Source organism: Peribacillus sp. NPDC055009, assembly GCF_053608705.1.
On the sequence record NZ_JBSGVZ010000013.1, the window covers coordinates 1 to 115343 of the forward strand.

General features: G+C 39.0%; 106 protein-coding genes, 8 pseudogenes and 1 riboswitch (1 of these 115 running past the window's edge). Of the genes and pseudogenes, 31 read left to right on the plus strand and 83 right to left on the minus strand.

The features are described from left to right. Positions 1–60: 60 nt before the first annotated feature. A complete protein-coding gene (locus ACWF5P_RS18270; RefSeq protein ID WP_434167064.1) occupies positions 61–975 on the plus strand; it encodes an EamA family transporter in 915 nt (304 codons plus the stop codon). 136 nt (positions 976–1111) lie between these two features. Here the strand turns inward: ACWF5P_RS18270 and ACWF5P_RS18275 are convergent. The 12 genes and pseudogenes from ACWF5P_RS18275 to ACWF5P_RS18330 all read right to left on the minus strand — a co-directional run. Continuing rightward, positions 1112–1389 (minus strand): annotated as a pseudogene (locus ACWF5P_RS18275) (DNA alkylation repair protein); the annotation flags it as partial. Between the two features lie 230 nt (positions 1390–1619). Beyond that, positions 1620–3182: an L-serine ammonia-lyase, iron-sulfur-dependent, subunit alpha gene (sdaAA, locus tag ACWF5P_RS18280; protein WP_434167065.1), complete on the minus strand. Its 1563-nt coding sequence runs from the start codon at positions 3180–3182 to the stop codon at positions 1620–1622. Positions 3183–3251: 69 nt separating this feature from the next. Next, complete coding sequence (locus tag ACWF5P_RS18285; protein WP_434169677.1) at positions 3252–4433, minus strand: amidohydrolase; 1182 nt, start codon at positions 4431–4433, stop codon at positions 3252–3254. A 14-nt stretch (positions 4434–4447) separates the two neighbouring features. Next, the gene (locus ACWF5P_RS18290; protein WP_101225065.1) at positions 4448–5683 is read right to left on the minus strand and encodes an MFS transporter; all 1236 of its coding nucleotides are present in this window, start codon (positions 5681–5683) and stop codon (positions 4448–4450) included. Between the two features lie 162 nt (positions 5684–5845). Then, a complete protein-coding gene (locus ACWF5P_RS18295; RefSeq protein WP_434167066.1) occupies positions 5846–8164 on the minus strand; it encodes a helix-turn-helix domain-containing protein in 2319 nt (772 codons plus the stop codon). Positions 8165–8386: 222 nt separating this feature from the next. Further along, entirely contained in the window at positions 8387–8947 is a 561-nt protein-coding gene (locus tag ACWF5P_RS18300; RefSeq protein ID WP_260357799.1) for an HPP family protein, read from the minus strand. 193 nt (positions 8948–9140) lie between these two features. After that, a complete protein-coding gene (locus ACWF5P_RS18305) occupies positions 9141–9674 on the minus strand; it encodes a GNAT family N-acetyltransferase (protein ID WP_434167067.1) in 534 nt (177 codons plus the stop codon). A gap of 183 nt (positions 9675–9857) precedes the next feature. Continuing rightward, positions 9858–10181: pseudogene (locus ACWF5P_RS18310) on the minus strand (zinc-binding dehydrogenase); the annotation flags it as partial. A 2-nt stretch (positions 10182–10183) separates the two neighbouring features. Continuing rightward, on the minus strand, positions 10184–11362 hold the full coding sequence (gene sat, locus ACWF5P_RS18315) for a sulfate adenylyltransferase (protein ID WP_434167068.1): 1179 nt from the start codon (positions 11360–11362) through the stop codon (positions 10184–10186). A gap of 68 nt (positions 11363–11430) precedes the next feature. Beyond that, the gene (cysC, locus tag ACWF5P_RS18320; RefSeq protein WP_101225071.1) at positions 11431–12027 is read right to left on the minus strand and encodes an adenylyl-sulfate kinase; all 597 of its coding nucleotides are present in this window, start codon (positions 12025–12027) and stop codon (positions 11431–11433) included. A 12-nt stretch (positions 12028–12039) separates the two neighbouring features. Next, on the minus strand, positions 12040–12912 hold the full coding sequence (locus ACWF5P_RS18325; protein ID WP_434167069.1) for a TSUP family transporter: 873 nt from the start codon (positions 12910–12912) through the stop codon (positions 12040–12042). Between the two features lie 323 nt (positions 12913–13235). Next, on the minus strand, positions 13236–13955 hold the full coding sequence (locus tag ACWF5P_RS18330) for a glycosyltransferase (RefSeq protein ID WP_434167070.1): 720 nt from the start codon (positions 13953–13955) through the stop codon (positions 13236–13238). Positions 13956–14255: 300 nt separating this feature from the next. On the opposite strand from ACWF5P_RS18330, the gene ACWF5P_RS18335 reads away from it, so the two are divergent. Then, positions 14256–15335 (plus strand): glycosyltransferase, encoded by a 1080-nt coding sequence (locus tag ACWF5P_RS18335; RefSeq protein ID WP_434167071.1) that lies wholly within the window; start codon positions 14256–14258, stop codon positions 15333–15335. Positions 15336–15395: 60 nt separating this feature from the next. Here ACWF5P_RS18335 and ACWF5P_RS18340 read toward each other — a convergent pair whose 3' ends face one another. The 3 genes from ACWF5P_RS18340 to ACWF5P_RS18350 are packed head-to-tail and all read right to left on the minus strand — an operon-like array spanning position 15396 to position 17833. After that, the gene (locus tag ACWF5P_RS18340; RefSeq protein WP_434167072.1) at positions 15396–16121 is read right to left on the minus strand and encodes a sulfotransferase family 2 domain-containing protein; all 726 of its coding nucleotides are present in this window, start codon (positions 16119–16121) and stop codon (positions 15396–15398) included. A 35-nt stretch (positions 16122–16156) separates the two neighbouring features. Then, positions 16157–16870 carry a glycosyltransferase family 2 protein gene (locus ACWF5P_RS18345; RefSeq protein ID WP_230175837.1) on the minus strand — a complete coding sequence of 238 codons (714 nt, stop codon included), beginning with the start codon at positions 16868–16870 and terminating at the stop codon, positions 16157–16159. A 57-nt stretch (positions 16871–16927) separates the two neighbouring features. Beyond that, complete coding sequence (locus tag ACWF5P_RS18350) at positions 16928–17833, minus strand: NAD-dependent epimerase/dehydratase family protein (RefSeq protein WP_434167073.1); 906 nt, start codon at positions 17831–17833, stop codon at positions 16928–16930. Between the two features lie 539 nt (positions 17834–18372). Between ACWF5P_RS18350 and ACWF5P_RS18355 the strand changes: the two genes are divergently transcribed. The 3 genes from ACWF5P_RS18355 (at position 18373) to ACWF5P_RS18365 (ending at position 21326) form a co-directional block, all read left to right on the plus strand. Next, on the plus strand, positions 18373–18813 hold the full coding sequence (locus tag ACWF5P_RS18355) for a hypothetical protein (protein WP_101225078.1): 441 nt from the start codon (positions 18373–18375) through the stop codon (positions 18811–18813). A 233-nt stretch (positions 18814–19046) separates the two neighbouring features. Further along, complete coding sequence (locus ACWF5P_RS18360) at positions 19047–20267, plus strand: glycosyltransferase (RefSeq protein WP_434167074.1); 1221 nt, start codon at positions 19047–19049, stop codon at positions 20265–20267. A 144-nt stretch (positions 20268–20411) separates the two neighbouring features. Beyond that, positions 20412–21326 carry an NAD-dependent epimerase/dehydratase family protein gene (locus ACWF5P_RS18365; RefSeq protein WP_101225080.1) on the plus strand — a complete coding sequence of 305 codons (915 nt, stop codon included), beginning with the start codon at positions 20412–20414 and terminating at the stop codon, positions 21324–21326. 534 nt (positions 21327–21860) lie between these two features. Here ACWF5P_RS18365 and ACWF5P_RS18370 read toward each other — a convergent pair. From ACWF5P_RS18370 to ACWF5P_RS18385, 4 genes are all read right to left on the minus strand, one after another. Continuing rightward, entirely contained in the window at positions 21861–22709 is an 849-nt protein-coding gene (locus ACWF5P_RS18370) for a dTDP-4-dehydrorhamnose reductase family protein (RefSeq protein WP_434167075.1), read from the minus strand. Between the two features lies 1 nt (position 22710). After that, positions 22711–23697 (minus strand): polysaccharide biosynthesis protein, encoded by a 987-nt coding sequence (locus tag ACWF5P_RS18375; protein ID WP_434167076.1) that lies wholly within the window; start codon positions 23695–23697, stop codon positions 22711–22713. Continuing rightward, positions 23690–24781, minus strand: coding sequence for a non-hydrolyzing UDP-N-acetylglucosamine 2-epimerase (gene wecB, locus ACWF5P_RS18380; RefSeq protein ID WP_434167077.1), 1092 nt, complete (start codon positions 24779–24781; stop codon positions 23690–23692). The genes ACWF5P_RS18375 and wecB overlap by 8 nt, the downstream gene beginning before the upstream one ends. Before the next feature lie 387 nt (positions 24782–25168). Then, entirely contained in the window at positions 25169–26884 is a 1716-nt protein-coding gene (locus tag ACWF5P_RS18385) for an ABC transporter ATP-binding protein (RefSeq protein ID WP_101225321.1), read from the minus strand. Between the two features lie 220 nt (positions 26885–27104). On the opposite strand from ACWF5P_RS18385, the gene ACWF5P_RS18390 reads away from it, so the two are divergent. Further along, positions 27105–28331 (plus strand): MFS transporter, encoded by a 1227-nt coding sequence (locus tag ACWF5P_RS18390; RefSeq protein ID WP_434167078.1) that lies wholly within the window; start codon positions 27105–27107, stop codon positions 28329–28331. Between the two features lie 207 nt (positions 28332–28538). On the opposite strand, the gene ACWF5P_RS18395 is transcribed toward ACWF5P_RS18390, so the two are convergent. The 8 genes from ACWF5P_RS18395 to ACWF5P_RS18430 form a co-directional block, all read right to left on the minus strand. Next, entirely contained in the window at positions 28539–29801 is a 1263-nt protein-coding gene (locus ACWF5P_RS18395; protein WP_434167079.1) for a LysM peptidoglycan-binding domain-containing protein, read from the minus strand. 176 nt (positions 29802–29977) lie between these two features. Then, positions 29978–30727, minus strand: a complete 750-nt coding sequence (locus ACWF5P_RS18400; RefSeq protein ID WP_434167080.1) for a (S)-benzoin forming benzil reductase — start codon at positions 30725–30727, stop codon at positions 29978–29980. Positions 30728–31066: 339 nt separating this feature from the next. Then, positions 31067–32524 carry a cardiolipin synthase gene (gene cls / locus ACWF5P_RS18405; RefSeq protein ID WP_101225088.1) on the minus strand — a complete coding sequence of 486 codons (1458 nt, stop codon included), beginning with the start codon at positions 32522–32524 and terminating at the stop codon, positions 31067–31069. Between the two features lie 207 nt (positions 32525–32731). Then, on the minus strand, positions 32732–32995 hold the full coding sequence (locus tag ACWF5P_RS18410; protein ID WP_054395644.1) for a metal-sensitive transcriptional regulator: 264 nt from the start codon (positions 32993–32995) through the stop codon (positions 32732–32734). A gap of 171 nt (positions 32996–33166) precedes the next feature. Then, positions 33167–33610 (minus strand): SRPBCC domain-containing protein, encoded by a 444-nt coding sequence (locus ACWF5P_RS18415; protein WP_434167082.1) that lies wholly within the window; start codon positions 33608–33610, stop codon positions 33167–33169. A gap of 154 nt (positions 33611–33764) precedes the next feature. Next, complete coding sequence (locus ACWF5P_RS18420; protein ID WP_434169678.1) at positions 33765–34292, minus strand: DUF4309 domain-containing protein; 528 nt, start codon at positions 34290–34292, stop codon at positions 33765–33767. Between the two features lie 467 nt (positions 34293–34759). Beyond that, positions 34760–36190 (minus strand): aspartate ammonia-lyase, encoded by a 1431-nt coding sequence (gene aspA, locus ACWF5P_RS18425; RefSeq protein WP_101225091.1) that lies wholly within the window; start codon positions 36188–36190, stop codon positions 34760–34762. 23 nt (positions 36191–36213) lie between these two features. Further along, the gene (locus ACWF5P_RS18430) at positions 36214–37203 is read right to left on the minus strand and encodes an asparaginase (protein WP_402940056.1); all 990 of its coding nucleotides are present in this window, start codon (positions 37201–37203) and stop codon (positions 36214–36216) included. A gap of 229 nt (positions 37204–37432) precedes the next feature. Here ACWF5P_RS18430 and ACWF5P_RS18435 point away from each other — a divergent pair, with 229 nt between their 5' ends. Next, a complete protein-coding gene (locus ACWF5P_RS18435) occupies positions 37433–37807 on the plus strand; it encodes a helix-turn-helix domain-containing protein (protein WP_230175820.1) in 375 nt (124 codons plus the stop codon). 431 nt (positions 37808–38238) lie between these two features. Here ACWF5P_RS18435 and ACWF5P_RS18440 read toward each other — a convergent pair whose 3' ends face one another. From ACWF5P_RS18440 to ACWF5P_RS18470, 7 genes are all read right to left on the minus strand, one after another. Next, positions 38239–38406, minus strand: coding sequence for a hypothetical protein (locus tag ACWF5P_RS18440; protein WP_162878727.1), 168 nt, complete (start codon positions 38404–38406; stop codon positions 38239–38241). Between the two features lie 227 nt (positions 38407–38633). Next, positions 38634–39596, minus strand: a complete 963-nt coding sequence (gene mmuM, locus ACWF5P_RS18445; RefSeq protein WP_434167083.1) for a homocysteine S-methyltransferase — start codon at positions 39594–39596, stop codon at positions 38634–38636. After that, entirely contained in the window at positions 39593–40981 is a 1389-nt protein-coding gene (gene mmuP, locus ACWF5P_RS18450; RefSeq protein WP_434167084.1) for an S-methylmethionine permease, read from the minus strand. The genes mmuM and mmuP overlap by 4 nt, the downstream gene beginning before the upstream one ends. 83 nt (positions 40982–41064) lie before the next feature. Further along, positions 41065–41167, minus strand: a riboswitch (SAM riboswitch). A gap of 224 nt (positions 41168–41391) precedes the next feature. Continuing rightward, on the minus strand, positions 41392–42000 hold the full coding sequence (locus tag ACWF5P_RS18455; RefSeq protein WP_434167085.1) for a flavin reductase: 609 nt from the start codon (positions 41998–42000) through the stop codon (positions 41392–41394). A gap of 17 nt (positions 42001–42017) precedes the next feature. Continuing rightward, positions 42018–42626, minus strand: coding sequence for an alpha/beta hydrolase (locus tag ACWF5P_RS18460; RefSeq protein ID WP_230176001.1), 609 nt, complete (start codon positions 42624–42626; stop codon positions 42018–42020). After that, positions 42626–43573 (minus strand): ring-cleaving dioxygenase, encoded by a 948-nt coding sequence (locus tag ACWF5P_RS18465; RefSeq protein WP_452445140.1) that lies wholly within the window; start codon positions 43571–43573, stop codon positions 42626–42628. Before ACWF5P_RS18465 ends, ACWF5P_RS18460 begins: the two co-directional genes overlap by 1 nt. Positions 43574–43597: 24 nt before the next feature. Further along, positions 43598–44575 (minus strand): ring-cleaving dioxygenase, encoded by a 978-nt coding sequence (locus ACWF5P_RS18470; protein WP_230175817.1) that lies wholly within the window; start codon positions 44573–44575, stop codon positions 43598–43600. A gap of 250 nt (positions 44576–44825) precedes the next feature. Between ACWF5P_RS18470 and ACWF5P_RS18475 the strand changes: the two genes are divergently transcribed. Beyond that, positions 44826–45425 carry a nitroreductase family protein gene (locus ACWF5P_RS18475; protein ID WP_452445141.1) on the plus strand — a complete coding sequence of 200 codons (600 nt, stop codon included), beginning with the start codon at positions 44826–44828 and terminating at the stop codon, positions 45423–45425. Positions 45426–45607: 182 nt separating this feature from the next. Here ACWF5P_RS18475 and ACWF5P_RS18480 read toward each other — a convergent pair whose 3' ends face one another. The 3 genes from ACWF5P_RS18480 to ACWF5P_RS18490 are packed head-to-tail and all read right to left on the minus strand — an operon-like array spanning position 45608 to position 47945. Next, positions 45608–46660, minus strand: a complete 1053-nt coding sequence (locus tag ACWF5P_RS18480) for an alpha/beta fold hydrolase (RefSeq protein WP_452445142.1) — start codon at positions 46658–46660, stop codon at positions 45608–45610. Further along, positions 46653–47156, minus strand: coding sequence for a hypothetical protein (locus ACWF5P_RS18485; protein WP_452445143.1), 504 nt, complete (start codon positions 47154–47156; stop codon positions 46653–46655). The genes ACWF5P_RS18480 and ACWF5P_RS18485 overlap by 8 nt, the downstream gene beginning before the upstream one ends. Before the next feature lie 27 nt (positions 47157–47183). Continuing rightward, positions 47184–47945, minus strand: a complete 762-nt coding sequence (locus tag ACWF5P_RS18490) for an SDR family oxidoreductase (RefSeq protein WP_106027420.1) — start codon at positions 47943–47945, stop codon at positions 47184–47186. 313 nt (positions 47946–48258) lie between these two features. Between ACWF5P_RS18490 and ACWF5P_RS18495 the strand changes: the two genes are divergently transcribed. Beyond that, on the plus strand, positions 48259–48708 hold the full coding sequence (locus ACWF5P_RS18495; protein ID WP_452445144.1) for an OsmC family protein: 450 nt from the start codon (positions 48259–48261) through the stop codon (positions 48706–48708). Positions 48709–48759: 51 nt separating this feature from the next. Here the strand turns inward: ACWF5P_RS18495 and ACWF5P_RS18500 are convergent, their stop codons facing one another. Further along, positions 48760–49011 carry a YkuS family protein gene (locus ACWF5P_RS18500; protein ID WP_434167089.1) on the minus strand — a complete coding sequence of 84 codons (252 nt, stop codon included), beginning with the start codon at positions 49009–49011 and terminating at the stop codon, positions 48760–48762. 98 nt (positions 49012–49109) lie between these two features. Here ACWF5P_RS18500 and ACWF5P_RS18505 point away from each other — a divergent pair, with 98 nt between their 5' ends. Next, positions 49110–49244 carry a YuzL family protein gene (locus ACWF5P_RS18505; RefSeq protein WP_101225105.1) on the plus strand — a complete coding sequence of 45 codons (135 nt, stop codon included), beginning with the start codon at positions 49110–49112 and terminating at the stop codon, positions 49242–49244. An 89-nt stretch (positions 49245–49333) separates the two neighbouring features. Here ACWF5P_RS18505 and ACWF5P_RS18510 read toward each other — a convergent pair whose 3' ends face one another. After that, on the minus strand, positions 49334–49495 hold the full coding sequence (locus ACWF5P_RS18510; protein WP_452445145.1) for a hypothetical protein: 162 nt from the start codon (positions 49493–49495) through the stop codon (positions 49334–49336). 97 nt (positions 49496–49592) lie between these two features. On the opposite strand from ACWF5P_RS18510, the gene ACWF5P_RS18515 reads away from it, so the two are divergent. Continuing rightward, the gene (locus tag ACWF5P_RS18515) at positions 49593–49784 is read left to right on the plus strand and encodes a hypothetical protein (protein WP_101225106.1); all 192 of its coding nucleotides are present in this window, start codon (positions 49593–49595) and stop codon (positions 49782–49784) included. 248 nt (positions 49785–50032) lie between these two features. Here ACWF5P_RS18515 and ACWF5P_RS18520 read toward each other — a convergent pair whose 3' ends face one another. The 3 genes from ACWF5P_RS18520 to ACWF5P_RS18530 all read right to left on the minus strand — a co-directional run bounded on the left by ACWF5P_RS18520 (position 50033) and on the right by ACWF5P_RS18530 (position 52708). Further along, on the minus strand, positions 50033–50971 hold the full coding sequence (locus ACWF5P_RS18520) for a magnesium transporter CorA family protein (protein WP_101225107.1): 939 nt from the start codon (positions 50969–50971) through the stop codon (positions 50033–50035). 323 nt (positions 50972–51294) lie between these two features. Next, positions 51295–51567 (minus strand): hypothetical protein, encoded by a 273-nt coding sequence (locus ACWF5P_RS18525; protein ID WP_434167091.1) that lies wholly within the window; start codon positions 51565–51567, stop codon positions 51295–51297. A 61-nt stretch (positions 51568–51628) separates the two neighbouring features. After that, positions 51629–52708: a nitric oxide synthase oxygenase gene (locus ACWF5P_RS18530; RefSeq protein WP_434167092.1), complete on the minus strand. Its 1080-nt coding sequence runs from the start codon at positions 52706–52708 to the stop codon at positions 51629–51631. A 262-nt stretch (positions 52709–52970) separates the two neighbouring features. Between ACWF5P_RS18530 and ACWF5P_RS18535 the strand changes: the two genes are divergently transcribed. Both ACWF5P_RS18535 and ACWF5P_RS18540 read left to right on the plus strand, forming a co-directional pair. Continuing rightward, positions 52971–53294 (plus strand): winged helix-turn-helix transcriptional regulator, encoded by a 324-nt coding sequence (locus ACWF5P_RS18535; RefSeq protein WP_101225109.1) that lies wholly within the window; start codon positions 52971–52973, stop codon positions 53292–53294. A gap of 140 nt (positions 53295–53434) precedes the next feature. Continuing rightward, entirely contained in the window at positions 53435–54352 is a 918-nt protein-coding gene (locus ACWF5P_RS18540; RefSeq protein WP_434167093.1) for an FAD-dependent oxidoreductase, read from the plus strand. A 91-nt stretch (positions 54353–54443) separates the two neighbouring features. Here the strand turns inward: ACWF5P_RS18540 and ACWF5P_RS18545 are convergent, their stop codons facing one another. Next, on the minus strand, positions 54444–54590 hold the full coding sequence (locus tag ACWF5P_RS18545; RefSeq protein ID WP_157831131.1) for a lmo0937 family membrane protein: 147 nt from the start codon (positions 54588–54590) through the stop codon (positions 54444–54446). Positions 54591–54828: 238 nt separating this feature from the next. On the opposite strand from ACWF5P_RS18545, the gene ACWF5P_RS18550 reads away from it, so the two are divergent. Both ACWF5P_RS18550 and ACWF5P_RS18555 read left to right on the plus strand, forming a co-directional pair. Beyond that, positions 54829–55149, plus strand: coding sequence for a YckD family protein (locus ACWF5P_RS18550; RefSeq protein WP_434167094.1), 321 nt, complete (start codon positions 54829–54831; stop codon positions 55147–55149). Positions 55150–55319: 170 nt separating this feature from the next. Next, positions 55320–57293, plus strand: a complete 1974-nt coding sequence (locus ACWF5P_RS18555; protein WP_434167095.1) for a prolyl oligopeptidase family serine peptidase — start codon at positions 55320–55322, stop codon at positions 57291–57293. A 42-nt stretch (positions 57294–57335) separates the two neighbouring features. Here the strand turns inward: ACWF5P_RS18555 and ACWF5P_RS18560 are convergent, their stop codons facing one another. The 7 genes from ACWF5P_RS18560 to ACWF5P_RS18590 form a co-directional block, all read right to left on the minus strand. Continuing rightward, complete coding sequence (locus ACWF5P_RS18560) at positions 57336–57767, minus strand: CBS domain-containing protein (protein WP_101225112.1); 432 nt, start codon at positions 57765–57767, stop codon at positions 57336–57338. 80 nt (positions 57768–57847) lie between these two features. Then, entirely contained in the window at positions 57848–58684 is an 837-nt protein-coding gene (locus ACWF5P_RS18565; protein WP_434167096.1) for an MBL fold metallo-hydrolase, read from the minus strand. Between the two features lie 578 nt (positions 58685–59262). Further along, positions 59263–60243, minus strand: a complete 981-nt coding sequence (locus ACWF5P_RS18570; RefSeq protein WP_402937343.1) for an ABC transporter permease — start codon at positions 60241–60243, stop codon at positions 59263–59265. Further along, positions 60236–61150, minus strand: coding sequence for an ABC transporter ATP-binding protein (locus ACWF5P_RS18575; RefSeq protein ID WP_230175807.1), 915 nt, complete (start codon positions 61148–61150; stop codon positions 60236–60238). The genes ACWF5P_RS18570 and ACWF5P_RS18575 overlap by 8 nt, the downstream gene beginning before the upstream one ends. Further along, positions 61147–61938, minus strand: a complete 792-nt coding sequence (locus ACWF5P_RS18580) for an SGNH/GDSL hydrolase family protein (RefSeq protein ID WP_434167097.1) — start codon at positions 61936–61938, stop codon at positions 61147–61149. Before ACWF5P_RS18580 ends, ACWF5P_RS18575 begins: the two co-directional genes overlap by 4 nt. Positions 61939–62329: 391 nt before the next feature. Continuing rightward, on the minus strand, positions 62330–63526 hold the full coding sequence (locus ACWF5P_RS18585) for an MFS transporter (protein WP_434167098.1): 1197 nt from the start codon (positions 63524–63526) through the stop codon (positions 62330–62332). Between the two features lie 68 nt (positions 63527–63594). Continuing rightward, entirely contained in the window at positions 63595–65727 is a 2133-nt protein-coding gene (locus ACWF5P_RS18590) for a PAS domain S-box protein (RefSeq protein ID WP_434167099.1), read from the minus strand. A 416-nt stretch (positions 65728–66143) separates the two neighbouring features. Between ACWF5P_RS18590 and ACWF5P_RS18595 the strand changes: the two genes are divergently transcribed. Next, positions 66144–67016 carry a YitT family protein gene (locus ACWF5P_RS18595; protein ID WP_397315077.1) on the plus strand — a complete coding sequence of 291 codons (873 nt, stop codon included), beginning with the start codon at positions 66144–66146 and terminating at the stop codon, positions 67014–67016. An 85-nt stretch (positions 67017–67101) separates the two neighbouring features. On the opposite strand, the gene ACWF5P_RS18600 is transcribed toward ACWF5P_RS18595, so the two are convergent. The 4 genes from ACWF5P_RS18600 to ACWF5P_RS18615 all read right to left on the minus strand — a co-directional run bounded on the left by ACWF5P_RS18600 (position 67102) and on the right by ACWF5P_RS18615 (position 71588). Then, positions 67102–67296 carry a cold-shock protein gene (locus ACWF5P_RS18600; protein WP_034307294.1) on the minus strand — a complete coding sequence of 65 codons (195 nt, stop codon included), beginning with the start codon at positions 67294–67296 and terminating at the stop codon, positions 67102–67104. Between the two features lie 842 nt (positions 67297–68138). Further along, a complete protein-coding gene (locus ACWF5P_RS18605; protein ID WP_061463486.1) occupies positions 68139–68345 on the minus strand; it encodes a cold-inducible protein YdjO-related protein in 207 nt (68 codons plus the stop codon). Positions 68346–68471: 126 nt separating this feature from the next. Beyond that, positions 68472–70598 (minus strand): DNA helicase RecQ, encoded by a 2127-nt coding sequence (recQ, locus tag ACWF5P_RS18610; protein ID WP_452445169.1) that lies wholly within the window; start codon positions 70596–70598, stop codon positions 68472–68474. Positions 70599–70754: 156 nt separating this feature from the next. Beyond that, positions 70755–71588, minus strand: a complete 834-nt coding sequence (locus ACWF5P_RS18615; RefSeq protein WP_434167100.1) for a LysM peptidoglycan-binding domain-containing protein — start codon at positions 71586–71588, stop codon at positions 70755–70757. Between the two features lie 257 nt (positions 71589–71845). Between ACWF5P_RS18615 and ACWF5P_RS18620 the strand changes: the two genes are divergently transcribed. From ACWF5P_RS18620 to cotJC, 3 genes are read left to right on the plus strand one after another with little or no spacing between them, the layout of a single operon-like run. Beyond that, a complete protein-coding gene (locus tag ACWF5P_RS18620; protein WP_063234475.1) occupies positions 71846–72079 on the plus strand; it encodes a spore coat associated protein CotJA in 234 nt (77 codons plus the stop codon). Then, entirely contained in the window at positions 72080–72346 is a 267-nt protein-coding gene (locus ACWF5P_RS18625) for a spore coat protein CotJB (protein ID WP_063234474.1), read from the plus strand. A gap of 12 nt (positions 72347–72358) precedes the next feature. Further along, positions 72359–72928, plus strand: a complete 570-nt coding sequence (cotJC, locus tag ACWF5P_RS18630) for a spore coat protein CotJC (protein WP_101225121.1) — start codon at positions 72359–72361, stop codon at positions 72926–72928. A gap of 45 nt (positions 72929–72973) precedes the next feature. On the opposite strand, the gene ACWF5P_RS18635 is transcribed toward cotJC, so the two are convergent. The 4 genes from ACWF5P_RS18635 to ACWF5P_RS18650 form a co-directional block, all read right to left on the minus strand. After that, a complete protein-coding gene (locus ACWF5P_RS18635; RefSeq protein WP_452445147.1) occupies positions 72974–73846 on the minus strand; it encodes a CvfB family protein in 873 nt (290 codons plus the stop codon). Between the two features lie 121 nt (positions 73847–73967). Beyond that, the gene (locus ACWF5P_RS18640) at positions 73968–74243 is read right to left on the minus strand and encodes a hypothetical protein (RefSeq protein WP_452445170.1); all 276 of its coding nucleotides are present in this window, start codon (positions 74241–74243) and stop codon (positions 73968–73970) included. 20 nt (positions 74244–74263) lie between these two features. Next, positions 74264–74623, minus strand: a complete 360-nt coding sequence (locus tag ACWF5P_RS18645; protein ID WP_452445148.1) for a diguanylate cyclase — start codon at positions 74621–74623, stop codon at positions 74264–74266. Continuing rightward, on the minus strand, positions 74620–74823 hold the full coding sequence (locus ACWF5P_RS18650) for a response regulator (protein ID WP_452445149.1): 204 nt from the start codon (positions 74821–74823) through the stop codon (positions 74620–74622). Before ACWF5P_RS18650 ends, ACWF5P_RS18645 begins: the two co-directional genes overlap by 4 nt. Before the next feature lie 146 nt (positions 74824–74969). Between ACWF5P_RS18650 and ACWF5P_RS18655 the strand changes: the two genes are divergently transcribed. Next, positions 74970–76160: an alanyl-tRNA editing protein gene (locus ACWF5P_RS18655; protein WP_452445150.1), complete on the plus strand. Its 1191-nt coding sequence runs from the start codon at positions 74970–74972 to the stop codon at positions 76158–76160. 358 nt (positions 76161–76518) lie between these two features. Here ACWF5P_RS18655 and ACWF5P_RS18660 read toward each other — a convergent pair whose 3' ends face one another. Further along, positions 76519–76935: a hypothetical protein gene (locus ACWF5P_RS18660; protein WP_452445152.1), complete on the minus strand. Its 417-nt coding sequence runs from the start codon at positions 76933–76935 to the stop codon at positions 76519–76521. A 77-nt stretch (positions 76936–77012) separates the two neighbouring features. Next, positions 77013–77204 carry a hypothetical protein gene (locus ACWF5P_RS18665; RefSeq protein ID WP_034307314.1) on the minus strand — a complete coding sequence of 64 codons (192 nt, stop codon included), beginning with the start codon at positions 77202–77204 and terminating at the stop codon, positions 77013–77015. A gap of 141 nt (positions 77205–77345) precedes the next feature. Between ACWF5P_RS18665 and ACWF5P_RS18670 the strand changes: the two genes are divergently transcribed. Next, positions 77346–77867 (plus strand): N-acetyltransferase family protein, encoded by a 522-nt coding sequence (locus tag ACWF5P_RS18670; protein ID WP_452445153.1) that lies wholly within the window; start codon positions 77346–77348, stop codon positions 77865–77867. A gap of 40 nt (positions 77868–77907) precedes the next feature. Here the strand turns inward: ACWF5P_RS18670 and ACWF5P_RS18675 are convergent, their stop codons facing one another. Beyond that, positions 77908–80166 carry a HelD family protein gene (locus ACWF5P_RS18675; protein ID WP_452445154.1) on the minus strand — a complete coding sequence of 753 codons (2259 nt, stop codon included), beginning with the start codon at positions 80164–80166 and terminating at the stop codon, positions 77908–77910. Positions 80167–80487: 321 nt separating this feature from the next. Here ACWF5P_RS18675 and ACWF5P_RS18680 point away from each other — a divergent pair, with 321 nt between their 5' ends. Further along, the gene (locus ACWF5P_RS18680) at positions 80488–80727 is read left to right on the plus strand and encodes a hypothetical protein (RefSeq protein ID WP_101225129.1); all 240 of its coding nucleotides are present in this window, start codon (positions 80488–80490) and stop codon (positions 80725–80727) included. 183 nt (positions 80728–80910) lie between these two features. Here ACWF5P_RS18680 and ACWF5P_RS18685 read toward each other — a convergent pair whose 3' ends face one another. Next, the gene (locus ACWF5P_RS18685; protein WP_101225130.1) at positions 80911–81312 is read right to left on the minus strand and encodes an RDD family protein; all 402 of its coding nucleotides are present in this window, start codon (positions 81310–81312) and stop codon (positions 80911–80913) included. 343 nt (positions 81313–81655) lie between these two features. Between ACWF5P_RS18685 and ACWF5P_RS18690 the strand changes: the two genes are divergently transcribed. Continuing rightward, entirely contained in the window at positions 81656–83275 is a 1620-nt protein-coding gene (locus tag ACWF5P_RS18690) for an ABC-F family ATP-binding cassette domain-containing protein (RefSeq protein WP_095394509.1), read from the plus strand. A gap of 198 nt (positions 83276–83473) precedes the next feature. Further along, positions 83474–83746, plus strand: a complete 273-nt coding sequence (locus ACWF5P_RS18695) for a hypothetical protein (protein WP_034307327.1) — start codon at positions 83474–83476, stop codon at positions 83744–83746. Positions 83747–84333: 587 nt separating this feature from the next. Here ACWF5P_RS18695 and ACWF5P_RS18700 read toward each other — a convergent pair. Next, positions 84334–84972, minus strand: coding sequence for a LysE family translocator (locus ACWF5P_RS18700; protein WP_452445155.1), 639 nt, complete (start codon positions 84970–84972; stop codon positions 84334–84336). Positions 84973–85238: 266 nt separating this feature from the next. After that, positions 85239–85871: an FMN-binding negative transcriptional regulator gene (locus tag ACWF5P_RS18705; protein ID WP_232783009.1), complete on the minus strand. Its 633-nt coding sequence runs from the start codon at positions 85869–85871 to the stop codon at positions 85239–85241. A 118-nt stretch (positions 85872–85989) separates the two neighbouring features. Here ACWF5P_RS18705 and pdxR point away from each other — a divergent pair, with 118 nt between their 5' ends. Both pdxR and ACWF5P_RS18715 read left to right on the plus strand, forming a co-directional pair. Beyond that, positions 85990–87375, plus strand: a complete 1386-nt coding sequence (gene pdxR, locus ACWF5P_RS18710; RefSeq protein WP_452445156.1) for a MocR-like pyridoxine biosynthesis transcription factor PdxR — start codon at positions 85990–85992, stop codon at positions 87373–87375. 44 nt (positions 87376–87419) lie between these two features. Continuing rightward, the gene (locus ACWF5P_RS18715) at positions 87420–87590 is read left to right on the plus strand and encodes an SMR family transporter (RefSeq protein WP_452445157.1); all 171 of its coding nucleotides are present in this window, start codon (positions 87420–87422) and stop codon (positions 87588–87590) included. 193 nt (positions 87591–87783) lie between these two features. On the opposite strand, the pseudogene ACWF5P_RS18720 reads toward ACWF5P_RS18715, so the two are convergent. The 6 genes and pseudogenes from ACWF5P_RS18720 to ACWF5P_RS18745 all read right to left on the minus strand — a co-directional run. Further along, a pseudogene (locus tag ACWF5P_RS18720) lies at positions 87784–88191 on the minus strand (FMN-binding negative transcriptional regulator); the annotation flags it as partial. 530 nt (positions 88192–88721) lie between these two features. Continuing rightward, positions 88722–89765 (minus strand): aldose epimerase family protein, encoded by a 1044-nt coding sequence (locus ACWF5P_RS18725; protein ID WP_427574434.1) that lies wholly within the window; start codon positions 89763–89765, stop codon positions 88722–88724. A gap of 285 nt (positions 89766–90050) precedes the next feature. Further along, positions 90051–91445 carry a sugar porter family MFS transporter gene (locus tag ACWF5P_RS18730; RefSeq protein ID WP_260357833.1) on the minus strand — a complete coding sequence of 465 codons (1395 nt, stop codon included), beginning with the start codon at positions 91443–91445 and terminating at the stop codon, positions 90051–90053. A gap of 316 nt (positions 91446–91761) precedes the next feature. Next, positions 91762–93186 (minus strand): L-arabinose isomerase, encoded by a 1425-nt coding sequence (gene araA / locus ACWF5P_RS18735; protein ID WP_434167109.1) that lies wholly within the window; start codon positions 93184–93186, stop codon positions 91762–91764. Positions 93187–93238: 52 nt separating this feature from the next. After that, positions 93239–93934, minus strand: coding sequence for an L-ribulose-5-phosphate 4-epimerase (locus ACWF5P_RS18740; RefSeq protein ID WP_101225142.1), 696 nt, complete (start codon positions 93932–93934; stop codon positions 93239–93241). A gap of 22 nt (positions 93935–93956) precedes the next feature. Continuing rightward, positions 93957–95567, minus strand: coding sequence for a xylulokinase (locus ACWF5P_RS18745; protein WP_452445158.1), 1611 nt, complete (start codon positions 95565–95567; stop codon positions 93957–93959). Positions 95568–95906: 339 nt separating this feature from the next. Here ACWF5P_RS18745 and ACWF5P_RS18750 point away from each other — a divergent pair, with 339 nt between their 5' ends. Next, positions 95907–96995, plus strand: coding sequence for a GntR family transcriptional regulator (locus tag ACWF5P_RS18750; protein ID WP_434167112.1), 1089 nt, complete (start codon positions 95907–95909; stop codon positions 96993–96995). A gap of 14 nt (positions 96996–97009) precedes the next feature. Here ACWF5P_RS18750 and ACWF5P_RS18755 read toward each other — a convergent pair. Next, positions 97010–97207, minus strand: a pseudogene (locus tag ACWF5P_RS18755) (IS110 family transposase); the annotation flags it as partial. A 327-nt stretch (positions 97208–97534) separates the two neighbouring features. On the opposite strand from ACWF5P_RS18755, the pseudogene ACWF5P_RS18760 reads away from it, so the two are divergent. Then, a pseudogene (locus ACWF5P_RS18760) lies at positions 97535–97673 on the plus strand (H-type small acid-soluble spore protein). 388 nt (positions 97674–98061) lie between these two features. Here the strand turns inward: ACWF5P_RS18760 and ACWF5P_RS18765 are convergent. Next, positions 98062–98505, minus strand: coding sequence for an Lrp/AsnC family transcriptional regulator (locus tag ACWF5P_RS18765; protein ID WP_101225146.1), 444 nt, complete (start codon positions 98503–98505; stop codon positions 98062–98064). A 119-nt stretch (positions 98506–98624) separates the two neighbouring features. On the opposite strand from ACWF5P_RS18765, the gene ACWF5P_RS18770 reads away from it, so the two are divergent. Beyond that, positions 98625–99176 (plus strand): cysteine hydrolase family protein, encoded by a 552-nt coding sequence (locus tag ACWF5P_RS18770; RefSeq protein WP_452445159.1) that lies wholly within the window; start codon positions 98625–98627, stop codon positions 99174–99176. A gap of 237 nt (positions 99177–99413) precedes the next feature. Here ACWF5P_RS18770 and ACWF5P_RS18775 read toward each other — a convergent pair. The 10 genes and pseudogenes from ACWF5P_RS18775 to ACWF5P_RS18820 all read right to left on the minus strand — a co-directional run. After that, positions 99414–99683, minus strand: a pseudogene (locus ACWF5P_RS18775) (flotillin family protein); the annotation flags it as partial. Positions 99684–100021: 338 nt separating this feature from the next. After that, on the minus strand, positions 100022–101560 hold the full coding sequence (locus tag ACWF5P_RS18780) for a GH32 C-terminal domain-containing protein (RefSeq protein WP_434169681.1): 1539 nt from the start codon (positions 101558–101560) through the stop codon (positions 100022–100024). A 105-nt stretch (positions 101561–101665) separates the two neighbouring features. Beyond that, positions 101666–103129: a glycoside hydrolase family 68 protein gene (locus tag ACWF5P_RS18785; RefSeq protein WP_434167115.1), complete on the minus strand. Its 1464-nt coding sequence runs from the start codon at positions 103127–103129 to the stop codon at positions 101666–101668. A 145-nt stretch (positions 103130–103274) separates the two neighbouring features. Next, positions 103275–104549: an ABC transporter substrate-binding protein gene (locus ACWF5P_RS18790; RefSeq protein ID WP_452445160.1), complete on the minus strand. Its 1275-nt coding sequence runs from the start codon at positions 104547–104549 to the stop codon at positions 103275–103277. After that, positions 104549–105715: a response regulator transcription factor gene (locus ACWF5P_RS18795; protein ID WP_452445161.1), complete on the minus strand. Its 1167-nt coding sequence runs from the start codon at positions 105713–105715 to the stop codon at positions 104549–104551. The genes ACWF5P_RS18790 and ACWF5P_RS18795 overlap by 1 nt, the downstream gene beginning before the upstream one ends. A 5-nt stretch (positions 105716–105720) precedes the next feature. Beyond that, on the minus strand, positions 105721–107523 hold the full coding sequence (locus tag ACWF5P_RS18800; RefSeq protein ID WP_452445162.1) for a cache domain-containing sensor histidine kinase: 1803 nt from the start codon (positions 107521–107523) through the stop codon (positions 105721–105723). Between the two features lie 259 nt (positions 107524–107782). After that, positions 107783–108355: pseudogene (locus ACWF5P_RS18805) on the minus strand (FecCD family ABC transporter permease); the annotation flags it as partial. A gap of 511 nt (positions 108356–108866) precedes the next feature. Next, positions 108867–109589 (minus strand): flotillin domain-containing protein, encoded by a 723-nt coding sequence (locus tag ACWF5P_RS18810; RefSeq protein WP_452445171.1) that lies wholly within the window; start codon positions 109587–109589, stop codon positions 108867–108869. Positions 109590–110543: 954 nt separating this feature from the next. After that, complete coding sequence (locus ACWF5P_RS18815) at positions 110544–111932, minus strand: M28 family peptidase (protein ID WP_452445163.1); 1389 nt, start codon at positions 111930–111932, stop codon at positions 110544–110546. Between the two features lie 306 nt (positions 111933–112238). Further along, positions 112239–112370: pseudogene (locus ACWF5P_RS18820) on the minus strand (SPFH domain-containing protein); the annotation flags it as partial. Positions 112371–113445: 1075 nt separating this feature from the next. On the opposite strand from ACWF5P_RS18820, the gene ACWF5P_RS18825 reads away from it, so the two are divergent. Continuing rightward, positions 113446–114060, plus strand: a complete 615-nt coding sequence (locus tag ACWF5P_RS18825; RefSeq protein ID WP_144553837.1) for a DUF3267 domain-containing protein — start codon at positions 113446–113448, stop codon at positions 114058–114060. 151 nt (positions 114061–114211) lie between these two features. Here the strand turns inward: ACWF5P_RS18825 and ACWF5P_RS18830 are convergent, their stop codons facing one another. Continuing rightward, complete coding sequence (locus tag ACWF5P_RS18830) at positions 114212–115060, minus strand: pyridoxamine kinase (protein WP_452445164.1); 849 nt, start codon at positions 115058–115060, stop codon at positions 114212–114214. 208 nt (positions 115061–115268) lie between these two features. Here ACWF5P_RS18830 and ACWF5P_RS18835 point away from each other — a divergent pair, with 208 nt between their 5' ends. Further along, a protein-coding gene (locus tag ACWF5P_RS18835) for an ECF transporter S component (RefSeq protein WP_096340597.1) crosses the window boundary here: on the plus strand, positions 115269–115343 show its 5' portion. 465 nt of this gene lie beyond the right edge of the window; the window shows 75 of its 540 coding nt (coding positions 1–75); its start codon is at positions 115269–115271; its stop codon lies beyond the right edge, outside the window.

The window sequence follows — 115343 nt, forward strand, 5'->3', positions numbered from 1 at the left end:
GTGCACAATGGCTTCGATCCTTTTACTTAAACAGTGAAAGATGTAAAGGAGCAAAATGAAATGCAATATTATTATTTTTCGTTATTACTTTTAACAAGTTTGTTATGGGGTGGAAACTTTGTCGTTGGAAAGTCGCTTGTCGAACATGCTTCTCCGATGACATTGACGAGTTTAAGGTGGATCATTGCTGTTAGTTGTCTTTTGCCAATTGTATGGTGGAAAGAAAAAAAGATATTTCCTCCTCGAAGTGCAATCCTTCCTTTATTTTTGATGGGAATTACGGGTGTGGTTCTATTTAACCTATTGCAATTTGTAGCATTAGAGAAAACATCCGCGACTAATGTTGGATTAATATCAACATTAAACATGATTTCAATTGCTATTTTTTCATTTTTCTTTTTAAAAGAAAGAATTAATATTCTACAAATGTTTTCTATGTTTTTTTCGCTTATTGGCGTAATACTTGTACTTTCAAAAGGAAATATTGATCTTTTCCTTTCATTACGATTTAATACAGGTGATTTATATATGATGGCTGCTGTATGCGTTTGGGGAATATATTCCGTCTGTAGCAAATGGGCAATGGTAACGACAACACCCATGATGTCTACATTATATTCTGGTATATTTGGAATTATAGTTCTTCTACCGTTTAATTTTTCCAATTTTACAGTGTCTAATATAAATACTTCCTTCATACAATCTATTTTATATACAGGCGTTATCTCAACTGTAGCATGTATGGTACTTTGGAATATTGGTGTACAAAAATTAGGTACAACAACATCAGGTATTTTCTTGAATTTTAATCCTATTTTTACTGCAATTTTAGCTTTTTTATTATTAGGTGAAAAAATGACGTGGATACAAGGAATTGGTAGTGGTATTGTGATTATAGGCTGTTATTTGTTCTCACATTTTAAAGCGAAGGTGATTTTCAAAAAGAATTCTAGACAATCGCAGATTCAAGCATGATATTTTTTCAAAGTCTAAAAACATAATATCTCTCGTGATTACTTTTCAATATATACAAGAAAGCCTGATCCAAGGTGGATACAGGCTCATTTGTTCAAAAACTTTACGGATAAGGAATAATAAAAAAGTGCTAATTTTAACATCTTACATACTTGCGTTTAAAACCAATCCTTCCTGTTTCGACTTCTTTTTGAATACTTTCGTAAGCTTTTAGAAAGCTGCTTTTTTTCTTGTCAGCCTTTGCGGTCTCGACTGCCTTTTCATGGAGCGGCAAATATGCAATCCCCACAGTGTATAGAAAATTATTCATAGCTGATTTCGTTCTGGCGAATCGTGAATTGTATTTTTCACAAGGTCAAGCATATTGGAAATCTTGCTTTCTGAAAATTCAACGTCTAGTTGATTCCCTGAAAGCACCGTCTAGCTGAAGAGCTTTATTGCACGAGGACTTACGATGCTATGTCCTATGCAGGCATTGGAATTTCCCCTATTAAATTTTGCCCTTAAGATTGGCATCACAATATAGACAAAAGGCATTCGGAACGAATTCATTCCAAATGCCTTTTATGAATTTCATCCGCATATCATGCTTTCTTGCATCAGCAAAATACATTTACGAGCTTAATTGATGAATTTATAGGTAACTACTTAGTTTGAACCAATACAATTTCGTCAATAGTCGGAATCTCTCTTTTTAATAAAGATAAGAGAGTGTCTTCGATTGTATTGTCGATTTCACAAATTGTTATTGCATCACCATTGATTTTGGAACGTTCATTGGCCATACGGGCTATATTGAACCCTTTTTGATATAGAATTTCCGATAATTCAGCAATAACCCCTTTTTGGTCAGAATGACGAATAACAAGTGTTGGCCTTTCACCTGAAAATTTAAATGGATACTCATCGAATTCCTGAACCTCCACTTTACCACCGCCTAAAGAGCTGGCCAAAACCTTTACAGTACGTGTGAACCCTGTCAATTCTACGAGAACCGTATTTGGATGGTAGCTTCCAAGCACCCGTTTCGTGAATTCATATTGTAAGCCATTTTCCTCAGCAATTTCCTTTGAATTTGGAATGCCGTCATCCATGGTAGATAACCCGAGCACACCGGCTAAAAGAGCTAGGTCTGTTCCATGGCCTTGATAGGTTTCTGCGAAAGAGCCCATCAGCGAGAACTTTGCATATACTGGATTTTCATTTAGTAGCTGGCGGGCAATATTCCCGATCCGGACAGCCCCTGCTGTATGGGAACTCGAAGGGCCAACCATTACGGGACCGATGATTTCATACGCACTTTGGTATTTTGCCGGCCCACAGCCACTAGTTTTTTCATTTAAAATCTGCTTCTTTAATTTTTGCCCGGTCGGAGTTCCGGCAAGACCGCCTATCCCGGTTTCTCTCAACGATTCGGGCATTTGCTGTCCGACTTCATGCATCACATGGATCACTTCATCCGGCGGGATGACCGAGGCTATCCCGGCTAAAGCCATATCCGCAGCAGCTTGGGCGGTAAGTGCATGTAAACCGTTGCGGATGATGCACGGGATTTCCACCAGCCCAGCAACCGGGTCACAAACCAAACCCAGTGAATTTTTTAAAGCAATTCCGACGGCATTTCCAACCTGCATTGGTGTTCCACCGGCAAGCTCTACCAGGGTGCCGGCTGCCATTGCGGTTGCTGATCCTATTTCAGCTTGGCACCCGCCGGCTGCCCCTGATATCGAAGCTTTATTGGCAACAACTAAGCCGAGAGCAGAGGCAGTGAATATTGTCTGTACAAGCTGCTCTCGGGTAAATTTCCCGCTGTCAAGTGCGTGAACAAGGACAGCTGGCAAGATTCCCGCTGAACCAGCTGTTGGCGTTGCCACAATCCGCCCCATTGCAGCATTTACTTCTGATACCGCGAACGCATTTGCTGCAGCATTCAATGTTTTAGGATTGACAAATGAATTACCGTTTTGGGCATACTGATAAAGACGGTTTCCATCCCCACCAGTCAAACCAGTACGCGACATGACTGGACTCATTGTACCTCTGCGGACAGCCTCCTCCATTACAGTAAATTGTTCTGACATTTTTTCGATAATCGTTTCCCTCGAACAGCCTTTCTGTTGTACCTCTGTTTTGATCATCAATTCCGAAATAGTTGAGTTTTCCTGCTCTGCTTGTTCAATTAACTCTTTTAAATTAGTAAAAGACATGTGATCACTCCTATAAAGAAGAAGGTTCCCACGCCGCAGGCATAAGAACCGTCCCCTTTTTCCCTTTTTTTACTTCTGTCCAAAATATTCCGCAACCACTGCTGCCATTGCTTTTGCCGCGATGATAAGGCTGTCCTCATTAATGACAAATTTAGGATGATGGTGAGGATAAGCTGGTCCATTCTCCGGCTTTGCTCCAACATAAAACATACTGCCAGGAATTCTTTGCAAATAGTAAGCAAAATCCTCTGAACCGGACATTGGCGGTGTTTCCATTAATGCTTTGATTTCAGGAATTCCAGCCTTTTTAATCCCATTTACAACCAGTTCAGTCATGGCATTATCATTCACCAAAACAGGGTAATCATGCGAATATATTAAGTCATAGGTAATGTCAAATTCTTGAGCAAGCCCCGCTAGGATTCGCTTGAATTCCGTTTCCACTTTAGCACGAACTTCACTGGACATGGTTCTAACGTCTCCTTCAAGTTCCACGCTGTCCTTTATGACATTAAATGATCCCTTTCCATCAAACGAGCCAATCGTTACCGTCGCCATATCAAAAGGATTGATTCGGCGACTGACAATCGTCTGGGCTGCTACAACAAAATGGCTTGCTGCGACAATACTGTCATTGCTTGTATGCGGCATCGAACCATGTCCGCCTTTTCCTTGGATTTTCACTTTGAAATATGAGCGTCCGGCCTGCATTTCTCCAGAACGATAGTAGACTTCCCCGGTCACCGACGGGGACATTAGGTGAATACCGAAAATACTATCCACACCTTCCAAACATCCATCTTCAATCATGGCAATCGCTCCACCAGGAGGCGTTTCTTCCGCAGGCTGATGCAAGATAACGACGTTTCCTCTTAATTGGTCTTTCATTTCGATTAATGCTTCGGCTAATATCATTAAATAGGCAGTGTGTCCATCATGACCACATGCATGCATAACACCTGGATTAACCGATTTAAAAGGTACATCTGCCTCTTCCATAATGGGCAGTCCATCAAAATCAGCACGCAGGGCAACCGTTTTACCTGCCAGTCCGCCTTCGATTTTAACTACCACTCCATATCCGCCAACATTTGTCCGTATTATTACATTTTTATCTTTATAAAAATCAGCAATATATTGGGCCGTTTTTTCTTCTTTAAAAGATAATTCAGGATGTTGATGGAGATATCTGCGTATTTCAATCATTCTTTCTTTTTTCTCTTCAAGTTTTTGCATTAATTGATCTAGCATCATTTTCCCTCCTATTATTTTTCTGTTTTAACGGTAAGTAAAACTAGACCGCATATTACTACGGCTATTGCCAAGGTGATAAAAACGATAGAGAACGATCCACCAGCCATGGAAATTAAAGCACCGAATGCCATTGGTGCAATAAAGCCCCCAAGCGTTCCACCCGTATTGACGATCCCAATAGATGACCCAATTACTTTCTCAGGCAAAATTTTGTGCGGCCAAGAGAAAATTCCCACAAAAATCGTGGTTAGTAAAAATGTGAGCACATATAAGAAAGCAATGGAAAGGGCCAAGGAATTTGAGAATACTAAACCAAGAAACAACAAGGATGAAAGGACTGAACATACCATTAACAGTAACTTTTCCTTGCCAGCGAAATATTTTGTCAACAATACACCTGCAAATATGGAGGCTAATGTTCCACCAATAGCGTTCACTGCCAGAATTATCCCTACCGTACTAATGGATAGTGAAAATTTTGTCTTTAGGAAAGTTGGCAGCCATGACATATTTCCGTAAAAAGCCACATTCGCCAGCAGCATGGCAACGAATAAAATAATTACATTTCTATTAGAAATCACTGACTTAAAACTAACTTGTTTCTTTTCAATCTTCGTTTTGGCAGTTGGTTGGCTATTAGGTACCAATAAAGCAACCATAAGTAACGCAATGGCAAAAAATGTCCCCAGTGCATAGTAGGCATAGTGCCAATTTAAGTCAATCAGCCGTGCCCCGATTACAAACGCAAAAATTCCGCCAATTCCACTCGTTGACAAAATGAGCGATTGAATAAAAGTTCGTCTTGTTTTCGGGAAATTTTCGGCGATTCCTTTTGAACAGCTTGGAGGATAGCCTGCATGGCCAATACCAGCCAAGAAACGAATCAAAATAAACATCAATAAGCTTCCAGCAAGACCAAATGCAAATGAAAATATCGTAATGAGCGAAAGCGAAAGCATCAGTACCTTTTTATATCCAATCCTATCTGCGAGCCAGCCCCCAGGTATCTGCATTAACGAATAACCCAAGAAAAATAAACTCATTATCAAACCGGTTTGACTTGTTGTTAGATGGAATTGTTCAGCAATTGGGATAATTGCAGTCGAAATCATGTTTTTGTCCATGTAAATCATGGAATAACCAGCCATTAAAGCTGTAGTCAACAAAACTCCACCGGTATTCTTTTCCTTTGATACCGAAAGTTTTGCATCGCTTTGCTTCTTAATCGTTCCTTGAGAAACAGACATAAAAGGCTACCTCCGAATTAATATTTATGTAATCGCTTTCTTGTCTTCATTATAAATTTTTTAACTATTGAAAACATTCCAATCATTGTCGAAAACACACTCCATCATTTGCCCTTTTTCATTACTTGGCTTATTCAAACAACAAAAAAAGACCATTAAGTTTTAACCTAATGGCCTAATTTCAAAGAGATGAATGGCATTTAACGTCAAAGTGGATTGTAATAAGAGCTCCGAGGCAATGTTTTCCTCATAGATTTGCAAATCTGGATAGGCTCGCTGCTTGAGATACGTAATGATCTCTTGATCATAGATATACTGCTGATTGAGATTGAGCCAATTAAAGTAAAATGCACCATTATTTCTATCGAGAATGTATTTGCGAATTTGATAAGTGCCAGAAGGCAGCCCTGAAATCATGATTTTCTTTTCCTTTGTTAAGGAGCTCAAAAAGAAGCTTTCGACAGAATAAGTGGGATTAACATAGGAATTGTTATATATAGCTAATTGGTACCCTTGTTTCCCCTTCGTCAGTATAAAGTCCTCACCTTCGGCTAAAATTTCTTGCCCAATTTTTGCGACTAATTGCATGTTAAAAAACGCCGGACGTTTTATTTGATAATAATAAAGGAGGGCAATTCCATTCATTGCAATATTATCATTATTCATATTACTATTTTCTAATGAATGGGTATCAATCCAAAATCCCAAACCGGAAATCTCTTTTATAACATCAAGCATGTCTTTAAAAATGAGTGCTGATCGAAAAAAAGTTCCACTTAAATTTACTGTATTACCGTAAAGTGTATTCCAGTTTGTCAAGTAAATTGGTGTGCCAGCCAAGCCAGCTGAAGAAAGGTTTGCTTTTAATTCAATACACGACTTTTTTATATAATCTTTTACTCCCTTGAAGGAACTGTTATCCATATCGGTAAAGTCCACTTGTTCATTTGGATTGCAGCTGAAGCACACCAGGTCAATTTGATTCATTTGCTTTAAAAATTCAGTAACAGGGACTGATAATCCTTTTTCTAAGGAAAATGGTACATGAATTCCAACTTTTGCGGTGGAAGCCCTCTTTTTAACAGTTTGAAGGTATTCTTGATAAAAAGTCCGGGCTTTTTGATCCCACTTGGAGAACACCAATTCAAATTGCCACTTCCCGACAAAGTCATCTCCAAAATAACTGACGGCGTGCTGTAAAAAATCATCTAACATCCTTATATAATCGGGGCTGCTTACGACTTCCTTTTCAATCTCAACGCTAATGAATGGAATTAAACCCAGCCTTTGAAATTCGTTAAATAACGCATCAATCTTATAATAAGGCCCTCCTATTTGCAAAAACGGGTCCATTGTCGTAAAAGCGGGAGATAATAGGTTCGTGAAATAGGCATATTCAAAATGAAGCTGCTCCTGAACAAGCTTTAATTCTGCTTGGACTTCTTCATTTAATGCATATTCCAGCTGTCCAATCACCAGTAATCGCTGGGCTTTATCCCGGACAAGAATAGGCTCTTGCGGAAGATTAATATGTACCGCAGAAACCCCCGATTCTTTCACCGTAACTTTTTGGTCCTTTTGCGAAATATACTTGCTCAATTCAATTAAAAAGTGCGGCGAATTCACCAGAGTATATTGTTCGCTTATATTATTTACTTCCTGGAAAGGTTCTTTTTTATGAAGACCACGATATTCTGCAGGTGTTTGATTGTACATTTCCTTAAAAGCCTTGTTAAAAGCTTTCACATTTGGAAAACCATTATTTAACGAGACTTTCATAATGGTATGATCGGTATATAACAGCTCATGAACAGCTGATTTCAAACGGATTTGTTTTACATATTGTGAAAAGCTGACACCAACAGCCTGCTTGAAATAACGGGACAAATAGTATAGGGATAAATATTGCCGTTTGGCAATCTCTTCTAAAGACACTTGTTTACGATAATTTTTTTCAATAAAAGTAAGGATTTCCCTAATTCTTTCATCCTTCATTTCGATAAATCGATTCTGCCCGAGATGTGTGGTTTTGAAATTTCGGATAAGGAGTGTAACTAACTTGTAAATCAGGCTGTTGATTTCAAGTTCACTTCCATCCTGCTCTTGGTAATGTGCGATCAAAATTTCAGCCAAGAGTTGACGGAACTGATCAAACAGAAGATATAACCCATTATCCTCTTTTGATGAATGGCAGTCGAAATAACACACATGAATATCCTGATAAAGCTGCTCGATGGAATTTAGGGGAATTTGCAGCAATAATACTACATTATCTTCGTGCCCCTTAACGGTATGAACATCATTAGCATTAATTAGCAGGAGATCATTTTCCGCCAAATGCCAGGAATCTTGATTGACGATAACTTCAACTTCTCCCCGAATTACGAAAAGAATTTCTATTCCTAAATGGATATGCTGTGAGTGATGGCGAATATTTTGCAAACTGATTTGATAAGAATCTCCTAATGTTGGTTCAGACATGAACATTCACCTTTTTTAATGGGATTTTACCACTCCCCATCAAGCTTTAGCAAATCATTATCATACGTTATTTTATGTAATGTGATGGTAAGTAAGGTTTTTAATTCTATTAGTAAGAAAAAACGCAGCTCCCCGCTTATTGAAGTAAAGCAGTTATCAAATAAGTGAGGAGCTATAATACAGTCACAAATGAAGCTCCCGTTTGGTTAATATATTAATTTTTCAAAACCAGTGCTTTGGATATTGTCTTGTTTGAAATAAGTTATTATAGATCATCGATATAAAAACTAATAATAAGGTACCTATTACAATTGAAATCAGGAATCCCCAACCAGCTTGAGAATTAATAGAAACAAGGGCACTTGCCGCTGCGGGGGGATGAACAGTCTTTGTGCAAGTCATTATAATCAATACAATAGCCAATGTTAGACCGATAATGAGCAGGCTTTTACCAAAGAAGCTCCAAATGATAAGAGCTGATGTAGTAGAGATAATATGTCCTCCAATAACATTACGTGGTTGAGACAAGAGACTTTTATGCGCACCAAAAACAATAACACAGCTCGCCCCAAGAGGAGCTAATGCCATAGGGTATCCTAAATGGAAAGCTATAAAACTAATAATGATAATAGCAATGAGTCCACCTATAGCTGAAACAAAGGAATCCATATAATCTATTCTGTCTTTTTCCCTAGCTTCGCCCTTCATTTTCTTTAAGTATGCTGTTAAACCTATGTTTTGTTGATTGCTCCAACTTTTTTCAAGACTTTTTTCTAATTCCATAATTTATGTTTTCCTCGCGTTTTCTAAGTAAGTCGACAAGTCGACAGGGTTTTTTATATTGTTATCTTACAGGAAAACAATGAATTTTAAAATATATATCTTAATTTTCATTTTTTGTTTTCCATAAAACAGTTAACAACTTCCCTTATATCTGTAAGCATTGCGCGAGTGTTCCTAGTACTTTGTTAATTCATTAAGGCTTTACCGATAATAAAGAGTATAGATTAGTATCAAAAGAAACATCATTTTGGTACATATAATCTCTCAATATCCCTTCTTTTTTGAAGCCTAAATTTGTCAGCAACTTATTGGATGCTTTATTTTCAATAAAAACAATTGCTCCAATACGCGTTAAGTCAAGCTCTATAAAACCATAGGAAATCACTTTACTGACAGCTTCTGTTGCATAACCTTTGCCCCAATAATTTGGGAAAAGTGCATAGCTCAGTTCTGCTCTCTTATGTTCATGGAACCATTCTTGAAATCCAATCGTTCCAATAATGCCATCCGTTCCTTTCAATTCAATTCCCCATTTAATACCACGTTTTTCAACAAAATTCTTTGAAAAATTCGTAATGATTTGCTTCACCTGATCTATATTTGTTAATGGAGGTTGCCCATAATATCGTAATACATCTGGATTGGAAAAACATTTTAATAAATCCAGTGCATCCCCTTCAGCCAATTCTCTCAAGACCAATCGTTTTGTCTCTAATATTGGAAACATTTTTCCACTCCCTTTGCTAAAACTAGATCTATATCGTTCCAGAGGCACACCTCGTTAACACCGTACGTACTACCCTGACATATATCAGACTTCCATTTTTAAAAAAGGTCAGTCAGGTATACACCGGCTAACCTTATGATTAACGCATCCCTTAGCTATATAAAAACTTACCTGTTTCATTTATTAGGATTTGCCACTATGCTCCAGTTTCATGGCGATATTTCCCTTCTTGTGTCCTTCCTCTACATATTTATGGGCTTGAACTATTTCTTCAAACTCATAATATCTGTCAATGCCCACTACTAACTTCCCCGCTTCAACAAGTTTTTTGAGGAAGTTTAGAGCTTCGGGAGTTTCAGGTGAATTTTGACTCAATATCAGCTTCTTGCCTGTTGTCAATTTAGTCCATAGCATTCGTACACCGGGTAACGGCTTGGCAACATTTAGATAAGTTCCGTCCTTCTTCAGCGATTTTATACAAGCGTAGGTCTCACCGCGTTTACAATAGCTTACTCGCCTTCATTTATCTTCATGCCTCTAATAAGAACTTCAGCCACTTCAGGACGTGTAAACTCAAGTGGCGGGACAAGGCCGTTCCGGAGCATTTCCCTGACTTTGGTCCCACTTAATATAAACCTATCTTCATCTTTGTGGGGACATGTTTTCAGGGAAGCCATATTCAAACATTTTTTGCAGTAAAAGCTATGTTCATAGAATAGAGGTTTAATGCCAATTTTCAGCGGATCAAACTGGCTAAAAATTTCCTGGGCATCATATGTCCCATAATAGTTGCCTACACCCGCATGATCTCGGCCGACAATGAAATGCGTGCACCCATAATTCTTTCGGACAATTGCATGAAATACTGCTTCCCTGGGCCCAGCATAGCGCATTGCTGCTGGGTATATGGCAAGTAAAACCCTATCCATTGGATAGTAGCCTTTTAGTAAGGCTTGATAGCTTTCCATCCGAACATCCGCAGGTATATCATCTTTTTTCGTTTCACCGACAAGAGGATGCAATAATAGTCCATCAACGGTTTCCAATGCAGTTTTTTGCAAGTATTCATGTGCACGGTGTACTGGGTTTCTCGTTTGAAAACCGACAACAGTATTCCAACCTAAATCCGTGAACATCTTTCTCGTTTCGGAAGGGCTCATATGAAATTCCCCGAATGGCTCATGCGATGACCTATTTATTAAATAAATTGGTCCCGCAACATAGATATCCCCTTGTCCAAACAGCTTTTTAACCCCAGGGTGATTGGGATCGTCTGTTTTGTATACGAGTTTTGCTTCCTCCAGTTTATCGTATTCAAACGTTTCTTCCACCTGTATGATACCAGCAAGTTCTCCGTCATCACTGTATAAAGCGACCTCATCGCCGATGTTCAGCCGGTTTGCCTCTTCCTTCGTGACAGGAAGAGTGATCGGTATCGTCCATGGCAAGCCATTTGCCAGATGCATATCTTTAATGACACTTCGGTAATCTTCTTTTCCCATGAATCCTATAAGCGGGCTGAACGCTCCGTTTGAAATCATTTCCAGATCGGAAACATTCCATTTCGAGATGGTCAGGGACGATAAGGATTTACACTTTTCCAAGTATTCCACACGGTCATTTCTTGATATTTCACGTTGAATCAGTTTCCCGCCATGTGGATCGATACTGGTTCTTTGAACCTTCATTTATAACCCCTCAATCATTTGATTTGGTTTGTTTCATATTCTTTTATTCTAATTCGGCCAAGTCGATGTTAAAGACCATTGTCCTTTAAATAATTCATGACCTGCTGCACACATTCTTCAATGGTGTATTGACTGGTTTCAATTAGTACCTCCGGATTTTCCGGTTCTTCATATGGAGCCGAAACGCCTGTGAATGAGGTGATTTCCCCACTTCTAGCTTTCTTGTACAATCCTTTGGGATCCCGTTTTTCGCAGGCTTCGATGGGACACTTTACATAAATCTCAATAAACTCATCCTGTTGTACTTTTTTTCTTACTTCCTCCCTGTCACTCGCATAAGGCGAAATGAAAGTGGCCAACACCACTATTCCGCTATCCACAAATAGTTTGGAGACTTCTCCGATTCGCCTTATATTCTCTTTACGGTCACCAGAGCTGAAACCAAGGTCTTCATTTAATCCATTCCGTAGATTGTCTCCATCTAAAATATATGTCGAAATTCCCATCGCATGCAGTCTTCCCTCGACCATGTTGGCAATGGTGGACTTACCTGACCCTGATAAACCAGTAAACCAAAGAATATAGCTTTTATGTCCGTGCTGAGCTTGCCTTAGCTCTTTCGTAATGGAAAAAGAATGTTGATGGATATTCTCTTGTTTACTCACACTATCTCCCCTTTAATTTTTATGGAGCCCCTTTTTGTTGTTCCGGATGACAAATACCAAAGAACCTGCCCATCCGATCAATATCAGCATATATATAACGGGGACCCAATGATCCTGAAGAGACCATGTGCCAAGCAGCGTTCGAGCATTCGTCAAAATGATAAAACCCCCGACAAGGACTCCCAATAAATAAGATGGCAATTTCGTAACGATCCATGCAGCAATCGGAGCAGCAATAATCCCCCCTACCATCAGGGAGGTTACCCAAAACCAGTTCACTTCCTGCCAACCTAATGCAATGAGAAACCCCAAGGTTGCGGAAACAGCAATTGCAAACTCACTAGTGTCAACTGTACCGACCACTTTTCTGGCAGGAACACCGTCTTGGGATAATAGGACTGGAGTTGTGATAGGACCCCAACCGCCCCCACCCGTTGCATCTGCGAAGCCCGCTATCAATCCCAAGGTGATTGATTTTTTTCTTGAAAGATCAATTGATTTCTTTTCACTTTTTGTCTTAGACGTTTTTAAAAAGCGGAAAAGGACATACACACCAAGAATCAGCAGAAATATCGAAATGTATGGCTTTATCAGATCACCAGGTAAGTTACTTAAAAAGCACGCTCCTGCAAATGCCCCGATAGATCCAGGTATGATTAATTTGTAAAGTGCCTGGCGGTCGACATTCCCGAACTTCATATGTGAAATGCCTGATGCGGCGGTCGTCACGACTTCTGATAGATGAACGGATGCAGAGGCCACTGCCGGTGCGATTCCGAATGTCAGCAACATCGATGTGGATGTAACCCCATATGCCATGCCTAATGAACCATCGATCAGCTGAGCCAGAAATCCGATAAACGCAAATATAATGAGTTTTCTCATTTTCTCCTCCTACAAAGCATTCCTTTTTTATATCGTACCTGTTGTACTGTATCAACCAATGCACTTACGCTCGTCCACTGTCGATTAACGCAATGAAGCCCTTCCTGACAAAAGCTTTAATTCGTGACAGTCCCCTATTATTAAGGAAAATGAATGATTTCTATAAGATATGCAATGAGCTTTATGTATGTTATAGACTCATATAAAAATTAGGAAATTTCATTTGGCCACCCTCGAGGACCGGTGATGAAAGTCAAGCCCTTTCAACAACTAAAGGAGGTCCCTGTTTATAAAAACAGGGACCTCCTTTACATCTTGCTCACCTATTGTTGTTTCCTAAGTTCATTTACCAATAATTTTTTCATTTTGGCATGATGTCGATTAACCACCAGCCTATTTTCCCTTTTGATGCAGCCTTCATGCTTTTTAGAGCCCATTTCTGTATGAATCCTATATAGTAATAGCGGTTGAGGCACAAAGAGAAACTTGAAATTTTGCAAGATCCGCAACCATAAATCATAATCGTGTGTATATAGAAGCGACTCATCAAATATTCCGATGAGCTCAAATACCTTCCTGTGAATCATGACCGAGCAGCCATTAATAATATTTCCTCTGATCATTGCTTTAATAAGTTCAAGCTGATTAGGTGGGTATATCCCTATAATCGGAGTAATGATTTCGCCATTATCATCAATGCAGTAATAACTAGTATAACTGAATCGTGCATCTTCCCTTACCATTGCTTCCAACTGGATCTCTGTCTTCTCAGGGTAAAAGATATCATCTGAACTAAGCCAGCATACATAATCGCCTGTTGCATTTTTGATGCCGGTATTCAATGCACTGGCCGTTCCCCCATTTTCCTTTTTGATATATGTTATTTTATCTAGAAACGGATCGATTCTTTCTGAATATAATGTAGAGCCATCATTGACTACGATAATCTCAATATTTTTGTAGGTTTGGTTGAACAAGCTCTCCAAAGCTTTATCGATATATGGACAATTATAGAATGGAACAACAATCGATACTTTAGACATTTATGAACCGCCTTTCAATTGATTACCATGTATTTCGTGAGCATCAGGGCTATCCGTTTTATAAAAAAAACCATTTTTCATATTAATATTTATTTCACACTAATTAAGATATGAACCATTCCCAATCGAGTCATCCCAAATTAAAACGGCTATAAATCCAATTTGTGAATCATACGTATATTACATAGCTCTTTGTCACATCCGTTCAAAATGGATGATTTGTGCTAACTTTTGTTTTGAAAGGTAAAGTCCAACCTAAATATGAGATCTGTTGCTCCATTATTTTTAAGGAGGGGAATAATGAATATATTGTTTGTTTTTTATGTTCCAAGTGGTGGAGTGGAAACATTAAATCGGCAACGATTTGCCGCACTAAAAGAATACGGTATCGATGCTCATTATCTATATTATGATAACAGAAGGAATTTCTTGAATGACCACAGTGCCCCAACTTTTATTACGAACGATGATGCTGAAATTCAAAAAATATTGGAAAAGGGAGATTATTCCGCTATCGTGGTCGTTTCAGATTTCAAAACTTTACCGAGATTCAGGTCCATGGGGTATAAAGGAAAAATGATTATCGAAATCCAGGGTTACGGTCCAAAACATGTGGCAAGATCGGCTCTTTCAAATGCAATCCCAGATGTCAATGCCCATGCAGATGGATTCCTTAACCCAAAGACTCCTCATATCATGCAATTATTAGATGAACTTTACCCAACGTTCCCAAAGTTCAGTTTTAATAATTGCTTTGATACAAGTCAATTCTGCTACAAACCAACACCTTTAGATGGCTATAGAAAAGTGGCTTGGATAGGAAGGATCGAAGATAATAAAAATTGGAGTGAATTCCTGAAGATCGGTTATCAACTAATTAACAATCATAATCCGAAAATACAATTACTTATGTTCGAAGATCCCACCTTAAGTGACCCTAACGAAAGAGATAAATTCAATAAATTAATAAAACGGTTAAATTTAAGCTCAAAGCTTACTTTGCATTCAAATGTCCCAAATTCCCAAATGGCTGATTTTTTCTCTGAAATTGGGGATTCCGGAGGCTTTTTATGCTCCACTTCAAAAGTTGAAGGTGCCCCTTACGCACTCCTTGAAGCGATGAGTTGCAGATGCCCTGTGCTGACGACGGATTCAGATGGGGTCAGGAGCTCAATCATTCATAATCGAACGGGAAAGTTTTACTCTTTAGGAAATATCGATAATGCAGTCAGAGAGGCAAAGGAATTAATGAATAACCAGACACTAAGGGAAAGCATCCGGTCAAATGCCCTTGAGCACGTCAAAACTCATTTTAGTCCTGATTTGTATGCACAAAACTTCATCAATATGCTGGAGTCATTAGGAATAGATTCCAAGTGAAAAGAAACCGCCGGAATTTTTTCATTCCGGCGGTTTCTTAATTGACTATCATATTAGGAACTAGTTTGAGGCGCTTTGTTCCATTTTGAAATTTTCCAATTGCTTTTGCTCGTCTACTGTAAGTGATTGAAGTTTTTCGTAAAGAAGTTTTTTGGCAAAATCATATAATTCCAAATCCAATGCGTTATATTTTCTAATCAAGTTTATTAAGTCCGATGGCACTTCTTTTTTGGCCAAGCGATTTTTAGTAATATTTTTTCTTGTATAATGGATATCCCCCCAGGCATATTCCTTTTTCAGGCAAAAAAGTGTTTCATTGAACAACTCAGTGACTCCCACCACAGAAAATGACTTTAGGTTTTCCTTGGCTTTTTCAATGTCAGGGATCTCCTGGCTGCCGCATACCATCAATGTTTGTAAATTGGGTGCTTCAGGCCCTTTGACTACAAACTCCTCTAAGGTCATGTCTTTAACCATTTCATAGCCAGGATAATCCTTCAAAAAATAATAGGAAGAAATGACACGGTCTACCGGGTCACGTAACATCGTAAAATAATTGAATGGCCGTGAAAACTCCTGATGTATCCCATAGAAATAATGACCTGTAATCGCTTTGATATTCCTCTTTTCCGCTTCCGTTAATTCATCCATTTTCATCATCTTCATTTCAAAAGAGTCATGATCAAATATTTCGTTAAGCTTGTATTGTTTTTTAAATATTTCATTTAAAGTCGTTCCACCAGTTTTGGGGATATGCATAAATATATCGAGAAGACCTTCAGACATAATGATTCCTCCATTCTAGTTATAAAAATCGTGCACTATAAGTTCTTTAAATTTTTTTTGAGAATGGGCCGGTAATGGGTTTCAATCGTAAGAATATCTTTTAACATCTCAGGTTGGAATCTGCTTGTACCCGATTCTTCATGTATTCTGAACTTCGTTAAGACTTCATCCAAATAATACATTTTATAACCATTTACCAATAAACGAAGCCACATTTCATAATCATGGGTATAACGATGATATGGATTGAAGTAACCAACCGCCTCGAATACATCTTTCTTCAAAACGACAGTACAGCCATTCACGGCATTACGAAGTAAAAAAGCATGGTACACTCCGTTTTCAATATCTGAAAAGCGTTCGCCAGTCCAAGATAGAATGACTTCATCATTTTTGTTTATACTATCAAAATTCGTAAAACTCACCTTTGCATTATGTTCGAGCATAAACGAAATTTGCAGTGACACCTTTTCAGGAAGAAAATAATCATCCGAGCTTAACCATGCGATATATTCTCCCGTAGCAGCATGTATCCCATGATTCAATGCAGTAGCAGTTCCCCCGTTCTCTTTTCTTAAATAACGGATTTGTTCCAAGAACGGCTCGATTTTTTCAGTATAAATTGTCGATCCGTCGTCGACGACAATGACCTCTACATTCTTATATGTTTGATCAAGCGCACTTTGAATGGCGTGATCTATATAGGGACAATTATAAAATGGAATAATGATTGATACTTTCGGCTCCATTGCCTACCCTCCTGAAGAATTTATAGCGTATTTTTCCGACTGCCTACAATTGATTTATCACTTTTCCTTTAATTCACGATGAAAGGCAAGGATGTCCATTAAAGATGATTCAAGTGGGATATTAGGCTTCCATCCTAAATTCACTAGCTTAATAGGATCGATTGCCGCTTTATTTTCGATTAAATCATTTCGTTTTGAATTGACCTTGATATCACCTGTCGTTACCGACCTATAGCCTTCTATGATTTCTTCTAAAGAACGATTATTACCTGAAGCAACATCATACGTTTCTCCAGACTGCCCCTTTCTCAAAAGAAAATCATATGCTCTCACTGCATCTCTTACATCCAGAAAATCACGTTGGTCATTCGGATTATCGACTTCAAGGACCATTTCCATTCCCTTCCTTTCCATATCTGCAATTTTTTTCGCAAATATGGAACATACCCCATTTGAAAATCCAGGTCCAATTAGATTGGCTGGTTTTGCAATGATGATGTCCATGTCATATAAAACCGCCCATGATTGTGCTATAAGTACTTGAAGTGTTTTACTTAAACTATAAGGATGTGGAATGGAAGAGATCGAACCAGGATCAATTTGAAGAGCTGAGCCAACTATCACCATTTTACAGGTTGGACTTTCTTTGCGAATTGCATCAATTAAATATGCAGTGGACATGGTATTTGCCTCCAGAGTCGATACAGGTTCCGACCATGACTCCCCAACGTGGTTTTGTCCGGCTAAATGAAGAAGGTACTGAGGTTTGGTCCTTTTGATGAGGTTCTTTACATCGGTTTCATTTGTCAGGTCACAGCATTCTGCATGTATCCTACCTTCGAAATTCATCTTTTTTCTTGAAACCGCCGTAATATCAAATCCTGATTTCAGGAAGTGTGCGCATGCATGCCTGCCTGTAAACCCACTAGCCCCTGTGATCATTAATTTTCCTTGTTGATTCATTGATTTCTCATCCAATCATTATTGATGTTAATAACCGCTTTAATCGACTCAAGGTTATCCAAATATTCATTGATAAAAGGATTCCGGATTTACTGGTATTTTCCTGACACACTGGGTCAGCATGAACAATCGCTCGTAACACATCAAAACGTTATTGTTCTATAAATCACCATTAGCAGCTATTTACAAATCCATAGTAATCATAAACACAGTCTCTTATTACACTATGTTTAAACCCCTCTATTGCTATGGGCTGTTCTCACATCTACCGTCAAAAGGGCTTTCACTTAAGGATGAACAATATCTTAAATGCTGAACTTTTTTTGAGCTGAAAATTGTGGGAATATTCGTTTCCATATATAAGGATATTTTGGAAGTGGATTTTTCAGGAGGGTTGTACATAATGGGTCAATATGCTGCGACAGGAAAATGCCAAACATATTTTTAGATGAAAATATTCATATTATGAATAACTTGTCTATACAAAAACCTTCTCAAATTAATATGTTAGAGTATTCCAATAAAAGAGGTGTTATAATTTGGGAAAATTTTTAGATGCACAAACTTCACAGAATGCCAGTTATCGTGACTCCATCTCGATACCGGTCACCACTACACCTGCACTCTTCGGCTCATTGGGCCTAAACACTACTGGTGCAGGACCGAATATCAGGGTCGAATTCACTTTCACCGCAACTCTTAGCTCTCTAGCTGCCATATTAACTCCCGTCAACATTGAAATTTATAGAGGGACAGGCGTAGGACGCGTACTGGTTTATTCAGCACAACTAACATTACCCGTTGCAGGTTTAGGTGTTGCCTCCGAAACGATCATCACCCTAGCAGGAGCGGACTTCAATCCACCATCCCCTAATAACTTTTTAGTATATCAATCGTTCATAAGTATACCTGGCGGAATTGTCATCGCACCGACTCGTACTGGCCCAGAAAGCTTTTTCGCAGCTGCATTTTCCAACTAAATACTTCTAAGGGCAATGAAGAATATTAGATTTACCTTGTTTATAATGGTGGCGAGTGCTTCTTGATTGGACAAGTACTCGTTTTTTCATGAAATGAAATTCAAAAATATGGGAATCCCTTAAATAAGCTACATAAACCCATGTGATTCGTCTATAGCATCATTTTTTCCCCGAATAGTTATAAAGAGATAACTTAAAATGGCGTATCAAAAGCATGATAAGGGGAGATTACCGTGAAAATATTACTTGCCACTTTTTGGGTAACACCACATGTTGGCGGTGTATGGAACTATATGCAGCAATTAAAGGAAAAGCTTGAAACTCTTGGTCATGAGGTCGATTTCCTAAGCTATGGTGAAAACCATGAATATGTTCATATCATTAACGAAAATCGTAGAATAGATATGGATTCACTGCCTCAAGAAGTATTAATGGAACAACAAGATTCATCCCTCCATAGTGATCCAGTGATTGCTTATTATGCCTCAAAGTGTGATTTTTTTCAGTTTGCCGCTAATAATTTAGGATTGGAAAAATATGATGTCATTCATACACAAGATATATTTTCGACCGTCTGCATTAACCGGATACGAACCGAAAAAACTGCTCTGGTCGCTACCCTTCATGGTTGTGTCGCTCACGAGCTAAGGAGCGCGTACTACAGCTCCAATACGCAAAAGAAAAGCTATGCAAAACAAGGTTGTGATTATTTTAACCGACTCGAATATGAAGGTGCGACCTCGGCTGACTATACGATCGTAGCCAATGAATGGATGAGAAATATTTTAACGGATGAATTTCAAGTGCCGAAAGAGCAACTTAGCGTTTTTCACTATGGATATGATATCGAATCCTTCTTGAAGCGAATGAACGAAAAAACCGAGATCCAACGCCCAAATGATAAGAAAGTGATTATCTATACTGGTCGCCTGAATGAGTTTAAAGGAGTACATCATTTGATAAGCGCACTCAAGGAATTAAAAAAGACTAGAAGTGATTGGGTTTGCTGGATTGTTGGGGATGGTCCCAAAGAATTGGAGTTGAAAAACAAAAGCAAAGCGGAGGGATTGGAAAGTGATGTGATTTTTATGGGAAGGCGGGATGATGTTCCTTTTTTGTTATCTCTTTCGGATATCTTCGTTCTTCCAACATTGATGGAAAATCAGCCGTTGTCTGTAATTGAAGCACAAATCACCGGAAAAGCTGTCATTGCCAGTGATGTAGGAGGAGTACCAGAAATCATCGAACATGGAATTACAGGTGTATTATCACCTGCGGGGGATGAACAGATGTTAACCATGCATATCAATTATTTATTGGAGAATGAGTCCTATATGAAAACCCTTGGTTTAAATGCCCAAAAATGGGGGCTGGAACATTGGTCACCCGATAAAGCCGTCCAAAAGGTGCTAGGTGTATATGAAAACGCACTTTGCAAAAAGAGAAATAAATGATGTCTACAAGAAAGGTGCTAACCACTTATTGCGTCAGCACTTTTTTTCATTTTCCTTTCTTTTTTGGCAATGCTAGGTACCTGTTTAAGACATTTTTGAACGTATTACATACAATACTAAAAACATATAAGAGGAGTATGATGCATGAAGGCTATCGTGACAGGAGGGGCTGGGTTCATCGGTTCCCATCTCGTTGAAGAACTTATCTTAAATGGTGCCGAGGTACATGTATTGGATAACATGATATCCGGACACAAAGAATATGTACATCCAAATGCCATCATCCATACTGAAGATATATGCAGTGAGGCAGCTGTCCAAATCATCGCGAGGGAAAAGCCGGATGTCGTTTTCCATTTGGCAGCACAAGCTGATGTGAGCCGTTCCATACTTGAACCCCAATATGATGCTGATGTGAACATTAATGGAACAATTAATATTCTTCGGGCTTGTCATGAATCTTCTGTAAGTAAACTGATCTTTTCCTCCACCTCAGGAGTTTATGGCAATTTACAGAAAGAACTGATTTCCGAAGACGACCCGACAGGCCCCATTTCTTATTATGGATTATCAAAACTGACTGCCGAATCATATATCCGCCTGTTTCATCAGTTATATGGGCTCCCCTATACGATTCTTCGTTATGGAAACGTTTATGGGCCGAGACAAACAGCAAAAGGCGAAGGCGGAGTCGTCGCAGTCTTTTTGGAAAAACTCAAAAAAGGGATGCCTTTAAGCATTCACGGTGATGGTGAACAAACTCGTGATTTTATATATGTGAAAGATATAGTGCATGCTAACATCGCTTCGGTGAATCGTGGTAATCAAGAAACGATCCAGGTCAGCACTGCACAGAAAACATCAGTAAATCAACTATTGGAAATGCTAGCACAAATTCATGGTTCAAAAGTGAGTACACTCCATTCAGCCGCAAGAACAGGAGATATCAAACACAGCTGCCTCGATAACAGGAAAGCACGGCAATCGCTGAATTGGTATCCAAAGACTGATATTTTCAAAGGGTTATCCGAAACCTATTCCTTCTCGAGTAAGAAGTAGTTAAAATGATATCCCCCATGCTCCCCTTTAAGACCACTACCACATCTTGTATGGATCTCTACCTTTACACCTCATACCGCTGCTACATTCAAAATTAAAGACGCACTAAAAAGGGTTACGTTTTCAATCTATCATTTCTCCCGAAAACCCAAATTTTCGGGAGAATATCAGTGGTCATTTTTAGGATCGTTTATAAAAAGGGTGCCATCGAAAACGATGTTTTTTTAAAATCCTTCGTATAGTATTCATAAGTTGAACAATTTCTAAAGCATTACTCTATTTATCAACTAAAATGGTAGCGCTTTCATAAAAATTTCACCTTTACACTCAAAAACTCAACGACTTTCGCCACTTATATTCCCCTCGGGTTTATATAATATCAACTTTACATTTTTGTTTTAAAGAAAAAGACCCCTCGGATAGTTAACTTTTTCATCAAAGCGATGCGAAGTTTCCTACACGAAGAGATCTTTACATAACATGACCATTTTCAGCCTGAAATCTAGTTTTTTGGTCACGAATGGATTAAACCATTCAACCAATCGACTTGTTTTCTTCATTTTTCCTCATCCAATCTCTTAATTCCACCAGCATTTCTTCGTAAGTAGGCAGTTTGTATTGAAAATCATTTCTTGTATTTTTAATGGTTCGATCTAAATTAATAAATGAATCAGGAATGATTTCCACATCGGTTTTCTTGAAGATTTGCTGTATCAATGTCAATAAGGCCGCTTTTGAGATCTTTTCATCTGAGCCAAGATGATATAACCCAGTAATGTTCTTTTGGATCATCGTGTCCAGTGCCTTAGCCAGCTCGAGAGTCGTTACACCATTCCATAGCACTTTTTCGTATCCTTTTATTTCTCCCTTTTGCTTCATGAACCAAAGAAATAAACCAATTCCATTTTCTTTTAGCTCCGGGCCGATTATGGAGGTTCGTATAGTCAAATGTTTTTCACTAATGATTTCACCCAAATGTTTTGATTGGCCATAAATTGTGGAGCTGTCGGGTACATCATTCTCAGTATAATCACCTTTTGACCCTGAAAATACACAATCTGTACTGATATGAATCAATTTTCCATTATTGCGTTCAGTCAATTTAACAAGCTGATGGGGAAAAACACTATTAACCTGAAAAGCGAGTTTCGTATTATCACTAGCATGCTCATTTAAAATGCCGATACAATTAATCGTAATGTCAGGTTTAACTTTATCCATGATTTCCTCTAGACTCGTTACATCGGTTACATCCAGATATAGTCCCTTATTATCATTCGGATCCCTTGACGTATAGGTCACCTGATACTTCGGGTCCTGTGTGAAATACTCCTTTATTACATGGCCTGCCATCCCTTGTCCACCAAGGACTAATACCTTCATGTTAAATAAAGCCCCCGTTCTTTAACATTTCCTCGATCTGGGCTTTATCCATAAGTCCTGTGCCAGAGTTATAGTCTTCTAAACTAACCGGCTGGTATTTAGAATAATGTTCTTTTATCCCATCTATGTGAATGGCCGGCAATATGACATAATACTCATCGTCATAGGCAATCGCTGTTGTGCTTTCATATTCTGAAAGCAGGATCTCATGGAGTTTTTCACCAGGACGGATGCCCAGGACATCTACACCTACATTTGTTTTCCCGGATGTTTCTATCAACACTTCAGCTAAGTCAATAATTTTACAGGAAGGCATTTTCATCACGAATATTTCTCCGCCGACACTTTCAAAAGTAGCCTTGAATACCAATTTTATCGCTTCTTGAATGGTTAGAAAGAACCTTGTCATATTCAAGTCCGTTATCCCGATTTTCCCCTTTTCCTTGATTTGCTTTTTGAATACATGAATGACGCTTCCATTCGTACCCATGACATTTCCTCCGCGGATACATACGAATCTAGTTTTCGTGTTTAATGTATTAGCGTGTATGATCAGTCTTTCCGCCATTGCTTTTGATAGACCATAAAAATTGGATGGATTCGAAGCCTTGTCGGTAGATATATTCACAACAGAATGCACATTACAGCTTATAGCTGCCTCTATTACATTCTGTGTTCCGATTACATTCGTCTTTAATGCTTCAATGGGCTGATCTTCACAAACAGGAACATGCTTTAATGCAGCCAAGTGGAAAATATAATCAACACCTTGGCAAGCTTCCAATAAAGCTTCCTTCTCTTTTATGTCTCCGATAATAAAATGCAATTTCGGATTATTATCAAACTCTTGTTTCATTGTGAATTGATTGGATTCATTTCTTGAGAAAATTCGTATTTCACGCGGTTCAAAATCCAGTAGTTGCCTTACCAATTCATATCCCCATGAGCCTGTACCGCCCGTTACCAAAATTGTTCGATTCTTAATCAATTTCATGGCCTCCCAGTATTATTTTAAGCACTTTATCTGAAACGTTTTTATGGTCGTAGCCTTCTGGAAAGGTCCAGTCTTTTTGCTGGTTAACCATAATCTTCACACAATTGACGATTTGTTCAGCATTAATTCCCGATAACATATTGCTGCCTGACTCAATTGTTTCAGGCCTTTCCGTAGTTTTTCGTATCGTAACCGCAGGAACATGGAACAAGCAACATTCCTCTTGGACGGTTCCGCTATCGGTCAGCACACAAAAAGCGCTTTTTTCAAGCTTAACGAAGTCGAAGAAACCAAATGGCTCATGGAATTCAATTAGTGGATGTACATCTAAATTGGGACTGAGTTCAATGCGAGATTTTGTCCGGGGATGTAAGCTGCATATGATTCTTTTTTGATAGGTTTCGGCAACCAAATTAATGCCTTTCATAATTTCCGTCAAACGGTCTTCATAATCAACATTTTCGGCTCGATGGGCAGTTACGAGGAAATAATCCTCCTTTTTCAAATTCATTTTGTCCAAAATTCCACTTTGCTCGATCTCATTGTTGTAATGATTCAAAACTTCGTAAATAGGGTTTCCCGATAAATATATCCTTTTGCTGGGGATACCTTCTTTCAGAAGATTCTCTTTACTTTGAGGAGTGTAAGGTAAATTCAAGCTTGATACAGCATCAATGATCTTTCGATTTTTCTCCTCAGGCACTTCCAGGTCAAAGCAACGGTTTCCTGCTTCCATATGAATGACGGGTATTCCCAGTCTTTCTGCTAAGATGGAGCTGAGCCCGGAGTTCGTATCCCCCAACACTAATACTTTGTCTGGCTTTTCTTTTAATAGGATTGTCTCTAAATTCTTAAAGATCGCCGATAACTGTTCGCCGAGTGTTTTCTGTTGATTCAGCAAGACGTAATCGGGTTTCCTTACCTGTAACTGTTGGAAGAATATTTCGCTTAAGGATGTAGTGAAATTTTGTCCGGTGTGTACTAGAATATGTGAATCGGCATACTGATCCAATTTCTTTATAATGAGACTTAATCTGATGATTTCAGGTCGAGTCCCTAAGATGGTCATTACTTTCACGATTTGCACTCCTTACTCTTTTCTGGTATATGGCCTCTCCTTCTACCCTTTATTGTATGCACTGCCAATCCTATTGTTATAGGCTAACCTATTAGATTTCGGTCTATTTAAAACATATAACCGCGTTTATAGACAGCACTTCCAACTCGGGCCAAGACCCGTTTATAGACTTTTAAAAAAAAGACATGGAATGACTCCAAGTCTTTTTTGGTAGAACATCTGCCTTAGTACACTGAAGCATTATCATCCTTATTAGGTAAATGTTTCATCCATTTTTCAAAACCTTGTTTGTTACCCTATGGAATTATGGGAAATCATTCTGAATTGAATTCCACTCCAATCTATTAAAAATGCTATATGTCCTTATGGGGACATATAGCATTTTTATCATTTTTGGAATTGTAATTGATGCAGATTGGCAAAAATGCCCCCCTGCTCAAGTAAGTCATCGTGACCGCCCTCTTCAGCAATTCCTTCTTCCGTAACAACCACGATCTTGTCAGCATTTCGAATGGTTGCCAATCGGTGTGCGATAATTAACGTAGTTCTGTTTTCAGCTAGTTCTGTAAGAGCCTGCTGAATTATTCTTTCCGTCTCAGTATCGAGTGCAGAGGTTGCCTCATCGAGAATTAATATTGGCGGATTCTTCAAAAACATCCTCGCTATTGCAATTCGTTGTTTTTGTCCTCCAGATAATTTCAAGCCACGTTCACCTATTTGAGTTTCATAGCCTTCTGGAAGTCCTTCAATGAAAGTCTCCAAATGGGCTTTCCTTGCAGCATCTTGAATTTGTTCATCCGATGCTCCAAGCATTCCGTACGCAATGTTCTCTTTTACTGTTCCTGTGAAAAGAAACACGTCTTGCTGGACTATGCCAATTTGTGAGCGCAATGATTTTTTCGTCATCTCACGAATATCAATTCCATCAATGGATATTGAACCGGCCTTAACATCATAAAATCTTGGGATCAATGAACATATGGTCGTTTTCCCAGCTCCCGAAGGCCCGACAAAAGCAATGGTCTCACCAGCCTTAATTGTAAGATCAATACCTTTTAAAACTGGCTTTTTGTCTTCATAGTTAAAAGAAACGTCTTTAAAGGAAATATCGCCTAAAAGGGTGGTTACCTCTATTGCATCCTTTTTATCGACGACATCTGGCGCTACATCCAGAAGTTCCGTAAAACGCTTAAAGCCGGCCATCCCTTTTGGATAGAGTTCCATCAACGCACTGATTTTGTCGATCGGCTTAAACAATACGTTAACATATAAGACGAATGCAACCAGTTCACCATAAGAGAGCTGCCCATGAAATGTTAGCCAAGCACCAAGCACCAACACGGCAAGGGTCATAAACCTCGTCATCATGTATATGCCCGATAAGCTAAAGGACATAACCTTATATCCAAGAAGTTTCGCTTTACGGAATCGGCGATTATTAGTAGCAAATCTTTTCATTTCATATGTTTCATTAGTAAAGGATTGTACAACCCTCACTCCTGAGACGCTATCTTCCACACGGGCATTTACATCCGCAACTTCTGTATACATTTTCTTCCAGGCTTTATTCATCTTTAAATTACTTATGACAATTAATAAAACGAGGAACGGTAAAATACAAACCGATACGAGTGCCAGTTTCACATTGATTGTCAACATAATCCAAAATGCGCCTATAAAAGTCATGAAGGCAATGAATAAATCTTCGGGACCATGGTGAGCAAGTTCCCCAATATCGAAAAGGTCATTGGTTATGCGGCTCATGATATGGCCGGTTTTCGTGTTATCAAAAAAACGAAAAGATTGTTTCTGCACATGCTCAAATAATTCTTCACGCATATCAGTCTCGATATTGATACCCAATTTGTGCCCCCAATACCCTACGATGAACTGTAAGAAGGTACTAATGATATAAAGGAGGAACAAACCGGCACTTACCGAAACAATTGCAGACCAGTCGTCGCCAGGCAGCAGTGTATCTATGAACCACTGAACAGCTAGCGGAAATGCAAGTTCTAGTACAGCAACGACCACTGCACTGAAGAAGTCAATAATGAATAACCGCTTATGCGGCAGGTAATATGAAGCAAAACGTCGAATCATCAAATTTTTCTCCTTTTTTACATATATTAAGGAGTATAATTCCATATTCAATATTCAGCAAGCATTTGAGAACCCCCTTGTTCATATTATGGTAAAATCATCTATATAAAACAGGCCAACCCGGCTCATGCAATCTAGTAAATTAAGGAGTGAATCCAGTGTAAAAATTATAACCATTCTAAATATCCATGAACTTTATTTTCGCAAAAGGATGGTATATATGAAAAACTCATCTTTTCGATACCTTTGGATCGGTCAGTCGTTTGCAAATCTAGGTGATATATTTTATGTAGTCGGGTTGATTTCATTATTATATACTTTGACGGGATCTGCTTTTTATTTGAGCTTGCTTCCGTTCACTACAACGATTTTTCGGTTTATCAGCAGTTTACTCTCCCCCCTTATTATCGACAGGTTTCCTTTAAAAAGAATCCTTGTACAATCTCAATGGTGGAAGTTCATCTTACTCGTTGGCCTAGGAATCTATATAACAAATTTCAATCATGGTTTTGCTGTTGTCGTCATTTGCTTCATTGCCTCCATTTCATTATTGGATGGAGTCGCTGCCCCGGTCAGCGCAGCTTTGGTTCCTCAATTAGTTCCGAAAGAAGAACGGATGAAAGCAAATGGTTTCTTGAATATGATCACCCAGACCATCTTTGTAGCAGGATGGCCACTAGGTTCCGTCTTATTGATAAGTACCAACAGCAGTTTCATCATTTGGCTTACGGTCATGCTTTTTGCCGTTTCAACGATCTATACAATGAAAATAGAAGTCTCAGAACGAACGACCGACTCTGTTGTTCCGTCAAACTGGGGTTCGATTAAATCCGGATGGGTTTCGATTCGACAAATCCCAACTATCCGTACACTCATTTCCATTGATTTTATAACTACTTTGGCTTCAAGCGTGTGGATGGCTGCCGTTATATATGTATATGTTGAACAGAACCTGGAACTAGGTGAGGAGTGGTGGGGATATATTAACACAAGCTACTTTGTCGGCATGATATTCAGTGGATTGATCGTCATCCGTTTTGCCAAGTTACTAGAAAAATATATAGGGTTCTTCATCACTTTCGGGATATTTCTCAGTTCAATGCTAACCCTGCTTTTTGGAACTACCAGTATTCCTGCTTTGGCTTTACTGCTGGCATGCCTGTACGGTATCCCGGAACAAATCCGGGAAGTGATCTACACCAAGCTATTCCAAGACCATGCTTCGGAAAAGACTCTTGCAAAAATTCATGCAGTTTGGGGAGCAGTCATCAATCTTACATTTGCCGGCTCTGTCTTACTATTAGGCTATATAACGGAAACATACAGTGTAAAAACAACGTTCCAATTTTCTTCCACCCTGATATTCCTTGCCTTTCTTTATGCAATTTTTAAAAAGAAAGACTTACAGGGAAAAAAACATGAGCATTCGATACCAAATCAGTCATAATATTCCTGGATGATGCATTCCATTCGGTTAACCGTTAAAGTAAAGGAGCCTTGGTTTTCCCTGGCTCCTTTTTATTGGTTCATAGCCATTCGAACGATATTGGCTCCCTTTAATTCTTCTAGATGTGATTGGCTTGCCCTGATAAAAGTTGCACAACCAAACAAGGGAAAAATATAACACTTCTATTCACCGCCTGCACCCATTCATCTATTTAATAATCAAAATATTCTTTTCTATAAACGCCCAATTCTGAGGGAATTCCAAACCAATCTGCCAATAAGTTGCACCTATCAGTTCATAGGCATCAATCATTTCATATTTCGCGCTTATCGATCGAATATCTTCAAACCAAACCACATGATTCGAATTTTCTCTTTGATAAGCATAGTTAGGTGATGCCGCAGACGTGTCAAAAGTTATTTCAGCGCCAGTTGCAATAGCAAGATTTTGGGCATTTTGAGCTGATAAGGCTTTCGTCTCGTGGCTTGGTACTACCCAATCGTATCCATACATAGGAAATGCCGACTGCAATTTATATTCAGGAATATTCGTCAAAGCATAACGAAGAACCTCGCCCATCCACCAAAGTGGGGAAATTGGTTCAGGCGGGCCAGTAGGATACCCATAGTCAATGGTCATTACGGCAACAAGATCGGCTACCTCTCCGATCCCCCGATAATCATGGCCGCCTACAATTCGATTATCAGGATTATCCGCTGTTTTTGCGTGTACGTTCACATGAAGGATCAGTTCGTTCAATCCCTCCTTTAATTCTTTTAAAAAAAGCACATAATCGGAACGCCGAGCAGGTGGTATGAATTCGATGTCCATACTGACACCCCCATACCCTTTCTCCCTAACGAATTTCAGCATACTATTGATTAAATTCGCTCTGTATACTGTATTAGCAAGGACATCACCCGCCAAATCAGCATCAAAATCACCATCTTGAAAGTTCCGGATCATCAATAGGGGTGTCACCCCGGTTTGCTCGCATTTCGCGATAAGCGGGAGATCATCACCATCAACGTATGCATTTCCTTCCCTTGTAAACGAATAAGCTACAATGGCTAAATAGGATAATTTATCACCATTCTCCTCAAGTGTTTCAAATACTATTCCACCTGAAGTCGGAAAGGCAAAACCCAGTGTAATCAATTGATTTTTGTAAGGGGACGGAATCAAAATTACCGTGCCGACTTTAAGCGAGTTTGCAGCGATTCCTGGATTGGCTTCCATGATTGCCGCTGCACTCGTTCCAAAACGACTGCCGATTCTAGTAAGGGTATCCTGACTTTTAATTAGATACCTTCGACCCACCGCTTTTTCCTCAGGTATATACAATGCCAGGCCAGGAACCAAAGCTGTTGATTCCAAACCGTTGACTTCAATTATCCTCGATGGTTCAATTTTATTTTTTCTGGCAATTTCCCAAAGGCTGTCACCTTTTTTCACAATAATGATCGTCATTCATAACCCTCCAAACTCCCTCCAAAAAAGTTTATGTTATTCAGGTAATTGGATAGAACGAATTATCATATTTCCTTGAAGATATCCTGCTTTTTTATATAATAAAGGATCACTTAAAAAAGAGGCTGTCCAAACGGACAACCCCACGCTATTTTCGTTTCACACGCTTCCATTCATTAAAGAAAATTCTTAATATCGTAGAACTTCCCATTCTCCAAATCTTCCGATTCAAGAAGCTGCAAAAGTTTATCTGCCACAAATTCGGGGCTTCTTAACATGCCCTTCTCTTTATATTCATGAAATTTGTCTCGATCGGAAAAGTCCCGTTCGTCTGCTGACCGGATTGTCCCTTGCATCGCCGTATCCATTACTCCAGGTGAAAAAGATATGAGGGACGTAGGGAAAGACGCTTTATCCTGCTCCACCCCTGCAACCCGTGTAAACATTTCTAGCCCCGCCTTAGTACTGCAATAGGCTGCCCAGCCATGATAAGGATTTTTTGCTGCACCTGATGATATGTTCACCATTACCTTCTTTCTGTTCCAGTCCTTTGTCTGTTTAATGAATTCATCAGCCAATACGATGGGTGCCATGAAATTCACCCGCATGCTTGTTTCCAAATTTACCATACCAAGCTCTCCTACCGTCTTTATCGGTTCAATAATGCCTGCATTATTAATGAAGTAAATGTCACTTGTATCATCGATAGCAGCAAGAATCTCATTGACTAAGGAAGGTAACTTTTCAGTTTCATTCAAGTCCATCGAAATAAATGTAAGTTTCTTCCCTGATAGGTCAGCCAGCCGCTGCATTTCAGGATTGGCTGTACGGGAAACTAAAATGCAATGATCACTCGTCTGCAAACATCCTTTGGCGATGGCAGCACCTAAACCTTTTGAAGCTCCTGTGATTATAAACGTTTTCATGACTTTTCCCCCTTTTATGGATATAAACTATTGTACCAAAATAGAGTTCGGAAGGGGCTTATCCCGAACCATGACATTAAGGCAAGACTTGTGATTCTTAATGTTTTTTCTGGTTTTATGAATGGATTGAAGAAATTACATTCCTCCTAAACAATGGCTAGCCGAGACGCCACAGGCCCTTGCTTTGATGATGCATAGCTGACAGTCGGCTGAAAGGGAGCGGATTTCTGAACAACTGGAACATTTCATAAAAAAAAAAACTGCAGGCAAACTCGCTTTTCTTCGAATTTGTCTACAGTCTGAGCAGACCATGTAGTAATGGTCCGTTTAGTTTAAAAATTATAATATCGGTGATACTAGCCTTGCAATGGACTCTTTAAAACGAATCCACTTGGAACGCTTTTCAAACTCTTCAATTGTAAGCTGCCTGCAAACTTCGACATCCTTATAAAAAATCCTTGTCAGTGTTTCTGCCATTCCTTCATCATAAATGAAGGCATTGACTTCAAAGTTCAATTTAAAACTACGGACATCAATGTTAGCTGTCCCCACCGAGGAGACCTCTTCGTCCACCACGATCATCTTCGCATGAATAAAGCCGTTATCATAGATGTATATCTTAGCTCCCGCTCTTAATAACTGCCCTGCATTGAAAGTTGTTGCCCAATAAACGAAAAGGTGATCAGGTTTATTCGGAATCATGATTTTCACATCTAATCCTGATAAGCTGGCAATCCTGAGTGCATCCAATAAACTTGCATCCGGTATGAAGTAGGGTGTTTGAATGAGAATCGATTTTTTTGCTGAAGAAATTAATTTAATATAGCCATTTTTAATTTGTTCCCATTCAGAATCCGGCCCACTTGTCACTATTTGCAAATCTATATTTCCTTGAGGCTTTACAATAGGGAAATAATGAGGTTGATACGTTATATCATGGTGCTTTGATGCCTGATTCCAATCCAAGATGAAACGGGTTTGAATGGCTTTGACAGCCGACCCCTTTATTCGAAGGTGTGTATCACGCCAAAAACCAAATTTCGGATTAAGCCCTAAATACTCATCTCCAACATTAAAGCCTCCAACATACCCAATTTTCCCATCTATGATGACGAGCTTTCGATGGTTACGGAAATTCAGGCGTAAATTTATAAATTTTAATTTGGATGGAAAGAATGCCTCCACTCGTCCTCCAGCCTGCCTAAATTCCTTGAAGAAACGTTTAGTCATCCCTCTGGAACCCAGCTCGTCATAAAGCAGCCGAACTTTGACGCCTTCATTCGCTTTTTTAGTCAATGCTTCAATGAATCGTTTACCCAAGCCGTCCCTTTGAATGATGTAATATTGTATATGTATATGGTTTTCGGCCGCTTCAATATCTTTAAAAAGCTGGTCAAACTTATTTTTCCCTTCCGTAAAAATATCGACTTGATTATCTTCAGTAAGCACGGCATCATTATTCCGGAGATGCATATAAATCAAATCACGATAATTACTTGAAGAAGCATTTCGAAATGGGAAATGATCCGTTGAAAGCTCTTCCATCTGTTTATCAAGGATCTCTTCAATCCCGATCTTCTTCTTGTCCTCCCATTGGAATAAGTGGGCGTGCCTTAAACTTGTTCCAAAAAGGAGATATAAAATAAAACCGACTACAGGCAGAAAATATAACACCAATAACCAAGCCCAGGTCGTGCTCGCTTCTCTTCTTTCAAAAAATATGACAATCGTGGCAAATAAAATATTTAGAATGATGACGAGGCCGAGCAAAACCGATGTAACATGCGTAAATTCCATAGCATACCCTCACTCAATTTTTATCCCTTTAAGGATACCATGCAAATTCTTTATATCAAAGGATTTGCTTATCAGAAATGAAAACAGAGAATTCACAAAAATGGACCTCTTCTTGTAGAGGCCCATTTTAAAAAATACATCCACCCCGGACACTTAAATTTCTCAGATTGGTCAGGTTGTCTTATCATCATCGTCCTAAAAATTACACTACCGGCTTTTCACTAATAAATTCACTGCTTCTTTAACTAGCTCTTCGGGATTCTTTTCTCCGGATTCATTAGCCTCCCGGACGCATTCTACAAGATTGGAACTTACTATTACCCCAATTGTCCTATCGATTGCCGATCTAGTGGCAGATAACTGCGTTACTACATCTCTGCAATCTTTGTTTTCCTCCATCATCTTCAATATCCCACGAAGCTGTCCTTCAATTCGCTTCACTCTATTTTTAACCTGCTTATCATACTCCATGTGATGCCTCCTGCCCCGCCTATTACTTATGAATCGTATCCAGATATCCATTATAAAAACCATTCAATTGATCAAAGGCTTTATAAAGAATATTACAATTTATAATACATACCACTAAGGTATAATTGTCAAGTGCCAATATCCAAAAATGACAGCTGCAATATGTAATTTCTATTTTTGTACAAGGAGACTTTGTGCAACTGCCTCAGAAAACTCGATCGTCATTTGGGGAACGTAGGTTTTTAACAAAGCATTGACGATGGGGGCTTTGGCCCCTTTTGCCGTAATCGCAAGGCAGCCTGTCATTTTAGTCTGTCCAATTTCGCACTGTTCCGCTAAAAAATAACCGTGTCCCTCAAATTTTTCATTTAATCCCTTAAGATTAAATGTTACCTTGTCAGGTTCAATCCATTCCAATATATTCACTTCAAGTTTAATTTTCTTCTTCATTAATCCCAAATCGCTTTTAAACTCCCAAATAAGTGTCTCCTCACTTATCATCTCATGATTGATATATCCTGGGACAAGAGGTGCCCAACGGTCTATGCTACTTACAAATCCCCATACTGTTTTTATTGAAACAGGTAAAATGATACTATGCACACCTTCTGACAAAGCAAATCCCCCTTAATCATTCTACTTACATCTTTTTAATGTATGGCTGAACAATATTGAATAGAACGGTAAGTTTAGATTCTTAAACAAAATTCTCCCGGTGGTAGCAAAGAATCGCCCCTCTGCAATAAAGGGACGATCCTTTTTTTACTTATTAATCTGACGCAAATTCAACCGTATACATATTCAAGCTTGGATCTGGGTTAATCCAGGCGCTTTCAAACACGAAGACCACTTTATAATTTGCGAAATCGGTATAAGTAACATAGTACATCCCTTCTTGCTCCACTTCACTTACAGGTTCACCAATCAATTCCTTCAGCATGGATAAATGGATGGTTTGCAATTTCGGATCAAAGTCATCAATGGCTGTAATCGTCTTTCTACCTGTTGAACCGTCATAGAGGAATCGAACATTACGGCTCCAATAATTGGCTGCAACGGTACTTAAATCTTCCGGTGCCCCCCAGGCTTTTTCCACTTTCTTCAACGAATCACCTACAGAAAATGGTCCACTGCTAATGGATTGTTGGGATTCGTAGGCTAAACCCATGATCTGCCTAATCAAAAGGTCTGGCGTGGATTGCGATGAAATTGAATCTGATGAAGCAAATGCAGCCTGCCCACTAAACATGAGAAATGCGAGCATTAGAAATGTAACGCTTCGGATAAAACGATTCACTTGTTTCAAAGTTACCCTCCTTTTTCACCTGGAAATGACTGATTACATTATATACGTATGTCATTTCATTTGGTTTTACATTTACGATTAATATTCAACGGAACTTTGGACACATACCCTTCGTTCAAAAAAAGTCTTTAAATGAAATATTAAAACCGATTAAGCCATTTCAAGTGAGCCACATTTTTTAAAATAAATTCTCCTGATTTAAAACTTCCCCATCCCCCATAGGTATTCTAAGGGAGATGGTTTTTTTATGAATAGTTAAACACCTAAAAGATTTAGATAGACGATCAAAAAAATAACCGAATATTCAGTTTTCAATACTCGCAAGCAGAGTTGACAAACTGATTAGGTAACATTTCATATGTATGTAATAAATGACTATGCCTTAAAACCAACGGTCCTAAAGGCATAGTCATTACATCAAAAATAAGATAGATTAATGCATTCTACTAATATACTGGTTATTGCCGATCAAAAAGAGAAGCTCCCGCTATGCCGGGCTTTGTCATCTCATAAGGATTTAGAATCAGATCCAATTCTTCCTCTGTCAGTACATCATATTGTAAACAAAGTTCGCGAACTGATTTGCCTTTTAATATCGCTTCCCGCGCAATACGTGAAACCACTTCGTATCCAAGGTGCGGATTGACTGCTGTAATCACTCCAACACTTTGTTCGACATAATCTTTTAAATGTTGCTCATTTGCTTCGATGCCTTCTAAACAATAATCTGTAAAGACATTGAAAGCATTGTTCATAATGCTGATTGACTGCAATAAGTTGAATACAAGCACTGGCTCCATTACATTCAACTCGAGTTGTCCTGCTTCTGATGCTAAGCAAATCGTATTATCGTTCCCGATCACTTGGAAAGCGACTTGGTTAATCAATTCTGGCATTACTGGATTTACTTTTCCTGGCATGATGGATGAACCTGGTTGACGAGCTGGAAGTGTGATTTCCCCTAATCCCGCTCTTGGTCCTGAAGCCATCAAACGTAAATCATTAGCAATTTTAGACATATTCATCATACATACTTTCAATGAAGCTGACACTTCAGTATAAGCATCCGTATTTTGAGTTGCATCTACTAAATGTTCTGCTCCTACAAGCGGCAAGTTACTGATCTCAGCTAAATATGTAACAACATTTTCAATGTAACGCGGATCTGCGTTCAATCCCGTTCCCACTGCTGTTGCTCCCATATTCACTTCATATAAATGTTGACGTGATTGACTGATTCGTTTTATATCGCGATCCAACACACGACTGTAAGCCTCAAATTCTTGACCAAGGCGAATTGGCACTGCGTCCTGAAGATGTGTGCGTCCCATTTTGATAACATGATCAAATTGTTTTGCTTTATTCTTTAAGACCGTACTCATCTTGGTCATTGTTTGCAACAATTGCTCTAAAAGTCGTAGTGTTGATAAATGAATGGCAGTAGGGAATACGTCATTGGTTGATTGCGACATGTTAACATGGCTATTTGGACTAACATGTGCATAATCACCTTTATTGTGTCCCATAAGTTCTAACGCACGGTTGGCAACGATTTCATTAATGTTCATATTCATCGATGTCCCTGCGCCGCCTTGAATTGGGTCAACGATGAAATATTCATGCCACTTTCCATCAATCACTTCTTCAGAAGCTTTGACGATAGCGCTTCCAATACCATCATATAACCTTTTGGTATCCATATTTGCTAAAGCGGCTGCTTTTTTAATCATCGCTAGTGCACGAATCATTTCTTCATTGACTTTGTAACCGGTAATCGGAAAATTCTCTACAGCGCGTAGAGTTTGTATTCCATAATAAACATCTGCCGGAATTTCCTTTTCCCCAAGAAAGTCTTTCTCGATTCGGTATGTTCTCTCTTCTATCAACATTTCCTCTTGCCCCTTTGTTTGTTCTAGAATGTGATGTCCTCTGCAATCGGTGTTTCCATCATTTCCTTCACTTTTTTAGGATCCCGTGTCTTGGCTAAAATCCACATCAACTTCGGAATGATGGCTTCTGTATTCATATTTCTGGAACGAATGATGACATTCTTGTTCACTTTTCGTCCAACTTCGTAAATATCCATATCTTCCCCTTCTTCTAAACATTGGGTAGTAATGACTACGGATATTCCGCATTGTACTAACTCATTCAATTTTTCTAAAATATTTCTTCCTTGAAAGGGAATACCACCGCTTCCATAACTTTCAATTACGATTCCCCGACATTGATTTTTCAGGAAATCAAAGAATTCAGGCTTAATACCGGGATGCAGCTTAACCAAAGCAACATCAGTACATAGGGAAGCATCTAACTTAGCTTCCTTATTCTTTGGTGAATGAACTGGCTTTAGATACTCAATTTTATCTTTGAATATGGTAGCAATATAAGGATAGTTAATACTTTCAAATGAATCATAGCTTTTCGTTCTCAATTTAATGGCTCTCGTGCCCTGGATGACTCTACCATCAAAAACAACATATACTCCTCCAATATCTTCACAAGCAAACCGAATTGCATCAGAGATATTTCTTTTGGCATCTGTCTTTTTAAAGGCAATTGGGATCTGAGAACCTGTAATGACGATTGGTTTCCCTAAATCTTGTAACATATATGAGAGCGCAGCTGAAGTGTAAGCCATTGTATCTGTTCCATGGGTAATCACAAAGCCATCGTAATCATGGTAGTGCTCATGGATGGATTGTGCCATTTCTGTCCAATCTTCCGGCTGCATATTTGTACTATCAATATTCATCAAAGGCTTACTATCAATCTTGCATAGTAAATCCAATCCCGGTAGGTGACCTAAAATGTCGTCAGCTTTCATCTCTGGAACAAGTCCATTTTTTCCTTCTAACGATGCAATTGTACCACCTGTAGTAATCAACATCAACTTCTTGATTTTTGACTTCAACTTCTCCAATATACTACCCCCTATATAGCCTCCCTGTTTCACAATCATTCTTATCATTTCAGAAAAGGATGTTTCGCTGCAAATGTACATGTTACGCGTACACCACATGTTATTATAGTCATGTTTCATAGTGAAATCAAGCTAAAATTATTCATTACGCGTACACTTATTTCAATTTGATGTTATAATGGATTTATATAAAAGGAGAGTAATAAGAATGATTTTAAATAGATTGACATCATTAAGGAAGGTCAAAAGATGGTCTTTACAATATACCGCTGACAGACTTGGAATCGCCAAGAGTACCTATGCAGGTTATGAATCGGGCCACCGCCGCCCTTCATTAGAAACGATTAATTTATTGGCAGGCCTATATGATACATCCACTGATTACATTCTAGGTCGGGTAGATCATCCAGCTAAAGATATTACCACAGAGTCACCTCAAGTCATGGAATTAACGGATTTACCAAATATGGAGCTAGCCGTTGATGGAATCTCTCTTTCTGAAGAGGAGACGATTCAATTTATCGCTTTTATTAGAGCAAAACGAGAAGTGGAAATAAATCGCGATAAACAAAATGAAACATAGCAGAAATTGGGCTTAAGACTTGTATATGGGGAACGAACCGTACTTCATCAGGTACTTATAATATTCACGATGTACCTGGCATGATTTATATCTAAAACTGTAAAAAATTCCAGGGTTTTAACCAGTTAGGGTAGCCGGTTCCGATTAATTAAGTTCGCCCTTTTTAGACGTTACCCTTAATTATTTCTGGATGACAATGCAGGTTATACTTCCTTCTTAGTGACTTAAGACTAATACTAATGATGCGTGATGCGCCAAGCTGAGAAATTTAAGTTTTATTATTTATATAGAAGAAAGTCGGCTTATTATTTAGCTTACTTCCTTTTCCAACAAGGTATGATAGATATCTGTTCCCCTCCTGATTTATTAGTAATGAAAGAAAAAACCATAGCAAAAGCTCATGGTTTTCCCCCCGTATATACATGAAATATTTAAGGCATCTCGTCTTCTTTTTCCCGATTTTTAAAAGCTTCATGTGTGACAATATCCTCGATTTGTTCATACTGCCGGCTGTGTTCCTTCTCTTCGCTAATTCTATTATTAGGTAAATTTCCCGGATGGCCTTTTTCTTTGTGATTAAAATTTTTACCACGGCTCATACTCATTTCTCTCCTTTCTATTCATTGTTTGTTTAGTTTTCCCAAGCACACAAATATTATGATTTAATTTCTCCTATTCCTGTTTTTGAAGCGGTTTCTTTTTCAGCCTAAGAGATATGATAACTCGAAAATAATGAATTCAAAAAGAACAGGAACCGCCCGATTATGACGCTTCCTGTTCCTTTAGTTAGGGTCTATATCATACATACTTTAAAACAGTACAAGGGCTAGGAGGATACCACCACGGAAGGTCGCCACTTTCTTGAAATGTCTTCAATATGATGTGGTGCCGTTCTGCAGCATCCTCCAATTAAACGCGCCCCTGCATGTTGCCATTCTTCAGATTTCAGGTCGAGCCTGTTACATGATTCTTGCCCATGCCATGTTTTAGTTTCCGGATTATATGTTTCACCTGAATTCGGATAAACAATGATTGGTTTATCCGTGTTTGCACGCAGCACCTGGATGGCTTCCGTGATACTTGAAACTGGCGCACAGTTGATGCCAATTGCTGCAATTTGCTCACTGTCCCCAAACAATCTTGTACACTCCTCGAGTGAAGTACCATCACTTATCGCTTTTTCATTTTTCAATGAAAAGGATAGCCAAGCATACACTTCTGGATAATCCTTCAATAATGAATATAATACTTTTGCTTCTTGCAGGGAAGGAATCGTTTCAAATGCTAAAAGGTCAGCTCCAGCTTCAATCAACGCTGATATTCGTGAGCTATGGAATGCAATTAAAGTTTCATCCGAAACACCATAGTTTCCTACATACTCTGAACCATCTGCAAGATAAGCCCCATAAGGCCCAACAGATGCAGCAACCAATGGCTTAGGCCTAAGCGTTTGATTTTCTTCCTTCCAAAAATCATCTCTTGCTTTTCTTGCGAGTAAAACCGTTTTCCTGATTAGCTCCAAAGCCTCTTTTTCTTGTATTCCGCGGAGGGCGAAACCTTCAACAGTGGCTTGGTAGCTAGCCGTAATCGCACAATCCGCTCCAGCACGAAAATAGTCAGAATGCACTTGATAAATCACTTCTGGATTTTCAAGTAATACACGTGCAGACCAGAGCGGGTCGTCCAAATCACATCCATGCCTCTCTAGCTCTGTAGCTAAAGCTCCGTCTAAAATCATGACTGAATGATCTCGTAAAATAGCGTCAATTGGGTTAGTTTTAATGTTCATGATCTACTCCTCTTTTCTTTATGGTTTTGTGTCAGATAATAACTTCCATAGCAAAACAAAATAAATGGAATGCCACAATATAGTGCAATTCGTTGTGTAGGATCAAATGCAATTCCTATGCAAGAAGCTAGGCATAGCATAAAAGAAACGATTGGTACGAGTGGATATAATGGCGTTCGATAAGCTAAGTCATTAACTGAATTTCCTTCGTTTATATATCGTCTGCGAAATAGAAATTGCGACATGCTAATACTCATCCAAACTACAACAACGGCTAGTCCAGAAATGGATACAAGCACTATGTAAACAGTATCCGGTGCAATAATACTCGAAAACAGGGCTAAGCAGCCGCCCAACATACTGAAAAGGACTGCATTTATCGGAACTCCCCGTTTTGTCAATTTTGCAAATATTGGTGATATAGTTTCCTTATCTGCAAGTGACCAAAGCATTCTGGATGCCGCATACAGTCCTGAGTTTGCAGCAGACAAAATGGCAGTTAATATAACAAAGTTCATAATATCCGCTGCATATGGCACACCAATCCGTTCAAGAACTGCCACAAAGGGGCTTTCTAATACGCTTGCATCCGAAATAGGCAATAATGCGGATAATACAACGATGGTTCCTACAAAAAAGATAATCAATCTCCATAATGTCATACGGATTGCCTTTGGTATCGTTTTTTCTGGATTCACAGTTTCTCCAGCTGCAATTCCAATTAATTCAGTTCCAGAGAATGCGAAATTCACCGCAAGCATCGTCATTATAATGGCAAAAGCACCATTCGGAAATAAACCTTCACTTGTAAAATTGGAGAATAACGGAGCGGATTGTGAATGAATTATTGGAATGAAACCTAGCATTGCCGCTGCTCCCAAAATAATGAAAATCACAATGGCAAATACCTTTATAGACGCAAACCAGAATTCGGATTCAGCGAAAAATTTAACGGTCCACGCATTTAATGCCAAAACCAATATGGCAAATAGTGCACTCCATATCCAGACATTGATTGATGGAAACCATCTCTGCATCAACAATCCTGCAGCCGTGAATTCCGAACCAAGTGCAACTGTCCAAGTTAGCCAATACAACCAGGCTACTGTATACCCTGTCCCAGGACCTATGTATTTAGCTGAGTAGCTATGAAACGCACCTGTCTCGGGCATATGTACTGCCAGTTCCCCTAGACATAGCATGACTAGATAAACCACTAATGCCCCAATCAGATACGAAAGGATGGTGCCAAACGGGCCTGCCTGTTGAATCGTATAACCCGAACTTAAGAATAAACCTGTTCCAATCACCCCGCCAAGCGATAGCATTATTATATGCCGTGCCTGCATTTTCCTTTGAAAATCATGCTTCCTTTTGTTCTCCATTCTTACTCTCCTTTATCTTGCATCCAGAAAAAACGAAAACGCACTCTAAAAAAGAGTGCGTTACTGACAAATAAACACGTACGGTCTTATCTATCAAGGTTTCACCCCCTGGAATTAGCACAGTGTCATTGCAGACCTGTTGCTGAGGTTTCATAGGGCCAGTCCCTCCACCTCTCTGGATAAGAAATTATTTTTTTATAACTTTATCAATCTATGAAAAAATTGTCAAGTTTTGTTTCGGTTTGTAAAGACTTCCTTTAAAATCCAAACGATCAACGCACCTTTGGCATAGATATGAACTTGTTTTTGGAACAGTCGCTTACATTATAGAATTGTAAATAATGCTAACCGGGAATAATTTTTAAAAAATGACGACACCTTAAAAGATGACGCCATTTTTCTTATATTCCTTAAGGTCTTTCAATTTCAAATAATTCTCCTAGTTTTGTATAAGTATGACCCGCTAATCTTGCTACTGGTTTTAGCCCCTTCTGGTCAATTCGGCCATTATGGTAAATCTCCTGCTCTATATGATAGCAGACTATTTTCCCTATCAATAAATCACAACCAGGTTTATTCTTGGAACCTGCCAAAGGTATCGCATGCTCCAATGTGCATTCAAAGCGTACCTTCGCTTCTTGCAATCCTGGTACCGACACCTTATCACTAACAGCCTGAGTGAAATTGGTAAGACCCAATTCACTTTCGTCAGACGGGAGTTCCTTGGCCGTTCGATTTGCATCAGCAACATTGTCTTCATCAGTGATATGAACAACGAATTCACCTGTTTGAATTGCATTTCGGGCCGTGTCCTTCAAAACTCCTTCTTTCCGTTGAACAGAAATGGAAATCATCGGAGGATTGGAACTGACTATGTTAAAAAAACTGAACGGCGCTATATTGATTGTACCGGTTTCGGATTGTGTCGTGACCAGGGCTATTGGTCTCGGTATGATGCTTCCAGTCAAAAACTTATAATTTTCCCGTTCTGTAAGACTTTCAGGATTTACTGAAATCATCTTCATCCCTCTCATTCTTATAAAAAGTTCTTTTGAAACCATGAACTTGCTGCATCAACCTCTGAACGTGTTAACTGATGACCGTAATTTTCCCAGTGAACGTCCACCGCAGCACCCGCTTGCAGTAAAATCCGATTAAGTTCATCAGTTTCTGCTGCGGGGCATATCGGATCGTTTTTACCTGCAGCAATGAATACAGGTATATCCGATAGGGACGGCAAAGCAATCCCGCGTCTAGGCACCATTGGATGATGAAGAATCGCTCCTTTTAATGCCCCTTCGAAATGGAACATCAAACTTGCTGCTATGTTTGCACCATTAGAATAACCTAATGCCACCACTCTGTCACGATCGAAGTCATATTGTCCGGACGCTGATTCCAAGAAGTCATAAAGCTCCTTCGTACGGAAAATCAAATCTTCTTCATCAAAAACTCCTTCAGCCAGCCGGCGGAAATAACGGGGCATTCCGTTTTCAAGTACATTTCCCCGTACGCTGAGTACGGATGATCCCGGTGAAACCATCTCCGATAATGGCAAAAGATCCGTTTCCGTTCCTCCAGTGCCATGTAAAAGCAAAAGCAACGGTGCATCTGGATTACTTCCTTTTTGAAAAATATGCTTCATCATTTATCCTCCTCTAGTACCCTCGGCACTGCCGGCAGTAACGTTTTCTCCATAATTTCCCTTTTTTCCTCAAACCATGGCGGCAGCATTAATTTACTACCCATCGTTTCCTTCGTTTCATCATGAGCAAAGCCAGGTGGATCTGTGGCAACTTCAAAGAGTATGCCTCCATCTTCCCTGAAATAAATGGCATCGAAGTATTGGCGGTCTTTAAAGGGTGTCACGCCATAGCCATGGTTTGCGATATGTTCCCTCCATTCTTTATGATCTTCATTATCGCTTGCACGCCATGCAAGATGATGAACAGTTCCCACTCCGATTTTCCCATTTGGCAAAACCGTTTTTTTAACATCTATCAAATTTCCGATGTCCGATGTGGATTTGAAGCGAATGAAATCGCCCTCTTCCCCCATCTTTTGCAAACCCATCACTTCCTCTAAAAGTTCCATCGTTTTGATCGGTTTAGACGTCAATAATACAGCACCGCCGAATCCCTTGATTGCCTTATCAGCTGGTACACCGCCGAATGACCACTCGCTATTTTTACCTTCTTTACGCTCAACCAGTTCAAGTTGCAATCCATGTGGGTCCTGAAATCCCAGATAATCCTCGCCGAAGCGTGAGATCTTTTCAAAGTCAATATTAAATTTACCCAAGCGCGTTTCCCAGAAGCCCAATGAACCTTCCGGAATGGCATATGTTGTTATCCCCACTTGTCCGGAGCCAATTGTCCCTCGGTATGCCCCAGGCCAAGGAAAGAAAGTGATGATAGTGCCCGGTGAACCTGATTCATCTCCGAAATATAAATGATAGGTGCCTGGATCATCAAAATTAACGGTTTTCTTCACCATACGCATTCCCAGCACTCCAGCATAAAAATCCACATTCTCTTGAGGATTGCCTACAATTGCGGTTATATGATGTATTCCTGCATTTTGCTTTTGCATGCCGATTCCTTCCTTTCCCCTTGATTAATTAGTTGATTTTGTATTCAGTGGTTTTAAATTCGATTCAATATCTTTTCTTTTTGATTCTAAAAATGGCGGCAGGGCAAGGTTCTCACCTAGGTGCTGCTCTGCTTCATCAACTGCAAATCCAGGTCCATCAGTAGCTAGTTCAAATAATATTCCATTCGGCTCCCTAAAATAAAGTGAACGAAAATAAAAGCGGTCCACATATCCAGAGTTCACGAATTTTGATTCACTAATTTTTTCTATCCATTTTCTAAGTTCTTCTTCATTATCCACCCGAAAGGCAACATGGTGTACTCCACCCCTCCCCAACCTTTCCCGAGGAATGTCATTCCTTTCTTCAATATGAAGTTCCGCTCCTGTTCCTCCCTCACCTGTCTCATAAACGACAATTGGATTTTGCCCCCTAATTGCAGATGGGTATGTGCCTGTTTTCCTGAACCCCAATACCTCGGAGAGAACACTTTCTGTTAGTTCAATATTAGGTACAGTAAGTTTTACCGGTCCTAATCCAAGGATGGAAAACTCTTGCGGTACCGGGCTTCCATCCCATGGTGATCCCCCTTGAACACCGTTATTATCCTGATCGGAAACCAGAAGTAGCCTCTGCCCTTCAGGATCTTTAAAAGAAAGCACCTTCCTTTCAAAGCGGTTCGATATTTCATCATGCTCAACATTGAATTCCACAAACCGTTTTTTCCAATATCCTAGAGCTTCATCATCTCTCACCCTTAAAGAAATTTCAGAAATGCTATTGTTTCCCTCATGAGTGCGGGCAGCATTGGGAATTTCAAAAAACGTCAATTCCGTACCCGGAGAACCAATTTGATCTCCATAAAATAAGTGATACACACGAACATCATCTTGATTCACCGTTTTTTTGATTAATCGCATCCCTAAGACTTTTGTGTAGAAATCAAAGTTATTTCCCGCTTTAGCTGTAATCGCCGAAACATGATGTAATCCTTTTAATTCCATCCGTACCACTCCTATCTTTTCTTTATAAATCTCCCCTTAAGGAGAGGAATTAATCCGTAAACAATATCTCGAAATCGAGATATTTAACTAAACATATAATACTTTTAATACAAATATCTTGATTTAAAGATAAATGATAACGATAAATTTGTCAACCATTTTCAGACAAATAATTTCACCCGTATTCACTTTTCATAAAATAATAAAATCAGGTCAAAATAAGTCGGTATAATGAATGGAGGTATGATGTATGGCTAAAGACTTTTTTAGCGCAATTGAAGATAGACGCTCTTATTATTCCCTTAGCAAGGAACATGTTGTCCCTAATAAAAGGATTAAAGAAGTTATCGATCATGCCGTTCAATATTCCCCTTCCGCTTTCAATTCCCAAAGTGCAAGAGTGATTGTTTTAACTGGTCAAAGCCACGACCAATTATGGGATATCACGAAAAACAAATTAAGAAAAGCTGTCGGTGACAAAGATTTCGAAAAAACGGAAGAAAAAATGAAGTCATTTATAAATGGTTATGGTACGGTTTTATTCTTTGAAGACCAGGCCATTATAACAAGGCTTCAAGAACAATTCAAAACGTATGCCGTAAACTTTCCGATTTGGTCGAACCAATCGTCTGCCATTTTACAATTTGTCGTATGGACTTCCTTGGAAATTGAGGGGTTTGGTGCAAGCCTTCAGCATTATAATCCTTTAATCGATGACGAAGTGAGAAAGACATGGGATATATCACGCGATTGGAAACTCATCGCTCAGATGCCCTTTGGAAAACCCACTGCAGAGCCTGGCGATAAAGACTTCTCACCACTAGAAGAACGAGTGAAATATTATGAATGAGACAATAGGGGCTGGCTCAAAATACCAAGCCAGCCCTTTCATTTATTTCACTTTAGTAATCCGGAAATGTTGCAAAAAATCTTGAAAATATAAATGCCGCAAAGCCTATATATTCTACAACCGGCATGATTTTGATTTCCTCACTGGCGTTAAACATGTACATTTCACTTCCCCCCACTAACCTATTGAATTGGTGAAGAACGCCCAGGTAGCCATTCCTTCAAATAATATGGAAGTTCACCGGAATATTGTTTAGCAGCATGTCCACTTTCCAGTAGGCTATATGTCTTATCCTTACATGTTAAATGCTCCATTACCGGATAAATCATTTCCTGTGGGACCAATCGATCATACTTACTTGCAATGACCAAAACACTAGCATTAATTTTCGATAGCTTCGCTTTTTTCCCCCTTACCTCAAAACCACCATTAACCAAGCGATTTTTTATCAAGAGGTCTTTGGTTATTTGTTTGGCAGCTGCGCCGGATAGAGGCACATGCCCATTTGCCCACGCATTGAAGCGGCGCCAATTCTTAACGTATTCCTCATCATCCGCTTGATTCAATAACGATAAATACGGTGATATATAGATAGGTGATGTAATTAAACGGATTCCATATTTAACAGCACTGGCTGGAATCGTTTGATAAATATCTATTGTCTCGTCAAAATCCGCTGTTCCTTCTTTTAACGCTTCCTGCCATTGATCAAAAAATTCCGAGGCACTGAAATCCACCGGGGTCACGGAAAGTATCAAATTCTTGATGGGCTCGTCTGCAATGGCAGCATATATTGCGGCTATTGTACCTCCGAGGCAAAACCCCATGACTGTAATTTCTGATGCTCCAGAGTGACGTAATGCACGCTGCACTCCTTTTTGAATATAATCGACGATATAATCTTCGATCGATATGTCACCATCTTCAAAGCCCGGGCTTCCAAAATCAAGCAAATACACATCAAAACCTTCATTTACAAAAGATTCTATTAAACTATTCCCCGGAGATAAATCAAGAATCAAAGGAGTATTTATTAGTGAATATATAAGAAAAACCGGTACATCATATTTTTTTTGTGCTGAGGGATAAAACCAAAGCGTTGATTTGTTTTTTTTCCACACCGCTATTTTAGGAGTCAGTCCCATTTCAGGCATTGGCTGATTGGGAATATCCAATAAATGTTGCCATTTAGTTTTGGGTTCAGATTGATTTTTGGGCACTTTCCGCTTAGCCATTTGAATTCTCCTGACCAACTGAATTGAACTCAGGCAGCTGTGAGCTAAACAATAAGGAGTTATTTATAAAATCAGATAACCTTTTTTTACTCCCTTCCATTTCATTGGATGCCAATCTTGATTTCTTTTTGATGCTGCGGGATGAATTTGCATTGCCTTTATTGCGAATTGAAGAATTACCCCCGACATTCCCTCCCCTATTCTCAACAAGTATAGAGACCAATTCTTCCAACCCATCAATTTTTTCTTCGAGTTGGATAACTAATTTCGCTAAACTCGCCACATCTTTTTTTGTTGGATAATTCATGATGATGGACATTCTTTCTGAGGCTTCCTGAAGACTATTTATTCTTGGTACCTGCATTTGCGCATTATTGCTCACTCTTTCGATTAATTCGCGATTATTCAGCAGATTTTGAATTTTACTATTCAGCTGTTGCTCTTTTTGTGTGCCCAGTAATTTAAGCCCTTTATAAAAATTGGATTTTTCCGCCATATATTTCTTCCTTCCTTTCTCCTCCGTTTATACTAATGCTGATATTCCACCGTCAATGATCAAAATATGACCCACCATATAGTCAGAAGCCTGTGAGGCTAAAAAAACGGCGGCACCCTTTAAATCATCTTCATCGCCAAACCTGCCAGCCGGAGTTTTACCTAATATGTCATAGTTAGACTTTTCAAGAATTTTCTTTGTGATTTTAGTCGGGAAAAATCCAGGTGCAATTGCATTGACTTGAATGCCGTATCTAGCAAGTTTAACTCCTAAATCCTTGGTCATTGTAATGATGGCACCCTTACTGGTGTTATAAGCTATCGTATCCAAAAGCTCAGGAAACGTCCCGCCAAGACCTGACACCGATGCAATATTTATGATTTTTCCGGAATTTTGCTGCTTCATGACCTTCGCTACAGCCTGTGAAAACAGGAATGTACCTGTAACGTTAACATTCAATACTTTTTCCCACTTGTCCTTGGGAAGATCCAAAAGCGGACCTGACCAAGACGTACCGCTATTATTGACAAGAATATCAATCGTGCCGAATTGAGCAACCGTTTCCTGAACGACATGGTCAATGGCGCTCACATCGGTGATATCACATTCAAAGGCAACGGCATTAACACCCATCGATTGCAAGTCTTCACATACCTCCTTACATACAGGCAGATTTCGTGAAGCAATGACTATATTTGCGCCAGCCTCTCCCAACGCCATGGCGATCTGTTTGCCCAGTCCTCTGCCGCCGCCGGTAATGATAGCCGTTTTATTAGTCAAATCGAACATATTACTCAATGTAGTCAACTTTTCAGCCCTTCCTTAATGAAGTATTATTTATATAAAACCGTCTATATCATTATAGGAAGGCCTATCCAATATTGTGCTTAAAATAGCCTGATGCCTCTGCCTTTGTTTCATCAACAGTATCCTTTATATCAATAATACCTATCCTTTCGACCGCTACGGTCGGCTTTGAATTGGCATACTGAAAAACTTAATTCGACCCACTGCTGTTATGATTAATCCCCCGAGTGAGCAAAATCGAATACTTAACCTGTTTAATCGTTTACACTATAGAAATGGTAAGGAGGTTAAAAAAATGACGATACATCACTTTCATTTAACTGCAGAGTGGCCAGGCGGCAGAAATGATATCGGCACAATTCATTCAGGGAATCTACTAACACAGATAAGTATTCCTACTGAAATGGAGGGACCAGGTATCGGCACTAATCCCGATGAAATGCTGCTTGGGGCGGCATCGACCTGCTATATCATTACCTATGCTGCCATGTTAGAGCGAGCCCATATAGAAAAGGTGAGCTTGACCATGCAATCCGAAGCGTTAGTGGATGTTACGAATGGAGTATTCACCTACAAGAAAATCATTCATCGCCCTAAACTTATATTAGTACTGGGCACTTCAGAAAAAGTGGTTGAAAAAGCGAGGAAACTTGCTGAAAAAGCTGAAGCTTCATGTATGATTTCCAGGGCGATCAAAGGGAATGTAGCGGTGGAATTGAATGCGGCAATTTCCATAGCACAGTAGCCTTGAACAAAAAAAGTGCCTAACCCTATATCGGTTTAGGCACTTTTTGAACTATTGAATGGCGTTCATTTTATTTTCAACCTCGCGGCACACTTCATCAGCAGTTAAACCATTTGCCTCAATGATAGACGCTTTTAATGAAGTATCGCTTATACCCATTACATTACTATCCAAACCTGTTACCACACAACAATCCACGTTATTTGCGTCAGCTTCTTGTTTAATCTCCACAACATCAAAACCTTTTTCACGAAGTGCTTCCTGAATATTCGTTAATGATTCTTCAACACCGATTTTTGACATCAACACACACCTCCTCTACCTTCTAACCTGTCCTTTTCACCTTAAATATATGTATAGGATGCAAAGGAAAAAGGGAAAGTAATATCGAGGTGATAAACATGAATGGAAAAAACAAAAAAGATGCTTCTCAAACCCGTTTAGGGTCTTCTCAGGTAGAGGGGCAAGGCACCACTACGAAAGAAACCGGGTCCTTCACTCAACCCTCTTCACTTAAAAAGCAAAAGCGTTCTTGATAAGAATGCAGTGGAAAACGCTTGGCGGATAAACCAAGCGTTTTTTTTGCGTATCATGAAGACGGAATTCCATGACAATCGGGCTTCCCTTATATATTTTGCTTTATGATTTCCCGTTGAATCTTTAGATCATTCAATCGATCACTATCAATTGTTTTTGGATCCATTTTTGCTTTATCGGCTCCAGCCGGGTTTAAATCACTTGCCCTTAAATTATTATTGCGAGCAGCTTGCTCGTTCCATTTGGTCATAATGATCTCCTCCTCAGTCCTTATCCTTCCCAATCCTAATAATATTCATGAATACACCCCATCCTTTATTGCCAAGATACAAATGGAGGTGGTTTAATTGGAACCAAACAGACCCGGCAATAAGAATGTACCGGATTTTAAAGAGTTGAACGACCGTATCATCAGAGAAGCATCACAGAGTCCCCGTTTAGTGATTAAAACAAATTTGGACGCAAAGAATGTAAAAGATGAGAACCCTTATTCCGATCGAATTAACAGTGAAGGATTTGCTGATTTTTTTGAGGAATAAGATTAAACCGGCTTGGCAGCCTCAATTTTACGAACCAAATGGTTCGAAGGTAAGGGCCGTAAGGGTTCTATATAAAAGTTAGAACAAAGTTGATTGGAGAGCGGGTGTACGAGACTCTTGCGGGAAAAGCGAGTGCCTGGAGTGGAAATCATGCTCAAATTGCACAAACCCTAATAAAAACTGTAGACAATCTCGATTTACATCGAATTTGTCTACAGTCTAAAACCGGCTTAATAAGCTGGTTAATTTTAAAAATATTTTTTCTTCCAAAAAATGAATGCCGTCGTCCCCGCCAATGTTATGGCAATTAATAATGTAAATATGAATGCAAACCGATTATGTTCAAACGGCAGTTCCACATTCATTCCGTAAAAACTTGCCACCATCGTCGGAAGCGTCAAAATAATGGTCACGGAGGTTAGAAACTTCATCGCATTATTGACATTATTGGAAATGATTGAAGCGAATGCATCCATCATACCGCTAAGAATGGATAGATACACTTCTGCCATTTCAATTGCCTGAGCATTTTCGATAATTACATCCTCAAGCAATTCTTTATCTTCTTCATACATTTTCAAATAATTAAAACGGAGGATCTTATCAAGTACTACGCGATTGGATTTTAATGATGTCGTAAAATAAACCAAGCTTTTTTCCAAAGCCAGGAAAGTGTATAATTCTTTATTTTTCATGGACTGATGCAATTCACGTTCCGCTTCATTAGTCATCTTGTTAATCTGTTTCAGGTAACGTAAATAATAGGATGAAATCTCAAATAGTAATTGTAAGGCAAACCTTGTTTTCTTATTGGTGAAAAAGCCTTTTATCTTATTGTTTTTGAAATTCGCCAATATCGGTGTTTCTTTCAAAGATACCGTAATGAAACAGTCTTTGGTAAAAATCATCCCTATAGGTATTGTTTCAAAAATCGGTAAGTCGGCTTCGTCCCTTGTCAAATATGGGAAGTCGACAATAATTAAAACATTATCATCCTCTTTTTCAATTCGAGGCCTTTCCTCATCATCCAACGGATCTTTCATGAAATTGATCGGTAACTTCAAAGTCGTGCATATATAATCTATTTCAGATTCTGTGGGCGCGACAATGTTCACCCAGGAACCTTTTGTCATTTCCTCGATCTTGTTTAGGTGTCGGTTTTCATCCGTCTTGTAGATTTCAATCATTTCTTGACCTCCTCTTCTATAGAGAAAGCCTTATTTACCTTCTTCGAGCAGATACTCAGGGAGAATAACAGTCTCGACTTCTAGCATCATATTGGCTTCCTCTTGCTTTCTGGGTTCAGGATCATAAGAACTGCTGCTCACTCGTATCCACTTCCTTTCGATTCTTTAATCTTAATCCTTATTCTTTTAAAGCACAATAACGAATTTAATACCTTGGTTCCCTGTTTTAAATTCGCAATTAGTTATCAGTTTTTAAAGGTTGGAAAATATAATAAAAACTATCACAAAAAAAACGCTTAGGTCTCCCCAAGCGTCTGATAATTTTATCCATGCTTAGCATTATTATAATAGTGAACACCATACATGGCGCCTTCATCCACCATTTTATTGTCGTCATGATCATATGGATCAGGGTGACCTGCCTTTTCAATTACAGGATCTAGCTCAGAAGCCGTCCTATTCCAAAAGCCTAATGTTTTTGCTTTTGCATTGGACCATATGTCCTTCACTTTTCCTCTGTTCGTTTTATTCGATAAAAATGAGACTCCGGCAACTCCGACTCCTAGTAATACCACGTTTCTTCCTAATGCCATCATTACCTTCCCCCTTATTTATTGGCTTGCTATATATATACCCAACGCCAATAAATGTAAACCTTTATTTATATGGAGGAATTTGATAAAAGAAATTAGGTTTCATTATTTCATTATTATATGGCTGATGAAAAACGTGGGTTGTGGCTGGAGAAACAGGCGGAATTAACCAGGTCCAGTCCCCCGTAACTTTCCGGTTACAAGTGGTTTCTTTTTCTTCGAATTTCTTGAATTGTTTAGCTGCTGTATGGTGATCAACAATGCTGACTCCGTGTTTTTTATACGAATAAAGGACTGCTTCATTCAGTTCGATAAGGGCTCGATCTTTCCATAAACTTGAATCACGTTTAATATCCAAGCCCATCCTCTCCCCGATTACCGGTAGCATATTGTAGCGTTCTTCATCAGCAAGGTTCCTGGCACCGATTTCCGTTCCCATGTACCACCCATTAAATGGTGCAGCTGAATACGTAATACCGCCAATTTCCAGCCTCATTCCAGATATGATTGGAACTGCATACCATTTGATTTGAAGATCTTTGAACCATGTCAGTTCAGGGTGGGTGATTTGAACTTCTTTAACGAGGCTTTCAGGTATGACATGTAAACTAGGGGTTTTTCCGTCCAATTGGACTACAAGGGGTAAAATATCGAAACGTCCGAATTTCCCTTCCCATCCCATTGCCATACATTGCTTGGTGAATGCTATTGAACTTGAATCGCCGATTACGCCATGCTCCGTCTCATATCCTGCATATCGAATAAGCTGATGATTCCAAATATCCACTTTTTGATCATGATCTTTTTGTTTGAAAATTGTAATCACAGGTCTGATGCTCCCATTATTCGTTGCATATTCGATATGCTCAAAGAGTGCCGATACAATTTCTTCTTCGCTTTGAATCATCCTTTTATCAATCACCCTCAGCGACTCCCAAAAAAAGCGCCCTATGCAACGATTGCTATTACGCCAAGCTAATTTAGCACCATAAACCAATTCTTCATATGTATGTTCATATCTGCCTGTTTCATCTATTTCCTTTTTGATTTGTTTAATCCTGCCATCCATGTCCTCTTCCGTTTTCGATATTTCCGGATAACTTGTCCTGATAAAGGATACGGCCTCTTGCAGTAAATCACTCATCTTTCCCACGAACCCTTCCATTTGTAAAACTTTGACTTCAATATTAAAATAACATATTTTTCTCGGTATCCCTAAAGAACACATTTTTTAAAAGCGCATTTTTTTAAAATGTGGCAATTATGAGGCGAATTTCTTTTCATGATACTTAAAGTAAGCTCATAATTTTCTTATACTTTAACATCTCTAGTAACTAAATAATTATCGGTAAAGTTGTTACATATGAGGTAAATGCATTATAATATATTAATAATGAGGTGATAAGATGAATAATACGACACTTTGTCCACGATTTGAAAAAGGAATGCAAATCTTGAGTAAACGCTGGACTGGATTGATTGTCAATCAATTACTTAATGGCCCTCAACGGTTTTGTAATATTGAATCTGCATTCCCGATAAGCGGCAGGATTCTTTCCGAACGTTTAAAGGACTTGGAAATTGAAGGTATTGTTAAAAGGGATGTATATCCAGAGACACCGGTCAGGATTGAATATTCTTTAACTGAAAAAGGCAAGGCTCTTGCACCGGTAATGAACGAAATTCAAAATTGGGCACAAGAATGGCTCGAACCAATACAGGAACAATGATACAGGCATTAACTGAAAAGGAGGAAGGTCCGCCAGCTGGCGGACTTCCTCCTTTTTTGTTTAGGCGCCAGCGACTAGTGGTATATTTTTTACAGATAGAATAACACTAGGTTTATTCCAAAATTATGGGCGGTGAATTCATGAAACAAGCAGATTGCATTATTATTGGTGGAGGTATAGCCGGTATTCAGGCTGCTATACAGCTCGGAAGATATAAACATAATATTATCGTCATTGATTCTTCTCAAGGCCGCTCCTCCATTGCCAAGGCTTACCATAACATTCTTGGATGGCCGGATGGGGTAAGCGGTAAACAATTAAGGACGCTTGGCAGACAGCACGCTGAAAAATTCGGTGTCGAATTCTTGGATGATACAGTGACAGCTCTAGAAAAAAAACAGGACAAGTTTTTTATCCAAACAAAGAATGACAGGCAATATCAAGCAAAAATGATTTTTCTCGGTACCGGCATTACCGATAACATTCCTCCAATCAAAAACATCTATCAAACTCTTGGGACATCCACATATATATGCCCTGACTGTGATGGGTATGAGATCATGGATAAGAAAACCGTTGTTCTTGGAGGCGGAAATACGGGTGCTGGCATGGCCCTTACACTTTTATATTGGTCAAAGGATATCATTTACGTAAATCATTTGAAATCAAAAATTGATGATGATTATAAGGAAAAATTGAAGGAAAATCAGGTTCCCGTAATCGAAGAAGAAGTTTGTGAGGTTCATGTCGACGACAAACAGCAGCTAACGGGCATACAATTGGTCTCCGGTAAAATAATCGAGGCTGAAAAAGCATTCACGGCGTTTAAAGGGAACAAACTAAATAATGACCTAGCCCTACAATTAGGTGTGCAAGTCAATGAAAACAAACATGTCTTGATTCATCCCCGGACTAAAGAAACGAATATTAAAGGAGTCTGGGCAGGCGGTGACCTCGTTGCCCATTCAGAACAAGTCACCATTTCAATGGGGGATGGCACCCAAGCAGCGATATGGATTCATAAGAGGCTGTTAGGCCAGCCACTTCCTTACGATTGACAGCATAACGGAAAATTAAAAGGCGCCTGCTCACCAGGCCGCCTTTCAATTTGTTGTTTTAAACTTTTCCACGTTAGCCTTTAATACATATCTACACTCGATTCCTTCCCTTAAAAACTTTAACCAAAATGAGAATGACCGCGATGATAAGCAAGATATGTATAAATCCTGCAGCCACTTTAAAGACTAGACCAAGAACCCATAATAATATTATTACACCAATAATCGTCCAGATCATAATCCCCCCCTTTCTTCGAAGTTACATCAAAATTTTGTGCTTACATTTAAATTACCCATATCTTTCTTTAACAAACCCTTACCTATTTTTTTACATAAAACTGTAAATGCTGTAAATGATAATAAAGGAATAAGGAATCTTCCATAAAGAAAAACATTTACAAGGAAGAAACTTTCAGGTTTTAAATGCTCTACAATTCTTCATAAGGCAAAAAAACAAAAGAAGGAGTCGTTCATTCATGAAAAAGTTTTTAGTCATCTGTTTAACAGCCTGTTCCCTATTCTTAGTCAACCTGAATCACCCAGCTGCAGAGGAAAATAAAGCAAAAACGGAACTTGTACAATTCACTGATGCTCAAAAATCTGAAATCGCCAAGATTCAAAAGCAGATACTCGCTGACAAAAAGATATTGATCCAAAAATATGTTGAGTATGGCGCGCTATCAAAAGAAGAAGCCGATAAAATGGTTTCACATTTTGAACAACATTATAAAATGATGGAAGAACATAATTTCCAAATACCGCCGCACCGCCCACATACAAGACACATGCATAAGTAATTGTAAGTTTTTCGCCTATATATCCAGATGATCCGACCTGACGAAAAGGCCGGATTTTTTTCATTTCTTTCGTCCTTGATAAATAAACCTTACGCGTTTACCATTTACTAAAGGATTTATATTTCTCTTTAGCGAAATACATAACTATGAGAAATGAAAGGGTGAAAAGGATGAACAAAATAGGTATAACAGCAAGAGACTTATTTCACTTGAAATCAGTGACCGATCCTAAGCTATCACCGGATGGCAGTATGGCGGTTTATGTCCAAACCAGAATCGATGAAAAAACGGAAAAATACATTTCCAATCTGTTTATGTTCAGCCTGATTACGAATGAAACAAAGCAATGGACGTTTGGGGATAATCGCGATACATCACCAGCCTGGTCCCCCGACGGCAAGCATATCGCCTTTATATCAGACAGATCAGGGAAAAAACAAGTCTACATTATTGGGAGCATTGGTGGGGAAGCTCGCCAGTTGACCCATTTCGTTAACGGCGCATCAAAACCTATTTGGTCTCCTTGTTCCACCAAGTTACTGCTTTCTACCGGGTTAAAGGAAGACGAAAACCTTAATACGGATAAGGAAAATGATTTGACCAAAAAAGTTAATAGGTATGACCGGATTAAGTATAAATGGGATGGAAGAGGCTATTTTGATCAGTTATATCAGCAGCTAGTTATAGTGGACATTTTTAAGGGAGAATCCACACTGCTAACGGAAAACAATGTGGATCATCAACCGAATGCATGGTCCCCAGACGGACAGCATATTGCATTCATAAGCGGGGATGCAGAAAGAAGTGATGATGAACTTTTTTCCGATATTTTCATCATGGACCTTGAAACGAAATTTTTAGAGAAGATAACGGATAGTACAGGTTTCTTTAGAGATCCGAAATGGTCTCCAAATGGCGAGCATCTATCTTTCATTGGCCATAATAAAGAATTTGCCGGTGCCACCTTTTCAAATATCTGGTTATATTCCATTTTCGATCAAACGACTCAATGTTTGACCGATGGATGGGACGTCCAAATAGGCGATTCCGCAATTGGGGATTTCCAAATCGGAGCCGTCGACCCAGGTATATTGTGGACAAACGATAGCCAAGGTTTTTACTTTTTAATAAGTGATTATGGAAATACCGGGGTATATTATGGTTCGATTGAAGGAGCCATGTATCCATCAATCCTTGACCCGCAGCATATATACGGCCTGACTATAGATCCCGAAAGCCACCGTGCCGTCGTGGCCATCAGCACACCTGTTCATCCCGGCGATCTCTTTGCTTATAACCTTACCAATGGCGATAAGGAACAAATCAGTTTTGTTAATGAGGATTTTTTGAAGGATAAACATTTGTCCACGGCTGAACCAATAACATTCCAATCCGTTGATGGACTTACCATCCACGGCTGGATCATGAGACCGACCGATTTTGATGGTAATCAAAAATATCCGCTCATTTTAGAAATCCACGGCGGACCGCATATGATGTATGCCAATACCTATGTTCATGAATTCCAGACCTTGGCTAATGAAGGGTATACTGTATTGTTCACTAACCCGCGCGGGAGTGTAGGATATGGCCAAGACTTCGTAAATGCCTGCCGGGGCGATTATGGAGGCATGGATTATAAAGACTTAATGGCTGGAGTTGATCACGTTTTAGCTACGTATGATTTTATAGACCATGAAAATTTAGGGGTATCCGGAGGAAGTTATGGAGGGTTCATGACAAATTGGATCATCGGACATACCAACCGCTTCAAGGCCGCTGTGACTCAGCGTTGCATAAGTAACTGGCTAAGTTTTTATGGCGTCAGTGACATTGGCTATTATTTTACAGAGTGGGAAGTTGGCGGCGATATCGTTAACTCTGCTGAAAAATTATGGCAGCACTCGCCATTAAAATATGTCTCCAATGTGAATACCCCTTTACTTTTACTTCACGGTGATAAGGACTTCCGCTGTCCCATTGAACAGAGCGAGCAATTTTTTGTCGCCTTAAAACGTCAAAATAAAGAAGCGGTACTTGTTTCTTTCCCAGATGAAACTCATGAAGTATCCCGAAGCGGATCTCCAAAAATGCGCTTGCAACATGTTGAGGAAATCAAAGGATGGTTCAATAAATATCTTTAAAAATAAAAACTCTGTTAGCAAAAGCTAACAGAGTTTTTATTTTTAGTGTTGAATTTGGTCTCTGTCTTCGGAAATTGAACTTAAAGCATTTCCCGCCATTGAATTTGTCTGTTGGTGTACAGCAAGATCACCTAATGCCACGACTCCGACCAGCTTGTCATTCTCAATGATAGGGAGCCTTCTGATTTGTTCGGTAGCCATTAACTCCTCAGCTTCCTCCACTGACATATCAGGCGTGCCTGTTACAAGATTGGTGGTAATGACATCGGTAATTCTAGTCGAATTCGGCTTTTTCTCGGCAACACAGCGAATGACAATATCCCTGTCTGTTATAACACCAATTAAATGGTTATTCTCCAATACAGGAATGACACCAACATCATCATTCTTCATTTTGACTGCTGCTTCATATATATTATCTTCCGCAGTGCAACAGTCCACGTCTGTTGTCATGATATCTCTTAAATTAGTCACGGAAATCCCTCCATTTTTCATAAGTTGCTTGTTTATTTTTGACTTCTGAAGAGAAATTATTCATGGAACTCGTTCACGCTTCATTCCACATATTTCCCGTGATCCGGTTTAGCTAATGAATCGAATTCCTTTGCAAGCTTCGCTAAACCCATTTCCAGTTCTTTCCCTTCTACAGGATAACCATGTCCCGTTATGGCAACAGTCGGCTTCAGACTTTCCAATAACCTTACCGATTCCTTGGCAGCCTCCCAATCGGTTGTCAAATACCGCGGCGGGCCTGCTATTTCTTTCTCCTGAGTGATAACCTTGTATAGGGAATCTTGCCTGACATTCACAAAAGCATCTCCTGCAATCAAACTTCGGTCACTTTCACGGAAAAGTGATATATGTCCTTTCGAATGGCCAGGGGTGTGAACCCATTTCCAATCGTGAAGCCCGGGAACACTATGATCATCAGGCAATGGCTGAACTTTTTCATCAAGGTTGATTCCCTCATTCGGAAATACCCATGAAATTTTAGCGACCATCCCCCCTTCAACAGTAGGATCAGGTTCGGGGTAATTTTCCTGTCCCGTTAAATAAGGCATTTCTTTAATGTGGGCATAGACAGGAGCATTCCAATACTCCATTAACTCAATCAATGCACCAACATGATCGAAATGCCCATGTGTCAAAATAATCGCGGCAGGTGGATTTTGCGGTCCGTATATTTCTTCAGCAGTTTTCTTTATTACCTCTGCTGAACGCGGCATGCCTGCATCTATCAATACCCATTCATCATCTTTGGGTGACCCTATAAAAATTACATTAACGATTTGGACGGACAGACAATAAATATCCTCAGTTATTATCTGTACATCTCCACTGGAAACTGAAGTCATTGGCATGAATTTTTTATTCAAATGATTATCATCCATTTATAATCCTCCTAATTTGAACATGTTTTTTAAAGGATACCCTGTACGAGAAAATAAAAAACAACCTATAATTTATATAGGCTGTTTCAGACAGTAAGAAAGATTCGACAGCGAGTTTGCCTACAGTTCTTTAAAAAAGTTGCAGATGACTTTTTTCGACAGTCAAGGCACCTTTTTTCGACCGAACATGCAGTTTTTCGGCCTTCACCACACTTTATTCGACCGTCCACTCAGTTATTCGACCTTCCCCGCACTTTATTCGACCGTCCACGCAAGTTATTCAAACTTCACCGCACTTTATTCGACCGTCCACGCAAGTTATTCGACCTTCCCTGCACTTTATTCGACCGTCCACGAATTTTTTCGACCTTCACTTCATTATTCGGACTCTGGAGCTGTTATTTTGCGGTCCCCGCTTTAAATCCGCTCCCTTTCCGCCGACTGTGTTCCAAGAATCTATAGGGGTCTCGGCTAGCCAGTTAAACCGAGTCTTCTTTTATAATCATGTTCGGGGTGCGAAACTCCCGAACCATCTATGTCAACAAACTGAAACAGCCTATAATTTGTTAGGCTGTTTCTCAGTATACATCCCGCCGGGTAAATACTGTAAAAGATACGATTAAAGCAAGCGCCCACCAAACGAGCAGAGTAATGACGGAGGATAATAAAGTCATCCCTTCAATCGGTGGAGCCGTACCGCTGATGTAAGCGGTCAATTTCAAATTCACCATAAAAAAGTATTTCGCTGATTCCCATGATGAAACCATATTGTTCAATATAGCCCCGGAAATTAATGCAGCCAGCATGATGCCCATGCCTGCAGGGGTGCTTCTCACTAAAACCGAAAGCATGAAAGAAAGGGTTCCTACAACAACCGCCACCAGCCAGACAAGTCCCAAATCCATCAATAGGAATTTCCATTGTTCCACTAACCTTACTTGACTGACATCCACGTCAGCCCCATTCAATTCGAATCCGGTTATTACAGGAGCCCCCCATCCTTGATATCCGAAAACGATACCTGATAAAAGGTAAGATAATAAGGCTGTCATCGCGACGATAATCGAAACTGATAATAATAATGTTACATATTTGCTCAATAAGATTTTCCAGCGCTCCACTGGCCTGGTCAACAAAAGCTTGATCGTCCCTTGACTGCTTTCGGAGGAAACCATATCACTAGCCACAATCATGATCAACAGCGGAATGAACAAATCGATTGCATTTTCCAAAAACATGCGTGTAAAGGTGGCTGCGCCTGGTTCTGAGGGATTGATATCATGATCTAGATAATATTGCTGCTGCTTCAGACTAACTTGCAGCTGTTCACGCCACTCATCGAGCATCCTATTCGAGCCCAAACGATTTTGAGTATCAATGATTTGCTGCTGAAGAGCTGAACGCCAATCATCAGTTCCCAACTTCTTCCGCTGCTCTTCCACTTGTTTGTATTGGGCATATGTAAACATCAGAACTAAAATTCCCACGATGATACCGATTATGATTAACCGTTTCTTTGCCAACAACTTCATCATTTCATTTTGAATCAAGTTATTCAATGCCTGCACCTCCGACACCGGTAACTTGCAAAAACAATTCTTCCAATCCCGGGAGCTTTCGATTCATTTCATGCACCCTCACCCCTGCTTGGTTAAGTGCAGCATTCCATTCGGGTGTTCTGAGTTCATCATAGGCTGTAATGATATATTTTTGATCTATGGTAATTTCGGTGAAGCTGCTAAGAATTTCCGCTCCCTTTTGTATAGGTTCCACCCGCCAAAATATCCGCTCCTGCGTGGATAATAAGCTTTCCACCGTATCCGTTTTAATAATTTCCCCCCCTTTAATAATTGCAACCCGGTCACAAAGTTGCTGTATTTCACCTAATAAGTGTGAAGAAACCAGAACGCTCATACCTTCTTCTTCAGCCAACTTTCTGATGAATTGCCGCATTTCACGGATTCCAGCAGGATCTAGACCGTTGGTCGGTTCATCCAAAATCAAGAGCTTAGGGCTGTTCAGCATTGCCTGCGCGATTCCTAAGCGCTGCCTCATACCTAACGAATAAGTCTTCACTTTATCGTGAATTCTCGCTTGCAGACCGACGAGTTCAACAACCTCGATCATTCTTGTTTCATCAACTTCAGGTAACATTCTTGCAAAGTGGAGCAAATTATCCCATCCGCTCAAAAAAGGATACAACTCTGGATTTTCAACGATGCAGCCCATTTGCTTCATAGCCTTCGTAAATTCCTGACGGACATCATATCCGCATATATGGATGGAACCTGAGGATGGCTTAATCAAACCGACCAACATGCGGATCGTCGTCGTCTTGCCTGCTCCGTTCGGTCCTAAAAAGCCGAAAACCTCACCTTCATTCAGCTCAAAATCTATTCCTTTAATAATTTCCCTTTTGCCAATCCTTTTTCTCAAGTCCCTGACAGACAATGTCACCTGTTTCATCGTTTCACACCCTCCCATTTTATTAAAGGAGCAACTCTATCAGCAATTAAACGGTACCCCTTCTTATTAGGGTGAAATTTATCCGAATACAAATAATCATTTACCGACAATTGAAATAAATCAAATGTTGGAACGAAAATTGCATTTTTATAAAGAGCCACAACTTCTGCCGTTTCATTATTCCAGTCACGAACAATGCGGTTCGTATCAAAGTCTTCATCCAAATCTATAAACGGATTATATAGCCCAAGCAATAAAATGGTAGCTGTATCATTGACTTTATTGAATTCTTTAAAAATTTCATCTAAATTTCCCAAGAAATTCTTTTGTGATAAAGATATAGCTTCACGATCATATTCAAGCAGGGTCTGGCCTTTTTGAAATAAATCGTTACCCCCGATTGTAACTAAAATAACATCAGCTGCCTGGATTTGGCGCTTCACTTCCGGTTGTTTCACTTGCTGCACCAATTCTTTAGACACTTGTCCATTAATTCCGAGGTTATGAATGATTGGTTTTCTATTGTACTCGCTCTTCAAATCTTCAACAACAAGTCCAACGTAGCCTTTCCCTGTTTCATCACCTGTGCCGCGTGTCAATGAATCGCCTAATGCCACTACCGTAAAATCATCAGGAAGATCATTTTTAATGGGAGTTTCTTCCATTACTTCTCTATCGGAAGTTCCTTTTCCATAATGGTCAGTAATCGCCCATCCAAGGCAAAATAAAAAAAACAGGCCGATAAGAGCTGATACGATGGTAGCAGCCAACACTTTTGGTTTGCTCAAAACACTCATCCTTCCATTCATTCTCTACCTTCCATTAAATCATATTATTTCCAAAAATAAAAAACTGATTGTTCTGGTTAAAAATTCCAATTAATAAAAGCCTTTCCTTTTTAAAATTACCAGTAAAAAAAGGCTGAAAGGGGTTACAAAGGGGATTCTATCTAAATTTTATAAGAAAGTTGATTGGAGCGAGTGCCCTAGGTTCCTATCAACGGTTAAACATCCTAAAAAAAACTTTTAATCAAGTTTGTATACAGTCTGAGGGATTGGATGAATCCCATTCGCGTTTTCTGCTTGATCATTTAGCAGGCATTCTCTCAAACTTGTTGAGAGACAAGTAAAAAGACCTCTTCACCATGAAAGGTTAAGAGGTCCCTCGATATATTTTTCATCATTTTTCTATTTTACCTATGGGTTTTCCCAATACTTTTAATTTTATATCTAACCTCATGAGCCATATTGTAAGCAGCATCCCGATCAGCGTGAGTAAACCATAAAATAAATAGACAGCATATATTCCAGATTTCTCCAATATTATCCCGCCGCTGAAGGTACTGAACCAGTTACCCAATCCATTGCCAATGGCGGAATAAAGCGTTATTGCAGTTACTGTTATTCGTGCAGGGACAACTTCCCTGATATATTGTAAAGCTGCAGGAATGAATAAGCCAAGTGAAAACCCTTGAATGATCGAAGTCACATATACGGTAGCCAAGCTTGGTTCGGTGAAGTACAAAACCCAGCGAACCAATGAGGCCGTTCCAGCCAATAAGGTAATTGGCAGCAGGCCTATTTTATGAATCCAGGTACCTGCGATTCTCATAAAGGGGATTTCCGATAATACAGCTAAAAGGAAAGCAATGCCAATTCCTGTATATGTCCCTCCCCTTGCCTCTACAAACAAACCATAGTATACATTATTTGCGAGATTAGGACCAAATAGCAGGAACGTTATGGCAAGAAAGATAAGAAACCGTTTCATGGTGATCAATTCTTTCATTCCACCGAAAAGCTTCACCTTTTCACCAGGTGGCTCTTCAGGCAAACGAAGAGCTAGACTAGCCGCAATCAAAAGACCGAAGAAAAAGGCATAAAATATCACTGAAGGACCCATGAAGGATTCAGATAGCCTTCCCATTACAAAAACGGCCACACCGTAACCAAGTGAACCGAATAAACGGATTTTCCCATAATTCGATTTGATTTTTGTTGTATATTGAAGGGTGATGCTATCTGAAACCGGTATTATCGCACTTTGAAAGATAGCCAAAGCGATTGCGACGGATACGATAAGTAAATAGTGCTCGAACAGTAGGTAGCCTAAACCGAATACACCAGCAAGCAACGATGTAATTGCCAGTATTTTTGCTGGTCTCCCGCTCCAATCACAGACAATTCCCCAAAAAGGTTGAAAAACGATCATCACTATCGGTCCAACAGACATGATCGTACCTATTTCAATACCGGACAAACCAGCCTCATTGGCCAAATAAACGCTTAATAGCGGTGTTAAACTTCCCACTGCAAAAAAAGAAAATAAGTAAAATACCTTCAAGCTAATAATATTGACATGCTTTTGTTTATCCAAATCCAGTTCCCCCACGCAGACAGCTTCTTAAAGTTGTTGATTTCAATCATTGCTTCCTATTATGGATATTAAATAGGGAGCACGATATTAAAGACTGTACCTTTATTGACCTCACTCTCGACAAAGACATTTCCCAAATGGCTTTCTATGATTTTAAAGCTGATCATGAGACCTAACCCATTACCAGTTTTTTTCGTTGTGAAGAATGGTTCTCCCAGTCTCTTAAGCTGCTCTGGCGGCATCCCAATTCCTGTGTCGGTAATGGATATATGCACTTTATCCTCTTTAAGTTCAGTCATGACTTTTATGACCCCACCGTCAGGCATAGCCTCCATACCATTTTTAATGAAGTTCAAAATGACTTGTTTTAATCGATTCTCATCACAACGAACGAGGATCTCTTCTTCATTGAAATCCGAAATTAGCGTGATGTTCTTCTTCCTGGCTTCAAAATCCGTCAAAGATACGACGTTTTGAATGATCGGCACAAGATTCTTCGATTCCAATATCAAGGCCTGTGGTTTGGCCAATTGCAAGAACTCTTCAACTATCTCATTCACACGATTGATTTCGTCCATGATTATTTCCAGATATTCCAGTTTATTTTCGTCCGTTTCATCTAATTGCAAAAATTCCGTATACCCTTTCATGGAGGTCAGCGGATTTCGTATTTCATGTGCCACTCCAGCAGCAAGCTGACCGACAGCGGCTAATTTATCCTGCCGATGGAGCATCTCTTCCGATTGTTTACGCTCAGTTATATCATATCTAAGTGCCAGAAACTGAAATGGCTTTCCTTCTTCGCTGAAAAATGGAACAATTGTTGTATCGACCCAATAAAAACTGCCGTCTTTCGCCTTGTTTCTAATTTCACCATGCCAAACTTTCCGTTCATGGACGGTTTTCCACATATGTTCAAAGAATTCCTTTGAATGGTATCCAGAATTAACTATCTTATGTGTATGGCCTAGCAGTTCATCTCTCCCATAACCGGAAACCTCGGAGAACTTATCATTCACTTCGATAATGACTCCTTTATCATCGGTAATCGCCACAATCAAGGATTGGTTGATTGCATATTGCATATCCTCCAGTTCCTTGATTGACCCCTTTAGTGCATTTTCTGCTTTTTTACGACTGGAAATATCTGAACGGATCGAAATATATTGATATGGCTTACCTTTTTTCATAAAGGGAACGATAGTTGTATCCACCCAATAAAAATTACCGTCTTTAGCCCGGTTGCATATTTCACCATGCCATGTTTTCCCTTGGCTGATCGTTAGCCATAGGTCAGCGAAAAATTCTTTTGTATGATAACCAGAATTGATGATGGAATGATTTTTCCCTACTAGTTCATGTTTTTCATATTGTGATATTTCCAGGAATTTTTCGTTAACATATGTAATGATTCCTTTTGCATCCGTGATGGCGACTATCGCCGATTGATCTAAAGCAGAACGGATATCGCTCACAGTATTGTCGCTTTTTGCCAACCGCCGGCCAACTATCGTACTTGAAGCGATCAAGCTGGCAAGGATGAATAATGAAACGAAGCATGTAAGATAAAGCATAAATGGGGTGAGTGGAACAAATTCACCCGTTTCATTTTTCGTGTTCATCGGTAACACTCTTAAAAAAAGATAATAGCCTTCAATGATTGCCCCGCTCATCAAGAGAGTACTGATTGGCTTTAGCGAGGATTGACTTAATTTATTAAAATAAAATAATATTGCAAGTGCTGCTACAAATAAACTAAAGATACTTAAAAGCGTACTGAAGACCGACAATGGACTAAAGTGCAAAGAATGGTTTAAAGAAGATGTTCCCATTATATAATTGGATAAAATGGCCATCGTAAACATGAAGCCGCAAAAAACGATTTGCAACACTTGTGTCTTATACGATATGGCCAATAACCCAACTCCTGCGAGAGCTATCGCCAATGCTAACGAAAAAATTATTGTAGCAATGTTGTATGCTGCCATTCCTGAATTATCAAGGGTGAATATGACCACAAAATTAAGAGTCCAAATAGCCACTCCCATAGAGCAGCTGCTCCCAATATACACCAGGCGTTTATATTTCTCTATCGTCAGTAATGTTGTCAGTAAATCCAACGCCGTATAGCACGCCATTATTATCAAAAGTACTGCAATCATAAAGAGGACAGGATTTGATGCCACTATTGATTGTTCCATTTTTTTACTTGACCACCTCAAACGTTCTATTCTCCTATATTGTAATGGAAATCCATAGTACCTCAAAGGTTTTTTATTTCCTTACTCCTATATATTTACACACTGACTATTTCGGCGCTCCTTATATCTCAAGAAAATGCTGGATTCCATCATAAAATCATAAAAATTAGAAATACTATTGTTTTGTAAGGAGTAGAATAGGATTACATGGTATTGACAAGCATTTTCAACCCTGTTTCATCATTGCAGGACATTATCAATAACAGAAATAATTATTCGAGAATATATTAATCAAGAATGTTAATTTCTTTATTTAATTATACCTATAGGTTTATAATTAAATAGAACCTATATAGAGAGAAGGAGTGGGTGGCATGATTATGTCAGACCTGGCAGGTGCAAGTACAACAGAAATTATGCATAAGAAGACCCAGCATAAAAAATTAACACTGAGACAAGTTTTACAAAGAGGTCTACTAATTACAATCGGTGCGGTTTTGATGGCTGTCGGCCTCGAGATTTTTTTAGTGCCGAATAACGTAATCGACGGGGGCATAACGGGTATATCGATTATGTTATCTTACATTACTGGATGGAAGCTCGGAATCTTTCTATTCATTTTGAATCTTCCTTTCTTTTTTATCGGTTATAAACAAATCGGCAAAACCTTCGCATTATCTACCCTTTATGGAATTTTAGTCCTTTCCATTACCACTACATTGCTTCATCATGTACCAGCTTTCACTCAAGATATCCTCCTAGCGTCCGCTTTCGGCGGAATGATTCTTGGCATTGGTGTTGGAATGGTCATTCGATATGGCGGCTCATTGGATGGTACAGAAATACTTGCCATACTCGCTAGCAAGAAGCTCCCTTTTTCCGTTGGGGAGATCGTCATGTTTTTTAATTTATTCATCCTTGGCAGTGCGGGCTTCGTATTCTCGTGGGATCGTGCCATGTATTCGATCATTGCTTACTTCGTGGCATATAAAACGATGGATATCGTCATCGCAGGTTTGGACGAATCCAAATTTGTTTGGATTATCAGTGATGAATTTAATGATATCGGTGATGCCATAATGAATCGCCTTGGACGGGGCGTAACCTTTTTAGCTGGTGAAGGTGCATATTCTGGTGATGATAAAAAAGTCATCTTTTGTGTAATAAACAGGCTTGAGGAAGCTAAACTTAAAGAGATAGTCAAAAGTTTCGATCCATCTGCATTTCTTGCCGTTGGGGATATCGCGGAAGTTCGAGGCGGTCGATTCAAGAAAAAAGATATCCACTAATCATTCACCTGCTTTTTGCTTGATCCAATTGGCAAAAAGATAAAAAAAGCTGAAGGGAGAATCCCCTTCAGCTTTTTTTATGACCTTAATAGTTTCTTGGATTGTTGATTGCTTGAAGCATTCTGGTGCCGGGTTTCATCTCGCTGCTACATAACGGACAAACGTGTTCATCATTACTTGTAAAGTTATCGCGAATCCAACCTTTGCAATCTTCTGATGTACATTCCCACACCTTTGTTTCTTCAGGAATGATTTCTTCCGTATTATTTCTTCTATACATATATCTCACTCCTTAGAATTGAATTGACTCCGTCCTGCATAACAGATCACAAGCCATAAAGATAAAAGAAGAATAGATGGCGTTTAATCTAAATTGTGAGTAAATACCCATTCGCAAATCTAAGTATGATCATTGTTCTTTCAACCAAACTTTTTGAATGGTAAGAACTTGAGATTACGACATGAATTTTTCATATCTCATATCCATTATAACATATATATGCTTTATATATTTGAGGAAAGATTCTAAAAAAGAAAGTAGTCCCCAAAATGAAACACAGTCCCTGACTTACCCTTCAAGATAATCGAGACTGCGCTGTTTAAGAATCCATTTCATATGGTTCTTCCTGCTCGTTCGATGGAACATCGAGCATGAGAGTAATTTTTAATGCCAAAACCTAAAACAATGAAAGCCCTGCCTCTCTCCCATCCATACGGTTCCTAGACCGTGCCTGCGAGAATCAGATAAAAGCTTGTAAGTACATGTTTATTAATTAAAACCGTCCGTAATTCCAATTGGGTAGATTAAATTCCAAAAGACAAATGGTACATAGAAGTAAGTTAATGAAGAACAGAAATGGATCGAGGAAAATACTTGGTGATTACATGTATTTCTTTTTTCTAGATATGTTTAACTTGATTCTACTTCATCATGAAAATGATGAAAAATTATTTTATTAATAAAAATGTTACTTTAAATTACCCTCCAGTGCTTTCTTTTCATAACACTGAAATTTAATGATACCACACATATTTTTATATGTAAAGCATTAATCCAGAATAAAACCACTCCGCCCTACTTCATTTTAAAATAAAAAATAAAGAGGCTAAGATTCACCTCTTTTATTTAAACGCATTATATTCATTTTCAATTTTAGGAAGTTCCCTGACTTCCTCAACTAATTGACTTCCACACATTGGGCAATCATAGTTTTCCGAGGCAAAATCTTTTCTCATCCAACCATTACAATCTGCTGATCCGCACGCATATACTATCGTATCTTCCATAACGATTTCTGGTTCCTCTGAATTCTTTTTACCAAAATACATGAGCAACCTCCTCTTTTTTATATAAAGAATCTGATTAAAGGCGCGAAATTTCACCTTTTTATCATTCCTAGTATACGCATTAAACCATATTCTTATTTATTCAATGAAGAAATTATCCAAAAAACCTTAACACCTTTCGTTTTCCAGTCCTGCTTTAACCAAGATTGCCTTAATCATAAAGTAGGAAATATGCTCAGGCAGGGCTTCTTTTAATGGTTTCAATTTGTCAGAATCCAATTGTTTCGCAGTTTTCAAAACAAGATTAAAATCTTTCTCCAAGAAAATCTCATCCCATTTGATATCCAAGTGTTCTTCTGCACACTTTAATAAATGATTTTCAATTGAAATGGCAGACAATCCTCTCAATGTCCCTATTTCCTTGATTGATTTACCTTCCTGATATAAGCGATAGCTTTCTAAGTGAGATGGTTTAGTTGCTCTCTTTACCGTTTCCTTTGTAACCATAGTATTCGTTTCTAATTCAGGATGTGCCTGTACATACTCGGAAATCACTTGTAAAAACGCAGCTCCGAAGCGTTCGAATTTCTGCACCCCCACCCCTTTCACTTCCAGGAATTCCTCTTCCGTCCTCGGCAGTTTGACGGCCATATCTTTCAGGGATGCATCGGAAAAAATAATGAATGGAGGTACATTTTCCGTACTTGCCAATTCTTTTCTTAACTGCCTCAACTCTTCAAACAGCCCATGATCAGCACTGATGCTGCTTACTTTTTTTATTTCCTTACGCAGTACTTTTTTCTGTCCCAAAAGCACTTCCCTGCCAGCATTGGTAACTTTAAGAACCGGAAACTGTCCGCCCGTCATTTCGATATACTGTTTTGCTGTCAGGAAATCAATGAAATCACCTACATCCTTCGCTGATTGATCATTGATGATTCCATAAGTTGAGAGCTTCTGGAATCCGAACTCTTCAATTTTCTTATTGCGTGATCCCGTAAGAACTTGGGAAATCATCGTTTTACCGAATCGCTCACCCATTCTCAACATGCATGAAAGGACCATCTGTGCCTGTATAGTTACTTCAACAGAGTCACGTTTATCTGTACAATTTTCGCAATGACCGCAATCTTCAGGGTTTTCTTCTCCAAAGTATCGCAGAATGAAGGCTTGCAAACACCCTTCGGTAAAACAATAATCCTTCATTCTGTTCAATTTCTTCAATTCCTGGGCTTGCCACTCCTGCGAGGGATTTGATTGATCAATCAAGAAACGCTGTATCTGCATATCTTGAGGGGAATATAAAAGGATACATTCACTATCCAAACCATCCCTCCCTGCACGGCCCGCTTCCTGGTAATAACTCTCCATGTTCTTTGGAGTCTGGTAATGGATGACGTATCTAACATTCGATTTATCGATACCCATACCAAAGGCAGATGTCGCTACCATCAAGGGTATGTCATCACGAATGAATTGATCTTGCTGTTCCGAACGGTCTTTTTCATTCATTCCAGCATGGTATCGACCTGTTTTGAATCCAGCTTTTATAAGCTTCGCATACAAGGAATCGACTTCTTTCCTAGTGGCTGCATAGATGATACCCGATTCATTTTTGTTTTTCTCTAAATAGCGCATTAAAAACCGGCCGCGATTTTCTTCTTTCACTACGGAAAAGAACAGGTTATCTCTGGAAAATCCCGTTGATATTGTATGCTGCTCTGTTATTCCGAGCGACTGACATATATCTTCCGTCACATGCGGTGTGGCTGTTGCGGTTAATGCCAGTACTGTCGGAGCTGATGGCATGTTTTTCAATAAGGTTTTGATTTTTAAATAGCTTGGTCTGAAGTCATGACCCCATTGAGATATACAGTGGGCCTCATCGATGGCTACCAATGAAATATCCACATTAAATAAATCCTGTTGAAATGCAGGATTTTCCAATCGTTCCGGCGCCAAATAAACCAACTTATATCTACCGTGTTTAATATCGTTCATTCTATTGGATGATTCCAACCCAGAAATGGAGCTATTAAGAAACGTGGCATCAATCCCAGTTTGTTCGAGGGCATCTACTTGATCCTTCATCAAGGAAATTAGTGGGGATATAACGAGTGTTACACCTGGTAACAGAAGGGCTGGAATTTGGTAACATATTGATTTACCTCCGCCGGTAGGCATGATTCCCGCCGTGTTTATTCCTCCCAATACCTGTTCGATAATCTGTTCCTGACCTTTTCGGAATGACTCATAACCAAAGTATTCTTGTAAATATTCACGTGCTTTTTCCATCAATTCACTATTCCTCCTATTTACCTTCTAAGGATTTATAAGGATCTACTTCTTCCATTGTACCTGCTTTTCCCGACAACCTAAAGGACAAAAAAAGCAGACACATTATGCCTGTGTCTGCTTTTTAAATATATAAACATGTTTTGCATGGTTAAATTAATTCAGGATTTGCACTTTAACGTTTTTAACGCCCCAATTCACGGCATCCTGTTGGTTTGGAACAAATATGTCCACTCTATTCCCTTTGATGGCACCGCCTGTATCGGCTGCCGTTGCGTAGCCATAACCTTCAACATAAACCTTTGATCCTAGTGGAATGACTGAAGGGTCCACGGCAATTACCTTTGCATCAGGATTAGCTTTCAAGTCCACTCCTGTGGCTGTTGTTCCGCTGCAGCCTTGACAATCAGCCGTATAGGCTGTTGCACTAACAGTAATCTCTTTTCCAGCTTCTGCTTGATCTTGGGATTCATTGTTTGTGTCTGCTGGTTCCGATTGTTCAACCGGCTTCGTTTGTTCTGCTGGCTTGGATTGTTCTGCTGGCTTGGATTGTTCTGCTGGTGCAGCTTGCTCTGCTTGTGGAGCTTGCTCTGATTTCTGTGCAGGCTCTACACTTGCAGCTTCGACTTTGTTAGCTGCTGGTTTAATGACCAGCTCTTGATCAGGATGGATTGTATCTGAATTTAAACCGTTCCAAGATTTAATATCATTTACCGCTACATCATATTTGTGTGCAATTCCCGATAATGTGTCCCCTGACTTTACTTTATAATGCTTTTCTTGAGAAATATGTATGGTTTCTCCGGCATAAATAGCGTCAGAAGACAAATCGTTCCAAGACTTAATATCTTCTATTGATACTTTATATGTTTGAGATATCCCCCATAATGTGTCTCCATCTTTCACTTTGACATCCTCTGCTTGTACCGGAATTGTAAATGCACCGGATATTGCAGCGGCTGCCGCTAACGATAAGATTGATTTTTTCATATGTTGTTACCTCCTTGTGAGCTGCTTTATAAGCTACGAGTTAAATCTTAACATAGTTTTTTTCTATACAAAGAACAAACAGATAAAGAATAGATGACAAACATCACAGTAAGATAACGGGACTATAACAAGATTTTATAATATTCTGAAAAAACATCATTTTCCAGATAATTTCCTTTCCAGACCAGGGAAGTCATATTATGCATTACCCAGGCATAAAAATTTAAAGGCTATATCTTTACAAAGGAGGTATTTTTTTGACTCGCGAAAAGACTTTTACCTTAGTTAAGTCATATAAACCTTTCCATAGTAAATTCGATCCGTGCCCGCCTATTGGGAGAAAGTACTACAGGACACCTCCTAATTTGTATATTAATTTCCAACCGCCGAATTTGGAACAGTTCACACCGGAGGAAGCTTTGAAATACGGTACACTTTGGAAATTCTTTTATGATTTTTATGATAATCCATATCGTGAAAGGGAGACATAAATGAATAAGAAACTGGATGATGAATATTATCAGTTGCTTGAACAAATACAGGCTGCCGATTTCGTACTTGTCGAGTTGACTCTTTATTTGGATACACATCCTAACGATCAGCAAGCATTACAGCAATTCAATCAATTTCATGAATACTCCAAACAATTGAAATCAGTTTTTGAGCCTAAATATGGTCCATTATTGGGTTTTGGAAACAGTCCAGGCGGTGAAAATAAATGGGAATGGGGCCAAGGCCCTTGGCCATGGCAGGTATAAGGAGAGATATCTATGTGGGTTTATGAAAAGAAGCTGCAATATCCAGTTAAAGTAAGAGACTGTAATCCTCAATTGGCAAAATATTTAATAGAACAATACGGGGGTGCTGATGGCGAGTTGGCTGCAGCACTCCGATACTTAAATCAACGATATACAATTCCTGATAAAGTGATTGGCCTGCTTACGGATATCGGAACGGAAGAATTTGCCCATCTCGAAATGATCGCCACGATGATTTATAAGCTTACAAAAGACGCCACCCCTCAGCAGATGGCTGCAGCTGGTCTAGGTGACCATTATGCCAATCATGATAGTGCCCTTTTTTATCATGACGCAGCAGGAAATCCATTTACTGCCACATATATCCAAGCCAAAGGCGACCCCATTGCAGATTTATATGAAGACATCGCCGCTGAAGAGAAGGCCAGAGCAACCTACCAATGGTTGATCGATATCTCGGATGATCCTGATATCAATGATTCACTCAGGTTTTTGCGTGAGAGGGAAATTATCCATTCGATGAGGTTCAGAGAAGCTGTGGAGATTTTAAAAGAAGAAAAAGGTAAAAAGAAGTTTTTTTAATGAAATTCACATAAAAAAAGCAGCGGAGAAAATCCGCTGCCTTTTTCATTTACGGTCTGAAGAATATGTCCAACCATCTTCCTGATAAATCTTTTCTTCTTTCATCAGTTTACCGAGAGCACGCTTGAACGCTCCCTTGCTTAAACCGAAGTGAAACTTGATATCATCAGGTGGCGTTTTGTCGCCATAAGGCATTGCACCGCCGCGATTCATTAAATAAGTGAAAATGACATCAGCATCTCCCCCCATTAAATCTTGTTTAAAGGGGATTAAAGAAACGTTAAGCGTTCCATCTTCTTTACTATCAATGACGCGCCCTTCAACTAATTCACCAAGACGGGGCTCTTCATTGCGTTCACTTTCGTGAATGAAACAGCGGTATCCTTCTTGTGAAATAAAGAAAGACCCAACCATAAGCAAACGATAGACATTTCCCTTAATACTGGTGTTTCGTACTCCTTTTAAAGGAGCTGGCACTGCAATCTCCTGAATTACATCTTCCGTTGCAAGTTTACCAAACAGGCGGTCATTACGATCTGTCTTCAGGGATACATATAGACGATCACCAACCTCGGGCCATAATCGATCTATATTCGGAAGGTCGTCCAGTGATACAAGAATATCTTTGGAAAGACCGATGTCAACAAAAACACCCAGTTTCCTTTTCACATTGACAACTTCCGCCCAGCCATACTGATCAATCTGGATTTCGGGTATCTTCATTGTCGCTGTTAGCCTTGCTTGTTTGTCATGGTAGATGAACACAGTTACTTCATCGCCAATCTCAAGTTCCGTTCCTTCATTCATTTCATTATGATGAAGTAAGACATCTTCTGAACCATCTGTTAAAAACCATCCGAAATCAGCCTTACGTTCCACTTCTAACTCTACAGCCATGCCGGCCTGAATTTTTTGCATGTATAAAAATCCTCCTGTAACTTACCTTTACCTACAATTGTACCCAATTATTTATATTTCCAACATATTTGAATTTATCATTTTTTTGTTGTTCTGTATACCTATTACGGTTTTTTATTTTTTAACACTTGCTTTCTTCATGGAATGCCTGCGGAACCAGAATATGCCCTTGTTTACCGTTACTTAATAAAGTATGCATGATCACTTTGGATAATTGGCTCGGTTTATACGGTTTAACTAAATAATCCTTTGCTCCCAATGACATTCCCTTCTCCCTTTCGGCAAGTATGGTCGATACAAAAACGGGAATCTCATTCAAGTCTGCGGAACCTTTTAATTCCCTCAAGTTCGTCCAGCCGTCCAGCTCTCCCTCTTCAAGAAGGATATTTAGTACAATGGCATCAGGAGGTGAGCTTTTTAGCTGATTAAGTCCGAACTGCTGATATTGCTTTTAATGAATTGTGCAAACTCAACCAGTACAAGATCCCCCACCGAGTGTCCGTATTGATCATTCACCCTTTTAAAGTGTTCAAGATCAATGATGCTTATCGTAAAATGACGCCCTGACCGCTTCAGTGTATCTTCAAGAAATCTTCTATTATATACCTGTGTCAGCTCATCAATAAGGACCGATTGATCAAAGATTTTCTTCCGCTGTATATGCCTTACTATCTTTACAATAAACTCATCGATATCAATCGGCTTACCAATAAAATCATCCGCACCCATCCTGAATGCTTTTATCCGGGTATGTTTATCGTTCTGAATACTGTTCATGATCTTCGGTATGACATATTTTTCGTTATTAAGATGAATCTCCTGAAAATTTGAAAACCATCCTTTGCAGGCAACTGAATATCAAGAATAAGGCAATCCGGCTGCATTTCAGAATATTGATTTGACGCTTTGACGGGGCCGGCATTCATTATGACCATCCACCCCTTATCCTCCAATAAATCTTTCAATAAAATCAACATAGATAATTACCATCTTGCACAATTTATTTAGGATTTGTCATAAAGTTTACTTATTTACTTAACTAATCTTCTAAACCCGCGATTTCAAACTCTGGTATTTCGGTGATATAATTTAAGGATCAACTGAAAGGAAAATGAAATCATACATGACAAAAAAATTGTATTACACGTCCACCAAGACTTCCCAATGGGATACCAAAATTCGGGAGACCATTGAAGAAAATGGCTTTTACTATATCACTCTTGAAGAAACCGCTTTTTATCCCGAAGGGGGCGGTCAGCCTGCAGATACTGGTAAAATAGAAGGAATCACCGTTTTTGACGTTATAAAAGACAATGATGGAAAGATTCTTCATAAGGTGGAGAGACGGCCAGATTCAGAGATCGTTCACTGTGAACTTGATTGGTCCCGCCGCTTTGATCATATGCAACAGCATAGCGGCCAGCATTTACTCTCTGCCGTCTGCAGGGAACTGTTCGACTCTAATACAGTCAGCTTTCACCTTGGGAAGGAATATATAACGATCGATATAATGACAGGATTCCAATGGACTGAAGTACATACGGCTGCTGCTGAAAAGCTAGTTAATCAATATATTATCGAGAATCGCGAAATACTTATCTATTACGTGACAAACGAGCAATTACAGACACTTCCTGTCGTCAAAATGCCTAAAGTTTCAGAGAATATCCGTATAGTTGAGATAGAAGGGATTGAATATAACCCTTGCGGCGGAACCCATGTAGGGCGTACTGGTGAGATTGGCTTAATAAAAATTTTCAAAGCTGAGAAGCAGAAAGAACATACCCGTCTCTATTTTAAGTGCGGCAACAGGGCATTGAACGATTATTCCGAAAGCCTAGGAATTCTTTCAGCATTATCGAATAAGTTCAATACCGGACGTACAGAGATACTGAATAGGGTGGAAAAATTGGAAAATGACTATAAGCAGCTGCTATCGGCAAACGAAAACTTAAAACTTGAAAATGCAAATTTTCTTGCTGACTCCCTGCTTGCAGAAAATGGAGGAGGATTCATCTCTCATATTTTCGAAGATAGCTCAATGAAAGAACTGCTTTACCTTGCAAGTACGATTGTAAAAAAGGAAAAGGTTACCGTATTATTAGCATCACGTAAGGAGCAAAAGGTCATCCTTTCACACAGTGGGGACATCCCCTTTCATTGCGGACAATATTTTAAAGCTGAACTCAGTTCGTATAATGGGAAAGGCGGAGGGAACGAACAGACTGCACAAGCAGGTTTTACATCACAAAATGACTTAATCGCATTTTTCCAATACACAGTTAAAAATTTAGGCCATAATCCTGGTGAATAAAACCGTTCCGTAATGATGGCATACGTGGTGAACACGGAAATCATGACTTCTCGGATTGAGAATAGAAAGGACAAATTAATTCCTCTCTCTTGTAGACAAAAGGGCTTCCATCTGAATTATTAAACAAAGTTGATTAGAACGGAAGGTACGAGACTCCTGCAGGAAAAGCGCGTCCAAGGGAGACCCCACAGGCGCCAAGAGCGCCGAGGAGGCTCCCGGACCGCCCGCGGAAAGCGAGTGCCTGGAGTGGAAATCAACGTTCATATTCTGACACTCCCTCAAAAAAATGTAGGCAATCATAATAAATATCCAATTTGTCTACAGTCTGAAGAGAGGACAAATAAAGTCCTCTCTCTTTTTATTCTTCCATTTTCAATTTCCCTAACCCGCGTTCTTCAATATGTAGATGGTATTTTTCCTCGAGCTCCATGATACGGATAAACGCTTCCTCCTGATTATATTCATGGTTTTCCGACTCCTCGGCAAACTCTTTTCTAGCCAAATGATAGGCAAGCTTATCCCTGAACACTCCTTCTTCATACTCATTTATGACTGTTTGAAGTTGATCCTCCAATTCCCGAGTCAAATCATAAATTTCATATTCCTTCACAAACTGTACTCCTTCCACGCCGAAATCTTTGGCAAAGGAATTAATATACTGTTCCATCTCACTAAATTCTTCTTTATTATCTTCAATATCGGAAGCAACCCAATATCCGTACTGAACCATTTTGAATAATGTTTCATACTGTTTCTTGGTAAAATTGATTTTCATTGTCGATACTCCTTTTCCTGTTTCCTTACAACAAAAAGAATAAACCGCAATGGAACAAAAGTCCAATGCGGTTTATCTCAATCCAATATTTCCGTTACAGAAAAATAAGCTGCTTTTTCCGTATCTACTACATAATGGCAATCGCCTTTAACTAGATTATAATAACGGTGCTTTTGAATGTTTGAAATCATTTGAGTTGAGTCATCGCCTTCTACCTCATGCTCTAGTTCTTTGCCGCCCGGAAAATAAAAGCCAACTTTCAATTTCATCTTTCTCATCCTTCCCTTCGTCTGGTTGAATCACTCTTTTATTTCATATCCTTTCTCATGCATTTATAAACATAAATAAAATGCTTATTCGCTTTTTCCATGATATTCTAGGGGAAAATACGATATTCAGAAGGTGTTTTTATGAAGATAAGGAAAGCCATGGAACAAGATGTACGTGGAATAGCAAATGTACATATAAACAGCTGGAAAACGACTTATAAAGGAATCCTCCCGGATCAATATTTGTATTCCATGAATCTGGAAGCCAAAAAGAAAAACTGGCTTAGAAATTTAAAGATGCTGCATAATGCCACCTTTGTAGCGGAAAACGCCAATGGGGAAATCATCGGTTTCGCTGCTGGCGGCCCTGAACAAACGAATGATCCGCATATTCAAGGTGAAGTATATGCCATTTATTTTTTACAAGAATATCAACGACAGGGACTCGGCCGAAAAATGATAAAAGCGGTCATACATGAGCTTATGAAAATGGAACATCAGAATTTAATAATTTGGGCATTAAAGGATAATCCTTCTTGCGGTTTTTACAGAGCACTTGGCGGTCAAGTGATAGCTGAAAAAACCGTTAAAATGGCAGGCATCGAGCTTATCGAAGTCGGTTTCGGGTGGGAAGATATTCAGGATATCCTTTTGCATTTGTAAGCATTCCCGAGGAGGGTGGTTACTCTCCACCCTCCCCCTCTCATGTCTCGATAAGGAAGGCTGTTTTCTCATTACCTAAAAAATAAAGCCGGTGCAATGGCCTTGTCATTGTTACGTACAGCAATTTGATATCAAGTTCATTTCCATGGCAATACATTTCTTCGAGGGATATTGCAAATACGACATCGAATTCGAGACCTTTGGCTTGATAGGATGGAACAATCAACGTTTTATCTTTTGGGATGTTTCCCGCTTCATCTATTAAATGAAAGCCTTGATGAAATCCACTTAGTTTCTCGTTTGCCAGTTTGCAATCTTTCATCGTTTTGGCAATAACGGCAAACGTTTTAAAACCTTCTCCTTTAAGGCTTGCGATAAGATCGATCAGCTCTTCTTCCCAACCTTCCTTTTCAATGGAAATGAATTCTGGTTCCTTGCCATGACGAACTACAGGTTCAACTTCCGGGAAATCGTATGTTAACATCTGAAGTATTCCATTAGCTCTTTTCATTATTTCAACAGTTGTTCTGTAGCTTTTTTGTAATTCAGTATAAGTCGCCCGAGGGAAAATACGACTGTGAACCTCGTCCCACGTTTGAAGTCCGCGATATGAATGGATGCCTTGCGCAAGATCTCCTACTAGTGTGAACATATCGGTATCCACTGCCGTCTTTAATGCCTGTAACTGCATGAAGCTATAATCCTGTGCCTCATCAATGACGACATTTTTTGCTTTGTTTTCTTTATCGACACCAAAAAGCCGCTCATGAAGATATAATAATGCTCCTAAGTCCTCCATCTCATAACTTTTAGCAGAGAATAATTTATGATTATACTCACATAAAACACTGGCATCTTCAACAGTAAGTTTACCGTTACTGTACGAGGCGAGACGCTCGGGATCTTGGTATAATTCCTGATAGTAATCCAGGAGATCTTTACTTTTGAATTGCTTAAAATACCCTTTTACCGAAGTACGGATCGCCTTTTGGACCTGCCCCATCCTTTCCTCTTTCTTATCGAGGCATTTTGTAACAAAGTCCTTGCGAATGACTGGATCGATATTCTTATTTAGAGCTTTCTCAATTTTGGCATCATAAAAATCAACTACACGTTCAAGGATTGTTTTCTTTTTCAATTTCACTTCATTTTGTAGTATGGCCTTCAGTTTGTCCAGCCTGCTGTATAACGGTAAATACCAATAATCCTCTTCCAATAATCTAATGAACTTCTTAGCGGAATAGAGGCGATATTTATCACAATAAAAATCAGCATCTGGATGAAAGCCCCTGAAAATATCCTTTACATATTCGTCCAATATATATTTAAAGGCAGGGGAACCCTTCAGACCTGATATCCAGACGGCTGAATTAATTTCTTCATCATCATTTTCCAGCAATCGAGTTAATTTATCATCCGCTATAAGCTTCACTTGCTTTCCTATCGCTGCCTGAACATATTCCGAAAATGTAAATTGTTTTACCTTTTCGACTCCCAATTCAGGTAAAGCTTCAGATATGTAATCAATGAAAACCCGGCTCGGAGCAAGAATCATCAATTGACGCGGATCGAACAGGTCTTTATAGTGATAAATGAAATAGGAGATCCTATGTAAAGCAATTGTGGTTTTACCACTGCCCGCTGCGCCCTGAACAATGATAGGTTTATTCAAATCTGCCCGAATGATTTTATTTTGTTCTTCCTGGATCGTGGTAATGATATCTGTCAATCGATTGCTGGAACTTTTGGAAAGGGATTCCTGCAACAATTCATCGGTTGTTGTCAAATCAATGTCCCTTATCTCCTCCAGGATACCTTCTTCTATCATTAGCTGTCTTTTTAAAGTAATGTTCCCGCTGAATGTCTCCCCTTCCGCTTCATATTCTATTTCACCAATCCGTCCCTCATAATACAGGTTTGCAATCGGTGAACGCCAATCGACAATAATCTGTTCCTGGCTTTCCCTCTGATAAAGCGATGCTTTTCCGAAATAAAGGACTTCGCCTCTATCACCGTCATTCCTTTCAAAATCCACTCTTGCAAAGTAGGGTTTTTTACTTGCTTTGCGTAAACTTTCAAGTTCGGTTTTCGACATCTCAAAAAAGTTGGCCGTCGTCAGCAGTTGTGAATATAAGGCTGATTCAGACCAATCGGCATCGCCAAAAGCTTCTTGCATATTCCTCTGAAATTGATCTTTGCTTGTTTCTGATGTTTTGATGACTACATCGATATAACGTTTCGTAAAATCCAGCCGCTGTCGTTCCTTTTCAAAATCAGGGTGATTTCCCAATAAAATCATTCCCCTTCCTTGTGTATTTATCAAACTTAAAATGCCGACGCTAATACGAAATGGACATTTATACTATCAGAAAAGCCAATGGTTGACAAATCTGGAGACATAGAATTATATAGTTTAAATTTACCACTTCCCTTATATTTCATATAATTCGAAGAATACACTATATATTACGTTGATTTAGAAATAATACGTTGACTTATGAACTGCTGCTATTGTCATCAATTCTTAACATAAATAATGCTAATTTAATGTTTTATCGGAAACTCACATTATATACTTAAATTACAATTACATAATTTTCTTAAGAAAGTGGGTACTGTCATGGAAATAAATGAAAAACAACCAATGCTATCCCCTAAATTAATCCATGAACTTGAAATTTTATCATCCAAAACAAATATGCCTGTTTCTGAATTATTGGAAATATCTGTAGTATCATTGCTGGAAAAAGTGAATAATACCAAAGAACTCAATGTTGGACTTAATAATAAGGAAATGATCTTAAGAAATAAAATCATCATTAATCAAAATAAAGAGGTTCTGAATAACAAAAGCACTTGACCATAGAGGTTAAGTGCTTTTTGGTTCCTAACTGCCACTGTATTAATGGAATAGATATTCTTACGTGGTTTCCAGTGTAATATTTGTATCTTAATTTGTAATTTCCCCGCCGAAAAATCATTTCTTATTCGGAATTGTAGATTTTCATAAAAAAAAGCAGCTATTAAACTGCTTAACAATTAATCATGGTTTAATAGATGTCACGTACGTACCTGCTATGAAATCATGTATCGCTCTATGATCTTTCCTTATGCCAACCATGAACGCACTGACAATAAACCCTATCCCAAATGTAATGGCATAAACCAAAGCAGCAACTAAATACCTCAATAGCATTGTGCCTATGCCTAATTTCCTTCCGTCCACCCGTACTATGCGTATTCCCATAATCCTTTTACCCACTGTATAGCCATACCATAATATCGGGACAATCAGCATGTAAAGAAAGTTGAAAAACGTTGAAAAGTTTTCATTTTCCCAATCACCGGTAATCAACCCGAAAATAATCGCTAATGGAAAAGACACTATTATGCCATCCAAAAATCCTGCAAAAAGACGTTTCCAAAAACCTACTGAATCGCTCATTTAAAATCCTCCTGTTGTGTTAGTTACAGTTACCTATATTACCAATAATAAGGATGGTGCGTAACGAGTCTTTGTACCCACCGAATTCTTTAACAAAAAAATAAAACTTACATAATTGGTGACAATTTATAAGCAAAATTAAATCTCTGTGTAATTTTTGCTTATAAACGTTTGTTTTTGCTAATCTGCCTTTAATTTTCCTAAGAAATAAGATACAATTTAAATGATGCACAGTTTAAAACATACAAGATCGTAAACTGCTGTTTGTATGAATCAGCGTAAAACTAATGAAACAAAGTGTTGGACACGTTGAAACAAAAGTATTTTGGAGGAATGTAAATAAATGATTACAGTAAATAATGTTGGTTTACGTTATGGCGATCGTAAACTGTTTGAAGATGTTAATATAAAATTCACTCCTGGTAACTGCTATGGCCTGATTGGTGCGAATGGTGCGGGTAAATCCACTTTCTTAAAAATCCTTTCAGGTGAAATTGAAGCGCAATCCGGCGATGTCCATATGGGTCCTGGCGAACGCCTTGCCGTTCTAAAGCAAGATCACTTCGCTTATGAAGAGGAAGAAGTCCTTAAAGTTGTCATTATGGGACATGAAAGATTATATGAAGTCATGCAAGAAAAAGATGCCATCTATATGAAGGAAAACTTCACCGACGAGGACGGAATGAAAGCGGCCGAACTTGAAGGAGAATTTGCCGAATTAAACGGCTGGGAAGCTGAACCTGAAGCTTCAATCCTCTTAAAAGGCCTTGGCATCACGGAAGACCTGCATACAAAGAAAATGGCTGAATTAAACGGTGGCGACAAAGTTAAAGTATTGCTTGCCCAGGCATTATTCGGTAAACCGGATGTTCTTTTATTGGATGAGCCTACCAACCACTTGGACTTAAAAGCGATCAAATGGCTGGAAGAATTCCTAATCAACTTTGAAAACACTGTTATCGTAGTTTCCCATGACCGTTACTTCCTTAACAAAGTTTGTACACATATCGCGGATCTTGATTTCGGTAAAATCAAAGTTTATATCGGTAACTATGACTTCTGGTATGAATCAAGCCAGCTTGCCCTTAAACTGACTCAAGATGCCAATAAGAAAAAAGAAGAAAAAATCAAAGAGCTTCAAAATTTCATCGCGCGTTTCAGTGCCAATGCATCCAAATCGAGCCAAGCGACATCCCGTAAGAAATTATTGGACAAAATCAGCTTGGATGACATCGAGCCTTCATCACGCCGCTATCCATATGTCGGCTTTACTCCTGAACGTGAAATCGGGAACGACCTGCTTCGTGTAGATGGAATCTCGAAAACGATCGATGGCGTAAAAATATTGGATAATGTCAGCTTCACGATGAATAAAGGCGACAAAATTGCATTTGTCGGTAAAGATGAGATTGCTAAAACAACAATGTTCAAAATCTTGGCAGGTGAAATTGAACCGGATAGCGGCTCATTCAAATGGGGCGTTACGACCTCTCAGGCATACTTCCCTAAGGATAATGCTGAATTCTTTGAAGGTGTCGATTTAAATCTTGTCGATTGGCTCCGTCAATATTCTCCTAATGACCAGAGCGAAAGCTTCCTGCGCGGTTTCTTGGGCAGAATGTTATTCTCTGGCGATGAAGTCACGAAAAAGGCAAGTGTACTTTCAGGGGGCGAAAAAGTCCGCTGTATGCTTTCCAAAATGATGTTAAGCGGTTCGAACGTCCTGATGCTTGATGAACCTACTAACCATCTGGACTTAGAGTCGATTACGGCATTAAACAACGGTTTAATCAGCTTTAAAGGATCTATGATCTTCTCTTCACATGATCATCAGTTCATCCAAACTATAGCGAACCGAATCATTGAACTTACTCCAAAAGGTACAGTCGATAAGCAAATGAGTTATGATGAGTACCTTGAAAATGGCGAATTGCAAAAACAAGTGGCTGAAATGTACAAATAATACTTTTATGAAAGCACATCCTTATTGGATGTGCTTTTTTCGTTCCCGATTCTTGCTGCCTGCATTTATTTCATACCTTTAATGTATTGAAGGTATAAAAAACACGCTGCAATAAATATAATAATATTCCCTGAAAGATGAGCACTGAATAAATTCATCGATAAAAAGGTATATTGGTAAGGAAGGAGTGAGTTAGAATTGGATGGTCATACTGTGAAAAATATTTTTGATGATACAGGATACCTTTTTTTATATGATAAATTCAGTTATCATTTTTATATATCCGGATTGTTCGATGTAGTGGAACAAGAAAAAGTAATCTCGGATTTTTTAAATTCTTATGGCTTTGATGATAAAAACCCTCTCTTTTTTGACGACTTTTCCTATTACTTTAATTGCTTTCATTATTCCCACCAAAAACAAAGGATGATGAATTACTTGAAAACCGAGTATGACGAACATATTTGTTAAGTATAAAAGTCCAGATAAACTGATCCTGCCTCTTATTAGCGAAAACCATTCAAAAAAGGTAAGAGCATACAAGTAGCTCTTACCTCGGACTGTAGGCAAACTCGATGAAAATCGAGTTTGCCTACAGTTTTTTATGAGTTATAATTTAGACGTTGATTTCCGCTCCAGAAACTCGCTTTACACGGGCGGCCCGCCCTCGTCGCCTTTACGCCTGCGGGGTCTCACACACCCGCTCCAATCAATTGGTTTAACTATTAGATAGAACCTTTTGCCTAATGTCTTTATTGTTTTAAAATAGAATTATTAATACTTGTGTAATGAGGATGCTTTCTAAACATGATTCTATTCAGCTTATAAAGGGTGTATTTTTGATGTGTTTTTTTGAAATTACGAACCCATATGAAAGATGTTTTTTGACTTCGTTTTCAAATAAAAAAGCAAACTCGCTCAGTTTTGGTGAGTTTGCTTTTTTATAGCTATCTGGTTCCTTATGCAAATAAACTCCCTAAATAAACTAAAAACTATCTCACGAATGCTCTAGAAGTCATAGGAGTTCATAGTCATATCATTTACCGTTATCTATACTCTTATGTTTTGGAGGGGCTCGCAAAGGCGGAGAATACCCCTAGAACTATATATAAATAACCAGTTATCCGATTCTGCAACTTAGAATTCACTTCACTACCCAGAATCCGCTTTCTAATACTTGCTGCAAGAACTGCATACAGACCATCACTAATAAAAGCTAGTATAATAAATATAATTCCTAAAAGCAAAAATTGAATTGTGACTGATCCAGCAGAAGATGATATGAATTGCGGAAAGAAGGCTAAAAAAAAGAGTGCTGTCTTAGGATTCATTACTTCTACGAGCGCTGATTCGTAAAATATCTTTAAAAACCTTTTGCGAGGGGCTTTTAGAATTTCTGATGTCGTTCGATCGGATGTAGAAAGTAAAGTCTTACACCCCAGATAGATAAGATATGCAGCACCTAAGTATTTAACGATATTAAAGGCTGTTGCTGATGTCATAAGGATTGCCGAAACTCCTATTGCTCCAGCTAAAACGTGAACAGAACCACCAAGAGATACACCCAGAACTGATACTATGCCCGCTTTCTTCCCTTGATCAATGCTTCTTGCCATAATATACAACACAGCCGGTCCAGGTATTATTAACAATGTAGCAGCAGTAATTACAAATAGCCAAATATTTGAAAACTCCATAAAAAGCAACTCCTTGTTGTATTTTTGCACACGCTTTATTGGGCTCCTCCTTGATTGGTGAAAGCTAGTTTACACTTTTTTTAAGGTTCGCTTTCATCAAGGAGGCAATTTGTTGCTCATTTAGAAAAGGAATCTGTTCAAACTGTTTTAAAATGAGCTCTTGTCTGTAAGGAATGGCTTTGACTTACCTTTGCTTTCCCTTAAAAAGTGATAAACACCATTTTTGCTTTTAGGGGTGCCACCAGCAAACCCTAGTAATATGCCAATCATTCAATTAACCCTTTCCGTTGCTCACGCATCCATTGCGCAACCTGAATTTCCCCTTGTTCATTTGATTTTTCAAGCTCTGTAATAATCGCTTTGTAATCAGTGTCATTACGATTTTGACTCATTTTGGCTGCAGCTTGAATAGATGTGATTTCAATTTCAAAGCCAACTATTCCTTTCATTTCACTCTTAAGCAACTCTGGATCAAACGTTTCCCAGGTCCGACCATTTTCTCGATGCGACTCATAGTGATTAAGCATAGTATCCAAGGAGGAAATCAGCTCGTCCTCAGTGATTACACGAGCTGATCCATACGCATGTACAGCTAGATAGTCCCATGTAGGAACCTCTTCGCACTTATACCAACTTGATGAAATGTAAGCGTGCTGCCCTTGAAAAATCAGTAACACATCACTATTATTGTCTAAAGTTTTTTTCTGCATGTTTCCGTATGCAATGTGGCCAGTCGCATAGATTTTCCCTCCATCTTCCCGAATTTCCAAAGGAATATGCGTAGCCATGGGACGATGTTCATCAACAGTAATCAATAAGGCAAACGGGTTAGACTTCATAATTTGAACAGCCTCTTCATTTTTCATACGATATTGCTTAGGAATGTACACATTAATCATCCTTTCAACTTGCATTAGAGTTTTTAAAAATGAATATCCGATAAAAAAATAGTATTATACACATTGACATGAAAAAAGGTACAATAATAAACAAATATACATGTCAGAGGGAATGCAAATGAATAATACCATTTTTACTTTTAATGATAACTCCCCAAAATACAAACAAATCTACGAAAAATTTAAATCATATATTGAACAAGGAGACATTTTGGCGAATGAGCAATTACCCTCCATTCGTCAACTTGCAGATTCCTTACATGTAAGCCGTAATACAACTTTACTGGCATATGAACAACTTGTTGCTGAAGGGTATATTCGTGGAGAGGGCAGAAAAGGTTACTTTGCAAATGAGTTAGAACCCCTAATATTTCAGCAGCCATTAATCTCTTATAATAAAAAGCAGGCTGAGTCCAAGAAACCTCCGGTAGTTAATTTCAGGGCAGATGCCGTTGATCAAACACATTTCCCACTGAAAATTTGGAGGAGAATTGCTAACCAAGTATTAACATTACAGGATAGCTTTCGATACGGGGAACCATTTGGGGAAGAATGCCTACGCGAACAAATCTCCACATATTTATTCCAATCACGCGGAGTGAAAACAAATGCAAATGCAATTATTATCGGAAGCAGTACCCAACAAATGCTTGTATACCTTGGGCATATACTGAAGGATGAATTCCAGAGTATTATAGTTGAAGACCCTGGTTACGACGGTGCTAGGGAAGCTTTTCAATTCCATCGATTTATGCTTGAAACTTTGCCGGTTTATGAAACAGGTGCTGAACTTTCCCAATTAGAACAAATGAAATCACGATTAATCTATGTAACCCCTTCCCATCAAAGTCCAATTGGAGTAAGCATGTCTATTCAACAACGGCAAATGCTTATTCATTGGGTTAACAAGATTCGTGGATATATTATCGAAGACGATTATGATAGTGAATTTCGCTATACACAAAAACCATTTCCTGCTCTTGCCTCCATTGATTCAGCAAGAGTCATTTATTTAGGGAATTTCTCGAAGTCCTTTCTTCCAGGAATTCGTTTAAGTTATATGGTCTTGCCACAGCCATTATTAAATCGTTTTAAAAATCAGTTTCTTCATTTTGAAGCTACCACCTCCCTGCTTAGCCAGCTTACAATGGCCAAACTTATGGAAGAGGGAGAATGGAGTCGACATATTAAACGAATGCGCCTTGTTTATAAAAGAAAAATGCAGCACTTAGTATCCGCATTAAAAGAGCAACTCGCTCAAAATATATCAATTATTGGTGAACAATCCGGTTTGTATGTATTAGTCAAGGTACATCTGAAGCATTCAGAAGATTGGTTAATTCAACAAGCTTCCTTTCATGGCGTTACGGTGTATCCTACGTCCCTCTACTTCATTAAAAATAACACCGACGGACCAATGGTTAAACTAGGTTTCAGTAATCTTTCTGACGATGAAATTGATGTGGGTGTGAAACTCTTAAAGAAGGCATGGATAAAAGAATAACTCGATAATTCTTTGAATAAACGAAATGTAGCAATTCTATTTGAATGTTTGGTGTTGCAAAAATAATCTTCATAGGAACCTTTCTAGCATTATTAGTTATTGGATTTGAAGCCAGCTTCACATTTTTATCATATGCAATGGACACACTTCCTATGGGGACAGCTTATGAATATGGACGAGAATTGGTGCGTCAGGTAGAGCATCATTTGGAATGATTTTATACGGATAATCCGAATATTGGAATAGTTAGTTTTTATTAGGAAGAAATTAAGTGCTACTTTAGGTCTAAAACTTGTTTCTTAATAGATAAATTGAAGGATAATTTTAAGCCTAATTTCCATCTGAAATTAGGCTTAATTTTTTAACAAATCTACCACAGTAATTTAATAAGACAAAGTCGGATATCTTTTAATTTTGTAGATTTTTCTTCATAAGAGATGCTACTTGTATATTATCTTGTTGAGAAGTGTTTTCTAGATGCTTAATAATTAATTCTTGACGCTCCAAAGGGTGATTTTGACTTAATTTAGCTTTCGCTTCAATTTTTGTGATTTTTATTTTAAATGCTACAATCCCTTTACTCATTCCTTCGATAAATCTGGAATCTACATCGTTTAAATTGTATGGGCTATCTGGACTTTCATATTTGTTTACCATATCATTTAGAGAATCGAATATGACTTTTTGATCTTCGACAATCTCCATATTTCCATATAAATTTATAGACACATAATTCCAAGTAGGAACTGCCATCGTTGTTTCATACCAAGACGGAGAAATATAACAGTGAGGACCTTGGAAAACCGCAAGATATTGAATATTTTAGACCTGAATATAAAAATAAAAATTTCTGTGATTGTATTTTGCATTCACCATGGAAAGAATAGGGTACAAAAATGCACAACGTAACAGCGAATCGTGGTAGGAAGTTAATAGCAACAGGAGATTCAACGGTTATTAAATTCCTTCATATAATGTAACGGGGACAATCGTTAATTTTTGTTGCGGCATAGGATAAGCACCTCCTTTTATTGATACAAGTATCGTACCAGGAGGTGCTACGTATTTAATATGCGCTGTTTAAATGGTGGCTTTCCTTTAACCATAGTTTGCAACCCACTATCCAAGTGTTTACGCTTAGATATAAGTTATCCTCTCTCCTCCAAAACTCAGTCCAGTGAGTTGTTAACTCTTATTCGGCGGGAATCCCACCCGATATATGTAACGACCTATGCTCGAACGCTCTGACAGGCACCGGATGCCTACCCAAACTAGCAGCCGAATCGATGAGAAAATACCGAAACCAAATCCACCTATCCGACACTTTAACACACTAACTGGAAACTTCAGCTGAGTCGGGTCCTGACCTCAATTTTGTATTTTGTTTGGGAAGTATAATTTTCGCCTGCTAAAAGAAGAATATCTCCAAAATCCTCAAATTCAATTGCTCCTGGTGCAGCTTGGGTTTCAAACGTTATACCGCCGTGTTGAATTAATTTTTCTCCGTGCATGAGTGGCACACCTTCCACAAAGTTTGCAGTGTAAATGACAACCGCAGGCTCTTCTGTGTATACCTCGACTGATATTTTCTGGTCAGGACTAATTAATTTTGCTGCAGTTTGATGAAGTCCTGAGCACGTTAGGAAGAATGGATGATCGATTCCTTGAACCTTTTTAACTTCTGCGTCAATTGCTTCAAAGGTTGATTTTAATTTCTTTGGGGTTCGAAAATCATAAGGCGTGCCAATTGTGCTTCGCTTTTCCCCAGTTACCGTGGTATCGTCATTTACTGGTGCAAATTCTTCAGAAAAGATTTGTAAGAAATGATCATCGATTGGATTGCTGGGATGCCCTGTTAAGTTAAAATAGACGTGATTGGTCGGGTTAAAAATTGTGTCTTTATCACTAGTTGCTTGATAGCTGACTGACCAAATATTTAAGTTGTCTAATGTGTAAGTCACACTTACTTTCAAATTCCCCGGAAAACCATTCTCGCCATCAGGTGAGTGGGTTGAAAAGATGATTGATGCACTTTCATCCGTCTCCTTCACTTCATAATCCCAGATTTTTTCATCGAATCCAGGGCTGCCACCGTGTAATGTATTCCCTAATTGATTTACAGATGTTTGGTAACGTGATTCACCAATCGAAAATTGACCATTTTTTATTCTTCCAGCGACTCTTCCTATTGTTGCTCCATAATATGTTTCTTTTTTGTAATCCTCAATCGAGTCAAATCCCAATACGATATTATTACGTCCCGTTTCCGTTAGGACGAACAGATTGACGATTCTTGCACCAAAGTTTGTAACTTCCATTCTTACTCCATGTTCATTTTCTATTGTAAACAGCAAGACTTCATTTCCAAACGAGCTTTGTGATGTTTTCATTTTTTTCGGCTCCTTCCCTATTAAATTCCTTCATTTAAATAAAAGCTAAAACACCATGAATTGCACAAAAAGTTCAGCAAACATTTTAATGGTGAAAAGCCGAAGTAGCAACTTCGGCCTTAAGATAAGGGAATCATATGAGTAAATCAACATGTTCATGATGTGTGTGTAGATCATAATTACAGAAGTATTTTCCCTTATGACCCCCTGATTTAAAATGCATGCTTAACTCTTCTATTTGCGTATAGCTTCTTTGAATTCTGCTCCAAATCTCATAGGTCTAATTTAAGCACTTTTTCCCTTAGCTTGTTTGCTTTCTCCAATTTTTTCAATTTCCTCCAAAGTATGACCTCGAGTTTCAGGAACGCATGTCCGGATAAATAAAACACCGAGTAAACAAATAGCACCAAAGATTGCAAAAACAGCTTCTTGAGACATCGAAGCGGTCATGATTGGAAATAGCAATCCAACCAAGAAAGAACCAATCCAGTTAAATGATGAAGCTATTCCTGATGCACGCCCGCGAATTACCAGCGGGAAAATTTCTCCAACTATGACCCAGGTTAAAGGAGCCCACGTGAATGAATAAAGTGCTACATAGATACTTAAAAAAACAACCATCATCATCGGATTTGCATTAGGAATTAATATATTCAATATTGCCGGCAAAATAAAGGATAGTCCCATAATAGTTCCGCCTATTGTTAATAAAGTACGGCGATTAAATTTATCAGCAATCATAAGGAATATTAATGAACCTAGTACGAGAATAACCCCTTGAATAATTGGCCACATCAATACTGAGCTGGCTTCATGCCCTGTTGCTTTTTCCACAATCATAGGTATATAATAAAAGATTGCGTTTGCGCCCTGGAATTGTTGAAACGCAGCAACACCCACACCAGCAATTACTAAATAACGGTATTTATTACTTAAAAGTGTACCCCAAGATGCTTTTTGATTTACCTTTGCTTCCTCTTTAACAGTTTCTTGAATTTGTATTATTTCAGAGTCAATTTGTTCTTTGTTAGAGCGAATAAAGCCCAACACCTTACGAGCTTCATCAATTTTATTGTTCTTAATTAAAAAACGTGGTGATTCGGGTAACCTTGACACTCCAATAAATAAGATCAAAGCAGGTACGGCAGCCAAACTAAGCATCAACCGCCATGCCATAGTTCCTGGTAAGTCTTTCAATAAATAAGCGACAATGTACGAAAGCAACATACCAGAGACAATCATTGTTTGATTAATTCCTGACAGACGTCCACGTAAACGTGCCGGCGCCATTTCCGACATATAGGCTGGGACCAACGCAGAAGCAGCACCTACAGCCAACCCTAATAAAATCCGGGCAACAATCATAAAAATGAGCCCTTTATGAGGGGATATTCCTGCCAAAATGGAGCCAACAGCAAAAATGATAGAAGATATTAAAATCATTTTGCGCCGTCCTAAACGATCGGAAAGTTGTCCGGCCAGGGCACCTCCAAAAATAGCTCCAAACATCAGCGAAGAGGTAATCCAGCCAATGGCACCAGGGTTGTTTTGAAGGTTCCAATCATGTTGCAGAAAAGGTAATGCACCCGTCATAACGCCGATATCATAACCGAAGAGAATGCCTCCAAAAGCCCCAAAAAAATAAATGAATCCACTTGAGATTTTCTTTTCATTAACCATTAAAATTCCCTCCTCAAGGTTTTAAGATTATATTTTTAAAATCCCACTACTAAAAATATTGATTGCTTTAAAGAAAATAATAATAGTGTTTTCAAGCTACAAATATATGCTAGTAGAATCATCTTGAAAATTATTGATTAGGATGAATTCTGTGTCGTTATTATGCTATTAAAACGCTTTCATCTTTTTCCGGAAAACCACGAACACGCTTACAAAAAAAGTGATCATACTAATGGTTACTATTTCCAGACTACAACCTCTGGAGTACCTATTTCTTCCCTCCAAGGAAGCAGAGCCTCCTTGGAGGGAAGAAACATTACTTAATAACTACGTATTCCAAGCCAACAAGTTTTGCATAGGTTATGATTTGGTCTGTTGTTAAGTTCAATGAAACAACTGTATGGTGACCGCCACCATTCTCAAGCCAAGCTTTCACTCCATCTTGGAAGTTTGGCTTCACTTCCCAAAGTACACGGGCCACTGGAAGGTTTGGTGCTGGAACAGTTGGCTCAAATGCAGAAACTTCATTAATCAAAAGTTTATAGTTTGTACCAAAGTCAGCCATGGAAACAACGACACCGTCTCCTGCTTTGCCGTCGAATACTAAACGTGCTGGATCTTCACGATCACCTATACCTAATGGAGATACGACAATTTTTGGTTTGTTACTTGCTAAAGATGGGTCGACTTCAAGCATATGTGATTGAAGGATTGATTCTTGTCCAGCAGCTAATTCATATGTGTAATCTTCCATAAAGCCAGTTGATTGGTTATGGCTCATCACTTTCAGTAAGCGATCGAGTGCTGCCGTCTTCCAATCTCCTTCACCCGCAAAGCCATATCCTTGTGCCATCAAACGTTGGACGGCAAGACCAGGAAGTTGTTTCATCCCATATAAATCTTCGAAGTTCGTTGTGAAGGCCGTGTAACCACCATCATCAAGGAAACGTTTAATCGCAATTTCATAGCTTACCTGTACCTTTACGCTTTTCTCCCAATCTTCCCTACTGTTTGTACCATAATCAAATTCATAAAGGCCTTCGTATTCTGAAAATAAAGCATCAATTTCTTCATCAGTAACCGCATTTACATATTGAACAAGGTCTCCGATTCCAAAATAGTCAACTGTCCACCCAAATTGGATTTGCGCTTCAACCTTATCCCCTTCGGTTACTCCAACGTTACGCATGTTGTCTCCAAAGCGAGCGACCTTAATGTTGAAGCTTTCGTTATAAGCAACCGCTACGTCCATCCATTGTGCAATTTGCTTTTGCACTTCAGGGCGCTCCCAATAACCTACAACAACTTTATTTTGTTTTTTCAAACGGGCATTGATAAAACCATATTCACGGTCACCATGAGCGGATTGGTTCAGGTTCATAAAGTCCATATCAATCGTTGCCCAAGGAATGCTTTCATTGAATTGTGTAGCTAAATGAAGCAATGGTTTTTGTAATAGTTTCGTTCCACGAATCCACATTTTTGCAGGTGAGAAAGTATGCATCCAAGTGATGACACCGGCAACTTCGTCACGATAGTTGACTTCTTTCATGATGCTTGTGATTCTATCTGCACTAACAGCTAAATCTTGCAATACAAGTGGATAAGGTAAAATACCGCTTTCATTTAATGCATCGGTTATCGTTTGTGCATGCGCCTTGACCTTTGCTAACGCTTCTTCCCCATATAGATGTTGTGATCCTACGACGAACCAAAATTCCTTTTTTTCTGTTGTTAACATAATAATCCTCTTTTCTTAATTCTAATGGTTTGATAATTTAATAGAGTTGAACTTACTTTTGACCGTAATAAGCATATTTTCCATGTTTTCGTAAATAGTGTTTATCCAAAATATTTTGTGGTAATTCTTTTGCAAAATGATTTAAATCCCGTGTAAATAAATTCATTTTCGAAACTTCATCCAACACCACACTATTCATTACGGCGGATTTTGCATCTTTGCCCCAAGTAAACGGACCATGACCATGAAGTAAGACACCAGGAACGGCTAAAATGTCTAACCCACGCTCTTCAAATGTTTCGATGATTAACTTCCCAGTCTCCACTTCGTACCCACGATCAATCTCCTCTTGTGTTAGGTAGCGGGCACATGGGACGGATCCGTAAAATGTGTCTGCATGAGTGGTCCCCATCGCTGGAACATCAAGGCCTGCTTGAGCCCAGATTGTCGCCCAAGTTGAATGAGTGTGTACAATGCCCCCGATTTCTTGGTAATACTTATAAAGTACTGCGTGAGTAGCTGTATCTGATGAAGGCCTCAACTCTCCTTCAACAACATCGCCATCTAAATCAACAACGACCATATCACTGGCTTTCATCGTTTCGTAATCAACACCACTAGGTTTGATAACAAATAAACCGCTTTCACGATCAATTGCACTTGCATTTCCCCATGTATATTTCACGAGTCCATATTTAGGCAAGTCCAAATTTGCTTGAAATACCTCTTCTTTCAGTTGTTCTAACACGTCAATCCCTCCAGTTTTCCACTCATAACATCAAATTGTCTACAGCGGCCTGCTCAATCACTAAACCCTTCCTGTATCTTTCAATAAATGCTTCAAATCCTTTAACATCTACTTGATCAGGATAAATTTCTTGTCCATCAACCTCTTCGAATACTTTTTTGTCGAGGAAGTCTTCTAAACTTTCTTTTTGATCTTTATTCATCATGTAAGATGCAAGAATCGCCATTCCCCACGCGCCGCCTTCTCCTGCCGTTGACATAACTGATACTGGAGTATTCATTGCAGCCGCAACAATTTTTTGTCCAACAAGAGGGGTTTTAAATAAACCACCGTGAGCCAAAATACGATCAATTGCAACATTTTCTTCTTTTGTCAAAATACCCATTCCGATTTTCAAAGCACCGAAAGCAGTAAAAAGGTGAGTCCGCATAAAGTTTGCTAAATTGAATTGACTCTCAGGTGAGCGGACAAATAATGGTCGCCCTTTTTCTAATCCTGTGATATTTTCACCAGAGAAATAACCGTAGCTAAGCAAACCGCCACCATCTGGATCCGCTTCCAAAGCCTTATTCAACATTACTTCAAATAATTTATTTTTATCAACCTTTTGTCCCATTGCCTCAGAAAATTCACTGAACAATCCCAGCCAAGCATTCAGATCACTTGAACAGTTATTCGCGTGAACCATTCCAACGAGACTTCCGTTTGGTGTAGTTACCAGATCAATTTCTGGATAAACTTTTGAAAGTTCTTTCTCTAGTACAATCATCGCAAAAACGGAAGTTCCTACTGAGATGTTTCCGGTACGTTTCCTCACACTATTCGTAGCAACCATTCCAGTCCCCGCATCGCCTTCCGGTGGACAAATTGGAGTGCCTGGTTGTAAATTTCTTGATCTATCCAGGATTTTCGCTCCAATTTCGGTTAATTCACCCGCCTGCTCGCCCGAAATGTAGACTTTAGGAAGAATCTCTTTTAGCTTCCAAGGATAACCTTTCGTCGCAATTAAATCGTCAAACTGCTTGACCATTGATTCATTGTAATCTTGCGTTGATTCATCAATTGGGAACATGCCTGAAGCATCTCCAATGCCAATTGCTTTATTTCCAGTCAATAACCAGTGAATGTATCCAGCCAAAGTCGTAATACAATCAATGCGAGGCAAATGTTTCTCTTCATTTAATATCGCTTGATAAAGGTGAGCAATACTCCATCGTTCAGGAATATTAAATTGAAATTGATCAGTTAGTTCTTTTGCTGCAACACCAGTTGTTGAGTTACGCCAAGTTCGAAACGGAACCAGTAGCTCCCCTGTACTGTCAAAAGCCATATACCCGTGCATCATTGCAGAAAATCCAATAGAACCTATTTTCCGAATGGTAATTCCATAATTCCGTTCAACTTCTTGCTTCATTTCACTATAAGCTGTTTGCAGACCAGTGATAATATCCACTAAGTTGTACGTCCAAATTCCATCTTCCAAGAAATTTTCCCACTCATAACTTCCAGATGCGATAGTTTCATGATGATTATCAATCAACACCGCTTTAATACGAGTGGATCCAAATTCGATTCCAAGTGAAGTTTCTCCCCCGGTAATCGCTTGTTTAATTTTTAATATATTCGTTTGCACGTTAATCCCCCTTCTGTCAGCGCTTTCAATAAAAGGAGGCGCTTAAATTTATTAACAACCATATTATATTTATTTGTACGTACATTTGTCAATGGTAAATATTATTTATACTGACAACTTCCGAAAGGAATCCTCCACCCTCACCTTAAAGTCATAAATTTGTATTAAAGGAAGTTATACGGACATGAAATCTAAAGGTAAATAGGGGGAATTTATAACTTTATACAAAAAATAAGATGAGTTGTTTTAATTCATTCAAAATTATGTTAAAATATGTCCGCACAAATATTTTAAGCGCATAAATTAGAATGCAAACAACTATGAAAGAAGTGAGGTTTAATGAAACCAAAGTATCAGGTAATCATTGATGATTTAAAAAATAAAATCCTTACAGGTGAATATAGTGTAGGCGAACAAATTCCTACTGAATCCGTCATGCAAGAAATGTACAACGTTAGCCGACACACAGTACGAAAGTCCATCTTAGAATTATCAAACGAGGGATTCTTGAGAAGTGAAAAAGGATCTGGCACATATGTTAGTAACCAATATCAATCATCTGGTGGCAATTCCAAAAATAAAACGATCGGTGTTATCACGACCTACATTTCTGATTACATTTTCCCTTCTATTATCCGCGGAATTGAAAGAAGATTGAATGAAGATAATTATTCGTTACTATTAGCCAGTACAAATAATGATGTCGAACAAGAAAAAAAAGCCTTGGAAATGATGTTGTCATTTGGCGTGGATGGTTTGATTATTGAACCTACAAAAAGCAATTTATACAATCCCAACATCGCTTACTACCTATTGTTTAAGGAACAAGAGGTTCCATTCATCATGATCAACGCTTATTATGAAGAATTAGAGGTTCCTTTCTTTTGCCTAGATGATGTGCAGTCAAGCTATCTCGCAACAAAAGAATTGATTTCGAAAGGACACACCCAAATTGGAATCATTTCAAAAATGGATGATTTACAAGGAAAGTATCGAATGAAGGGATATTTAAAAGCACTTGGAGAAGCCAAATTACGCTTTCAACCAGAGCAATTGCTTTCGTATACTACAGAAACGAAACTAGACCTATACACGAACTTGAAAGGGTTCCTAAATGAAAATAGAGACGTGTTGACTGGCATTGTTTGCTATAACGACGAGGTAGGGTTGGAAGTAGCAAATGTATCCAGACAACTTGATATTTCTATTCCCGAAGAATTATCAATTATTGGCCAGGACAATTCTTATATTGCGAAAAATGCTAATATCAAACTAACGACATTGACACACCCACAAGAACAAATGGGACATGATGCAGCTGATTGGGTCATTAAGAAATTACAAGGAAAGAAGGATTTACCAAACGAAACCTATTATCAACCAGTGTTAATTGAAGGCGAAACTGTCAAAGAGTTAGAAATACAATAACCTTAGTGTGTGATGCCTATAGGCTCCACTCCCACACTGGCTGCCTCCATCCATTTTATTAAACCAAATCCATCTTCATTATTTTCAAATGCTAAAGGGTCTACGATTACAATTCCACGGGAATTCACTGCCCTAGCCACATGTAATTGTTGGGGAATATCCACTCTAACAATATGGTGTTTATCGGAAATTCTCTCGATTAGTTTGTTTATCTTGCATTTTAAACTTTATATTAGGGTTCCTCCTAAGGTTTTGGGTTAGAGTGATGTCTTACTCATATCTTACTGAGGAGCCCTATTTTTTTCAAAGCTGAAAAATGACGAACTTCAGGAATGCTAACCTGTTCCATAAGAAAAAGGCTGCCTCAGCAACCTCCCTTTTTGAAGTATGCACCCCTATTAGTTCAGTAAGAATGTATGGGTTCTTGGAAGTATTTTAATAAAACAAGTATCATCTAAGGAAATTGGAACAAATATTATAACTGTTCCAAACCAAATGAGGTGGCTAAACGAACAGAAGAAATTGCTTCTTCGCCAATTATGGCTAATGTAACCTACAATGAGAAAAGTATCTACATTGAGCACGTAGATGAACAAAATGGAACAGCTACAATCCATTCCGTTGATTAATCCAAATAAAAAACAGAGTGTTTCAGTAACCAGCTTAAAAGAACAGTAATTTGTCAATATTTCCTCAATACATTAATAAACTTCCACCTTGGTTTGGTGGTTTCATGTTGTTAGATTAAGTTCATTGACCATCTTCTTTAACAATCTATCCCCTTGTTTAAGTCTAAACTAGATCTCTTTGCCACCTCTTTGCTGGCGGATTTCTGGTTTTACCCGCATTCCTCGACATTTTGTGAATAATATGATATCAGATCCTGCTACTACGCAACCATTCCAACACCAACATAAGCAAGCGCATAATCAACTAGCGTTTTACTTTTCCCTTCTGGATCTACGATACGTAAAAAGACAATTCCCATAGCTACTGTTCCAGCGCCCTACTTGGAACGATTCAAGACGATTGGGATACATTATCCTCCTAAGAATAAAAAAATATATTATATTGTGGCAGTCAACGGATTATGTTGCTTAATCTCTTGTATTGATAGATATATAGAATAGTTCCCATAATCGAGAATTTTATTAAGAAAAAGATTCAATAGTTCTTGAGAGTTAACTTTTATTTTTAAATGGTAACAGCCTTCTCCCGATACTCGGTGAGCTTCAACTATCTCATTTCTATCATTAATAAAACGTATAAATGAATCATGGTTTGCTGTTTTCATATAAATAATGACAAATGCTGTATAAGAAAGTCCTAATTTCATTTCATCGACTATTAGAGAGTAGGCTTTAATTACACCATTTTCCTCAAGTTTTTTAATACGATTTCCTACTGCTTGTCCCGTCATATGAATTTGTTCACCTAAGTCTTTCCATTGAATACGTGAATTTTCGGATAATAACCGAAGGATCTGAAAATCAATGTTATCAAGTTCCATAATAAACTCCTTTCACCATGAAATGCATTGATATAAAAGTGTTTCATCAAAGTATCGATAGATATCAATATATCATTTATCATTATATTGTACTAAAATTTTTTAAAGAGGTGGAAAAAATGAACACAGCTTTAATCATTGTCGATATTCAAAATGACTATTTCCCAAATGGAAAGATGGAATTAAGCAATCCAGAAAAAGCAGCGGCTAATGCTGCTAAAGTTCTTGAATGGTTTAGACAGAATAACAAAGATAATATTGTTCATGTCCAGCATCTCGCAAGTGATCCAGGGTTAGGCCTCTTTCTTCCGAATACGGAGGGAGTTAAACTAAATGAAGCTGTTCTACCATTAGAACACGAAAGCATTATCATAAAACATTTCCCTAACAGTTTTTTACAGACTGAATTAGAAAGCAAATTAAAAGAAAAAGGAGTAACAAAGCTAGTGATTGTAGGTATGATGACGCATATGTGTATTGATGCCACAGTCAGAGCTGCAGTGGAACTAGGCTTTGAAACTACACTTATTGAAGATGCATGTGCGACAAGAGACTTATCTTATCAAGATAAGGTCGTTCCAGCTGAACAGGTTCATTATTCGTTTGTCAGTGCACTTAACGGTATGTATGCCAATGTAATTTCGACCGAGGATTTCCTGCAAAAAAACTAACACAACCTTGAAGAACCAATAATCTTTTTTAAGTGGGAGTTTGTTTTAAAAACAAGCTCCCTTTTTTTACTGATGTTGTACTTGTTATCCAAGCTATATCATGATGAATTACATGAAAACCGAGTATTACGTACATATTTGTTAGATAAACTGATCATGCCTTTTATAAGCCAAACTATTCAAAAAAAGGTAAGAGCAAATATGTGCTCTTACCTTTCTTCACTTTATTATTCACTGTTATTCTTCCTTGCCTGCTGCCATATTCATATTCGCTTCGACATTCTCCTGGTTGATTGTGGTAAACGGTAAATTTCGCTTTCCTGAGAAATTCTCAAGCAGGTCTTTGACATCAATTCCCGAGGATGCCTTTAATGACTCCTGCAATGATGCCATTAAATCCGTAGCATACCCAGTCACTTTATTAGCCCCGCCATTCTTACCGCGTCCACCTGTATCCACTACAGTGATCTTGTCGATATTACTAAGCGGGCTTCCCACTTGTTTTGCTTTTTGTTCCTAAATATCTTACTTCCAATAACTATCCACAGAGGAAATGCTTACACCATTTGATGAATAGCTGTGTATGAATTGATTACACCTATATTAATACCAGCATGTGAGGCACCAGGTTTATAGGATGATTCAAGATGAACTGGACTCATAAAAACACTAGAATTTTATTCGAAAAACAAATAAAGAGCTTTTTTGTGGATCAATAATCAGTATCATGTAAACTAATGGTAGGTACTTTACCTATTCGGAAAATGTAGATTCTGAATAAAGGAGTCATTTCTTATAAAAGAATGTATGTGTAATCATATGAAAGGTATCTGCCAAGATGAGGTTCAATTAATCGAATCAAAATGTGTAACCTTCACATTCTTAAAGATCGCTTTGCCGCCCTCGGAGAAGAGAGTAATTCCTTTATCTTCAGCATGAGGGAATATTAAGTTTGAATAAGCAGCCTTTCCATCATCCACAAAAACTTCAATACTCGTTTTATCGACGAGAATCTTTAAATGAACCTTCTTCTTACTGACATCAAATGGTGCAGTACTTTCAACGAACTGATTCGTTTCGTCAGGTTGATCTGTGAATAATCGATTGACATAAGAGTAATTTCCTTCTGCAGAAATGCCTACGTCAACGTGGCGTTTTTGATCATCTGACTCCCTGAGCCTAAATCCTGCATTCTTAATATCCGACCATGAGAGATCTGCCTCTATTTGATAGGCATCTCCTTTAACATCAAGTGCTTCCGAGCCATCCACTTCGATTTTATCAAAAGAATTCGTTGAGCTTGTCAATTCTTTTAATGCTTCTGAAGGCTGTGAAGAAAGATAATACTTGTTCTCGCCTTCACGCTTTAGTTCAATTTGACGGACAATCGAATCCATTCCGTTAAACCCTTCTTTTAATGTCGGCGTATTGTCGGCGTAGGCCCAGTTATTCATCCAAGCGAGGGCATAGCGTTTGTCTAATTTGTCACTTGCCTTGCCATCTTCAAACGTTACTCCGCCATACCAATCGAAACCGTAGTCTAGCCATTGCGGTTCATTGTTATCTGAAAGAAATTCTGTTCCATTAAACGTTCCTGTCCAGTATGCATAGGTGTTGGGTTTCCCTGCTGCTTTTCCGTTTGCACTGACGCCCAGCACCCACTTTACTGTCCCGTCATCAGCGCGGATCTGGTAAAGGTCAGGGCACTCTAAAACTCCAATGTTCTTAGTGGAAAAACTGCTCGTATAGCGCCAATCTTTCAGGTTATCAGACTCATAAAAACCTATTTTCGATCCTTCGGCCATGGTCATGACCCATTTTTGATTCGTGTTATCCCATATGATTTTTGGATCTCTAAAATCCTTCGTTCCTGGATTTTTCATAATAGGCTCGTCACTGTAAGAGGTAAACGTCTTTCCTTTGTCCGTACTGTACCACAGAAATTGCTCTTGTTTCTGGCCATCCTTAGAGGGTTGTGTTGCGATCGCCACAAAAGCGTCTTTCCCGAACCCAGCTGTATTTTCCTTGTCTACAACGACTGACCCTGTCCATGGATCCCCATTTTGATTCGTATATTTGGGAATGGCAATTCCTTCATCCTTCCAGTGAATCAAATCTTTAGAGGTGGCATGTCGCCATTCTGTACCATTGCCATCCGGGTAATCTCCATTATAGAGGTAAAAATAATGATAATTTCCTTCATAGTAAACGGGCTTCTGTGGATCGTTTTTCCAATGATCAGGAGAAGTAAAATGATAGGCAGCCCGATATGAGTGCTTTTCTGCCTTATTTGGCGGATTAGCTTCTTTTGTTTTATAAAATGAATGAATCAAAATTCCTGTGCTAATAACCATCCATAATCCAAGAACGAATAATCCAACCATCTTATATTTCTTTTTGTTCACTTAAACTCACCACTTTTCTCTTTTAAAATAGAAAAAAGAAAATGCCAAGTTTTCCTGACATTTTCTTTTTCTTTTCACTGGTAACTACTTAACCGTAATCTGGCCTTGTTCAAGAATACTGTCTTTTACTACCGATGTTTTATTCCCTTTAATGTTAAGCTGGAAGCTTGGGGCAAAGGTAGATTTATTGTCTTCAAAATAACCTCTGTTTGTCATGTAGCTAGTCACTACGGCATTATCACTGCCTGCCTGCGGGATTGCATAGTGTGCATAGTTCCAAGTGATGTCATATGGATTTAGATCCTGATGCAGGACGATGCCCGTTTTATTTAATGGTTTATATGGGCCAGTTAAGGAATTTGACGTGTAGCCTAACATGTAAATATCTTGATTATCGATTCCATCAATGGTCATTTTTGACCCTCTTGAACTTGTGAATAAATACCACTTGCCGTCCTTTTTAAAGATGTTTGGACGTTCGATTTCATCTGTGACCGTATTTGAAACAATCAATGGCTTCATTTCTTTTTTCAATGTATAATCGTCGTTTACTTCAATAATTCCAATTGCACCGTTTGCAAGTTCAGCTAACTCTTTTTTAGGGCTTTGCATAAGTTTGTTTTTTTCACCCTGGAAGAATTTATTGCTGTTGCCATAATAAGCTCTATTGAATAGCGATTCTTCGCCTTGGTAGCCATATTCTGTACCGGTATTTGCTTCAAATACAAGGTATTTGCGGCCGTTGTCTTCTACATAGTGAGGGTCTCTGAAGGTATGATTATCAGCGGAATTTCCGTCCTCTACAAATTTATCTACAGTTTGATAGTACTTGCTGTCTTTGCCTTCATAGATGGATTTGTAATCCTCAACACCATCCACGTTTAATGTTTCAGAATCTGGCTCTGAAAGATTTACTTGAGCGGTTGTTAAGGTTTGTTTCCCATAATTTCCTGATTCAGGTATATACGGTTCACGGTTTGTATAGAATAAGCGAACTTCCCCGTCCTCAGTGAAAGTTGCAGAACCTGACCACTCTTCGGCTTGCTCTTTTAGGTAAGGATCATTTGGAACGTTTTTATCATTGTCATCAAATACTCTTCCAGCATTCTTCCAAGCATCAAGGGAGTCGTCGCCCACTTTTTTGTAGAATATGTAGATGAACGTATCACTCGCGTTTTTAGGATCGCCTGCTAATCCAAAAACGATATGATATCCTTTGTACTCTGCAACAGTTCCATCAGCGTTTTGCAATGGCCATGTATCCCACACATCTAAATCAATGGTTTCGCCTGATTCCGTTACTTTTTTGGCAGAAGGGATGTTTTTAATTGTGGATTCGTCAAACTTAGGAACGGCATATCTAGTATCACCGTGCTGATTAATCATCTCTTTCATAGCTGATCGAGTGATTTGTGAAGTATCGTACGTTTCTTTGTAATCTGCCGGATCCTTTGAAGCTGCAAATGATTGGGTAACAGTACCGCCTAATAGAATGCCAGTACTGAGTATTCCTGCTGTTGCCTGTTTGGCAAGCCTGCTAAAGTTCATAAGTCTTCCTCCTCGTTTTATGTGTTTGCTAGTACAGTAGAATTATAGGCGATTCCTGAAAAGAGAGGTATGCCACATATTGATTGGAATTTAGTCGTATATTGATATCGCAATTGTGGAAGGCAAAAAAAGCCCCGGCAAGAGGCTATTCCTTCGAAAACCTCTCCCAGGACTTCTGATATTCATTGAGCAGCTGATTGCGGTTCAGCTGTTTCCCGACATAGAGCTGAGTCGCGGCTCCGAATTCTTCTCTAATTCCAACAGGGAAGTGAAACCAGTTAGATGGGACGGTGTTCCCATCTTTGTAATTTCGAAGAGTTTCTTCTGCGAGCGGCCCTATATCATCAGTTTTAATGTTCTTAAACGCAGGAATGAATTTGAATTCTTCCGTCATGAAGCGTTTTCCTTGTTCTGACAACACCATCCAATTTAAAAACTTCTTGGCTTCTTTTTTCTTTTCAGGAATGGACTGTTTATTTACGGCCCAATAATTTGGAACGCTGACGACAAGGGCTTCCTTTAAAGGTCGGTCATTAATCGGAATCGGCATAAAACCGATGTTCATGTCAGGCGAAGCTTGATCGATCATCGGCTGAATCCAGTTGCCTTGCTGAATGATGGCTGCTTTTTCGGAGGTAAACAGATTCACTTCCATTGTATAGTCCGTTGACAGTGGATTATCGTTTCCGTACTTTATGGTGAGATCCAGCAGGGCAAGGAGATCCTTAAATGCTTGATTGGTACTGATTTTTTCCGTTCCGTTATTTAAATTTCTTATAAAAGCATCAGTATCCTTTTGCTGGGCAAAAGCAACATTCATCAGATGGTCGCCCAATTTCCAGTCTTCATAGTAGCCTGTTGCAAAGGGAGTAATGCCTGCATTCTGCAGCTTTTCGGTAGCTGCTGTCAGTTCAGAAAGAGTGGCGGGCTGTTCAGTAATGCCTGCTTGTTTAAATAGATCCTTATTATAGATAAAGCCATACCCTTCAAGGTTAACCGGCATTCCGTAAATTTTCCCGTCCAATGTGACCGGCGTCAGGGCTTCTTTGTATGCTTGATTAATCCAGGGCTCCACTGAGAGGTCCTCCAGATAGTTCCGCCACAGCTTGGCATTTTCATAGCCGCTGTTGGTAAAGATATCTGGACCAGTGCCGGTCGCCATTTCGGCTTTTAGGTCGGCGAGGTCATCCATTGCGCCTCCAACTGTATGCACCCTGATATTGACGTGGGGATTTTCCCGTTCATAAACACGCGTCATTTCTTCAAATTGAGTGGAGATTTCCACTTTCGGATTCCTTAAATCCAGCGTGATTTTCCGCTCTGTCTTTTCCGTTTTTTCTGGTGGGGCTTCGTCCTGACATGCAGAAAGAGGCAGGCTGACGGCTCCGATTAACAAAAGGGATAAAAACCTGTTTTTCATCATGTCACCCCTTTAGATTCATGTTGATCGTTCTTGTTCCTGAACTCAAAAGGCGTCATGCCGACGACCTTTTTAAATAGCTTTGAAAAGTAGATTTCATCTTGATAGCCAAGCATGGTCGAGATGGAGTAAATGCTTTTGTCTTTTTCTTTCAGCCACAATTTTGCCTGGCTGATTCTAAGCTCCGTGATGTATTTGGACAGGGTCATTCCGGTTTCTTGCTTATACTTTCTTGAGATATGCTCGCGACTTAAAAAGAAGACATTCGACAGCTTTTCCAGACTCAAATCCTCCATATAATACATGTCAACATAGGAAACCATGTCTTCCATGCGGCGGGCGGCATCTATTTCATCCAGACGGTGGATGGATCGGAAGTTTTGTTCCTCGAGCTTTTTCTGCAGAGCCTGAAACGAGGTCCTGATATCCGATAAAGTTTTGACCTGCTCTTCAGTTACAAGCCTTACAGGGATATCGAACTCCTGGCTGATCCATTCCTCAACGTAGAGCCATTGATCGCTAATGGTGATAACAAGGCAGAGGTTAAGGTCCGTCTGCAGGGAAAACGCATTTCCTAATTTGCGGTCCGTAAGCTCATCTGAAAGCTTTTGGATATAGTGATCCGGATTGTGCATCTGGTAAAAGGAGAGCAGGGTCAGCTTATAGCCCTCCGATTCAGGAAGAAACTCGGCAAGGCTGATTGAATCTGAACGGTGCCCCAGACATATCGCAGTGGCTAACTGGTTTCTCCGCAGTTTTTTCACATCTTCCAGCACTTCAGCATGTTCAAAGTCATCCTTCCAGGCCTGTACCGATTTTTCCAGTGTATGATTGAACGCCTCATACTCAATCGGCTTCAGCAGGTAATCAAAGCTGCTGTGCTGAATGGCTTTGCGCATATAGGAATAATCGTTATATCCAGTAATGAAAATAACTTTCCCCGGATAGGAAATGGAATCCAGCCACTCAATCAGTTCGATTCCGCCCATACCGGGCATTTTCACGTCTGTAAAGATAATCTCCGGGCGTTCTTTCTCAATCAGTGATTTTGCCTCATGGCCATTTTTGGCTTCCAATAGCTTGGTGATGCCGTATGTTTCCCACTGGCCTAAATGGCGTATGACGTCCCGCACATTGAATTCATCATCGACAATCAGTGCTTTCACCGTGTTCATCTCCTTTCCTGAAGTAAGTCTTTATCATTCCCTAGGACGGTCTTTATCGGGATCCTCATGCTGACGGAAAAACCCTGTCCGTCATTCGAATCTACTTTCATTTCTGCACTTGGTCCATACCCTAGAAGCAGCCTGTCACGAATATTCTTCAGGCCTATATGTTCATGCGAATAAGTCCCTTCGTAAGGGGGTGTATAGATATGTTCCCGCAGAGTCTGAAGCTCTTCTTCCGTCAGACCCGGACCATCATTCTCTACAGTAAAGCACAGATCGTTTCCTTGTTTTTCCCCGTCAATGGACAAATGAGCGTTGCTGTAACCTTCCTCATACGTGTGTTTAAAGAAATTCTCTGCTAGGGGCTGCAGAATCATACTAGGAATAGTCATGTCCAAAATGGACTCATCGATATTGATCGAGTAACTTACATTTTCACCAAAACGCTCTGTTTGAAGGGAGAGGTACGCTTTTGTATACTCAGCTTCATCCCGAACCCGTACCCATTGATCTGCCTGCATTGAGTAGCGCATCATTTTGGACAGCGAAGTCAGCAATTGATAGACCTTTGGTGCATTCGACCTGAGGGCAACAGCGCCAATGGATTGTAAAGCGTTAAACAGAAAATGAGGATTGACCTGTGATTTTAACGCCCTGAACTGGTTCTTCCTGTTTTCAATTTCAAGCTTATATTCACGGTCAATGTGGGAATTGATCCGGTTCATCATGTCCTTCATGTGTGACTCCAAATGGCCAATTTCATCGCTTTTGGTATCATCAAAAGGGACATTCATATTTCCGCCTTCAATGGAGCGGACTTTGCTGCTCAGCCTCGTAATGGGACGCGTAATCCTATTTGAGATAATGCCTATCATCAGCAAACCCAGTATTCCTACGCCGATGCCGACAAGGATATTGGTATAGGCGGTTTTCCTGACATCTTCATATAAAGCCTGACTCGACATGATCTTAATCAATTTCCAGCCGTTCAGTGACCCTGATAACTCCTTTGATAAGAGAATATCGTCATCATGCCGGCTCCTATTCCCGTCAAGAAGTTGCTTTTGATCGGTAGGAAGAGGTTTTCCAATCAGGGCATGATCATTTGCATACATGACGCGATCTTTTGAATCAATAAGCAAAACAGAAGATGCGTCTCCCTGGACAAGGTTATTGCAAATGCGGGCATACTCGCCCAAATCAATGTCGATTGTAATCATCCCAAGAAACTTTTTAGAAAGAACGTCTATAATTTTGTGGTGAAAAGTCATCACCATCGTTTTGTCCGATTTTGGAACAATGGCTGCATTATTGTAATTCTCAAGAGGGTGGGGCGGCTCAATCAAATATTGTGAGTCAGATGTATACAGCTGTTTGATCGGGTCCTGGTTCAGAAAATTCGGCTGATACCTGTGTGTGCTGATCATTGCATTATAGACAGTAAATGACTCATTGTTTTTAGCAATATAGAAACGGATTTGCCGGAATTCGTTTCTCATTAGATAAAAGGTTTCGATACTCTTTTCCATGGTCATGGGGCTGAAATAAATGGAGTCTTCGAAGCCGTTATTAAAAATCCGAAACAGATCAGGGTTGCGGTACAGAATATATGGAAAATCAATCATGTCGTCAAAATACTGCTCCAGTTCATCCGCATTCTTCTGAAGCTGCTCCCGACTGTTTTCAAGTTCATACTGCTCCACACTGTTTTTTGTATAAGTGTAGATGAAAAAAACGGACAGGAAATAGGGCAGAACGATGAAAATCAGCAGCATGATCAATAAACGGCTTTGTATGCTTTTCACAGGAGGCACCCCCTTTCGCAGAAGGCTCTTTTTTTTGTCTGATCTTATCTTCTCACTTTAGCATCCTAAAACTATATCAAATGAAAAAACCAAGTCAATCATGCTTAAGTAGGATTCGTGTAAGGGCATGTATCCTTATATTTCGCAGTTCGGGCTTATATTATGTTCCAATCTGCCCTGCGCCAGAGATTTGAAGATGATAAGGCAAACAAAAAAGCTGAAGACATCTTCAGCTTTTACAAAGATTGTGCTTTTTCTCCTACTTCTTCATCAACAAATACATAAAATAAGGAGCCCCTATTAAAGCGATCATAATTCCCGCAGGTATGCCTTCGGGTTCAAGGATGTTTCTTTCGATGGTATCTGCCAGAAGCAGCAGCCAGGCGCGGATCAGAATCGCTACCGGCAGGAAGAGCTGATTTCGAGGTCTGACCAGAGCTCTTGCAATGTGCGGAGCCATGAGCCCGACGAAGGCGATGCCTCCTGTGACAGAGACAGCTGCTGCTGCAAGCGCAACCGCTGTCAGCAGCAGGATCGCCCTTCCTTTTTCAACTGATACACCTAAGCCTATCCGCACAGGTTCACTCATCCCAAGAAGATTCAGCCGATTCGCTTTGTACAGTATAAAGGGGATGAGAATGGCAGCCCATGGAAGGATGGCTCAAATGAAAGGCCAGTCCGCACCCCATATGTTCCCTGACAGCCATTTTGCAATAAAATCCACCTTTTGGCGATCAGCAGATGAAATAAGGACAATCATCAGACCTGAAAGGGCCATAGAAAATCCCACCCCGGTCAATACAAGTTTGACTGGCTGCATTCCCGCAGTCCGTCTTCGTAATTGTCACAAGGGGTGGTAATTCAATGGCTTCAGAAGGTTTCAAACAGCAACAACATCATTTAACTTGTCGTATCTTTATGTAAAGCATTCGAAGCTTCGTTAAAGTAATCATTGTCTAATTCGAAACCAATAAAGTTCCGATTTAGATTTATAGTAGCCTGCCCTGTTCATCCTGAACCCATAAAACAATCCAATACTGTTTCACCTCATTGGTATGATTTGCAATGATTTTTTCGAGGACTATAACTGGCTTTTGACAAGGATGAATTCTCACTTTCCCACTAACTATAGGTGCTTCATAAGAAGCCCTATCATAATAGGAATTAAAAGTTCTTTTTGCCCCTTTAGTATAGGAAATAAAATATTCTCATGAGTTTGACAAATAATTTACTTTAATTGCTGTCATTATTCCCACCAAAAACAAAGGATGATGAATTTTTTGAAAACCGAGTATTACGTACATATTTGTTAGATAAACTGTTCATGCCTTTTATAAGCCAAATTATTCAAAAAAAGGTAAGAGCAAATATGTGCTCTTACCTTTCTTCACTTTATTATTCACTGTCTTGCCTGCTGCCATATTCATGTTCGCTTCGACATTCTCCTGGTTGATTGTGGTAAACGGTAAATTTCGCTTTCCTGAGAAATTCTCAAGCAGGTCTTTGACATCAATTCCCGAGGATGCCTTTAATGACTCCTGCAAGGATGCCATAAAATCCGTAGCATATCCAGTCACTTTATTAGCCCCGCCATTCGCACCGCTTCCACTTGTATCCACTACAGTGATCTTGTCGATATTACTAAGCGGGCTTGCCACTTGTTTTGCATACTCCGGCAGCATTTTCAAAATCATGTCCATTACGGCCGCTTGCCCGAACTGTTCAAAAGCTTCAGCGATTTTCTGCTTGGCTTCTGCCTCTGCTACCCCTTTTAACCGGATGATTTCCGCTTCAGTCGTACCTTGTGCCCTTTGTGCGTCCGCTTTAGCAAGACCGTCCATACGAACACGTTCCGCTTCCGCTTTCGCCATGGCTTCAATTTTATACTTATCGGCATCCGCTTCTGTAATCTGTTTCATTTTGTTAGCGGAGGCTGCCTGCTCTACCGCATAACGGTCGGCATCGGCCTTTTTCTTCACTTCTGAATCATATTGCTTTTCACGGCGAAGGATTTCTTTTTCCTCCAGCTCAATTTGCTTCTGACGTTCAATGATCCTGATTTGCATTTCCTGTTCTGTTACATCCTGTTTGGATCTGGCCGTTTCAAGATCGTAAGCTTGGTCAGCCCGTGCTTTGGCAATATCCTGCTCACGCCGGAATTCCGCAACCTTTAGCTTGTTGATTTTTTCGGCTTCTGCTATTTCGGTTGCCCTTTCAAGTTCGGCACGCTGGGCTTCCTTCGAAGCTTCGGCTCGCTTGATTCGCGTCTCTTTCTCTGCCTCGGCGATAGCTATATCGGCATCCCTTTTCACCTGGGCAATCCTTGGCTTTCCGAGCGATTCAAGATATCCATTTTTGTCTCTTTTAGTTAACCAATTTATGTCCATGATTTATGTACACAAAAAGAAATTTTATATACCTTATGTATAAGATATTTACCGGTTTGTCCAAAATGTGTTCATAATTCCCTCTCTCTTTTATCCATTTTATTGTCCAAAGCTTCTTGGCAATTAAACTCTAAAATGAAGTTTGGTTCTTGAAAGCTTGTGCGTTACCACACTATTGTAAAATAAAGTTTATTGAACAGAAAAAGCCAGAGACTTGCCACAAAATCATATAACAAGGCTCTGTAAGGTTATTTAATTTTTATTTATTCAAGTTAGATAAAAAGCTACTTTCGATCTTTCCTGTATCTAACATTATCAACTGTTAATGGCACTAAATGTGCCTTTGGCATACTTTAATATCTAGCAACTAAAAGATTGCTCGTTTGTTCTACTTCTAATTTTTCTATAGTACTACTAAACTTAGATTTTATGGTATTGGAGTTGGATAAGCATGTATGTTTTATTACATATTTCATATAGGATTTTAACTAGACTTATAACTTAGGAATAGTGAAAAATTAAGCACGAGGCGCTGGCCGATAAAAAGAAGAGAGCATCTGTAAACTACACAGCTACCCTCCCGATTTTCGCCAAGATCCATTATTAATCTCGTAATTCTGTACAATGAAGTATTTAATCTACCGGACGGTCATCAAAATCATAGTCTACCGTGCCAGGAGCTACATGTGCATTTGTTAATGCCGGAGTTTCCGGACGGGCAATTTGATACACACTGGCACCGACAATTTCAGCTGCTTGCTGCAATTTTTCTTTCGATATCTTATCCAGTGTATCTGTAGGCTGGTGATACCAAGGCTCTACAGGGGAATGGATAAACAAGGCGGATGGAATGCCTAGCTCATGGAATGGTTGGTGGTCACTCCTGCCCAGCTGTCCATAAGGAATCGCAACATCCATCGTTCTGGCCCCTGCTGAGGAACCAAGGTCCGTCACAAGGTTTTTCATTCCATCAATGGTATACATAATCAAACCACCTGCAGGATTATCCTCGCCAGCATCACGTCCGCCTATCATATCCATTTGGAAGTGAGCCACCATGCGGTCTACATCCTCTTTGGGAAGGGAATCTGCATAGAAGGATGATCCAACGAGCCCTCTTTCCTCAGATCCGAACGTGAGGAAGCGAATTTCAGTGTCAATTGGCGTTTTGGCCAGGATCCTTGCCAGTTCCAGCACAGCTGATACACCCGAAGCATCATCGTTTGCACCAGGGCCGCCCGGGACAGAATCATGATGGGCTCCAACAGTCACGATTTGACCATTATCCTTATTGGCTTTTGGTTTTAGGGAAGCGATGACATTGTATGATGTCTTTTCGATTCTTTCAGCTTTTCCCACTTCCAGAGTGGACGTGATTTGTTTAGTTTTAAGCTGTTCGACCAACTCTAACCCTAGGGCTTGGGTAATGGCTACAGCAGGTATATTTTGCCCCGCCGATACTTGTCCGAAATTATTTCCTGATGGTGAGTTGTTGTACATTAAAACGCCAACCGCTCCTTTATTTAGGACATTCTGAACCTTTTCAACAAAGGTAATGTCCCCACGTTCAACTAGTGCAATTTTCCCAGATACATTTTCTCCAACTTCCTCTGGTTTTGCTTTTCCAACATTAACAAGTTCGGCCGTTACCTTCCCGCTGATACTGCCGCTAATGGCACGCGGTGTTCCTCCTAAATCACTTTCACCAATTTTCACTTTTACATTTTGCACCGTATCATAGATGGGAAAGGGCTGAACCTTTGTTTCAAAACCAAGACTCTTAAACTGACTTTCTATGTATTTGACTGCACGGAGCTCCCCTTCTGTACCAGCAGCCCTCGGTTGCTCTGATAGATAGGCAATCGTATTATACATATTGTCCGCACTAATTTTTTTGATAACTTTGTTATCAAAAGCTGTGTCAGACTGGGCATTTGTTGCCCCGTTTGTTTGTGCATATACTGTACCAGTTGATAGAACCATACCCGCAGCTAATAGTACTGTTAGTGATTTTCTATACATATAATACCTCCTTCTCCATAATATTCCTAATTATGCATTTAACTGAATAGTTTGTAAATGAGTCATTAGTCTTTAAATTCCAACTATCAATCGGTGTCTGACACCCGCTCTCTTAGAAAGGAAGTCTTATTAGAATCCTCACTATTAATTATAGCAGTTAGCTCATGTCCCGTTGATTTGGTTACTAAGTGAAAAAATCGAGAAATTTATTCACTAAACAATAATTCTGAGTATAGTTAAATCAGTAATTAATGAATCCTAATCATAAATTACATCACCAATAGTTTTGACTATTGCGTGTCTTTCGCTTGAAAAAATGAGTCCCATTTTAGCTAGATCCTGCGAGGCTACCCTCTGTACTTCCTGGGAAAACTTTTCACGGTTTTTATAAATTTCCTCGACTGTCATCGAACCAAGTATGGAACGAAGATGTCCCTCGTTGTAACAGGGTTATATTGCGGGAGAAATAAAAGAATCTATATATGGTATAAGGAGTATTCATTAAACCCAAATGTTTTTGGGAGAAATAAAACCTAAAATGTATCTTTTCCCGAAAGGCGTTAAGACAAGGTTTCATCCTATTATAGTTTCAATTTTCGAACCACATACTCACTATTTATTCTTTTGTTATTTTTCTTATTATAAATCCCTAAAAGATTTTTCTAGAATTAGAGTGAAAATAAACAATAGGTAGTAGAGATTATTATGTAGTACCTTAGAGTATTTATTTTATGAAGCCATAAAATTTATCATAAGCATGGGGGAATATTAGGTCTTAGTATTCAGTCGTTATAAATGGTGTACCCATTGATCGCCCAACCCCTTTAGTCAAAAGAAAAAAGAGAATCCAAACAACTCAATGTTTTCTTTAACAAACGCGCCCATAGTCACAAAAGAAAGAGGATATAGCATTCTGGTTAATACAAAGATGTAAATTCACTTCGCCTTTTGAAAGTAAAGGTTAGTGGGTGGTAAGTTTAATTTAACCTAAATGATTAAACACGTAGGTGTTTTTTTATATGTTGGATTTTATACGAGAGCGTAAAGCACAAAGTATTTCATGTTCCTCGTTTTCAATTAATGGCAGCTACTACGTTGATAACTTTTTTCATGGAATCCTCCTATAGTGGTAATACATTGTTATCATATCATTTTTATTTAAAAGAAATGTAAAAAGGTGTTTACCCATTTCTATTTTTGTATAATCAAGTTATACAGTAATCAGAGGTAGCTTGATAAAGAAGCTATATTACGGAGGTGAAATATGAGCAAGTATGATGCTTTCTATAACTATTTAAAAAGCACCTGGTGGGCAAATGGAGGGTATATTCAATGAGGCAGGATGGAAAGTTCAAAGTGTAGTGTTAGGTGAGTATGTTGAATTTATAAGATGAAAATTTACATAACGCGAACTAAAAAAAATGTAGAAGTGAATGTGGAGGCTGTTAATTAAACTATTAGGGTAAGGTAGGTACGCAATTTTCTTGAATTAAGGTATGAGTGGTGGATTTTAATGAAAATAGTAAACAAATTACCAAAAAGTAACCAACGTTTACATTTGGACCTAATTAAAAATGGATGGGTTCCGATGAAAGAACCTAAGAATTTAATAAGTGCTATTTTGTTATCTATCCCTTTAATGATTGTCGCTGCCATTATCTCTATTGGGATAATAAATATCTTTTCCAATATTTCTTTAAGCGACTTTGGACTGACATCAAGTTCAATATCAATAACAATTAATCTAGGTATTATTTTTTTGCTAGTCTTCCTTTTAATACTTCACGAATTACTTCATTTGATTTTCATTCCTAATTTTATTAAATCAGAAAAAACATATGTAGGACTTACTCTTTTCGGGGGTTTTGTGATAACGGAAGAAGAGATTTTAAAATCAAGGTATATCTTCATTACAATTGCTCCCTTCATGATTATTTCAATAATTTTCCCATTAATATTAGGTGTATTTGGACTATTAACACCGCCACTGAAATTTTTGATAATTCTAAACTCAATGGCATCATCAGTTGATATACTTAATCTCCTACTTATAATTAAACAGGTACCGAATAATGCAATTCTGAAAAGTAATGGACCATACACTTATTGGAAAAAATCACTTAAATAAGAAAACTGTAAATAGAAAGTTTCCTTATTATTTAAGTGAGATTTTTTACAATATTCGGCAAAATATAAGTACTATTTGATTTATACAAAAAGCTCGGTTAGTCAAAAAGCCGAGCTTTTGTTACTCTATTTTTTCCCATTTTTTAAAGCATTCATAATAACAATCGTAAATATTTTTCGAAGTTAACTCCTTCTACTTTAGGAATTTGCTCCAAGGAGGAATCATTGATAGCCTCTGTCAGGAATGCCACTGCGAGCTGTACGGATTTTTCTAGGTTCTCTCCACGCATCATGCTTCCCATAATCACAGATGCAAATAAATCACCAGTACCTGAATAGCTTTCACCGTTATACTGCGTCGCACTATAAAAGGTTCTACTTCCGTCCAAATACATATTTCCGATAAACTGCTTCTCTGAATCTGCTGACGGAGGATTCATTCCAGTGATGATAACCTGAGCTCCCGTTTCTTGCTGCAACATATTACCGGCTTCTTCTATCGCTTTAATATAGTCCTCTTCGTTTGAATAGCTATGCAGCTTTTCATAAGACAATCCGGTTAATAAACAGCACTCTGTAACATTTGGTGTAATGACATCTGCACGCTTCACCAGTTCTCTCATAAGTACCAGTAATTCATCGGTAAAAAGTTTATAGACTTCTCCTATATCCCCCATTACTGGATCAACAAGTAAAATGGTTTCTTTTGTATAAAATTTATCTAAAAAATGGAAAATATTATTAATTTGCTCTTCACCAGTAACGAAGCCGGTATAGATTCCATCAAAGGTTACATTAAGCTTGCTCCATTCTTCTATGAAGTATTTCATTTTGGATGTAAAATCTTCACAAAAAAAACTTGGATATCCGGTTTGCGCAGTCAATATGGCCGTTGGTAAAGGGCATGCCTGCATGCCCATGACTGAAAGAACCGGAATTGCAGCTGTTAATGAACATTTTCCAAAAGATGATAAATCCTGTAGTACAGCAACTTTTTTCATAATAACCTCCATATGGCCTATCCACTTTAAACTTTATTTATCTTATCATAAATCAGCTAAAAACAGTCATCTCCTCTCTCTTTTCAATACGTATAATATCTGTATTTTTTTCAACTGACCTCATAGTTTTTTAATAAATTGACACTTTTATAGACACCAGTCTTTTGCTAAAATCATAGGAAAATTCTAGTTAGGAAGGTTTACAGATATGCAAAATACACAAAGTTATTCAAGGTCAAGTCAAAAAACTATGGATTTAATTATTACCGCAATGTTGATTGCA

Coding starts and splice junctions, on each gene's coding strand:
- ACWF5P_RS18270 (WP_434167064.1), top strand. CDS start 61: ATGCAATATTATTATTTTTCGTTATTACTTTTAACAAGTTTGTTATGG.
- sdaAA (WP_434167065.1), bottom strand. CDS start 3,182: ATGTCTTTTACTAATTTAAAAGAGTTAATTGAACAAGCAGAGCAGGAA.
- ACWF5P_RS18285 (WP_434169677.1), bottom strand. CDS start 4,433: ATGCTAGATCAATTAATGCAAAAACTTGAAGAGAAAAAAGAAAGAATG.
- ACWF5P_RS18290 (WP_101225065.1), bottom strand. CDS start 5,683: ATGTCTGTTTCTCAAGGAACGATTAAGAAGCAAAGCGATGCAAAACTT.
- ACWF5P_RS18295 (WP_434167066.1), bottom strand. CDS start 8,164: ATGTCTGAACCAACATTAGGAGATTCTTATCAAATCAGTTTGCAAAAT.
- ACWF5P_RS18300 (WP_260357799.1), bottom strand. CDS start 8,947: ATGGAATTAGAAAAAAGTCTTGAAAAAAGTTGGAGCAATCAACAAAAC.
- ACWF5P_RS18305 (WP_434167067.1), bottom strand. CDS start 9,674: ATGTTTCCAATATTAGAGACAAAACGATTGGTCTTGAGAGAATTGGCT.
- sat (WP_434167068.1), bottom strand. CDS start 11,362: ATGAAGGTTCAAAGAACCAGTATCGATCCACATGGCGGGAAACTGATT.
- ACWF5P_RS18325 (WP_434167069.1), bottom strand. CDS start 12,912: ATGAGAAAACTCATTATATTTGCGTTTATCGGATTTCTGGCTCAGCTG.
- ACWF5P_RS18330 (WP_434167070.1), bottom strand. CDS start 13,955: ATGTCTAAAGTATCGATTGTTGTTCCATTCTATAATTGTCCATATATC.
- ACWF5P_RS18335 (WP_434167071.1), top strand. CDS start 14,256: ATGAATATATTGTTTGTTTTTTATGTTCCAAGTGGTGGAGTGGAAACA.
- ACWF5P_RS18340 (WP_434167072.1), bottom strand. CDS start 16,121: ATGTCTGAAGGTCTTCTCGATATATTTATGCATATCCCCAAAACTGGT.
- ACWF5P_RS18345 (WP_230175837.1), bottom strand. CDS start 16,870: ATGGAGCCGAAAGTATCAATCATTATTCCATTTTATAATTGTCCCTAT.
- ACWF5P_RS18350 (WP_434167073.1), bottom strand. CDS start 17,833: ATGAATCAACAAGGAAAATTAATGATCACAGGGGCTAGTGGGTTTACA.
- ACWF5P_RS18365 (WP_101225080.1), top strand. CDS start 20,412: ATGAAGGCTATCGTGACAGGAGGGGCTGGGTTCATCGGTTCCCATCTC.
- ACWF5P_RS18370 (WP_434167075.1), bottom strand. CDS start 22,709: ATGAAGGTATTAGTCCTTGGTGGACAAGGGATGGCAGGCCATGTAATA.
- ACWF5P_RS18385 (WP_101225321.1), bottom strand. CDS start 26,884: ATGATTCGACGTTTTGCTTCATATTACCTGCCGCATAAGCGGTTATTC.
- ACWF5P_RS18390 (WP_434167078.1), top strand. CDS start 27,105: ATGAAAAACTCATCTTTTCGATACCTTTGGATCGGTCAGTCGTTTGCA.
- ACWF5P_RS18395 (WP_434167079.1), bottom strand. CDS start 29,801: ATGACGATCATTATTGTGAAAAAAGGTGACAGCCTTTGGGAAATTGCC.
- ACWF5P_RS18400 (WP_434167080.1), bottom strand. CDS start 30,727: ATGAAAACGTTTATAATCACAGGAGCTTCAAAAGGTTTAGGTGCTGCC.
- cls (WP_101225088.1), bottom strand. CDS start 32,524: ATGGAATTTACGCATGTTACATCGGTTTTGCTCGGCCTCGTCATCATT.
- ACWF5P_RS18410 (WP_054395644.1), bottom strand. CDS start 32,995: ATGGAGTATGATAAGCAGGTTAAAAATAGAGTGAAGCGAATTGAAGGA.
- aspA (WP_101225091.1), bottom strand. CDS start 36,190: ATGTTGATAGAAGAGAGAACATACCGAATCGAGAAAGACTTTCTTGGG.
- ACWF5P_RS18435 (WP_230175820.1), top strand. CDS start 37,433: ATGATTTTAAATAGATTGACATCATTAAGGAAGGTCAAAAGATGGTCT.
- ACWF5P_RS18440 (WP_162878727.1), bottom strand. CDS start 38,406: ATGAGCCGTGGTAAAAATTTTAATCACAAAGAAAAAGGCCATCCGGGA.
- mmuM (WP_434167083.1), bottom strand. CDS start 39,596: ATGAACATTAAAACTAACCCAATTGACGCTATTTTACGAGATCATTCA.
- mmuP (WP_434167084.1), bottom strand. CDS start 40,981: ATGGAGAACAAAAGGAAGCATGATTTTCAAAGGAAAATGCAGGCACGG.
- ACWF5P_RS18455 (WP_434167085.1), bottom strand. CDS start 42,000: ATGATTTCAGTAAATCCTGAAAGTCTTACAGAACGGGAAAATTATAAG.
- ACWF5P_RS18460 (WP_230176001.1), bottom strand. CDS start 42,626: ATGAAGCATATTTTTCAAAAAGGAAGTAATCCAGATGCACCGTTGCTT.
- ACWF5P_RS18465 (WP_452445140.1), bottom strand. CDS start 43,573: ATGCAAAAGCAAAATGCAGGAATACATCATATAACCGCAATTGTAGGC.
- ACWF5P_RS18470 (WP_230175817.1), bottom strand. CDS start 44,575: ATGGAATTAAAAGGATTACATCATGTTTCGGCGATTACAGCTAAAGCG.
- ACWF5P_RS18475 (WP_452445141.1), top strand. CDS start 44,826: ATGGCTAAAGACTTTTTTAGCGCAATTGAAGATAGACGCTCTTATTAT.
- ACWF5P_RS18480 (WP_452445142.1), bottom strand. CDS start 46,660: ATGGCTAAGCGGAAAGTGCCCAAAAATCAATCTGAACCCAAAACTAAA.
- ACWF5P_RS18485 (WP_452445143.1), bottom strand. CDS start 47,156: ATGGCGGAAAAATCCAATTTTTATAAAGGGCTTAAATTACTGGGCACA.
- ACWF5P_RS18490 (WP_106027420.1), bottom strand. CDS start 47,945: ATGTTCGATTTGACTAATAAAACGGCTATCATTACCGGCGGCGGCAGA.
- ACWF5P_RS18495 (WP_452445144.1), top strand. CDS start 48,259: ATGACGATACATCACTTTCATTTAACTGCAGAGTGGCCAGGCGGCAGA.
- ACWF5P_RS18500 (WP_434167089.1), bottom strand. CDS start 49,011: ATGTCAAAAATCGGTGTTGAAGAATCATTAACGAATATTCAGGAAGCA.
- ACWF5P_RS18505 (WP_101225105.1), top strand. CDS start 49,110: ATGAATGGAAAAAACAAAAAAGATGCTTCTCAAACCCGTTTAGGGTCT.
- ACWF5P_RS18510 (WP_452445145.1), bottom strand. CDS start 49,495: ATGACCAAATGGAACGAGCAAGCTGCTCGCAATAATAATTTAAGGGCA.
- ACWF5P_RS18520 (WP_101225107.1), bottom strand. CDS start 50,971: ATGATTGAAATCTACAAGACGGATGAAAACCGACACCTAAACAAGATC.
- ACWF5P_RS18525 (WP_434167091.1), bottom strand. CDS start 51,567: ATGATGGCATTAGGAAGAAACGTGGTATTACTAGGAGTCGGAGTTGCC.
- ACWF5P_RS18530 (WP_434167092.1), bottom strand. CDS start 52,708: ATGAGTGATTTACTGCAAGAGGCCGTATCCTTTATCAGGACAAGTTAT.
- ACWF5P_RS18535 (WP_101225109.1), top strand. CDS start 52,971: ATGAATAATACGACACTTTGTCCACGATTTGAAAAAGGAATGCAAATC.
- ACWF5P_RS18540 (WP_434167093.1), top strand. CDS start 53,435: ATGAAACAAGCAGATTGCATTATTATTGGTGGAGGTATAGCCGGTATT.
- ACWF5P_RS18545 (WP_157831131.1), bottom strand. CDS start 54,590: ATGATCTGGACGATTATTGGTGTAATAATATTATTATGGGTTCTTGGT.
- ACWF5P_RS18550 (WP_434167094.1), top strand. CDS start 54,829: ATGAAAAAGTTTTTAGTCATCTGTTTAACAGCCTGTTCCCTATTCTTA.
- ACWF5P_RS18555 (WP_434167095.1), top strand. CDS start 55,320: ATGAACAAAATAGGTATAACAGCAAGAGACTTATTTCACTTGAAATCA.
- ACWF5P_RS18565 (WP_434167096.1), bottom strand. CDS start 58,684: ATGGATGATAATCATTTGAATAAAAAATTCATGCCAATGACTTCAGTT.
- ACWF5P_RS18575 (WP_230175807.1), bottom strand. CDS start 61,150: ATGAAACAGGTGACATTGTCTGTCAGGGACTTGAGAAAAAGGATTGGC.
- ACWF5P_RS18590 (WP_434167099.1), bottom strand. CDS start 65,727: ATGGAACAATCAATAGTGGCATCAAATCCTGTCCTCTTTATGATTGCA.
- ACWF5P_RS18595 (WP_397315077.1), top strand. CDS start 66,144: ATGCATAAGAAGACCCAGCATAAAAAATTAACACTGAGACAAGTTTTA.
- ACWF5P_RS18600 (WP_034307294.1), bottom strand. CDS start 67,296: ATGTATAGAAGAAATAATACGGAAGAAATCATTCCTGAAGAAACAAAG.
- ACWF5P_RS18605 (WP_061463486.1), bottom strand. CDS start 68,345: ATGTATTTTGGTAAAAAGAATTCAGAGGAACCAGAAATCGTTATGGAA.
- recQ (WP_452445169.1), bottom strand. CDS start 70,598: ATGGAAAAAGCACGTGAATATTTACAAGAATACTTTGGTTATGAGTCA.
- ACWF5P_RS18615 (WP_434167100.1), bottom strand. CDS start 71,588: ATGAAAAAATCAATCTTATCGTTAGCGGCAGCCGCTGCAATATCCGGT.
- ACWF5P_RS18625 (WP_063234474.1), top strand. CDS start 72,080: ATGAATAAGAAACTGGATGATGAATATTATCAGTTGCTTGAACAAATA.
- cotJC (WP_101225121.1), top strand. CDS start 72,359: ATGTGGGTTTATGAAAAGAAGCTGCAATATCCAGTTAAAGTAAGAGAC.
- ACWF5P_RS18635 (WP_452445147.1), bottom strand. CDS start 73,846: ATGCAAAAAATTCAGGCCGGCATGGCTGTAGAGTTAGAAGTGGAACGT.
- ACWF5P_RS18645 (WP_452445148.1), bottom strand. CDS start 74,623: ATGAACAGTATTCAGAACGATAAACATACCCGGATAAAAGCATTCAGG.
- ACWF5P_RS18650 (WP_452445149.1), bottom strand. CDS start 74,823: ATGTTGATTTTATTGAAAGATTTATTGGAGGATAAGGGGTGGATGGTC.
- ACWF5P_RS18655 (WP_452445150.1), top strand. CDS start 74,970: ATGACAAAAAAATTGTATTACACGTCCACCAAGACTTCCCAATGGGAT.
- ACWF5P_RS18660 (WP_452445152.1), bottom strand. CDS start 76,935: ATGAAAATCAATTTTACCAAGAAACAGTATGAAACATTATTCAAAATG.
- ACWF5P_RS18665 (WP_034307314.1), bottom strand. CDS start 77,204: ATGAAATTGAAAGTTGGCTTTTATTTTCCGGGCGGCAAAGAACTAGAG.
- ACWF5P_RS18670 (WP_452445153.1), top strand. CDS start 77,346: ATGAAGATAAGGAAAGCCATGGAACAAGATGTACGTGGAATAGCAAAT.
- ACWF5P_RS18675 (WP_452445154.1), bottom strand. CDS start 80,166: ATGATTTTATTGGGAAATCACCCTGATTTTGAAAAGGAACGACAGCGG.
- ACWF5P_RS18680 (WP_101225129.1), top strand. CDS start 80,488: ATGGAAATAAATGAAAAACAACCAATGCTATCCCCTAAATTAATCCAT.
- ACWF5P_RS18685 (WP_101225130.1), bottom strand. CDS start 81,312: ATGAGCGATTCAGTAGGTTTTTGGAAACGTCTTTTTGCAGGATTTTTG.
- ACWF5P_RS18690 (WP_095394509.1), top strand. CDS start 81,656: ATGATTACAGTAAATAATGTTGGTTTACGTTATGGCGATCGTAAACTG.
- ACWF5P_RS18700 (WP_452445155.1), bottom strand. CDS start 84,972: ATGGAGTTTTCAAATATTTGGCTATTTGTAATTACTGCTGCTACATTG.
- ACWF5P_RS18705 (WP_232783009.1), bottom strand. CDS start 85,871: ATGATTAATGTGTACATTCCTAAGCAATATCGTATGAAAAATGAAGAG.
- pdxR (WP_452445156.1), top strand. CDS start 85,990: ATGAATAATACCATTTTTACTTTTAATGATAACTCCCCAAAATACAAA.
- ACWF5P_RS18715 (WP_452445157.1), top strand. CDS start 87,420: ATGTTTGGTGTTGCAAAAATAATCTTCATAGGAACCTTTCTAGCATTA.
- ACWF5P_RS18725 (WP_427574434.1), bottom strand. CDS start 89,765: ATGAAAACATCACAAAGCTCGTTTGGAAATGAAGTCTTGCTGTTTACA.
- ACWF5P_RS18730 (WP_260357833.1), bottom strand. CDS start 91,445: ATGGTTAATGAAAAGAAAATCTCAAGTGGATTCATTTATTTTTTTGGG.
- araA (WP_434167109.1), bottom strand. CDS start 93,186: ATGTTAACAACAGAAAAAAAGGAATTTTGGTTCGTCGTAGGATCACAA.
- ACWF5P_RS18750 (WP_434167112.1), top strand. CDS start 95,907: ATGAAACCAAAGTATCAGGTAATCATTGATGATTTAAAAAATAAAATC.
- ACWF5P_RS18765 (WP_101225146.1), bottom strand. CDS start 98,505: ATGGAACTTGATAACATTGATTTTCAGATCCTTCGGTTATTATCCGAA.
- ACWF5P_RS18770 (WP_452445159.1), top strand. CDS start 98,625: ATGAACACAGCTTTAATCATTGTCGATATTCAAAATGACTATTTCCCA.
- ACWF5P_RS18780 (WP_434169681.1), bottom strand. CDS start 101,560: ATGGTTGGATTATTCGTTCTTGGATTATGGATGGTTATTAGCACAGGA.
- ACWF5P_RS18785 (WP_434167115.1), bottom strand. CDS start 103,129: ATGAACTTTAGCAGGCTTGCCAAACAGGCAACAGCAGGAATACTCAGT.
- ACWF5P_RS18790 (WP_452445160.1), bottom strand. CDS start 104,549: ATGAAAAACAGGTTTTTATCCCTTTTGTTAATCGGAGCCGTCAGCCTG.
- ACWF5P_RS18810 (WP_452445171.1), bottom strand. CDS start 109,589: ATGCAAATCAGGATCATTGAACGTCAGAAGCAAATTGAGCTGGAGGAA.
- ACWF5P_RS18815 (WP_452445163.1), bottom strand. CDS start 111,932: ATGTATAGAAAATCACTAACAGTACTATTAGCTGCGGGTATGGTTCTA.
- ACWF5P_RS18825 (WP_144553837.1), top strand. CDS start 113,446: ATGAAAATAGTAAACAAATTACCAAAAAGTAACCAACGTTTACATTTG.
- ACWF5P_RS18830 (WP_452445164.1), bottom strand. CDS start 115,060: ATGAAAAAAGTTGCTGTACTACAGGATTTATCATCTTTTGGAAAATGT.